At 34.9% G+C, this 115,343-nt stretch carries 89 protein-coding genes and 1 pseudogene (1 of these 90 running past the window's edge); 44 read left to right on the top strand and 46 right to left on the bottom strand.

The window, feature by feature from the left end:
* On the bottom strand, positions 1-1,490 hold the 5' portion of the coding sequence (locus SYN6308_RS08505) for a phosphoketolase family protein (protein WP_017294014.1). Its footprint begins 919 nt before the window's first position; 1,490 of the gene's 2,409 nt are visible here — the first part of the coding sequence; the start codon lies at positions 1,488-1,490; the stop codon falls past the left edge of the window.
* A 303-nt stretch (positions 1,491-1,793) separates the two neighbouring features.
* On the opposite strand from SYN6308_RS08505, the gene SYN6308_RS08500 reads away from it, so the two are divergent.
* Positions 1,794-2,042 (top strand): hypothetical protein, encoded by a 249-nt coding sequence (locus tag SYN6308_RS08500; RefSeq protein ID WP_017294013.1) that lies wholly within the window; start codon positions 1,794-1,796, stop codon positions 2,040-2,042.
* Positions 2,043-2,055: 13 nt separating this feature from the next.
* Here the strand turns inward: SYN6308_RS08500 and SYN6308_RS08495 are convergent, their stop codons facing one another.
* The gene (locus SYN6308_RS08495; RefSeq protein ID WP_017294012.1) at positions 2,056-3,732 is read right to left on the bottom strand and encodes a glycosyltransferase family 4 protein; all 1,677 of its coding nucleotides are present in this window, start codon (positions 3,730-3,732) and stop codon (positions 2,056-2,058) included.
* A 170-nt stretch (positions 3,733-3,902) separates the two neighbouring features.
* On the opposite strand from SYN6308_RS08495, the gene SYN6308_RS08490 reads away from it, so the two are divergent.
* Positions 3,903-5,117, top strand: a complete 1,215-nt coding sequence (locus SYN6308_RS08490) for a molybdopterin molybdotransferase MoeA (protein WP_017294011.1) — start codon at positions 3,903-3,905, stop codon at positions 5,115-5,117.
* Positions 5,118-5,221: 104 nt separating this feature from the next.
* Here SYN6308_RS08490 and SYN6308_RS08485 read toward each other — a convergent pair whose 3' ends face one another.
* Together SYN6308_RS08485 and SYN6308_RS08480 are read right to left on the bottom strand one after the other, a co-directional pair.
* Positions 5,222-5,425, bottom strand: coding sequence for a type II toxin-antitoxin system HicB family antitoxin (locus SYN6308_RS08485; protein WP_017294010.1), 204 nt, complete (start codon positions 5,423-5,425; stop codon positions 5,222-5,224).
* An 86-nt stretch (positions 5,426-5,511) separates the two neighbouring features.
* Positions 5,512-5,928: a hypothetical protein gene (locus tag SYN6308_RS08480; RefSeq protein ID WP_017294009.1), complete on the bottom strand. Its 417-nt coding sequence runs from the start codon at positions 5,926-5,928 to the stop codon at positions 5,512-5,514.
* Between the two features lie 425 nt (positions 5,929-6,353).
* On the opposite strand from SYN6308_RS08480, the gene SYN6308_RS08470 reads away from it, so the two are divergent.
* The 6 genes from SYN6308_RS08470 to SYN6308_RS08435 all read left to right on the top strand — a co-directional run bounded on the left by SYN6308_RS08470 (position 6,354) and on the right by SYN6308_RS08435 (position 11,143).
* The gene (locus SYN6308_RS08470; RefSeq protein WP_017294007.1) at positions 6,354-7,391 is read left to right on the top strand and encodes a permease; all 1,038 of its coding nucleotides are present in this window, start codon (positions 6,354-6,356) and stop codon (positions 7,389-7,391) included.
* Between the two features lie 180 nt (positions 7,392-7,571).
* Positions 7,572-8,366 carry a TIGR03943 family putative permease subunit gene (locus SYN6308_RS08465; protein WP_017294006.1) on the top strand — a complete coding sequence of 265 codons (795 nt, stop codon included), beginning with the start codon at positions 7,572-7,574 and terminating at the stop codon, positions 8,364-8,366.
* A gap of 83 nt (positions 8,367-8,449) precedes the next feature.
* A complete protein-coding gene (locus SYN6308_RS08460; protein ID WP_017294005.1) occupies positions 8,450-9,088 on the top strand; it encodes a ribonuclease HII in 639 nt (212 codons plus the stop codon).
* Between the two features lie 142 nt (positions 9,089-9,230).
* The gene (locus SYN6308_RS08455) at positions 9,231-10,418 is read left to right on the top strand and encodes a YcjF family protein (protein WP_017294004.1); all 1,188 of its coding nucleotides are present in this window, start codon (positions 9,231-9,233) and stop codon (positions 10,416-10,418) included.
* A 265-nt stretch (positions 10,419-10,683) separates the two neighbouring features.
* Positions 10,684-10,914 carry a type II toxin-antitoxin system HicB family antitoxin gene (locus SYN6308_RS08440; RefSeq protein ID WP_017294002.1) on the top strand — a complete coding sequence of 77 codons (231 nt, stop codon included), beginning with the start codon at positions 10,684-10,686 and terminating at the stop codon, positions 10,912-10,914.
* 4 nt (positions 10,915-10,918) lie between these two features.
* Positions 10,919-11,143, top strand: a complete 225-nt coding sequence (locus tag SYN6308_RS08435) for a type II toxin-antitoxin system HicA family toxin (RefSeq protein WP_017294001.1) — start codon at positions 10,919-10,921, stop codon at positions 11,141-11,143.
* 145 nt (positions 11,144-11,288) lie between these two features.
* Here the strand turns inward: SYN6308_RS08435 and glpX are convergent, their stop codons facing one another.
* Positions 11,289-12,329, bottom strand: a complete 1,041-nt coding sequence (glpX, locus tag SYN6308_RS08430; RefSeq protein WP_017294000.1) for a class II fructose-bisphosphatase — start codon at positions 12,327-12,329, stop codon at positions 11,289-11,291.
* Positions 12,330-12,665: 336 nt separating this feature from the next.
* Between glpX and SYN6308_RS08425 the strand changes: the two genes are divergently transcribed.
* Positions 12,666-14,687 (top strand): elongation factor G, encoded by a 2,022-nt coding sequence (locus tag SYN6308_RS08425; protein ID WP_017293999.1) that lies wholly within the window; start codon positions 12,666-12,668, stop codon positions 14,685-14,687.
* Positions 14,688-14,735: 48 nt separating this feature from the next.
* On the opposite strand, the gene SYN6308_RS08420 is transcribed toward SYN6308_RS08425, so the two are convergent.
* The 5 genes from SYN6308_RS08420 to SYN6308_RS08400 form a co-directional block, all read right to left on the bottom strand.
* A complete protein-coding gene (locus SYN6308_RS08420; protein WP_017293998.1) occupies positions 14,736-16,571 on the bottom strand; it encodes a SpoIIE family protein phosphatase in 1,836 nt (611 codons plus the stop codon).
* An 81-nt stretch (positions 16,572-16,652) separates the two neighbouring features.
* Positions 16,653-17,015, bottom strand: coding sequence for a response regulator (locus SYN6308_RS08415; RefSeq protein WP_017293997.1), 363 nt, complete (start codon positions 17,013-17,015; stop codon positions 16,653-16,655).
* A 147-nt stretch (positions 17,016-17,162) separates the two neighbouring features.
* The gene (locus SYN6308_RS08410; RefSeq protein WP_017293996.1) at positions 17,163-18,233 is read right to left on the bottom strand and encodes a Gfo/Idh/MocA family protein; all 1,071 of its coding nucleotides are present in this window, start codon (positions 18,231-18,233) and stop codon (positions 17,163-17,165) included.
* 176 nt (positions 18,234-18,409) lie between these two features.
* Positions 18,410-19,996: a murein biosynthesis integral membrane protein MurJ gene (gene murJ / locus SYN6308_RS08405; protein ID WP_017293995.1), complete on the bottom strand. Its 1,587-nt coding sequence runs from the start codon at positions 19,994-19,996 to the stop codon at positions 18,410-18,412.
* A gap of 100 nt (positions 19,997-20,096) precedes the next feature.
* Positions 20,097-21,011, bottom strand: a complete 915-nt coding sequence (locus SYN6308_RS08400) for a DNA adenine methylase (RefSeq protein ID WP_017293994.1) — start codon at positions 21,009-21,011, stop codon at positions 20,097-20,099.
* A 184-nt stretch (positions 21,012-21,195) separates the two neighbouring features.
* Here SYN6308_RS08400 and ychF point away from each other — a divergent pair, with 184 nt between their 5' ends.
* Complete coding sequence (ychF, locus tag SYN6308_RS08395) at positions 21,196-22,287, top strand: redox-regulated ATPase YchF (RefSeq protein WP_017293993.1); 1,092 nt, start codon at positions 21,196-21,198, stop codon at positions 22,285-22,287.
* A 184-nt stretch (positions 22,288-22,471) separates the two neighbouring features.
* On the top strand, positions 22,472-23,614 hold the full coding sequence (gene hpnI, locus SYN6308_RS08390) for a bacteriohopanetetrol glucosamine biosynthesis glycosyltransferase HpnI (RefSeq protein ID WP_017293992.1): 1,143 nt from the start codon (positions 22,472-22,474) through the stop codon (positions 23,612-23,614).
* A 68-nt stretch (positions 23,615-23,682) separates the two neighbouring features.
* Here hpnI and SYN6308_RS24860 read toward each other — a convergent pair whose 3' ends face one another.
* Together SYN6308_RS24860 and SYN6308_RS08380 are read right to left on the bottom strand one after the other, a co-directional pair.
* Positions 23,683-23,832 carry a hypothetical protein gene (locus SYN6308_RS24860; protein ID WP_017293991.1) on the bottom strand — a complete coding sequence of 50 codons (150 nt, stop codon included), beginning with the start codon at positions 23,830-23,832 and terminating at the stop codon, positions 23,683-23,685.
* Between the two features lie 560 nt (positions 23,833-24,392).
* Positions 24,393-27,107: an efflux RND transporter permease subunit gene (locus tag SYN6308_RS08380; RefSeq protein WP_017293990.1), complete on the bottom strand. Its 2,715-nt coding sequence runs from the start codon at positions 27,105-27,107 to the stop codon at positions 24,393-24,395.
* Between the two features lie 256 nt (positions 27,108-27,363).
* Between SYN6308_RS08380 and SYN6308_RS08375 the strand changes: the two genes are divergently transcribed.
* Positions 27,364-28,533: an LL-diaminopimelate aminotransferase gene (locus SYN6308_RS08375; protein WP_017293989.1), complete on the top strand. Its 1,170-nt coding sequence runs from the start codon at positions 27,364-27,366 to the stop codon at positions 28,531-28,533.
* Between the two features lie 176 nt (positions 28,534-28,709).
* On the opposite strand, the gene SYN6308_RS08370 is transcribed toward SYN6308_RS08375, so the two are convergent.
* From SYN6308_RS08370 to SYN6308_RS08330, 10 genes are all read right to left on the bottom strand, one after another.
* Positions 28,710-29,567: a hypothetical protein gene (locus tag SYN6308_RS08370; RefSeq protein ID WP_017293988.1), complete on the bottom strand. Its 858-nt coding sequence runs from the start codon at positions 29,565-29,567 to the stop codon at positions 28,710-28,712.
* A gap of 70 nt (positions 29,568-29,637) precedes the next feature.
* Positions 29,638-30,102 carry an NUDIX hydrolase gene (locus SYN6308_RS08365; protein WP_017293987.1) on the bottom strand — a complete coding sequence of 155 codons (465 nt, stop codon included), beginning with the start codon at positions 30,100-30,102 and terminating at the stop codon, positions 29,638-29,640.
* 285 nt (positions 30,103-30,387) lie between these two features.
* Positions 30,388-31,422 (bottom strand): pyruvate dehydrogenase (acetyl-transferring) E1 component subunit alpha, encoded by a 1,035-nt coding sequence (pdhA, locus tag SYN6308_RS08360; RefSeq protein ID WP_017293986.1) that lies wholly within the window; start codon positions 31,420-31,422, stop codon positions 30,388-30,390.
* 60 nt (positions 31,423-31,482) lie between these two features.
* Entirely contained in the window at positions 31,483-33,135 is a 1,653-nt protein-coding gene (locus SYN6308_RS08355; protein WP_017293985.1) for an alpha-amylase family glycosyl hydrolase, read from the bottom strand.
* A gap of 87 nt (positions 33,136-33,222) precedes the next feature.
* A complete protein-coding gene (locus SYN6308_RS22130) occupies positions 33,223-34,392 on the bottom strand; it encodes a DUF4214 domain-containing protein (protein ID WP_017293984.1) in 1,170 nt (389 codons plus the stop codon).
* Positions 34,393-34,554: 162 nt separating this feature from the next.
* Positions 34,555-34,980 (bottom strand): YggT family protein, encoded by a 426-nt coding sequence (locus SYN6308_RS08345; protein ID WP_017293983.1) that lies wholly within the window; start codon positions 34,978-34,980, stop codon positions 34,555-34,557.
* Between the two features lie 32 nt (positions 34,981-35,012).
* Positions 35,013-35,165, bottom strand: coding sequence for a lmo0937 family membrane protein (locus tag SYN6308_RS24500; protein ID WP_144051413.1), 153 nt, complete (start codon positions 35,163-35,165; stop codon positions 35,013-35,015).
* 89 nt (positions 35,166-35,254) lie between these two features.
* Positions 35,255-35,728 carry a CsbD family protein gene (locus tag SYN6308_RS08340; protein ID WP_017293982.1) on the bottom strand — a complete coding sequence of 158 codons (474 nt, stop codon included), beginning with the start codon at positions 35,726-35,728 and terminating at the stop codon, positions 35,255-35,257.
* A gap of 39 nt (positions 35,729-35,767) precedes the next feature.
* Complete coding sequence (locus SYN6308_RS08335) at positions 35,768-36,142, bottom strand: hypothetical protein (RefSeq protein WP_017293981.1); 375 nt, start codon at positions 36,140-36,142, stop codon at positions 35,768-35,770.
* Between the two features lie 157 nt (positions 36,143-36,299).
* On the bottom strand, positions 36,300-36,482 hold the full coding sequence (locus tag SYN6308_RS08330) for a CsbD family protein (RefSeq protein ID WP_017293980.1): 183 nt from the start codon (positions 36,480-36,482) through the stop codon (positions 36,300-36,302).
* A gap of 767 nt (positions 36,483-37,249) precedes the next feature.
* On the opposite strand from SYN6308_RS08330, the gene bchI reads away from it, so the two are divergent.
* The 3 genes from bchI to SYN6308_RS08315 all read left to right on the top strand — a co-directional run bounded on the left by bchI (position 37,250) and on the right by SYN6308_RS08315 (position 39,888).
* A complete protein-coding gene (gene bchI / locus SYN6308_RS08325) occupies positions 37,250-38,320 on the top strand; it encodes a magnesium chelatase ATPase subunit I (RefSeq protein ID WP_017293979.1) in 1,071 nt (356 codons plus the stop codon).
* 640 nt (positions 38,321-38,960) lie between these two features.
* Positions 38,961-39,254 (top strand): ferredoxin, encoded by a 294-nt coding sequence (locus SYN6308_RS08320; protein ID WP_017293978.1) that lies wholly within the window; start codon positions 38,961-38,963, stop codon positions 39,252-39,254.
* 136 nt (positions 39,255-39,390) lie between these two features.
* Positions 39,391-39,888 (top strand): HNH endonuclease, encoded by a 498-nt coding sequence (locus SYN6308_RS08315; protein WP_017293977.1) that lies wholly within the window; start codon positions 39,391-39,393, stop codon positions 39,886-39,888.
* A 179-nt stretch (positions 39,889-40,067) separates the two neighbouring features.
* Here SYN6308_RS08315 and SYN6308_RS22125 read toward each other — a convergent pair whose 3' ends face one another.
* The gene (locus tag SYN6308_RS22125; protein WP_017293976.1) at positions 40,068-40,343 is read right to left on the bottom strand and encodes a hypothetical protein; all 276 of its coding nucleotides are present in this window, start codon (positions 40,341-40,343) and stop codon (positions 40,068-40,070) included.
* A 256-nt stretch (positions 40,344-40,599) separates the two neighbouring features.
* On the opposite strand from SYN6308_RS22125, the gene folB reads away from it, so the two are divergent.
* The 3 genes from folB (at position 40,600) to SYN6308_RS08290 (ending at position 42,493) form a co-directional block, all read left to right on the top strand.
* Positions 40,600-40,956: a dihydroneopterin aldolase gene (gene folB, locus SYN6308_RS08300; RefSeq protein ID WP_017293975.1), complete on the top strand. Its 357-nt coding sequence runs from the start codon at positions 40,600-40,602 to the stop codon at positions 40,954-40,956.
* 228 nt (positions 40,957-41,184) lie between these two features.
* Positions 41,185-41,388, top strand: a complete 204-nt coding sequence (locus tag SYN6308_RS08295; protein WP_040466841.1) for a hypothetical protein — start codon at positions 41,185-41,187, stop codon at positions 41,386-41,388.
* A gap of 64 nt (positions 41,389-41,452) precedes the next feature.
* Positions 41,453-42,493 (top strand): potassium channel family protein, encoded by a 1,041-nt coding sequence (locus tag SYN6308_RS08290; RefSeq protein ID WP_017293973.1) that lies wholly within the window; start codon positions 41,453-41,455, stop codon positions 42,491-42,493.
* A gap of 419 nt (positions 42,494-42,912) precedes the next feature.
* Here SYN6308_RS08290 and SYN6308_RS08285 read toward each other — a convergent pair whose 3' ends face one another.
* The 3 genes from SYN6308_RS08285 to SYN6308_RS22120 form a co-directional block, all read right to left on the bottom strand.
* Positions 42,913-45,831: a DEAD/DEAH box helicase gene (locus SYN6308_RS08285; protein ID WP_017293972.1), complete on the bottom strand. Its 2,919-nt coding sequence runs from the start codon at positions 45,829-45,831 to the stop codon at positions 42,913-42,915.
* Positions 45,832-46,233: 402 nt separating this feature from the next.
* Entirely contained in the window at positions 46,234-46,962 is a 729-nt protein-coding gene (locus tag SYN6308_RS08280) for a biliverdin-producing heme oxygenase (RefSeq protein WP_017293971.1), read from the bottom strand.
* 304 nt (positions 46,963-47,266) lie between these two features.
* The gene (locus SYN6308_RS22120; protein WP_052312595.1) at positions 47,267-48,310 is read right to left on the bottom strand and encodes a PstS family phosphate ABC transporter substrate-binding protein; all 1,044 of its coding nucleotides are present in this window, start codon (positions 48,308-48,310) and stop codon (positions 47,267-47,269) included.
* A gap of 299 nt (positions 48,311-48,609) precedes the next feature.
* On the opposite strand from SYN6308_RS22120, the gene pstS (SYN6308_RS08270) reads away from it, so the two are divergent.
* The 6 genes from pstS (SYN6308_RS08270) to SYN6308_RS08245 all read left to right on the top strand — a co-directional run bounded on the left by pstS (SYN6308_RS08270) (position 48,610) and on the right by SYN6308_RS08245 (position 55,113).
* On the top strand, positions 48,610-49,761 hold the full coding sequence (gene pstS, locus SYN6308_RS08270; RefSeq protein WP_017293969.1) for a phosphate ABC transporter substrate-binding protein PstS: 1,152 nt from the start codon (positions 48,610-48,612) through the stop codon (positions 49,759-49,761).
* Positions 49,762-49,818: 57 nt separating this feature from the next.
* Positions 49,819-50,943: a phosphate ABC transporter substrate-binding protein PstS gene (gene pstS, locus SYN6308_RS08265; protein ID WP_017293968.1), complete on the top strand. Its 1,125-nt coding sequence runs from the start codon at positions 49,819-49,821 to the stop codon at positions 50,941-50,943.
* A gap of 229 nt (positions 50,944-51,172) precedes the next feature.
* Positions 51,173-52,132, top strand: a complete 960-nt coding sequence (pstC, locus tag SYN6308_RS08260) for a phosphate ABC transporter permease subunit PstC (RefSeq protein WP_017293967.1) — start codon at positions 51,173-51,175, stop codon at positions 52,130-52,132.
* A 42-nt stretch (positions 52,133-52,174) separates the two neighbouring features.
* Positions 52,175-53,059 carry a phosphate ABC transporter permease PstA gene (gene pstA, locus SYN6308_RS08255; protein WP_017293966.1) on the top strand — a complete coding sequence of 295 codons (885 nt, stop codon included), beginning with the start codon at positions 52,175-52,177 and terminating at the stop codon, positions 53,057-53,059.
* Between the two features lie 137 nt (positions 53,060-53,196).
* Entirely contained in the window at positions 53,197-54,009 is an 813-nt protein-coding gene (gene pstB, locus SYN6308_RS08250) for a phosphate ABC transporter ATP-binding protein PstB (protein WP_017293965.1), read from the top strand.
* 315 nt (positions 54,010-54,324) lie between these two features.
* The gene (locus SYN6308_RS08245; protein ID WP_017293964.1) at positions 54,325-55,113 is read left to right on the top strand and encodes a hypothetical protein; all 789 of its coding nucleotides are present in this window, start codon (positions 54,325-54,327) and stop codon (positions 55,111-55,113) included.
* A 142-nt stretch (positions 55,114-55,255) separates the two neighbouring features.
* On the opposite strand, the gene SYN6308_RS08240 is transcribed toward SYN6308_RS08245, so the two are convergent.
* Together SYN6308_RS08240 and SYN6308_RS08235 are read right to left on the bottom strand one after the other, a co-directional pair.
* Positions 55,256-55,678, bottom strand: coding sequence for a type II toxin-antitoxin system VapC family toxin (locus SYN6308_RS08240; RefSeq protein ID WP_017293963.1), 423 nt, complete (start codon positions 55,676-55,678; stop codon positions 55,256-55,258).
* The gene (locus SYN6308_RS08235) at positions 55,675-55,917 is read right to left on the bottom strand and encodes a hypothetical protein (protein WP_017293962.1); all 243 of its coding nucleotides are present in this window, start codon (positions 55,915-55,917) and stop codon (positions 55,675-55,677) included. The genes SYN6308_RS08240 and SYN6308_RS08235 overlap by 4 nt, the downstream gene beginning before the upstream one ends.
* A 237-nt stretch (positions 55,918-56,154) precedes the next feature.
* Here SYN6308_RS08235 and SYN6308_RS08230 point away from each other — a divergent pair, with 237 nt between their 5' ends.
* Together SYN6308_RS08230 and SYN6308_RS08225 are read left to right on the top strand one after the other, a co-directional pair.
* A complete protein-coding gene (locus SYN6308_RS08230; RefSeq protein WP_017293961.1) occupies positions 56,155-57,765 on the top strand; it encodes a CTP synthase in 1,611 nt (536 codons plus the stop codon).
* Positions 57,766-57,878: 113 nt separating this feature from the next.
* Positions 57,879-59,513 carry an alpha-D-glucose phosphate-specific phosphoglucomutase gene (locus SYN6308_RS08225; RefSeq protein ID WP_017293960.1) on the top strand — a complete coding sequence of 545 codons (1,635 nt, stop codon included), beginning with the start codon at positions 57,879-57,881 and terminating at the stop codon, positions 59,511-59,513.
* 118 nt (positions 59,514-59,631) lie between these two features.
* On the opposite strand, the gene nadC is transcribed toward SYN6308_RS08225, so the two are convergent.
* From nadC to petM, 5 genes are all read right to left on the bottom strand, one after another.
* Entirely contained in the window at positions 59,632-60,489 is an 858-nt protein-coding gene (gene nadC, locus SYN6308_RS08220; RefSeq protein ID WP_017293959.1) for a carboxylating nicotinate-nucleotide diphosphorylase, read from the bottom strand.
* Positions 60,490-61,403: 914 nt separating this feature from the next.
* A complete protein-coding gene (locus SYN6308_RS08215) occupies positions 61,404-62,597 on the bottom strand; it encodes a Coenzyme F420 hydrogenase/dehydrogenase, beta subunit C-terminal domain (protein ID WP_017293958.1) in 1,194 nt (397 codons plus the stop codon).
* 69 nt (positions 62,598-62,666) lie between these two features.
* A complete protein-coding gene (locus tag SYN6308_RS08210) occupies positions 62,667-62,996 on the bottom strand; it encodes a nucleotidyltransferase domain-containing protein (protein ID WP_017293957.1) in 330 nt (109 codons plus the stop codon).
* Positions 62,993-63,388 carry a nucleotidyltransferase substrate binding protein gene (locus tag SYN6308_RS08205; protein WP_017293956.1) on the bottom strand — a complete coding sequence of 132 codons (396 nt, stop codon included), beginning with the start codon at positions 63,386-63,388 and terminating at the stop codon, positions 62,993-62,995. The genes SYN6308_RS08210 and SYN6308_RS08205 overlap by 4 nt, the downstream gene beginning before the upstream one ends.
* A gap of 126 nt (positions 63,389-63,514) precedes the next feature.
* Positions 63,515-63,625: a cytochrome b6-f complex subunit PetM gene (petM, locus tag SYN6308_RS08200; protein WP_017293955.1), complete on the bottom strand. Its 111-nt coding sequence runs from the start codon at positions 63,623-63,625 to the stop codon at positions 63,515-63,517.
* Between the two features lie 359 nt (positions 63,626-63,984).
* On the opposite strand from petM, the gene SYN6308_RS23320 reads away from it, so the two are divergent.
* Positions 63,985-68,826 carry a PAS domain-containing protein gene (locus SYN6308_RS23320; RefSeq protein ID WP_017293954.1) on the top strand — a complete coding sequence of 1,614 codons (4,842 nt, stop codon included), beginning with the start codon at positions 63,985-63,987 and terminating at the stop codon, positions 68,824-68,826.
* 339 nt (positions 68,827-69,165) lie between these two features.
* On the opposite strand, the gene SYN6308_RS08185 is transcribed toward SYN6308_RS23320, so the two are convergent.
* The 3 genes from SYN6308_RS08185 to SYN6308_RS08175 all read right to left on the bottom strand — a co-directional run bounded on the left by SYN6308_RS08185 (position 69,166) and on the right by SYN6308_RS08175 (position 73,397).
* Positions 69,166-69,414 carry a DUF4278 domain-containing protein gene (locus SYN6308_RS08185; protein ID WP_071590982.1) on the bottom strand — a complete coding sequence of 83 codons (249 nt, stop codon included), beginning with the start codon at positions 69,412-69,414 and terminating at the stop codon, positions 69,166-69,168.
* Positions 69,415-69,775: 361 nt separating this feature from the next.
* Positions 69,776-72,322: a DUF3769 domain-containing protein gene (locus tag SYN6308_RS08180; RefSeq protein ID WP_017293952.1), complete on the bottom strand. Its 2,547-nt coding sequence runs from the start codon at positions 72,320-72,322 to the stop codon at positions 69,776-69,778.
* A gap of 100 nt (positions 72,323-72,422) precedes the next feature.
* On the bottom strand, positions 72,423-73,397 hold the full coding sequence (locus SYN6308_RS08175; RefSeq protein ID WP_017293951.1) for a DUF4351 domain-containing protein: 975 nt from the start codon (positions 73,395-73,397) through the stop codon (positions 72,423-72,425).
* A gap of 235 nt (positions 73,398-73,632) precedes the next feature.
* Here SYN6308_RS08175 and lepA point away from each other — a divergent pair, with 235 nt between their 5' ends.
* The 3 genes from lepA (at position 73,633) to SYN6308_RS08160 (ending at position 86,501) form a co-directional block, all read left to right on the top strand.
* Positions 73,633-75,441: a translation elongation factor 4 gene (gene lepA, locus SYN6308_RS08170; protein WP_017293950.1), complete on the top strand. Its 1,809-nt coding sequence runs from the start codon at positions 73,633-73,635 to the stop codon at positions 75,439-75,441.
* A 308-nt stretch (positions 75,442-75,749) separates the two neighbouring features.
* A complete protein-coding gene (locus SYN6308_RS08165) occupies positions 75,750-77,762 on the top strand; it encodes a glycoside hydrolase family 10 protein (protein WP_017293949.1) in 2,013 nt (670 codons plus the stop codon).
* Positions 77,763-78,041: 279 nt separating this feature from the next.
* Complete coding sequence (locus SYN6308_RS08160; protein ID WP_017293948.1) at positions 78,042-86,501, top strand: hybrid fatty acyl-AMP ligase/type I polyketide synthase; 8,460 nt, start codon at positions 78,042-78,044, stop codon at positions 86,499-86,501.
* 92 nt (positions 86,502-86,593) lie between these two features.
* On the opposite strand, the gene SYN6308_RS08155 is transcribed toward SYN6308_RS08160, so the two are convergent.
* Together SYN6308_RS08155 and SYN6308_RS08150 are read right to left on the bottom strand one after the other, a co-directional pair.
* Entirely contained in the window at positions 86,594-87,076 is a 483-nt protein-coding gene (locus SYN6308_RS08155; protein ID WP_040467142.1) for a hypothetical protein, read from the bottom strand.
* Positions 87,077-87,098: 22 nt separating this feature from the next.
* A complete protein-coding gene (locus SYN6308_RS08150; protein ID WP_017293946.1) occupies positions 87,099-87,512 on the bottom strand; it encodes a thiol-disulfide oxidoreductase DCC family protein in 414 nt (137 codons plus the stop codon).
* A gap of 187 nt (positions 87,513-87,699) precedes the next feature.
* Between SYN6308_RS08150 and SYN6308_RS08145 the strand changes: the two genes are divergently transcribed.
* The 4 genes from SYN6308_RS08145 to SYN6308_RS08130 all read left to right on the top strand — a co-directional run bounded on the left by SYN6308_RS08145 (position 87,700) and on the right by SYN6308_RS08130 (position 94,704).
* Positions 87,700-90,216, top strand: a complete 2,517-nt coding sequence (locus tag SYN6308_RS08145) for a sigma 54-interacting transcriptional regulator (RefSeq protein WP_017293945.1) — start codon at positions 87,700-87,702, stop codon at positions 90,214-90,216.
* Positions 90,217-90,372: 156 nt separating this feature from the next.
* Positions 90,373-90,789: a XisH family protein gene (locus SYN6308_RS08140; protein WP_017293944.1), complete on the top strand. Its 417-nt coding sequence runs from the start codon at positions 90,373-90,375 to the stop codon at positions 90,787-90,789.
* The gene (locus SYN6308_RS08135) at positions 90,777-91,106 is read left to right on the top strand and encodes a XisI protein (RefSeq protein WP_017293943.1); all 330 of its coding nucleotides are present in this window, start codon (positions 90,777-90,779) and stop codon (positions 91,104-91,106) included. The genes SYN6308_RS08140 and SYN6308_RS08135 overlap by 13 nt, the downstream gene beginning before the upstream one ends.
* Before the next feature lie 220 nt (positions 91,107-91,326).
* Positions 91,327-94,704, top strand: coding sequence for a PAS domain S-box protein (locus SYN6308_RS08130; protein WP_017293942.1), 3,378 nt, complete (start codon positions 91,327-91,329; stop codon positions 94,702-94,704).
* Positions 94,705-94,758: 54 nt separating this feature from the next.
* Here the strand turns inward: SYN6308_RS08130 and SYN6308_RS08125 are convergent, their stop codons facing one another.
* The 3 genes from SYN6308_RS08125 to SYN6308_RS08115 form a co-directional block, all read right to left on the bottom strand.
* Positions 94,759-96,090: an AAA-like domain-containing protein gene (locus SYN6308_RS08125; protein WP_017293941.1), complete on the bottom strand. Its 1,332-nt coding sequence runs from the start codon at positions 96,088-96,090 to the stop codon at positions 94,759-94,761.
* 234 nt (positions 96,091-96,324) lie between these two features.
* Positions 96,325-97,287, bottom strand: coding sequence for a PRC-barrel domain-containing protein (locus SYN6308_RS08120; RefSeq protein ID WP_017293940.1), 963 nt, complete (start codon positions 97,285-97,287; stop codon positions 96,325-96,327).
* A gap of 126 nt (positions 97,288-97,413) precedes the next feature.
* Positions 97,414-98,331, bottom strand: coding sequence for an NAD(+) kinase (locus SYN6308_RS08115; protein ID WP_017293939.1), 918 nt, complete (start codon positions 98,329-98,331; stop codon positions 97,414-97,416).
* A 258-nt stretch (positions 98,332-98,589) separates the two neighbouring features.
* Between SYN6308_RS08115 and SYN6308_RS08110 the strand changes: the two genes are divergently transcribed.
* Together SYN6308_RS08110 and SYN6308_RS08105 are read left to right on the top strand one after the other, a co-directional pair.
* Entirely contained in the window at positions 98,590-100,212 is a 1,623-nt protein-coding gene (locus SYN6308_RS08110) for a DUF3352 domain-containing protein (RefSeq protein ID WP_017293938.1), read from the top strand.
* A 167-nt stretch (positions 100,213-100,379) separates the two neighbouring features.
* Positions 100,380-101,183, top strand: a complete 804-nt coding sequence (locus SYN6308_RS08105; RefSeq protein WP_017293937.1) for a response regulator transcription factor — start codon at positions 100,380-100,382, stop codon at positions 101,181-101,183.
* Positions 101,184-101,571: 388 nt separating this feature from the next.
* Here SYN6308_RS08105 and ftsH3 read toward each other — a convergent pair whose 3' ends face one another.
* The 3 genes from ftsH3 to SYN6308_RS22110 all read right to left on the bottom strand — a co-directional run bounded on the left by ftsH3 (position 101,572) and on the right by SYN6308_RS22110 (position 105,892).
* Positions 101,572-103,419 carry an ATP-dependent zinc metalloprotease FtsH3 gene (ftsH3, locus tag SYN6308_RS08100; RefSeq protein ID WP_017293936.1) on the bottom strand — a complete coding sequence of 616 codons (1,848 nt, stop codon included), beginning with the start codon at positions 103,417-103,419 and terminating at the stop codon, positions 101,572-101,574.
* 472 nt (positions 103,420-103,891) lie between these two features.
* Positions 103,892-105,229 (bottom strand): Mur ligase family protein, encoded by a 1,338-nt coding sequence (locus SYN6308_RS08095; protein ID WP_017293935.1) that lies wholly within the window; start codon positions 105,227-105,229, stop codon positions 103,892-103,894.
* 225 nt (positions 105,230-105,454) lie between these two features.
* Positions 105,455-105,892, bottom strand: coding sequence for a hypothetical protein (locus SYN6308_RS22110; RefSeq protein ID WP_017293934.1), 438 nt, complete (start codon positions 105,890-105,892; stop codon positions 105,455-105,457).
* Positions 105,893-106,147: 255 nt separating this feature from the next.
* Between SYN6308_RS22110 and SYN6308_RS08085 the strand changes: the two genes are divergently transcribed.
* From SYN6308_RS08085 to SYN6308_RS22105, 3 genes are all read left to right on the top strand, one after another.
* A complete protein-coding gene (locus tag SYN6308_RS08085) occupies positions 106,148-107,143 on the top strand; it encodes a GGDEF domain-containing protein (protein ID WP_017293933.1) in 996 nt (331 codons plus the stop codon).
* Positions 107,144-107,392: 249 nt separating this feature from the next.
* A complete protein-coding gene (locus tag SYN6308_RS08080; protein ID WP_017293932.1) occupies positions 107,393-107,863 on the top strand; it encodes a GNAT family N-acetyltransferase in 471 nt (156 codons plus the stop codon).
* A 138-nt stretch (positions 107,864-108,001) separates the two neighbouring features.
* A complete protein-coding gene (locus SYN6308_RS22105) occupies positions 108,002-109,501 on the top strand; it encodes an IS200/IS605 family accessory protein TnpB-related protein (RefSeq protein ID WP_017293931.1) in 1,500 nt (499 codons plus the stop codon).
* Between the two features lie 63 nt (positions 109,502-109,564).
* On the opposite strand, the gene SYN6308_RS08070 is transcribed toward SYN6308_RS22105, so the two are convergent.
* Entirely contained in the window at positions 109,565-110,362 is a 798-nt protein-coding gene (locus SYN6308_RS08070) for a sensor histidine kinase (RefSeq protein WP_017293930.1), read from the bottom strand.
* 299 nt (positions 110,363-110,661) lie between these two features.
* On the opposite strand from SYN6308_RS08070, the gene SYN6308_RS08065 reads away from it, so the two are divergent.
* The 5 genes and pseudogenes from SYN6308_RS08065 to SYN6308_RS25120 form a co-directional block, all read left to right on the top strand.
* The gene (locus SYN6308_RS08065) at positions 110,662-112,299 is read left to right on the top strand and encodes a hypothetical protein (RefSeq protein ID WP_017293929.1); all 1,638 of its coding nucleotides are present in this window, start codon (positions 110,662-110,664) and stop codon (positions 112,297-112,299) included.
* Between the two features lie 379 nt (positions 112,300-112,678).
* Positions 112,679-113,284, top strand: coding sequence for a Crp/Fnr family transcriptional regulator (locus SYN6308_RS08060; protein WP_017293928.1), 606 nt, complete (start codon positions 112,679-112,681; stop codon positions 113,282-113,284).
* A gap of 317 nt (positions 113,285-113,601) precedes the next feature.
* A complete protein-coding gene (locus SYN6308_RS08055) occupies positions 113,602-114,243 on the top strand; it encodes a hypothetical protein (protein ID WP_144051412.1) in 642 nt (213 codons plus the stop codon).
* Between the two features lie 242 nt (positions 114,244-114,485).
* On the top strand, positions 114,486-114,848 hold the full coding sequence (locus SYN6308_RS08045) for a hypothetical protein (protein WP_017293926.1): 363 nt from the start codon (positions 114,486-114,488) through the stop codon (positions 114,846-114,848).
* Positions 114,849-114,869: 21 nt separating this feature from the next.
* Positions 114,870-114,989: pseudogene (locus SYN6308_RS25120) on the top strand (IS630 family transposase); the annotation flags it as partial.
* Here the strand turns inward: SYN6308_RS25120 and SYN6308_RS08040 are convergent.
* Positions 114,973-115,281: a hypothetical protein gene (locus SYN6308_RS08040; protein ID WP_017293925.1), complete on the bottom strand. Its 309-nt coding sequence runs from the start codon at positions 115,279-115,281 to the stop codon at positions 114,973-114,975. The pseudogene SYN6308_RS25120 and the gene SYN6308_RS08040 sit on opposite strands and share 17 nt — an antisense overlap.
* Positions 115,282-115,343 lie beyond the last annotated feature (62 nt).

Genomic DNA, 115,343 nt, shown 5'->3' with positions numbered 1-115,343 from the left:
AAGGCTTCGTAGGTATGGAATAAGCCGTGTCTGCCTGTTAAAAGATAGGTTTCTAACCAACCTTCGAGGGTGTGTTCGCTCAACATTTCCATTACTCTACCATCAGGAGACAATTCGCCCCCGTCAGCATCTTCGGGTAAATAGTCCGCCATCCAGACTTTTTTCGACACCTCGTAAATGGGATTTAAGCGGTTAGAGGCAGTTTCATCGGGTCCAAATACTCGAAAACTGTGCATATTATTTCTCATCACATCCCGCAAAAAGATACCCATAATTTTGGTGTTTTCCACTTCCACTGTACCGGGGGAGGGAATTTCTACGGCATAGGTAGGATCACGAAAATCAGGTAAGTTTAAATCTTTTCTGAGTAAACCGCCGTTGGCAATGGGATTAGAACTCATGCGTCGATCGCCCTTGGGTGCTAATGCTTGTAATTCGGGCATTAAACAACCATTTTCATCGAATAATTCTTCGGGTTTATAGCTTTTCATCCATTCTTCTAAGAGTCTCAGATGTTCAGGATTACTGTGCATTTCTCCCATAGGTACTTGGTGCGATCGCCAAAAACCTTCCATTTTCTTTCCGTCCACATCTTTAGGTCCTGTCCAACCTTTGGGAGACCTAAAAACAATCATAGGCCAACGAGGACGCTTAGGAACGCCACTATTACGACATTCTTCTTGAATAGCCCTAATTTTGCTGACACATTCCTCAAGAGTTGCTGCCATTTTCTGGTGCATGTCCATCGGGTCTGATCCTTCCACGAAATAAGGTTCATAACCGTAACCGATGAAAAGTGCTTCTAATTCCTCATGGGAAATTCGAGAAAGAATAGTGGGGTTCGCAATCTTATAACCGTTTAAGTGCAAAATTGGTAATACCGCACCATCACGAATGGGGTTGATAAACTTGTTAGAGTGCCAAGAAGTAGCCAAAGGACCTGTTTCCGATTCACCATCTCCCACCATTACCACAGAGATCAAATCGGGATTATCTAAAATTGAGCCGTAGCCATGGGATAAACTATAACCTAACTCCCCTCCTTCATGGATTGAACCGGGGGTTTCAGGGGTAACGTGACTGCCGATGTGGCCGGGGAAAGAAAACTGTTTAAAAAACTTCTGCATTCCTTCTTCATCAAGGCTTTTATCAGGATAAATTTCCGAGTAAGTACCTTCTAAATAAACTGGTCCTAAAATACCGGGCGCACCATGACCGGGTCCTGCTAAATACACCATGTTGAGATCGTATTTATTGATGAGGCGATTGAGGTGAGTATAGACAAAACTTAACCCCGGACTCGATCCCCAGTGTCCTAAAAGGCGATTTTTAACGTGTTCAGGTTTTAAATGTTCTTTGAGTAAGGGATTGTCTTGTAGATAAATCATCCCTACTGCTAAATAATTACAAGCGCGCCAATAGGCGTGAATTTTTTGCAGTTCTTCTGTGGACAGTGTATCCGCTACAGGCTTAGTGATTCCTTGAACCATAATCTTGATTAATCTTCAAATTTTGCTATCAGTCTAGCATCAAGTTTTAAAAAAATTCAACTATTTATGAAATTTTTAAGTTAAGAAATGATTAAATTTGTTTTAAGAATTTTTGGCTATAGTTAATTTAAGTTTTTTTATTAAAAAATTAGTAGTTTTAAATTAGATTAATTTTTCGTCTTAATTATATCAATCGATAAGAGGAGAAGAAAAAGAAAATCAGTTAGTTTTTTTAAATACAATTATGTGTAGATGTATATTAGCGTATAATTAGGGATCATTTTTTATCATATTTTATTCGATATGGAAGCCTTTGCTCGTGTTGCTCCTGAATGGACAAAAACTGCTACTCATGCTTTATCATTTAATTGTCCTCGTTGTCATGGTGATTCTCGTCAAGCGAAAAAAGTATGGCTTAATCGTTATTCTCCCGTGATGATGGAAGATTATACCAGAAAATGGCAAGAGTTTTATATGTGTGAGTGTGATCAAGTATGGTGGGCGTGGAATTGCGATCGCACTCCTTTAGTAGTAAAAGATGAACAAGAATAATTTGTAAGAATTTTTAATGACTTATCATTAGAATATCAAATTTAAGTAAATACATTAAAGTTCTTATTAATAGGGGAGTATTTTCAGCTCCATAAACTTCTATAAAATAAGCAACTTTGAGAGTTTTATTAATGCTTAAATCAGCAATAATTCGATCGATAATATCATTAGATAAACGAGAATTTGCTCCAAAATTTGTCGCCCAAATACTGCGAATTTTTTGTAAAGATATATCATTAGCCATCAGGCTTAATTGTAGGTTAGTTTCTGGATGAAGATGATGGGTACTATAATGGCTAAATAAATTAAAAGGATCATCACATAAAGGATGAAAAGGAGTACCTTTTTTTACGGGTACAGACATTGCTTTTATGTTTCTAATTTCGGCTAATTCTTCCCATAATTGTTGATAAGATTTAATCACATTTTGCCAATCATAAATATCCTTAACTCTTTGTTTCCCATTTTCACCCATTTTTTTTCTCAAATCAGGATTATCTATTAATTTAACTAAAGCAGTGGTACATTCATCAATATTAACCATGGTTGCAAAACAAGCCTGTGCAATATAACGACTATAATTAATCGAATCAGAATGATAATAACTAGCTAAATCGAAAGCATTATTTTTCTCAGGTATAACCGTAGAAATGCGAAAACCATCAATGTCATGACGAATAGATTCTTGATACCCATTCCAATCAGAAACTATTACGGGTAAACCTGCCGCCATGGCTTCAATGGGGGTTAATCCAAAAGTTTCTTGAATATTATCAACTAAAGAAATAAATATATCCGCAGAAGACCAAATTTTTTGACGAATTTCTTGATTTTTTCCGTTTAAAAATATATGGTTAATAGAAGGGGCAAATTGTTTAGCACTTTCCTTAAAGGTTTTTTCTTCTTTTTCATCTTCAAACCAACCGCATTGGATTAGGTAAATTTTTCCTTGATGGTTAATTTTTTTGACAGCTTTTTCTATGGCTAAATACATTGGCACAGGATGAGCTTTAGCGTAAAATACTAGACGACCAAGAAATAAAATAACTATATCTTCTTCTGTTATATTCAGTCTTTGCCTAATGGTGTTTCTAAAATCAGAATTATACTCAAATTTTTCTGATTCAACTCCTAATGGAATAACAGGTAACTTTAATTCTACATCTATTTTACAGTTTAATCTTTGTGCTAAATATTCTCCCCAATCATGAAGTATTTTATCAACGGCAATTTTAACGGCATTAGATGTACAAATTAAAGCATCCCAAGGTTGTATTGGTGCGGTGATTAGGTTGCTTATACTACTAATAGCTTCTTTAGATGTGATCGTATGGGTAACTCCACAAATACTATAACTTCTTTGGTCATAAAATCTTCTTGACCATGCAAACTGTGATATGTTAGGACTGGGAATATAAAGATTACCAACCTTAGCTAATTGATAAGATTCAGTAGTAGAAATGAAGTCAAAATTAACAGAATTTTTTAACCAAGGGGTTGTAGTTTGCTGAAAATGACAAAATTCCTCATAATTATCACTATGACAATAAAGAATATCTTTTGGAGAAGATTGAATATAGGCTTTTAAAAAACTTTCTCCTGCCGACTGTCTGCCTAATAGTCTTTTTCCTTGAGTGGTGTATCCATCAGGTTTATAATAGATTGCCGTATTTTGAGATTTTTGCTTCATAGTCGAATAAGACTTCTCCTAAAGATTCTAATTCAGAAATGGTTGCGATTATTTTTATATGATATTTCACTATTTGATATTTTTATTATTTATTAATTACAGAATAATCAATTTTGTGATTAATAGCTCGATCGACCTATAATAATGGGCATTGTTCAATTAATGGATATATGCTGACTGTTACGGAAGTAGAAAAAATTATTCTCGATTTAGTTAAACCGCTACAAGAAAAAGAAGTAGTAACCCTTCATCAAGTTACCCATCGTATTCTAGGGGAAAATATTACTTCTGGCTTGGATTTTCCTTATTGGGATAATTCGGCGATGGATGGTTATGCTGTCAAATATAAAGATGTGTCGATGGCAAGTAAAAAAAATCCTGTAAGTTTAAAGATAGTGGAAGAAATCCCCGCTGGTTATTGCCCTCAAAAAAAGATTCAGGAAGGGGAAACCGCTAGAATTTTTACGGGAGGAATGTTGCCTGATGGTGCTGATACCATAATAATTCAGGAGAATACACAACGACAAGGGGAAAATGTGTTGATTTTTTCGTCAACAATTTTGCAAGATTTTGTGAGACAAAAAGGCTCTTTTTATCAAGCTGGAGATGTGTTATTATCCGCAGGAATGAAGATAAATCCTCCCGAAATAGCTATTTTGGCAACGGCTCAATGTTTAAATATTCCTGTAGTTCGATCGCCCATTATTGCTATTTTATCCACTGGGGATGAATTAATTACCCCTGATAAACCCTTACAAAAAGGGCAAATTATCGACTCGAATCAATATCTTTTAGCTAGTTTTATCCAACAAAATGGCGGTATTCCCTTACCTTTAGGAATTATTCCAGATGATGAAACTGCTTTAGAAAATGCCATCTCTCAAGCCTTAGAAAAAGCTGATTGGGTGATTTCCACAGGAGGGGTGTCGGTGGGAGAGTATGATTATGTTGATAAAGTTTTAACTAAGTTGGGGGGAGATATTAGGGTGAAAAAAGTGGCGATGAAACCGGGTAAGCCTTTAACAGTAGCAACTTTCGGAGATAAGTTATATTTCGGTATTCCGGGGAATCCTGTTTCTACGATGGTGACTTGTTGGCGTTTACTTAAAAGTGCCATGGAAAAGCTATCAGGTAATATTAATTATAGCCCTTGTTCGATCGTGCGAGGTATCACCCATAACCATTTACGCAGTGACGGCAATCGAGAAACTTATTTATGGGGAAATGTTAACCTTATCGGGGGATATTATCACTTTACCATTGCTCAAGGTTCTCATAGTTCAGGAAACTTAGTCAATTTAAAAGGAGTCAATGCCTTGGGGATAATTCCTATCGGTACAAATTTAATCGAAATCGGCGATGATGTGCAAATTCTCCTTGTTTAATAGACATCTCCAAAATTTAAAATAATATTCCCTCTTTGTTTAAGGCAGTAGGGGAGATCAAATTTTTACAATTAGAAACACTACAGCAGTAATTTACTTTCAATTTAAGCAACCTTTTCTTTTAAAATACTAGGTATTGGTAAAGTTTCTCCTGATAGTTGATAATCCTCAATTAACAATTCTAAAACTTCGATACCATTTTGGAAGGCTTCCTCATAAGTATCACCATGAGTGCGCCATTGTTGCCCTTCAAAATCAGGAAACCCAACTAAGTAACAGTTATCAATATCAGACCATTGAATAATCATTTTATATTTTAAAATTTCATTTTCTTGATAGTCTTTGGCATCATTTCCTTCTTTATATTATACTCGCCATAACTCGTTTTCCCTATTCAATCTACTGATAATTCTAATTTCTTTTTCTTCACGGGTAATCGAGCGTCTAAATCGACTTTGTTAGATGATGCAAAATCACGAATATCCTTTGAGGCGTGAAGGGCAGAAATAACTTTGTCTTTAGCATAATCTTTACCGCAAGAAGAAGCCCCATGAATCAAGCGATGACGCAAACTCCAAGCCTTTAATAATCCTTCCCAATCTGTGACAACTTCGGGGAGTCTTTTATTTTTTTGAGGGAAAACTTCATCCTTCCAAACCGCCTTATATTTCTCCGCCCCATGACAATCCCTTAATTTCTTTCTGATTTCCACATTAGGAGAAGTACCTAAAGCAATGATAGCACGGCGAACCGTCCACTCAAAATGAATGATGGCTAATAATAGGGATAAGGAAGCATCTTCTTCCATCATTTTTAAAATACGTTCTTCTCTTATTAGATAATATATTTAATCGTTTATGTGATGTAGAAAAGAAGATTATTCATGAATTTGTCAAATATGAAAAGCCGATGACAAGACAGGAGTTAAAAACTAATTTAGATTTATCTTCAATGGATTTTATTAACGGGTTAAATTCTCTAAAAAATAGGTATTTAATCACAATAATAGAACAAGATAAAACCTTATTTCAGTTATCGGCAGTTTTTCGAGAATATGTCAAAACAAAAAGAATTATGGAAGCAAATTAATTCGGATTTGCAGAAAAAGGCTTTTGATGAGGGTGGGCAGAATATTATTCTGCCCCTACGATATACTGTAAAGATTGAACAATTCTTATTCCCCTAACATCCTAATACCTACTAATATCTAATTTTTGACTTCTCCATTTTATTCCTATGACTCAAATTCAATCAGCTTTTACTTTATTTACCAGTTTGCTGGTGGAAGCAATGCCTTTTCTTTTGATGGGGGTATTGTTATCTAGTAGTTTAATTTTCTTTTTAGATGAAAGTAGTTTAATTAGCAAGTTACCGAAAAATCCCTTTTTGGGGGCGGTTATTGGTAGTATTTTTGGCTTTTTCTTCCCAGTCTGTGAATGTGGAAATGTGCCTGTAGCTCGAAGATTTCTTCTCAAGGGTTTACCGACATCGGTGGCGGTGTCTTTTTTATTGGCTGCGCCTACGATTAATCCGATCGTACTGTGGTCAACTTATGTTGCATTTAGAGGACAACCTCAGATTGTGTGGTTAAGGGTAATTTTTTCCCTAATTATTGCTATTACTATGGGTTGTATCTTTAGTTTACAACGAGACCCTCGTCCTTTGTTAAAACCTTTATTGGCAAAACGGATAACTGCGTTAATGGCGGAAGCTGAGGAGGTAAAAGCTGAAAAATTGAGGAATGAAACGGTTAAAGAATATAGTTTGTTGCAAAGTGGTAGTTTTATTCTGGGTAGTGGTGGAAAAACCATTAAAATGGATGAAAACTTATTGACAGATAAGGATAAAAAAAAGGCGGAAATGTCTTTATGGCAGAAGTGGGATTTGTTTATTAATAATGTGCAAGTTGAGTTAAGAGAGTTAGGCGGAGTATTAATTTTAGGGAGTGCGATCGCAGCTTCTATACAAGTTTTTGTACCCAGAGAAATTATTTTAAATTTAGGACAAGACCCCATTACTTCGATTATTGCTATGATGATTTTAGCAGGGGTGGTTTCCATTTGTTCTACCGTTGATTCATTTTTTGTGCTGTCTTTTGCTTCTACTTTTACCACGGCTTCTTTAGTTGCTTTTTTAGTTTTTGGTCCTATGATTGATATAAAAGCTATGGGATTAATGTTGTCTATTTTTAAACCGAGAATGATATTTTATTTAATGGCAATTGTCGCTCAATTAACTTTTATTTTTACTTTATCTTATAGCTATTTTTATTAATTATACGAATCATGGAAATAATTTGATATTGATGAAAGTAAGGAATAGAGAATAGGCAATGAGTAATATTTTGAGATATTTTTATTGTAAAAAAAAGCAAATTAATGACAATCTTAATCTCATAAATAAAATCAAATTATTTAACATTTTTATATATAAAATTATCAATTATTCAATGAAATGAATACTCTAAAACTGACAGAATCTTGGTATAATTATTTTGATATAATAGCTATTTTTCTCTGGTCATTATTACTGTTTAAATATTGGGCAACAGGAGAGCTTTATTTACTGATTCATCCTAACTATTTTTTATTAGTATTTGCCACCAGTATTTTATTATTTATACTTTCGATCGTAAAAATTATTCTCATTATTATTAAGTCTAAAAGCAAACAAAATATCAATACGGCTAACGATAATCAACATACTAATTTATTGCCTAAAGGATGGGCAAGTAGTTTATTAATTTTGGTGGCAGTTTTAGGCTTAGTTATCCAACCAACGGTGTTAAGCAGTCAAACGGCACTTCAAAGAGGGGTGTCAGATACTTTACCGCCTACTACCGTTGAAACTCAATCTTTTCTTAATCAGACTCCCCCAGAAAAACGATCGCTGATAGAATGGGTTAGAACTCTTAATGCGTATCCTGAGCCTGATAATTATACTGGACAAAAGGCGAATATTACTGGTTTTGTGGTGCATTTAGATAATTTACCTGATAACTATATATATTTGTCTCGTTTTGTGCTTACCTGTTGCGCGGTAGATGCTTATCCTGTGGGTATTCTTGTGGAGTTGCCAAAATCTCGTGAAGAATATCCTCCTGATACTTGGTTAGAAATTCAAGGGGTAATGAAAACGGAAACTTTGCCTTCTCTTGATGCTTCTCAACAACGAGAAAAACGTCAATTAGTGTTAAAAAGTCAGAATATCCAAGTTATTCCTACTCCCCCTAATCCTTATGCTTATTAAATTTTCTTGAGTGAATCATAAAATAAAGAAGGGTTAAAACCCTTACTACAAACTTACTCTAAATCTATATTCTTGAAACTTAAATGAATAATACTGTTAATGTAGATAGAGATTTTCAGATAATGGAATATCTGGAGGATTATGGCGCTTTGGTGGCAGGAGTCGATGAAGTTGGCAGGGGTTGTTTATGTGGTAGTGTGGTGGCTTGTGCAGTGGTTTTACCCTACAATCAGGCTTATTTGTTGGAAGATATGGGGGTAAAAGATAGCAAAAAGTTGACTGCAAAACAACGATTAGCGATGATTTCTTTAATTCAAGAGGTTGTAACGGATTGGTGTATTGCTGAAGTTGATAATAGCACGATCGATTCTATCAATATCCATCAGGCTTCGTTGTTGGCTATGAGTCAGGCTATCAAAGGTTTATCGGTGTCTCCTTCTCTGTGTTTAATCGATGGTAAGTTTTCTGTACCTAATTTGCCTTATGCTCAAGTTAGTCTGGTGAAAGGGGATGCTCGATCGAGTATCATTGCTAGTGCTAGTATATTAGCTAAGGTCGATCGAGATCAAAAAATGATCTTTTATGATAATCAATATCCTGAATATGACTGGAAAAATAATAAAGGATATGGCACAAAAAAACATTTATTAGCGATACAAAAATATGGGGTAACTCCCTTACATCGTCTTTCTTTTTCTCCCTGTCAAATAGGTAAAAATTAAGAGTAATTAATTAATCACCCACCGTGTAATTTATTACACGGCTATTATAATCTCGTTCAATAAATTGAACTCAAAAACTCTAAAGAAGATTTAATTATTCATTCATCATTTCTAATTCTCAATTCTCAATTCTCAATTAATTATGAAATTTCCATCTATTAAAAATACCGCTCAAAAAACCTTAGATTTATTCAAAGTTGATGAGTCACAAATTGCTGAATTATTAGAGTCAGTTCGATCGAATTTACCCACAACAGAAGCCTTATTAATTGGCAAACCCCAAGCAGGAAAAAGTTCGATCGTGCGAGGATTAACAGGGGTTGGTTCTGATATTATAGGACAAGGTTTTCGCCCTCATACTCAATTCACAAAACGTTATGCTTATCCCTCAGAAGAATTGCCATTACTGATTTTTACTGATACCGTAGGTTTAGGAGATGTTAATAAAAATACAGAGCAAATTATCCAAGAATTAACCACTGAATTAGACATAGAAACTAAACGAGCTAGAATCTTAATTTTGACGATTAAAATAACTGATTTTGCTACCGATAGTTTAAAAATTATTGCTCAAAATTTAAGAAAAAAATATCCTCAAATTCCCTGTTTATTAGTAGTAACTTCTCTCCATGAACTTTATCCAGATTTAACTTTAACTCAACATCCTAATTATCCGCCAGATTTTGCCGAAATTAATCGGGCTTTTGAAGAAATAAAAAATACATTTAAAGGACTGTTCGATCGAGCAATTTTAATTGATTTTACCTTAGAAGAAGATGGTTTTAATCCTGTGTTTTATGGTTTAGAAAACCTCCGAGATTCCCTCGCCGAATTATTACCATCTGCCGAAGCAAAAACCATTCATCAACTATTAGATGAAACCGTCAATTCTGAGTTAGGAAATTTATATAAAGACGTGGCGAGACGCTATATTTTAGCCTTTTGTATCATGGCTGGTACTGTGTCCGCAGTACCTTTACCCTTTGCCACCATGCCCGTTTTAACCGCCTTAGAAGTGACAATGGTAGGGATGTTAGGACAACTTTACGGACAAACTATCACGGCCTCTCAAGCAGGAGGAATTATAAGTGCGATCGCAGGAGGATTTTTAGCCCAAGCCATCGGTAGAGAATTAATTAAATTTGTACCCGGATTTGGTTCAGTGGTAGCGGCAAGTTGGGCGGCTACCTATACATGGGGGCTTGGAGAGGGCGCTTGTGCCTATTTTGGAGACATTATTGGGGGTAAAAAACCCAATCCAGAGAAGATAAAACAGGTAATGAAAAATGCTTTTGAAAATGCCAAAGAACAGCTTAAAATTGAGAATTGAAAATTATGGGTTGTCGAAAAAGTCTGTTAATGAGAAAAGGATTGAATGTAAAATGGATTAATAAAGATAATTTATCGACAAAATTTTGGTTATCTCCTGTTTTTTTAGCGAGAAATATAAAATTTTCGGGTAATGAGTGAAATTAAAGAATATGATTTAGTAATTTTAAATCAAAATACACAAGTTATTCATAAAGAAACATTAAAATATTAAAATATTAATGTAAAATTAAGGTGTATTAAGAAAAAATTTGCAGTAAAATTTCATGGAAAGGTTGATTAATTTAACTATAGAAAAATTACCAGAAGGTTATTATTTAGCAGTCTCTGATGATTTACCCGGATTAGTCGCACAAGGAAAAACCATCTCAGAAACGATCGTTATAGCCAATGATGTTGCTCAGAAAATTTTAGAATCAATGGCAGAAAAAAATCAAATACCTTCCTTATTAATACCCGCTGATAATTTCAGTTATCCCCTAGTTATTAATCAATAAAATTATGGGAAGATTATCAGGTTTTCGCTATCGAAAAATTGTCAAAATATTAAAATCTTTTGGTTTTATTTTAGATCGTCAAGGAGCAGGAAGTCACGAAATTTGGTACAACCCTGAAACCAATCTTTATACAACTATTCCTAATCATAGTGGGGAAATGCCAGAAGGAACATTAAGGGCGATTTTGAAACAAGCACAAATCAATCCAGAAGACTTTTTAAAAAGATAAAGTTATTTCTGCCCTTCACGCCTCAGAGAATATTCGTGAATTTACATTATCTCATTGTATAAATTTAGATGCTCGATTACCCGTGCGAATGTACGTAAATTGAAGGGTAAATGGATTAAGGTGGGCAATGCCCACCCTACCGTTACTATTTTAATTGGATAGTTTTAGGTTTATCGAACATATGCACGGTATCCACAAAACGAGCAGTACTAGACTGACTAGAGATTACCAAACTTTGGGTTCTTGCACCACCATGGAAGAAACGAACACCTTGCATTAAAGTACCGGGGGTAATACCACAAGCGGCAAATAACACGGTTTCTCCAGAAGCTAATTCATCAGCATTGTAAACTTTATCGGGATCAGTAATACCCATACTGCGTAAACGCTCAAGGTTACTTTCTTTGCTTTCACCAATTAAACCAGTTTTCACGACTTCAGGATCATAAATTAATTGTCCTTGGAAGTGACCACCTAAGCAACGCATAGCGGCAGCGGAAATAACTCCTTCAGGGGCAGCACCAATACCCATTAAGGCATGAATATTACTACCAGAGAAAGCACAGGAAATCGCCGCAGAAACGTCACCATCGCTGATTAAACGAACTCTTGCACCTGCTTCACGGATTTCTTTCACTAAGTCGTTATGACGTGAACGATCCATTACGACAACTACTAATTCCTCTATACTGCGATTCATACACTCAGCAATGATTTGGAGGTTTTCTGTAGCAGATTTGTTGATGTCCACATGACCTTTGGCGGCAGGAGGTGCAGCTAATTTTTTCATGTAGAAGTCAGGCGCTGCAAATAATCCACCTTTTTCGGAGATGGCTAATACTGCCATTGAGCCGTTTTGACCGTATGCTACAAGGTTAGTACCTTCGCAGGGATCAACAGCGATGTCAATTTCGATTAATTCTTCTAGGTTACAGAAGTTACCAGCGTCGGGGCGAGTACAAATACCGACTTCTTCCCCAATATAAAGCATGGGTGCATCGTCTCTTTCTCCTTCTCCGATGACGATTCTGCCGCGCATTTTGATTTTATTCATTCTTTCGCGCATGGCTTCTACGGCGACTTCGTCAGCAATGTCTTTTTCGCCTTTTCCCATCCATTTTGAAGATGCGATCGCAGCTTGTTCTACTACTTCAATAATCTCTAATCCTAGAGTGGTTTCTAACATTTATATCCTCCAAAGATATGTAATTAAACTTATTAGTATCTAAATTAATAAAAAGTTATCCACAAAAAGTGTATCAGAGTCAGGGATCACATCTCAAAGTTTTTTAATTTTTCTTAGTCTGAGGAGTTGGGGAGTTGGGGAGTTGGAGAGTTGGGGAGATAATTGTTAATTGTTCATTAATATTTAAGATACATAACAAAATGTACCTAGTAAAGCTCAAAATAAGTTACTTTAAAAATAAAGATAATATTATTAAAACTCTTATTAGTGATGATTTGCTGAGATTAAAAATATCTTAATTAATGAGGGAATTAATGTTCAATTAGGAGTATAATTATGACTGAAAATAGTGGTGCATCGATTAGGAATATTGCGATCGTAGGGACTTATTCTAGTGGAAAAACTACCTTATTAGAAAGTTTATTATTCGTTTCAGGGGCAATTCATCGTAAGGGTAGTGTTAATGATGGTAATAGTGTGGGAGATTTTTCGGTAGAGGCAAAAACCCATAATATGACGATCGAAATCACTTCTGCTTATACCCAATATCAGGATATTAATTTCACTTTTCTTGATTGTCCCGGTTCAGTGGAATTTATGCAAGAAACTTATAATGCTTTAGTGGGTGCTGGAATGGCGATTATTGTTTGTGAGCCTTCTGTAAGTAAAGTATTAACCCTCGCACCTTTGTTTAAATTCCTCGATGATTGGCAAATACCTCACCTAGTTTACATCAATAAAATGGATCGATCTCAAGATTCCTTTTTAGATGTGCTAAAAGCTATCAAAGATGTTTCTAGTCGCCCTCTTGTCGCACAACAATATCCTATTAAACAAGATCAAGACATCATCGGTTATATCGATTTAATCACCGAACAAGCCTACCATTATCATCAAGGTAAGGTTGCAGATTTAGTGGCTTTTCCTGACGATTTAAAGGAAATAGAAACCCAGACACGACAGGAGATGTTAGAAACTTTAGCGGATTTTGATGATCATTTATTAGAGGAATTGCTCGAAGAAATTGAGCCTCCTCAAGAAGAAATTGTTAAAGATTTAAAAATGGAATTGGGGGCAGATTTGATTGTACCTGTCTTTTTTGGTATTGCCTCAGAAGATTACGGAGTGCGCCCTTTACTCGATTGTCTCACGAAAGAAGCCCCTGAACCCAGTGTCACTTCTCAAAGACGGGGTTTAAATATCTCGAATCAAGATACGACGATCGCGCAAGTATTGAAAACTTACTATAATGCCCAAGGGGGAAGACTATCTTTAGTCAGGGTTTGGCAAGGTAAGTTAACTGATGGTATGACTCTTAACGGTGTGAGAGTGGGAGGAATGTATCGTTTGATGGGCAGTCAACAAAAATCCTTAAATTCGGCGGAAGTTGGGGAAATTGTAGCGTTAGGACGACTAGAAGGCATCAAAACAGGGGAAACTCTCACGGATACTTCTAACAAGCTCAAATCTCTCCCTCAAGCTCAAGTTTTTAAACCTGTTTATGCTAAAGCCGTTATCGCTGAAAACCGCCAAGATGAAGTAAAAATTTCAAGTGCGATCGCCAAAATCTTAGAAGAGGATACCTCCTTGACATGGGAACAAGACGAAAACACTCATGAAGTTATTTTGTGGGGACAAGGAGAAATCCATTTACAAGTAACATTAGAACGATTAAAAAATAAATATAACTTATCCTTACTGACTCAAAACCCGAAAATTCCTTATAAAGAAACTATCCGTAAAAGTACAAATGTTCATGGGCGTTATAAACATCAAAGTGGTGGTCATGGAGCATTTGGTGATGTATATTTAGACATTAAACCTTTACAACGGGGAGAAGGTTTCCAATTCCAGCAAAAAATTGTTGGTGGTGTTGTGCCGAAACAGTACATTCCGGGAGTAGAAACGGGAGTAAGAGAGTACCTACAACAAGGAGTTTTAGGTTATCCTGTGGTGGATATAAGCGTCACCCTCACGGATGGATCATATCATTCTGTGGATAGTTCCGAACAAGCCTTTAAACAAGCGGCACGAATTGCCATGACAGAAGGAATGCCTCAATGTGAACCTATTTTACTTGAACCAGTGCTACAAGTCGATATTTCTGTGCCTTCGGAATTTACCTCAAAAGTTTTACAGTTAGTTAGCACCCATCGAGGACAGATTTTAGGTTATGATGCCATGGAAGATTGGCAAAATTGGGATCAAGTTAATGGTTATTTACCTCAAGGTGAAATGCAAGACTTTATTATTGAACTTCGATCGTTGAGTTTAGGGGTAGGATTCTTTAATTGGCGCTATGATCATTTAGATCAAGTTCCAGATAAGGTAACATCTAAAGTTTTATCAAGGGAATGAACTATGGGTAACAAGATTACATAATTAATTTTACGCAATCTTGAGCAATCATTCCTCATTATTTTTAATTTCTCGTCTGACGGCTAACATTGTTATATCATCAAATTGATCTGCTGTACCAATATGCTCTAAGACACTATCTCTAATGGTATTGACTAACAAATGCACGGAGTTAAAGGGTTGTTGCAAAATGGCATTTAATCTTTTGTCATGGTAAAATTCTTTGGTGATAGAACGAGCATCGGTTACGCCATCAGTATTGCCAAATAGTATGTCTCCTTCTTCGAGATAAATTTGTTTGCAGTTAAAAATCATATTAGCCATCATACCCACCGCTGGCGCGATCGAATCTAGCTCCTGTTTTCTGTTACCATAGGAATCGGTGATGATCAAGGATTCATGCCCTGCGTTAATATAAGTTAATAATCCCGTCTCAGGTTCTAAAACACCCACAAACATAGTGGCAAACATTCCTAAGTCGCCATGATTATCGGCAACGTAGTTATTGGTTAAACTCACGGAATTAAGGGCTTTTAAGTGTACAGCATTTGTATTTACATTAGAACTTAACCACCCTGTATCTAGGGGTTTATGGGTAGATAGTATCTCATTTATGTTACCTTCGATCGAATTTTGATGAGAAAAAATACGAATTAAACTACGAAAAAGTCCCATAAATAATGCCGCACCAACACCTTTATCGCACACATCGGCTAAAACTAAAACAACGTGATTATTAGGTAAGATGAAAGTATCATAAAAATCTCCTGCTACTTGACGCGCAGGTTTAAAAAAACTCGCTATTTCCCAATGAGGAATTTGTAAGGGTTGGGGGGGTAAAAAATTTAACTGCATTTCTCGCCCTTTATCCAATTCATTGTTCAATTTTTTGACATATTCTATTTCTCTATCTCGTAAAATTTTTTTCTCTAAAGATGTTTCGACTCTAGCTTTTAATAGAGTTTTATTAAAAGGTTTTGGTAGGTAATCTTCTGCTCCAATTTCAATACAACGGATAATATTTTCTACTTCATCAAGGGCGGAAATCATGATGACGGGGATATGTTTTTTCTTGGAATTTTCTTTAATATTTTTTAATACTTGATAACCGTCAATTTCTGGCATTAATAAGTCTAAAAGAATTAAGTCATATTCTTTTTTTTCAATCATTTCTAATGCTTCTTTACCATTAATTGCAGTCGATACAGTATAGTTTTCTTTGGTTAATAAAGTAAAGAGTAAGTCTCGATTATTTTGGTTATCATCTACCACTAAAATATGTCCAGTAATGATATTTTTCTGATTTTCTAAAGATAATTTTGGGTATCTAACTTGAATAAAATTGTCTATGGGAATATGGGATAAGTTTTCTGTTTCATTTATCGGTAAAAAGTTTAATTCTTGAATATCAATAAATAATGCTTTTAGATGAATACCTGATTTATATACTCTATCAATATCCACCATCAAATCTTGATTACTAAATTTTTTTAATATATTTTTTATAAGGTTACAGTTATCTACTATCTCAGTAATTAATGGATTTGTGGCTATTTTTAGATTTAATAAATTTTCGATTAAAACATTTTTTGACTGACTACCATATTGATCATTTAATAGTTGATTTATCAGCCGTAAAACTTCTTTGCCGTTTGCTTGAATATGGTTTAATTTTTCGCTTACGAGGTGGCACTGCGCCATCGAATCTGGTAAATTATCTCCCTGAGAATCCCCTAAAGTTATATCATCTTCTAATTCCTCTAACAACATCTCACTATAACCTAAAATTGCATTAATTGGGGTGCGTAAATCATGCCTTAAATTTGCTATAAATGAGGAATCGATCGATATATTCTCAGCTTTATTAATATCAATATCAGTCATTTTTTTTGTTTTTTAAAGAGAAAAATAATTAAATATTTAGGTACTAAGATTTCACGTTTCAAAATCTTAGTTTAGACAATTTTAACTTAAAAAAGATTCAATTTTAGCCAATAATCTTGGTAGTTCGATCGGTTTAGTATCATAATCATCACATCCTGCCGCTAAGGCTTTTTCATAGTCTCCTTGCATAGCATGGGCAGTTAAAGCAATAATGGGAGTCGATTTTGTTTCCTGCTGTTGTTTTAAGTGAGTTGTGGCACTCCAACCATCCATCACGGGTAAACTCATATCCATTAAAATTAAATCAGGTTTTTCCGACATCGCTTTTTCCACACCTTCACCACCATCCACCGCAAGAATAATGTCATAACCTTTACGTTTTAAACGACGAGAAAGCATATCTCGATTCATTTCATTATCTTCTACTAAAAGAATTTTATACATATTTTTTACCAAAGAATCACACAATAATAGGAAAAAATTTATCAACTATTTTGTTATATTTTACAACCTATTTAATAGTTACACAAAACTCTTTTAATAGTTAATAATGAATCATTTAGTCGTTTTAAAATACTTTTTTACCACAGTCTAAATATTAACTCCGTTGAGTTGTTGTAAATCGATGGGACAATTTTGCCACACAGTGCCATCTAAGGCTAATTGTTCTATATAACTAGCTAATTTTAACGCTTTTAAGGCTTGTTCTCCCCCAACGGAAGGTTGATTTCCTCCTCTGACACAACTAACAAAATGCTCTAATTCTGCGTGTAAAGGCTCAATATTGCTAGTGTAAACTTTTTCAATTAAGCCGTCTTGACGATACAAAATTTGACCGTAATCGGTAGTATAATTAGCGGTAGTTTGACGATGGATCAAAATTTCGTTGTTGAGAAAATCCGCTTCGGTTAAACTTGTATTGCAATGGGCAACTATACGGCGAATTTTACGATGGGTTACTTTACTGGCGGTAACGGTGGCAACAATCCCATTAGCAAAGTTTAAGGTTGCGGTAACGTAGTCTAAATATTGAGATTCCCCAGCACGGCTTCCTGTAGCGCTTAACTTAGTAACGGGTGATCCTGCCAATTCTAGCAGTAAATCTAAGTCATGGATCATTAAGTCTAACACCACAGATACATCATTAGCTCGATCGGCATAGGGGCTCATACGATGAGCTTCTAATGCTAATAAATTCTCTGTTTTTAAAACTTTACTTAATTCCTGAAAGGCAGGATTAAATCTTTCAATATGTCCTACTTGCAAGATACAGTTAGTAGAAGCGGCGGCATTAACTAAAGATTCTGCTTCGGTGATACTAGCTGCGATCGGTTTTTCAATTAAAACATGAACTCCAGCGTTAAGACACTCTAAACCGACTTGATGATGAAGTCTCGTAGGGGCGGCGATACACACTGCATCAACATTTGGTAACATTTCTAAGTAGTTCTCAAAAAAATGAACTCGATATTTACTAGCAATGTCTAAACCTCTTTCCACATTAACATCGGCAATCCCCACTAATTCCACATCTTTAAGTAAACTTAGTACTCTTGTATGATGTTGTCCCATGTTGCCCACTCCAATCACCCCCATTTTTAAAGGATGACTATAGCTTCGTTGTACTGGCAAATTTCCAGACGATAATCTTTGATTTTTCATTATTTATACTCCTCGACACAGATAATTTTTAATATTTTTTAATGTTTTTATTTAATTGAGATACTATCACAGTTATTTTAATTCTGCGGATTTTTTTATATATTTTGCGGATTTTAAGTATAGGTATGACTTAAAGTTTACCATAAGGTTAAGTATCAGGGGTGAAGTTTGAGATTTTAACGAGAAAATTTGCCACTAATTTTAGTGAATAAAATCTGTAATTCTGGTAATTTTAAAGGCATGATTATTAACAAGAAAATACCTAAGGCGATGAAACTGGATATAGTTAAATTAATTAATTGAATTAATAAACCTTTTTCATCCCATAAAGATACTAATAATTGATTAGTTCCCCAACAGCCAAAACTAGAAATAATAGTAGCTAACACTAAACCTAAGAAAATAAATAACCATTGTTTTAAGGGTAAACTATTTAACCGTTTATGTAATATCCAAATCAGAGCAATTATGGAAAAAATGTTTACTCCGATCGTACTAAAAACTAAACCTTGAGTTTGAAATTGTTTAACTAAAAAATAATCTAAAATAAGATTGACAAAAATATTAATTATACTAATTTTAAAGGGTGTTTGGCCATCTCCTAAAGCATAAAAAACTCTAACTAAAACATCCCTAGCTAAGTAAAAAAACATTCCCGTTCCATAGGCTAATAATACTGGTGCGACAATGCCTGAATCGGAAGATTTGAACACACCACGTTCATAAATTACTGTTACGATCGGATTAGATAAAGCGGTAAAAATAGCAGTTAAAGGAAACATGGTTAAAGCCGTTAAAATCAAGCCTTGACGGATTCTCATTTTCAATTCATCCCAATTTTCGGGACTTGCTAAACGAGAAAATACGGGTAAAAATGGCACTAATATCATATTAGAAATAATACCCAAAGGAGTTAAAACGACAAAGTTAGCGTAGCGCATTGCTGCGGCTGCATTTTCGATATAGGAAGCAAAATATAAATCTGTATAAACATTAATATGTAGCATTCCTGAAGAAAGAGTTGCAGGTGCCATAACTTTCATCACGTCATTTACTCCATCTCTACCCCAATCAAAACGTAATTTTAAGGTACTAATACCAAGTTTTATCTGGGTTATTTGTTGTGCTAACCATTGCCAAAGTCCTCCAGCTAGGGTAGTTCCTGCTAACATGATACTGCCAAATTGAATATACTCAGGGGCGTTAATTTTATCTCCTAAAAACCAGAATAAACCGCCGACACCAATAACAATTGTTAGGCTAGAAAAAAGAGGGCTAATACTTGGTAGCCAATATTGATCTGAGGCGTTTAAACTACCAAAACCGATGCCAATTAATCCGGCAAAAACTGCTAAGGGTGCCATAATTTGCAGTTGTAAAATTGCCATATTCCGAACTTCTGTGGTTAATCCGGGGGCTAATAAATCAATAAATTTATCGGCATAAATAACTAATATGATGGTGACAACTAATAATATTGTACTAACAAGGGTGGTAATAGTTTCAATGAGAGGGGCAGCATCTTTTTGGCTTCTTTTTGCTAAAACACTTACAAGAGAACTATGAAAAGGACCGTTAATTCCTCCTAACAAAATTAACAAAAATCCGGGTATGACATAGGCATAGGCATAGGCATTGACGACAGCACCAACTCCAAAGGCGGCGGCAACGATTTGCTCTCGTACTAAGCCAAATATCTTACTAATAAATGTTGCTAAGGCTACAATTCCAGCTATACTGGCTAAGGATTTTTTACTGTTCACTTCGATCGACTGCTATAATTATTTGACCTATTATCTAGCAAAACGGTTCAAATGTGACTAGGGCATAAAAAAATACAATCACTAAACAGTAAAAATTAAATTAAAAGTTGGTAATTAGAAGTTCAAAAATTTCGCCTCTTTTATCTCCTTTTGAATTAATATTTCTTCTTGCTTTTACTCTTTTGATATTATATTGCTTATAAAGTTCATCAAAAAAGTTATTGGAACTATCATAATTTTTTACATCAGAGTTACTAAGAATAAAATAGTTTCCTTGTCTATGGATTTCATCACAAAATTCTTTTAATCTTATTTGTTCTTGATCATCAAAATTATGCTCTGAATAAGAAGTAAAAGAAGATGTTAATTTAATAGGTTTATAAGGGGGATCTAAATAAAAAATAGTATCTTTATTTATATAATTTAAAGTTTCTTGAAAATCACCGTTTAAAATCTTTACTTTTTGCAAATAATGATGGACAGATATTAAATTATCTTTGTCACAAATATTGGGTTTTTTATATTTTCCAAAAGGAACATTAAATTTACCTTTTTTATTAACTCTATAGAGTCCATTAAAACAGGTTTTATTCAATAATAATAATAAAGCTACTTTTTCAGTAGAATAATTATTAATAGAATTAAAAACTTCTCTCTTTGCTAAATAAAATTTTTGCTTTTCTTCTACGGTATTTAATAGATAATATTGAGTTTCTATATCTAATAATAAATCTATTAATTCTAAATAATTTGTTTGTATTTCCCGATAAGCATTAACCAAATTATAATTAATATCATTAATAACTATATTGTCTATTTTGTCAAATTGATTTAAAATATGAAATAATATCGCACCACCTCCTACAAACGGTTCAATATAACTAAATTTCTTCTTTTTTTCACTAATAATTTTATTAATTAATTGAGCAATTTCACTAATTAACTGGGTTTTTCCTCCTACCCATTTGAGAAAAGGTTTTGGATTTTGTAAAGAAATAACTCCCGATGAAGACATAATAAAAATAGAAAAATATTTTGCTTATTCTCAGCATAACTTAATTCCATGGAAAAGTTGTAAAGCTCGATCGCATCGCACCTTACCTTCATCAAAACTAGGTTAAGATTAGATAACTTTGATAGAAAGGGCAAGTTAAGAGATAATGAAATCTTGACCAATATGGAAAATTAGTATATATATTATGTTAAGAGCTGGAATTGTGGGATTGCCGAATGTGGGTAAATCCACCTTATTTAACGCTGTAGTGGCTAATGCGAAGGCGGATGCCGCAAACTTCCCTTTTTGCACGATCGAGCCTAATGTGGGGGTTGTAGCCGTGCCTGATGAACGTTTGGAGGTGTTAGCTAAAATCTCTAAAAGTGTTAAGATTGTACCCACTCGTATAGAATTTGTGGACATTGCAGGATTAGTCAAAGGTGCATCGAAAGGGGAAGGTTTAGGAAATCAATTTTTGGCAAATATTCGGGAAGTGGATGCCATTATTCATGTGGTAAGATGTTTCGATGATGATGATATTATCCACGTTTCTGGTTCAGTTGATCCTGTTAGGGATATTGAAGTTATCAATTTAGAATTAGCTTTAGCAGACTTAACTCAAGTGGAGAAGCGAGTAGAGAGATTGAGAAAACAGGCAAAAAATAATAAAGAAGCGGCTGAAGAAATGGAAATTTTAGAGCGGATTTTGCCGATTCTTAACGATGGTAAACCTGCCAGATTGTTAGAATTAACTCCAGAGGAGGAAATCATTGTTAAGCCTTTGGGATTGTTGACTTCTAAACCTGTGATTTATGCGGCGAATGTCACTGATGAGGATTTAGCTAGTGGTAACGAATGGGTAGAGCAGGTTAAACAACAAGTTGCGTCAGAAAATGCTAAGGTGGTGGTAGTTTCTGCACAGGTGGAATCAGAATTAGTTGAGTTATCTTCTGAAGAAAAAGCAGAATTTTTAGACTCCTTAGGGGTAAAAGAAGGGGGTTTGCAGTCGTTAATTAAAGCGACATACGAGCTACTTGGATTGCGTACCTATCTTACCACAGGGGAGACGGAAACCAGAGCATGGACTATTATAGCAGGAATGAAAGCACCCCAAGCGGCGGGAGTTATTCATACTGATTTTGAAAGGGGTTTTATTCGGGCAGAAACTGTTGCCTATGAAGATTTAGTGAAAACTGGTAGCATGGCGACGGCAAAAGAACAAGGTTTGGTTCGATCGGAAGGAAAGGAGTATATTGTAAAAGAGGGAGATGTTATGTTATTCCGTTTCAATGTTTAATTAGGAGATAGAAGAAAATTGTAGTTAATATCAGGTTCGGTTCAATAATTGTAGTATATTTTCACGCAAAGACGCAAAGGCGCTAAGATGCGAGGAAGCAAAGTTTTATTATAAGTGATTCTCCGAATTTGATATTAGATGCTCCTCAATAGATAATTAACAATGTTGAAAACTAACAGCAATTATGCTTAATTTATTATCGATAATTTTTCTTATTTTAACTCTAGGCTCGATCGTCTATTATTTATATAGTTTGTATTCGTGCCATAGTTTTTTTTCTTTAGAAAATAAGATTAATCCAGACTTTTCTCCCCCTATTTCCATCCTCAAACCTTTATGGGGTTTAGAAACTAATTTAGAAGAAAATTTAACTTCTTTTATTAATCAAAATTACCCTCTATATCAAATTGTTTTTTGTGTACGAGATAAAGATGATCCTGTGATATTCTTAGTAGAAGAATTAATCGTTAAATATTCACAGCAAGATTTAAAATTAGTAGTGATCGATCGAGTCATCGGCTATAATTATAAAGTCAGTAATTTAGCTAATGGTTTTCCCTATTGTGATTATGATTTAATCTTAATTGCTGATAGTGATATAGAAGTTAAAAAAGACTATTTAAGCACGATCGTACAACCTTTACAAGATGAAAAAGTAGGGGTTGTTACTTGTTTATATCAGTCTTTTGCAGATAATTATATCGGCATTATTGAATCGTTAGGGGTAGCTTATAATTTTATTCCTAATGTTTTAACCGCTAGACAATTAGAAGGGATAAACTTTGCATTTGGTTCAAGTATTTTAATCAGGAAAAAAGTCTTAGAAAAAATCGGTAATTTTCAGAGAATAGCTAATAGTTTAGCTGATGATTTTTTGTTAGGGAATTTGCCCACAAAATTAGGTTATCAGACAGTTTTAGTTAATTATATCGTTAAACATCACATCGAAAAAGAAAGTTTTGATAACTATTTTAAAAGACAAATTCGCTGGTTTCGTTGCATCAAAGTTGCACGATTTAAAGGCTATTTAGGCATGATTTTTACCTTCGGTATCGTTAATAGTTTTATTTTTTCGATCGTCCTTTACTTTAATGTTCTTAGTTTATCACTATTATTAATTACTTTTTTCTTAAAATTAATTTTAAGCTATAATATCGGTTTTAAATATTTAAAAAATATAACCATAAAAAACTATTTAGGCTTAGTTGTTGTGGTTGATTTTATGCAATTTTATATTTGGTTAATTGCTTTATTTGGCAATAAAATTAAATGGAAAAATAGTCAATTTATCCTCAATCAAAAAGGAGAATTAATTTTTCTAAAATAATTAAAAGTGGGCATTGCCCACCAAAATATAAGTAAATTTTCAACTAAAATCAAATTTTTTCTTATATTTTATGAGCGCAAATAGCGAGAAAAATTATAATTAGTATCTTGCACTCTAGCAATTCTATTATTCGTAAAATTTCTGATAAAATCATAAGCGGGATAAGTAATCATGAGAAAAAGAATAACCAGAGTAATTTGTTTGGTAAATTTAGACATAGTTTTTCACCTGATAAAAAATTAACAATCATTGATGAGAAATAAAGATTTAATAACATACCAAAAATTAAGAAAAAAATGCTTAATTTTCCTTACCAATGGTTAGGAATAAAGATTTAATAACATAGGAAAGTTTACCCTTAAAGATTGCTTTGTGCCTCCCTTCGGGGAATCTGACTTAACTAAATTATTTAACTTCCATTCCTTCCCAATGATTAAACAGTTTTGGAAATTATTTTCTTTTTACTCTTTTGTTTGCATTATTCCTTCGCTCATCCATTACTGAAAAGATTAATCAGTTTTGGTTAAAAATGCTGATGCCATCATAACACACAGAATTGAGAATGAATGAGAAAAGAGTGTTTTAGTTAGGGTTTGCAGTTTTCGCAATTTTTACTCAAAAATTCAACACTTTTAATATTAGTTATAAAAATACAAATATACTTATTCTATCTATCAATAGCATCAAAACCTTGATGTTTCATTATTTCTCCTGTCTCCTGTCTCCTGTCTCCTGACTCCTATCTCCTACCTTCATCACTTATACTATGAGGCAACCCCTAGTTATCTAGTTTTTTGTTAAGAATTTTTAACCAGAAATCTTCGATCGAGCTGTAAAAAACAGGTACAATAATCAGACTAAGAAGGGTAGAAGTGATTAAACCACCAATGATAGCCACCGCCATCGGTTGTCTTAATTCCGCGCCAACCCCCCACCCTAAGGCAATGGGTAACATTCCTAGGATAGTAGAAAAAGTTGTCATTAAAATAGGGCGCAGTCTTGTCATGCCTGTTAAAACTATAGCATCTTCCCGAACCATCCCTTTTTTGCGTTGTTGTTTCGCATAGTCGATTAAAAGTAAGGCATTTTTGTCGAGTAATCCCAGTAAGAAAATGACTCCGATGAGAGAAATCATACCGAAATCGCTTTGGGTGATAAGTAAAGCCACCATAGCGCCGACAATGGATAAAGGTAAAGTAAAACCGACTACCAAAGGTTCGAGTAAACTACCGAATAACGCCCATAGTAACGATAACATAAACACGATCGAGAGGATAAAGATAATAGTAAACTGTCGGGCAACTTCCTTCATTCTGCCATAGTCACCCCCTAAAGAGATATTTACATCCGAAGGCAATAAAGGGGAGATGGTATTAACAACTTCTGCGGTTAAATCTCCTAACACATAACCCTCCGCCATATTTGCCGAAAAAGTGATCGATCGAACTCCGTTAAAATGTTCTATGGTAGGGATATTATCAATATTTTCAGGTAAAGCAGGAGATATTGTTAAATCCGTTAACCCCGAAAGACTATCAAGGGAAGCCTTAACCTTACTAGCAGTTTCAAAAAGAGAAGTCAGATTTTCCCCCTGTAAAGCAAAAGAAAAAGGTTTCTCGTCACCAGTGTCAACAAATTTTATATCCTCAACACTAATATTGACACCTTTAACCGCTGGTAAATTTTCCCTTATCTTATTTTGTACCTGCGCAGTCGTCAAAATTCTATCCTTTCTTAACTTCACATAGATTTTACCCTTATTCGGTTGCCCACGAAAACCGACAATATTAAAAGTGGATTCCACATCAAGAATTTCTAAAATAGAGGCTTCGATATTATCACCAACTCGGCGACTTCTTCTCAACAAGAAACCCTCTGGATTTTGACTAACTTCCCCTAACCAACTAAAACTAGAGTTATCCGTAACGGAGGTTTCTTTTTCTTGATTTTGATTAACATTCCACCCCCTAGGAATTTGCGGTAAGTCGCTAGTGTAGATAACGTTAAACTCTCCCCTGTCTAATTGAGGAATAAAACCTTGAGGAATCAAAGGAATTAAGGCAATACCCACGACAAAGCTAATTAAAGCAATCAGTAAGACAATTTTACGATGAGATAATGACCATATCAATAGATTACGATATTTTTCGACCACTCGATCGCCCATAGATTGCAAATTGAAAATAAATCTCCCCTCTCTCCTTGTCTTCCTGTCTTCCTGTCTGCCTGTCTCCCCAGTCTTCTTCCTTAGCCATAGCATCGCTAAAACAGGAGAAAGAGTGCGCGCCACCAGTAAAGAAATGATGACGGCAGCAGACACCGTTAAACCAAAGGGTTTAAAAAATTGCCCTACATTTCCAGTTGTCAAGGCAACGGGAAGAAATACGGCGACAATAGTTAAAGTTGATGCGGAAGTGGTTAAGCCAATCTCGTCACTACCTTTGATAGCTGCTTGTTTAGGGGAGTCTCCTGCTTCAATGTGACGCATAATATTTTCGACATCCACAATGGCATCATCGACTACGATACCGATAACTAAGGCTAAAGCTAATAATGTGATGCTTTCTAAGTTAAAGTTTCCTATCGCCATGACAATAAATGTGCCTAATAAAGAAATGGGAATGGCTAAGGCGGTGATAAGGGTTGCTTTTATGTCACCCAAAAACGGAAATATGATCACTATTGCTAAAATAATAGCTAAAACTAAGGTGTCGATCGTGGCTTGGGTGGCTTCTTTGATATAAGTAGCCTCCGTTTGCGCAATATTTACCTGAATATCACTGTCAGCTAAAGAGGGAGTTAATTTTGTGATGGCAATTTCTACATCTCTAACCACCTCTAAAGTATTGCCATCTCCTCGTTTAATAATTTGAATACCTAAGCCTTCTTTTCCATTGAAACGAATTAGGGAAGGATATATATCTTTTTTGTCGGGGGTTTCCAATCCTAAAACATTTACCTTGAGAATACCTTCGATAGATTCTAAGGAGGGGATAACTTTTTCTGTGGCGATATTTGCTATTTCCTCAACGGTTAAGTTATCGCTAGTTAAGACATAACTGATAGCTGACGACTCATTTAAGTTATAGGGGAGTATCTCCAGCTCGCTGTATGGTGGTAACGTGACAGTTTCAAGTATTTGCTCAACGGTTTGCTTTGTGTTGTCGAGGCTATCTCCGGCAAAAAAAATCGATGTGATGACTGTTTGATTGGGAAAGGTTGAAGATGACACCGTTTCGATCGAATCAAGAGTAAGTATAGACTGCTCGATGGGATTTGTCAAGTTGGCTTCTGTTTCTACTACCGTCTCGAAGTTACCCGAAGCGCGGATAATGATAACGGGAAAAGTCACATCTGGAAACAAAGCATATTTAAGGGAAGAAAAAGCTAATAACCCCGCTACGCTAACGGCTATCCAAAAATTAATAGTTAACCAAGGGTGATGTATCGCAAACCGAGAGATATTTAATCGTTGACGAAAAGAAAGATTCATGAATAATTACAAATGAGAAATGAAAGGTTATACCAAGTTGGAATAATCAGTTATAAAATCAGTAGTAATAGACAAAGCCATTAAACTTCAATTATATTTAATAGAATAACTGCAAAACAATAAGTATATATACTCAAGATTTAATAAAACAATCAAACAGATAATAAAATTATAGGTTGCAAACGCACCTTCAGAAAAAAGTTGCAAACCTTGATAATATAAAGATTATAAATTATGGGAAATGCTTACTTAAATTATGCAGTTATCAGAAAGAATAAAATCTTTAGAAAAAAATGTTTTTGCTGATATGGATAAAGCAAAAACTGAAGCTAAATTACAGGGAAAAACTATTATAGATTTGTCTTTAGGCTCATCAGATTTACCTACTCCTAAACATATCATAAGTTCGATCGAACAATCTTTAAATAATACTGAAAATCATGGTTATTTATTACATGGTGGCACAGCAGAATTTAGAAAAGTTGTTGCTAATTGGTATGAAAAAAGATTCGGTATTTTTGTGGATTGGCAAACAGAAGTTTTACCTTTAATTGGTTGTCAAGAAGGCACTGCTCATTTACCTTTAGCTATTCTTAATACAGGAGATTACGCATTATTACTTGATCCGGGCTATCCTTCCCATGCAGGAGGAATTTATCTTGCAGGAGGGCAAATTTATACTATGGCTTTATTAGCTGAAAATAATTTTTTACCTCAATTTAATGAGATTCCTCAAGAGATTTTAAATCAGGCAAAAATGATGGTTTTAAATTATCCCCATAATCCCACCAGTGCCACCGCTTCTTTAGAATTTTTTGAGTCTGCTGTAGAATTTTGTAAAAATAATCATCTCGTTTTAGTCCATGATTTCCCCTATATGGATATTGTTTTTGACGAAAATAAACCCCCTTCAGTTTTACAAGTTGATACTAAAAAAGAGGTTTCGATCGAATTTTTTACCTTCTCAAAATCCTATAATATGGGCGGTTTTAGAATCGGTTTCGCCATCGGTAATTCTCAATTAATTACTGCATTAAAACAGATTAAATCTGTAGTGGACTTTAATCAATATAAAGGCATTTTAGAAGGTGCAATTACCGCCTTAACATCCTCTCAAAAATGTGTAGAAGAAACCGTCAAAACTTATCAAGAAAGGAGAGATTTTTTAATAGCCGAATTAAATAAAATTGGTTGGAATGTACCGAAACCTTCAGCAACTTTATATGTATGGGCAAAACTACCTAAACAATGGGAAAAAAACTCGATCGATTTTTGTATAGAATTAGTGAAACAAACAGGAGTGGCTTTGTCTCCTGGGGCTGGTTTTGGTGATAATGGAGAAGGTTATGTGAGATTTGCCTTAGTCAAATCTCCTGAAATTTTACAAGAAGCAATAGAAAAAATAGCTATTTTTATGAATAAATAAAATATAAGATATGGGAGAATTAAATATTAAAATGTTTATCTAATGATTGCTAATATTATTTCTTCTATTATATAAGGGGTTTAAGCTCTTAGCTTTTAGATTTGTTATGCTTATTTTGCTACGAATCATTTAGGATTGCCATATTAATTTAATAACCCTTGAAAATCCATTTTAGCTTAAAACATTTCAAAGTTATTAAGGCGATATTTATTTTTGATTTTATGTAACTCATGATGAGGATTCATGTCATTAGATAGCACCCAATGAATAGATGTAACAGGTTTTTTATGCCCTGCAATTAGATCATGAATAATGGCTATTTTTCTTTTAGCTTCAAATAATTTATGAGAAAATACAAAATCTATTCCCCAACCACTAATACTTTCATAAAAAAATTCTTTGCTTTTTAAGTAACCATAATTAGAAAAAAAAGGCATCATTACTTCGACAAAATTTGATTCTTTAATTAAATAACCTGTTTTGTGGAATAAATGGGGAAAATTCACATAACTATCTAGGGATAAACTTGGTTGAAACAAATCTAAATTAAAAGTTTCTGCAATAAATAACATTTTATTTATATCACTAATAGAAAGAAAAATATCATGATCAATAAAACCATAATAAGAAAAATTTTGAGGTAATTTCTCTGATAAAATTTGCATTATTTCTCCTTTTCCTTCGGTTTTTTGAGAAAAATAATAAGTAATAGGATAGGGTAAGTTAGGAAGGTAATTTTCTCCAGTAAAATCAAAAAGACAAATATTAAATTTAGGTATGGTGTCGAAATAAATGGGTATGGGTTGATTTGGTTGAATGTTAATGGCAATTAGTGCAGAAAATTGAGATTTATTTTCTCTATAAGTTAATTGACAAAGTCGATTACGGGTTTCTTCTAATAGTTTTTGAAATTCAATAATATGAGGTTTTTCTGTTAATACTAAGCGACAAATTTTTTCCACTTGATGATAATTTCCTTGGGTAAAATTATCATTTGCTTCTTGAAAAAGAACTTTTACAGTTTTTCCCGTCATATAAAAATTTTTGATGAAATTAATTTAATTATTTTAAAGTAAGAAAAGGTAATTAATGATTAAATTTTAACTAACATATTTTTGGGCTAAGATTATTTTCACTTAAATAATCTTGAATTTGTCGATCGTGATCATGGGCTAAATTTCCCAAAGGGAGATTCTCTTTAGAAAAGGCTTTCACATCCAAAATTTCCCAAGTATCTTTTACCATCATTTCTCCTGTTACTTGGGTTTCTATTAGTATAGAGATAGAATGAAGACGAGGGTCTCGATCGTGTGCTGAATATATCCCAACTAAACGACCCATTGTCACTAAATCTAATCCCGTTTCTTCTTTCAATTCCCGTTCGATCGTAGTTGGTATGTCTTCGCCCCAATCCACCATACCACCGGGTAAACTCCATTGTTTTGTATCACGGCGATAAACTAAAACAATATCACCATTAGGCAAAACGGGTACAAGAGTTACCCCTAGTATGGGGTGACGGAAAATTATTTTTAATACGGCTGAAATAAATTGCCAATGACGCTTCATTAGGGAATGGGGGAAAGGTGGACAGGTGGACAGGTGGACAGGTGGACAGGTGGACAGGTGGACAGAAAGATTAGGAGACTAGGAGACAGGTAGAATTAACATACAGTTATTATTTTCTGATGGGGGAGGGTTTAATATATTAAACCCCTACGTTATTCATTCTCCATTTTCAATTCTCCATTCTCCATTTTCAATTCTCCATTTTCAATTCTCCATTTTCAATTCTCCATTCTCAATTCTCCATTTTCAATTCTCCATTCTCCATTCTCCATTCTCCATTAAAGATTAGTCTTCGGCGAAAATATAACGATATAATTCGCTAGGATCGGGTTCTGGACTAGCTTCGGCAAATTCTACCGCTTCATCGATCGTCTTTTGCACTTTTTTATCAATGGCATCTAATTCGCCTTGAGTGACAATGTTATTTTCCGTTAAATACTTGGCAAATTTGATAATCGGGTCTCTGGCGTTCCAAAATTCTTTTTCTTGGGGGTCTCTTAATTCGTCTGGATCGGCGAGGGAATGACCCCGAAAACGGTAAGTTAAGGCTTCGATGAGGGTGGGACCTTCTCCTGCCCTAGCCCTCTCTATAGCTCTTTGAGCTACCTCTCTGACGGCTAATAAGTCCATACCATCGACTTCATAACCTTCCATATTGAAAACACTGGCTTTTTTGTAGATTTCTGGTTGGGAAGTAGCTCGATCGTGTGCCATCCCGATCGCCCATTTATTGTTTTCTACCACATAAATGACAGGTAATTTCCATAATGCCGCCATATTGAGACATTCAAAAAATTGACCATTATTACTAGCACCATCCCCAAAAAAGCATACGGACACTTGATCAAAATCCTGATCACCTAAAGCTAAACGGCGATACATACTTTGATAAGCTGTACCTGTTGCTACGGGGATACCTTCGGCTACAAAGGCATAACCACCTAATAATTTATGTTCTGCTGAAAACATATGCATTGAACCACCACGCCCTTTACTACAACCAGTAGCTTTCCCGAAAAGTTCCGCCATAACTTCTTTGGCAGGAACTCCACTACTTAAAGCGTGAACATGATCTCGATAGGTACTGCATACATAGTCATAATCTGGTTTTAAGGATTTGATAATACCGCTCGATACGGCTTCTTGTCCATTGTAGAGGTGAACAAAGCCAAACATTCTACCACGATAGTACATTTCGGCGCATTTATCTTCAAATAAGCGCCCTAAAACCATGTCTTCGTAATAAATTAAACTTTCTTCTTTAGTAATTTTAACTTTAGAGTTATCAAATTTAGGGAGAGTTCTTTCTTTTGTTGCCATAGTATTTTATTTTAGTTATCTCTAATTTATTATTAGCGATCGATGAACAATTAACAATGATTAATGCCATACTAAAACTTTAGCTTCATAAGTACCCAAATCGATCGTGATACCATTATCACCTGATTCTATGTCATAATTACCTGTCCACTCGTGCCATTTTCCATTTGCTGGAAAGTTAGAAATTTGATACCCTGCCCGAAAAGTATCAGAAAAGTTTGCTATCACGACAATACGAGAGCCTTCTTCATTCCAGCGAGTATAGGCAAATATTTTGTCATCGTTATTTTCGTGGAAAAAATCAATGTTTTCTGTCCACAACGCACGATTATTTTTGCGTAAGGAAATTAAACCTTTATAGTATTGAAATAAATTTTGATTGAATTCGTTGTCTAAAAGTTGCCAATCGATTTTCGAGGATTCCAGTTTTTTATATTTAAACTCCCCAAATTCTTCCCCCATCCAAATTAATGGTACACCCACCGCCGTCATGAGTATTGCAACCCCTAATTTAATGCGTTTAAAGGCTTCTTCCGAAAAAATCTTTCGATCGCCCAATTCTGCCATACAATGATTATGGTCATGGTTAGTGAGATAATTAACTACATTACTCGCTCCCATAAAACCCTGTCGTTTGCAATCAATAACATCTTTGAGGTTTTCTAAATCAAATCTATCTCCGCAAATATGCGCCATGATTGTCTGATAAAAACTTTCATGCCAACAACTATCCATTGGTCCTTCTGCATTGGTAATACTAGGGGTTTCTGGGATATACTCAGCGATCGAGAAAAAAGGTTTTATCCCTGCGTTTTTTTTACCTTCCTTAACAATCCAGTGCATAAAATCATAGTTAGCAATTTGTCTAGCGGCATCAAAACGAATGCCGTCAATATGATATTCTTTCACCCAAAAAGTCAGATTATCCCCCATAAATTTCCAAGCGGGATGTATTTGTAAAGTTTCATCATATAAATCGTAATTAAATTCAGGTCCCCAGTTATTATCAGGATCACGGGGTGAGTGATGACACCAATAATCATAGTCAATTTTGGTTAAGGGGGCTTCTGCTTCTGAGTGGTTATAAATAGCATCTAAGATGACACGGATTCCTTTTTCATGACATAAATCGATGAGGTTTTTTAAGTCTGAAGTTTTGCCGTAACTTGATTCACAGGCGAAAAAATGACGAGGATTATAACCCCAACTATGATCTCCCGGATACTCATTCACGGGCATTAACTCAATAGCATTGATACCTAATTCCCACAGATAATCGAGTTTTTCGATAATATCTTGATATTTGCCACGGGCTTTGTTATCTTTTTCTCCCCCTGAAAAATCCCCTACATGAAGTTCATATATAATTAATTCACAATCTGATGGTAAATATTGTTCATCGTGTAGCCAAATATATTCATCAACAATTCGATCGCCCTCCTTAATGGTAATTACAGCATTTTGAGAAGAATCATCAATATCTGTAGCATAAGGATCAATTACATCAATCCATTCATCCGCCTCTAAAAACCAACTACGAGATTGAACACGAAATTTATATTGATAACTACCATCATCTAAGGAAACTGACGTGCGAAAATAACCATCATCACCTTTTGTCATGGAAATTTCTTGCCAATCAGAAAATGATCCCATTAATGTGGCATTTTTATTATAGGGTGCAAATAGTTGAAATTCAATTAAATTATTCATTATTCATTATTCATTATTCATTATTCATTATTCATTCCTCATTCCTCATTCCTCATTCCTCATTCCTCATTCCTCATTCCTCATTCTTTATTGTCTTCTTTGTGTGGCTTCGGGACTGTTATAGATGGCGTTACGAACAGATTCGATCGAATTTCCATTAATAATTAAATTTTGGAAATACTGTAATCCTCCATCATCAGCACTACGTCCTAAAAACTCTTGATAAATTTGATTAATCGCTTGGTTAAGTTCTGGAGTACTAGCAACTTCACGGCGTACTTGTATTAATGACCAATTCTGATTATTCATTTTTTGAGTATAGTCCTTTAAATCATTAGAGTTTGCATTACGTCCTAGCACATTAATAAAAGTATTATTAATTTCTTGTTCAGTACGAGTGTTATTGTTATTATTATTATTTTTTCTTTTTATAGCTTCTGGACTATTGGCGATCGAAGTTCTAACATAATCAATATTTCTACCATTAACAATTAAGTTGGTAAAATACTCTAATCCTGCCGAATCAGTATTTCTACCTAATAATTCTTGATATATTTTAGTGATTAATTGATCAAATTCCGAATTATTTTTAACAACATCACGACGTACTTGATTAATCGACCAATTTTGATTATTCATTTTGTCGCTATAATTTTTTAATTCATTGGCAGTAGCATTACGCCCCAGTACATTTACAAAAGTATTATTAATATCTTGCTCAAAACGAGAGTTATTAACATTGTCATAGTTATTCCTGCTTCTAGCTTCTGCACTATTGGCGATCGAATTTCTGACATTATTAATATTTTCACCATTAACAATTAAATTTTGAAAATATCGCAATCCATTGGCATCTGCATTGCGTCCCAAAAATTCTCGATAGATATTGTTTATAACTTGATTAAATTCTTGATTATTATTAGTAAGATCACGACGAACTTGATTTATAGACCAATTTTGATTATTCATTTTTTGGCTATAATTTCTCAATTCATTAGAGTTAGCATTACGTCCTAAAACTTGACCATAAACGTTGTTAATTTCGTTTTCAAAACGGGAATTATTAAAGTTATTGTTATTATTATTGTTGTTATTATTATTGTTATTGCGGTACTTAAAACTACCATATCCGGGGCAGTTTATTATATCCTGATTAATAACGCAGGTAATTTCTTGATTTTGTGCAAAACTGGGAGTCGCACTGACTAAACTTAAAGATAATAGAGTACCAGTTAAAAGAATATTAGAAGTTTTCATGATTAACACTCCAAGAGTATAGAATTGAGAATTGAGAATTGAGAATTGAGAATTGAGAATTGAGAATTGAGAATTGAGAATTAACACCCTCATTACTTATTACTCAAAATCGAAAAGGGTTGCTTTGTTACCTTGCAATGACATAAAATGATTATTTTTTTATCACCGCCCATAGATATATTTAATTAAACTCACACCAAGCCAACCTAAAAGAGCATAAACGACGATCGCAACTAAGATATTGAGATCGAAAATGTTTCCTCCACCGATAGGATTAGCACTATCTTCCGTAACGGGGCTGATAAATAAGGTGGAAAAGGGTACCATGAAAACATCAGATATGCCATAAATGAATTGAGCAAACCTATTTTCGGTATTTGCACCCATTAAACGGAGGAAGAAGCGTAAACTCAGTAAGATTTGTAAAAATCCTATTAGTATATAAATACTGTTGAGAATCCAAACAAAGGAGGAATCTCGTTGCCCCGTTTTCAGTTTCCTTTCTTCTTTTTGCAGTAAGAAGGCTTCTTCTTCTTGTCTAAGTTCTTGTCGTCTATCCAGATTACTTTCCGATGAATCTTTATTCATTGTTTTCTCTTACTAATGAAATATTTGTGAAATTAAATTCGACGACCCATCATCAAATTGTAAACAATACCAATAAGAGCTAAAACTAGGAGTAAGTGAATTAAACTACCTCCAACGTTTATAGAGAATCCTAATAACCACAGAATTATTAAAATACCAACACCAGTCCAGATGAAATTCAACATTTTCTAACCTCTCAAAAAGTGATTATTTTTTGTATTTCTTCTCATTCCTAATTCCTAACTCCTAACTCCTAACTCCTAACTCCTAACTCTTAATTGCCTTTAATATCTTCGATCGTATTACGAGCTTGACTTTCCGCTTGTTTGGCTTTACCCATGATTTGATCTTGAGTATTACCTGTCATATTGCCGATGGTTTCTTGAGTTTTACCTTCAATATTTTTGGATACAGCTTTTGCTCGACCTTTTAAGCTCATACTGTCTTTAATATCCTCAGTTTTATTACGAACTTTGCTTTCCATTTGCTTGGCTTTACCCATGAGTCGATCTTTAGGATCACCTGTCATGTTACCCATCATCTCTTGGGTTTTACCTTCAATATCTTTAGTTACAGCTTTTGAGCGTTCACCCCAAGCTATTTGATTACTTGGAGGGTTCATCGAAGACACTCCCAATTTAGAAGCGTAACCATTATCATCCATCACCCCGAAAACATTAGTCGTTGCGATAAATACTAAGAGGCTAATTGTAAGCAAAAACTGCGGAATTTGTTTTAAAAAAATCATGTTATTTTCCAAAAAATTGATCTGGGTTTATTAAATTGTTTAGTTATTGGGAAGCATCGCATCATTCGCTTCAGCTTTTATATCTTTTGTCGCTTGACGATCGTCCTTCTCTGCCTGTTTAGTTTTTCCCTCAGGTTTATAGTCAGGATTTTGAATGGCGTTACTCACACCATCTTGACTTTGTCGATCGAACTTTTGAGATTCTTCCATTTGAATCTCTGTTTTACCCTCAAGATTTTTATCATCAGCTTCTTTCTTTTCATCTCCCCACGCAATTTGATTGCTTAAAGATGATATTTGTAATGTTGATGCAAAACTATTTTCAGCCATAAAACCTAAAGCTGTAGTTATGGAAATAAATAACACTAAACTAATTGAGATCAAAGCCTTAGAAATTTGTTTTAATGAAATCATTTTATTATCCAAAAATTTGATTTATTTAATGTTTAATGTTGATTGAATATCTCGTCAATTATTAGTTTTAATTAGGTAATTTTAGGGAAATAATTGAAAAATAGCATCCATTATTTCCCTCTTAAAACTCTCCTATAACACCGTTAATTTATTAGAATTAATCAAGTGCTTTTTTTGCCTCATCTTTAACATCTTCAACAGTATGTTTGATTTTGGCATCCATTTGTTTTGCCTTTCCTTCCGCTTGATTTTTAGGGTCTCCAGTGACATCCCCATAAGTTTCTTGGATTTTACCTTCGATATTTTTAGCGGTAGCTTTAGCTCTATCTTTTAAACTCATTTTTTTATTTTTTTTATTTTTGAAAGTTTATTAAATAAATAATTTTCGCTTTTTGTTTCAACATTAAAGTACTTTTTTTGAATATTTAGTTAAAAGTTATAGTTAACTCTTAACCAAATAATTAAAAATGTTTAACGTCCAAAGTGTATGAGAAAAATTCACTTATTCAAGTTCCATACTAATTATTATTTTTGTTAATTTATGTACGATATTGTACATAGCAAAAAATAAAAATATTAAGAGCTATTCTCTATATACACTGTAGAGATTGTTAAGAAAATATGTAGATAATTTTTAATAGAATTAATTATTATTCCCAGACATCACCTCAGTTCGACATAAAGAAAATGATGAAAACTAGACAGGTGGACAAGTGGACAAGTGGACAGGGAGAAAAATTCTCAATATTTGATGTACTTTTGAGAGAATTTTATTCATTCACCAGAAATACAATCTTCCTGTCTGCCTGTCTGCCTGTCTTCCTGTCAACGAGAGTCAGCCCTCACCTATTTTTATATCGAACTCAGGTAGACATCAAGTAATGAGATGACTTCAGAAAAAATAAAAAACTCAATGGAATTTTTAGATAAACAACCCTCAGTCATTACAAAATATGCTATAGTGAAATACACAACAATCTGTTTTGTTACTTGTTACTTTTAAATTCTTAATTGACTGCGATCGAACAAAACAATATGATAGAAAAGTTATGCTTATTTATATTGCACTATTAAATAAAAGTATCAGTAATCTTTTTATATAAAACTATGACCGCAACTTTACAAGCTCCTCCTAAAAATCGTCGTCTTGTGTTTCCTTTTACCGCTATTGTGGGACAGGAACAAATGAAACTTGCTTTATTACTAAATGTCATTGATCCGAAAATCGGGGGAGTGATGATTATGGGCGATCGAGGTACGGGCAAATCCACCACTATTAGGGCATTAGCGGATTTATTGCCTGAAATTGATGTGATTGCAGGTGATCCTTTTAACTCCTCTCCTACGGATGTGGAAATGATGGGAGATGACGTGAGAGAAAAATTCGAGAATCAACAACAGTTTGAAGTAACTCAAAAAAAAGTCCCCATGATCGATTTACCTTTAGGGGCAACAGAGGATCGAGTTTGTGGTACGATCGATATTGAAAAAGCCTTATCGGAAGGGGTGAAAGCCTTTGAACCGGGGTTATTAGCTAAAGCAAATCGTGGTATCCTCTATGTGGACGAAGTCAACTTATTAGATGATCACCTCGTGGATGTATTGTTAGACTCCGCCGCTAGTGGTTGGAATACCGTAGAAAGAGAGGGGATTTCTATTCGTCACCCTGCCCGTTTTGTGTTGGTAGGTTCAGGTAATCCCGAAGAAGGAGAATTGCGCCCTCAACTGCTCGATCGATTTGGGATGCACGCCGAAATCCGTACGGTGAAAGAGCCAGATTTGCGTGTGCAAATTGTAGAACAACGGGGAGAGTTCGATCGAAATCCTCAAGAATTTTTAGCTAAATATCAAGAACAACAGGAAGAACTACAAAGAAAATTAGTCCAAGCCCAAGAATTATTACCTCAAGTTTCCATCGACTATGATATTCGAGTAAAAGTATCAGAAATCTGCTCAGAATTAGACATTGACGGTTTAAGAGGAGATATTGTGACTAATCGTGCCGCCAAAGCCTTAACCGCCTTTGAATTGCGTACAGAAGTAACCGTAGATGACATTCGCCGAGTAATGCCTTTGTGTCTGCGTCATCGTCTCAGAAAAGACCCCCTAGAATCGATCGACTCAGGTTACAAAGTAGAAAAATCTATTAACCGTGTCTTCGGTTTAGATGTAGCTTAATTACTCATGAGACTTCTCCAGAAAATATTTTTCATCTGTTCGTAGGTTTTAACCCTTCTTCTACTAATGGGCATCGACCACATTTTATGTAGAGACGTAAAATTTTACCTGAGTTCGATATAAAATTATTGGTGAGAACTGACTTGGAAGACAGGCAGACAGGGGGATTATATTTCTTGTGAATCAATAAAATTCTCTCAAAAATGTACAAGTATTGAAAATTTTTCTTCCTGTCCACTTGTCCACTTGTCCACCTGTCCACCTGTCTCGTCTTCACCATTTTTCTTCTGTCGAACTGAGGTAAAATTTTACGCCTCTACGAAAAATATGTTCAACCTTCCTATTTTGTAACTTTATAAGTAAAGATAATATCGACAATTGATTATTTTGATTTTAACTTAAAGAATTCAAAACTCAGAAAACCTTAATTTGAGTCAATTATAAAAAATATAAATCTTTTTAACCAGTGATTTAGGTTGAACTTATATTATAAGAAAAAACTATAAGAAAAAAGAGATAGAATTTCATTTCTAATGTGTAAATAATTATTGGCACTTATACTTTACTATTCATATTAGACTTGCTTAAATAGTAAGTAACAGTTAGTTTTTTGTAAATCACAAATCAAAAGGAAAAAAACATGGCAACTTATAACGTAACTTTAGTAACCGAAGACGGCGAACAAACGATCGAAGTACCCGATGATGAGTATATTCTTGACGTTGCTGAAGAACAAGGTATCGACTTACCTTACTCCTGCCGTGCTGGTGCTTGTTCTACCTGTGCTGGTAAAATCGTTTCTGGTACTGTAGATCAATCTGATCAATCTTTCTTAGATGATGATCAAATCGAAGCAGGGTACGTTTTAACCTGCGTAGCTTATCCTACCTCTGACTGTAAAATCGAAACCCACAAAGAAGAAGAATTATACTAATTAATCTTTCTCTTTGCTGTTAGGAGAAAGGGCTGGGGTTATAGTTAATTTCTATTTCCCTAATTCCTCACTCCTAACTCCAACTTCCCATAATTTGTGTTAGCATCAGCAATAAATTATTGACAGTAATGCTTTTATGGGTAAAGTTTTAGTCTTAAATGCTTCCTACGAACCGCTCAATATTACAAGCTGGAAACGGGCGGTTATCCTGTTAATTAAAGGCAAAGCCGAACAATTAGAACATCACAACAACTTCATTTGTCAAACTTTTCCTTTCCCTTCTGTCATTAGGTTACGTCATTATGTGAAAGTACCCTATAAAGATATTCCCTTAACTAGAAGAAATGTTTTTGAAAGAGACAAAAATACTTGTCAATATTGTAGTTATCGAGGAGATCAACTAACTTTAGATCATATTATACCTCGATCGAGGGGTGGAGGTGACTCTTGGGAAAATTTAGTTGCCGCCTGTGTGAGATGCAACATTAAAAAAGGAAATCGCACCCCCAAAGAAGCACAAATGCCTCTGCATCAGCAACCAAGAAAACCCTATAGTAGTCTTCATTTCGAGATTGCTAAATCTATCAAAGATAATGTTGATCATGAATGGCGAAAATATGTCATTGGAATTTAAAGAAATAGACAATACAGCTTAGATTGAGTTCGGAGTAGGGGTGTAAGGTTTACACCCATAGAGCAGTGTAAGGTTTACACCCATAGAGCAGTGTAAGGTTTACACCCATAGAGCAGTGTAAGGTACTTCACATCTTAGTCTTTTTAAAAGTAGCTATATTTCAAGCTACTTTGAATTATTTAGAGATTAGGAAAAAAGACAACCTTGCTGAAGATAGCCAAAATACCTCCTGTTAAAACTCCAAAAATACCTAAAAACCCTAACGTTAAGGTATTAAAACGGTTATTCATAGAAGTTTCTAGCTTGTCAATTCTGGTATCGAATTTATCCTCTAATGCGTCTATTTTTACGTCTAACTTTTCGATTTTAGCATCGATACTTTTATCCAAATGCTCGATTCTTGCCTCAATCTTATTGAGTATGTCAATTAAACTAACTTCGATTGTTTGTGCCATGTTAAAATGTTCTCTAGCTTTATATGAATGATAAGGAGTAGTTTACCGCTACTCTTTTTCGTTTTATTTTAACCCATAACCTATTATTGTCTATTCTGCTATTGTTTTTTTGCCTTTAGGAGAAATTATCGCTTTTACTATCTAATGTTATTTTTTCTCGGAAATTCGATCTAATCTTTCTTTCTTTACCAACCAATTTAGATGCGTCCTCGCTTATCATAGAAAACATTGAGATTAATTGAATTGTCAGATAAATATGGATTGTATCGAGGTAACAGGGATTCGTAGTTACGGTTATACTGGTTTATTACCAGAAGAAAGAACATTAGGACAATGGTTTGAAGTAGATTTAACTCTATGGTTAGATTTACAGGTATCAGGCAAAAGTGATGATATTAACGATACTGTAGATTATCGTCATGCCATTGACATGGTAAAACATATTATTCAAACTGCTAAATTTGCTTTAGTCGAAAAATTGGCAGAGGTAATTGCTGAGGATGTTTTAAAATTTGAATCTATCTCTCAGGTAAGGGTAAAGTTGTCGAAACCTTCTCCCCCTATTCCTGATTTTGGTGGTAGAATTACGATCGACATTACCAGAAGTAAATAAAATTTACAAAACTTTACTGATTTGTCAATTATTACTAATTTTTTGATGTGTCAAATTTGGCTGATTTGGGCAATATATTTTTATATTCTCTTAAAAGCTATCTCGATCGAAGTTTTTCTGGGTGATATAAAAAGAGCCAAAATTTGTCAAATTAATTAATATAACCCCAAGTTGTGAGGAGTGAATCTATTTTGTCAAAAATAATCACTTTATTAGGGAAATAAAACCATGATGTACAATGCCAAAAAAATTAGTCATGCGGTGTGGCAATACTTGAATCAACCAGTTACACCCAATATTGAACAAGAATCCGTGTGGAAACCTAGCCGTTTCTGGTATCTTTATAAAATTAGATTATTAGAGGCTTGTTGGCGACAAGAATCTTTTATCCCTTTCCATGAAAGTCAAGATGAGTATAAAACAGAAAATTAGTCAAATCAGATGCAGAATCTCTAATTAACTCCTACAATCAAGTAACCATTGTCAAGGGAAATTTATGCAAGATTCTTTCAAAAAAGTTATGGTGGGAGCAATTTTTTTTGCTATAACCATCATTGTTGCTATTTTTGGCTATATTTCCTTTGGTTGGTCATTACTTGAATCGGTTTATATGGTAGTGATTACAATTTTTGGGGTGGGTTACGGGGAAGTACAACCATTAAATACTCCCTTTCAAAAAATTTTTACCATGTTCGTTATTATCGCTGGGACATCCTCAGCAGTTTATGGAGTGGGAGGTTTTATTCAAATGGTGACAGAGGGAGAAATAAATAAAGCGTTTGAAGCCGATCGACAGAGGAAAACCTTAGCTAACCTAGAAAATCACGTTATTATCTGCGGTTTTGGGCATATAGGACAAGTTTTAGCGAAACAATTAGACGAAACAAAAGAAACCTTTGTCGTCATTGATAATGATCCCGAAAATCTGACTACGGCAAAAAATCGATCGTACTTAGTACAAGAAGGAGATGCAACTGACGAAAATGTGCTTATCACCGTTGGCATTCAAAAAGCCAAAGTTTTAGCAACAGTATTACCTAATGATGCCACTAACGTTTTTATCACCCTGACAGCCAGAGAATTAAACACAGACTTAATCATTTTAGCCAGAGGTGAACTTCCTAGCACCGAGAAAAAATTACGTTTAGCAGGAGCAAATCATGTGGTTTTACCTGCTAGTGTAAGTGGTTTACGCATGGCAAATTTAATCACTTCCCCTAGCATGGTGGATTTTTTAGCTCAAAAAGAAGAACAAAGTTACTTAAATGATCTCTTAATGCAGATTAATGTTCAAATTGAAGAATTAGTCGTAGGTAACACTTCTCGCTTAGTGGGAAGGACTGTTAGAGAGTTAGAAATTAGGGGAAAAGGAGGCTTTATCGTGGTTGCCTTAAGGAGAGGTGACGAGCCTTTAATTACCCATCCTAATCCCTCTTTATTGCTTAACTCTGGGGATGTTTTGATTGTATTAGGACACCAAGAAGATTTACCACAATTTGCCCGTTTTTATCAACTAAATCGCAGTAATAGTAAGTAGGGAAGGGTGAAAAAGTTTTTTGATGGGGGGAGGAGTTAAGAGGGAAGAGACAGGAAAAATACTGAAGCATCAAAGTTTTTACAGTTCATTCAGATTTGTAGAGGCATAAAATTACCTCAGTTCGATATAACCTCAGTTCGATGTAAGAATGTTTGATAAGGGCAGGTTGCAGGTTGCAGGTTGCAGGTTTCAGGTGTAATTTTCAGAAAATTATATAATTCGATCAAAGAATTGAAGATAAAAAAATCAATTAGGATATATTTTTTGTCAATTCTTTAACCCTTTCCGATACCGGACACCGGACACCTTTACAGCACCAAAAATTTTATGGTTCACTCAGGTAGGTTTCACCAAGTCTGACTCCCCCAAAGTTTGGGGCTGGGGGGCTTAACCGAGCAGTATTGCCTGTCAATTTCGTATTACACTACGGGGAAACGTCTCATTCTTAACACTGCTTCTTTTGCGGTTTTAATTAAGTTGTTATCAATTCTGGGAATTTGGGGTATTTGTACTAAAACATCGACAGTGCGTCTTAAAACCCGAACTATATCCCCTTCATCCATGGTGGTATTTTTCGAGATTTCCTCCCATGTTTCCCCTAAACACCACGCTTCAGATAAACCGATCATATCTCTTTCTAACCATACGGGGATGGTGATGTCATGATGTTTTTGCGCTTGGTAAAGGCGACGACGAATTTCCCCTAATTCCTCTTGTGGATTATAGTTAACATCATCATATTTTAGTATTCCTAGCGCTTCTAATACTTCGGGAGAGGGTTGATAACCTACCCATGTATCAAATCTTGCTGATTCGGTAATTAAGGCTGTAATCACTCCTGCAAGGTGATGGGGTTCAAGATAATCTAATCTTTTTGAAGTTAGAGCTAAGGCTAACCATAGTTCATTTTCGCCTCGAATGACGGCGGCGGCTTCTCCTAAGGGGGTGGGATTATATCCGTCTAGGGCTTCAAATTCTCGCAAAATCTCGATTAAGGCGAGAAATTCTTGCCAATAATATGAACTATTCGATTTTCCTCTCTGGTATTGGGTTTGAATACGGGTTAATTCTTGTTTTAATAGTTGGCGTTTACGATTATTTTTGAGTATTTGGGCTATTTTTTCGACTTTATCAAGGGGATTGGTGACGATCGATCGTTCTATGTCTGCGATCGTTTGTTGTTGTACAATAATATCTTCACTGGGTTGAGCATATTCTTGTTCATATTCCGTGATTAATTGACTAATCGAGAGGGTATGCTCATTACCATGCTCTAATAATCCGATGATGACTTGTTTAATGTCGGGAATGTCGATATTTTCCAGTAAACTGCTAGGCATCCTACCGCCGTTAATGTCGATGACATCGGCAAAAGAGGCAATGTACCAATTATTATCCTTGCCGAGACAGAGCAAAAATTTTTGATTACCGTTGGGGATGTGTGCCATGAAAACCCCTTGAATACTGTAAGCATTTTTTTTATGTTCTCTACTTAAATCGACTATAGCACCCATAGATAATGTCTCTAAATAGGGCATAATTACCCTTTGTCGAGCTTGAATCCAGTTTCTTTGAAATAATTTGAGGACTTTCTTTTCTTGTTTCTTTCTTTCTTTTAATTTCTCGTAATTAGCCAAGTCTCGACTATTATATTCCGCTAACATAATATCTAGCTTGGTTAACTCTGTAGTGTATTCTGTGATAGCGTGTTCTTGGGGAGCAAGTTGTAACTGTGCTAAATACTCAGCAAAGCTCAACTCTAATAATTCTTTAGCTTCCTCGATCGAATGTTTTTGTAATAAATTTAATACCATGCCATAACTAGGAGCGAACTGACTCCGTAGAGGTTCAGGAGAAGACTTTGCTAGTTTAGACCCAACTAAAGCCCCTTCAAATAGGGTTTGAACGGTGACAACGTAGCCCACCTTGTCCATGCCCCTACGCCCTGCTCTCCCCGCAATTTGCATAAATTCCGAAGGAGTTAAAAAACGATGTCCATCATCGCCTCTTTTTTTCAACGCAGAAATTACAGTGGTACGCGCAGGCATATTAATTCCTGCCGATAAGGTAGCAGTGGCAAAAACAATTTTAACTAAACCTAACTCAAATAATCGCTCTACTAACTCTTTCCAAGCGGGTAAAATTCCAGCGTGATGGGCGGCAATTCCTCTAGTTAATGGCTCAATTTGACTACTTCTAACTAACTCACTATGTTCGGCTAAAAATCTTAATAAACGTTCTTTTACTAAGGGTTTATCGATGAGATAATCTACTAATTCTTCTCCCGCTTGATCATTATTAGCAATAAAAGCCATAATCTTATCATAGGCAAATTCATGCTCTTTTTTGGCAAATTCAACTATTTTTACTTGCAATTCTATATTTTCAATGATCAAAAAATGAAGCAAATAAAGCAATATTTTGCGACTTTCTTCTAAAGTGACAAGGTTAAAATAACTTAAAGATTCTACTGCTTGATCACATCCTTTTCTACTAAAGATAATATAGATAGCAGGGAGCATATCATTATTACTTAATTGTTGCACGATCGTCTTGATATTAGGGCAATCTTTATGATGAAATTTACCCCTTCTATTCGTACCTAAAAAGGGTTTTAATTGCGGATTTAACTTATTAGTTTTCTCATTAAATAATCCATATAAACCTTTAGCATGACTAAAATAAAACTTTAATGGTACAGGACGAAAATCGGAGTTAACCAACTGGCATTCACTCTTAACTCCTTGTTGAAAGTGGGCATCTCTGACGTTATTAATCCAACGACACAAATCTTCTGGGTTGCCGATCGTAGCTGATAATGCTACTAATTGAATATTAGAAGGGCAATAAATAATTGATTCTTCCCACACTGTACCCCTACCCGGATCACTGATATAGTGGCACTCATCTAGTACGACTGTTTGCACATTTTGAATAGATGTACCAACTTCCCCGATGGGGGTACTGTATAACATATTGCGGAAAATTTCCGTTGTCATGACAATGATAGGTGCATTAGGATTAATTAAGACATCTCCTGTAATTAAACCAATTTCAGCATAAGTTCCTGTTTCTGGTAATAATGTTTGTCCAAATTTTTCTTGAAAATCTCGAAATTTTTGGTTAGAAAGGGCTTTTAATGGTGTTGTATAAAAGACTCTTTTTCCTTGATTTAAGGCTCGATAAATAGCATATTCTCCGATTAAAGTTTTACCTGAGCCTGTGGGCGCGGTGACGACTACGGATTTATTTTCTTCTAAGTAGTTGATGGCTTCTTGTTGAAAATCGTCTAGTTTATAGGGAAAAATGGTGTTAAAATCTAATGTTAAAGGTTTCATATTAAGTTCGATCGAGTTTAAAAGTGAATATTTATTAAAGAGTTAATTGAATAATTTTATTGTAGAGTATAAAAAAAGAAGAAATGATCAAAATAAAGATTCATCAAAATAAATATACTTTTAACCTATTAAAAAAACTAAGAATTTTGTTAATAATAAGTATCGAGTTAGAGTTAATATTCAAGGTAATTATTTAGAACTAAGATATTGAGATTAAGAGTTTATTAATAATTTTAGCTAATTTACGATCGAGGTGATCAAGATTTTAATAAAATACTCGAAAAAAATAGGTAGGAATTTTTTGAAGCGATTAATTACCCAACCTAAATTTAGGTAGAGACGTAAAATTTTACATCTCTACAAACTTTTATTACTCATTACTCATTACTCATTACTCATTACTTATTCTGCGGTGGCTAATTCAGCATTGTTAGATTCGGTACTGCCACGACGACGGCGAGAGGTTAAGCTATTAAATAACATTTTACCGATGGACATGATCAAATTACCTTCTAATTCTTGAAACATTTTCATATTCATACCAAAAGCGTCATTGGCTTCTTGTACAATACGATCGGCAGTTTCTTGATCTACAGGTAAATCATTTAAGGCTTGACGGTACATATTTTTGAACGCTTTTTCATCGCTGATGGTTTCAAACTCATAAAAAGCAGTACCTTCACCATCTAAATTCATGGCTTTTTCGGCAATATTTTTGAGGATTTGTCCGCCGGAAAGATCACCTAAGTAACGAGTATAGGAGTGTGCTGCGAATAATTCAGGGGAAGTATTGGCGATTTCATGGATTCGATCGACATAGACTTGTCCATTAGGAGTAATGGAAATTTCATTTTTCCAGTTTGCACCATAATAAAATTGAAGGTCTTTTGCTAAACTAGACTCACGATTTAACTCAGGAAAATAAATTTTACTCACGACGGGATGATCTTTTAAACGTTCCATTTCTGCTTCCATCGCGCCATAGACAAAGTAAAGATTGGCGGCTAGTTTACGATAGGAATTTTTCTCAACAACTCCTTTCAGGAAGCACTTAATAAACCCCATGTTTTCAGCCATAGAATGGGATTTTTTTGTACCTTCTTTCAGCATGGTAGCTAGATTAACACTCATTTTCTTTTATCCTTATTTATTGTCTTAAAATCTGGTTATAAAAATTTACAAAAACATTTTTATTGCTAATTTTCTACAATAAACTGAATCCAGACTACTTTATATTAAGATTTTTTACAGCTTTGTCTCGTAGTTGTAAATAGTCATAACAAAAAATAAAAAATCAATTATGAGAAAAAATTTGAGAAAGAAATTCATTCATTCGCCGATTTTTGCTGTTAACTTCGAGACTGCTTTCTGCTTCGTGCCTCGCAACGCTACACGACATATTGCGAGGCAATCTACAATACAAAATAAAGTGTGTTCAATAAACGTAACCTTCTTTCCCCTCCGTTGCATAGGTTCGAGTTAATAATTCATTTATAGTAGCATTTAACACAGGTTGACCATTAAACACTGTACCCACTCGATTTTTTTGAAAATGAATTTTTGCTACACCGTAGGCAGACTCAGGTAAAGGTAAATAACCCACTTCGTGAACAATTTTGGAAGCGTTACTTAAATAAAAGTCCACAAATTGCTCTAAGGCTTTGTTTTCCTGCGCTCTTTTGGCATTTACATAGATAAATAATGGACGAGTTAAGGGGCGATAGGTATTATCCATAATGGTGGCATCAGAAGGCACGATCGCCCCCTTGCCATTGTCGATCGAAACCGCCTGTAATTTATCCTGATGTTGAGAATAATAGGCATAACCGAAATAACCCAGAGCATTGGGGTCTTGTGCTACACCATTAACTAAAGCGTCATCATCTTCACTAAACACATAATCATTACGGCTTTCTTTCTCTCCGATAATGGCTATAGTAAAGTATTCAAAAGTACCCGAATCTCTACCCGGACCAAATAAATTAAGGGTTTTATCTGCCCATTGACTATTAACTTGATTCCAACGCACGATCGAATTTTCCGCCGAAGGTTGCCAAATGGTTTTTAATTCTTCCACTGTCATGGTTTTTGCCCAAGTATTGCTAGGGTGGGTGACAACGGTTAAAGCATCAAAGGCAACGGGTAACTCGATATAGGCAACCCCATTTTTTTTACACTCCTCCATAAAACGTTGGGGAATGGGTACGGAAGCGTTATTAATATCGGTTTTGCCTTCGCAAAAATTACGAAATCCGCCGATCGAACCTGAGAAATTAGAGTCCACACTAATATCATCGGAGTCTAAAGCGTTGAATTTTTCGACAATTAAATTAGTAATAGGAAACACAGTACTTGAACCATCGATGGAAACAGTTTTTGATTCTTCTGGTTTCGTTTCTCCACAAGCAGTTAATAACAAAGATAAGATTAACCCTGTTACCATCGTTTTTTGGGGAAAGAATGACTTTTTATTAAGCATAAAAATTCTGAAATATCTGTAAAGTAAAAGATTGAAGTAAATATTCGTTATATTTGAAAAAAATAAAAAAGACAATAAGGAAACAGAAAACTTCTTAATTTATTCTTAACCTTTCTTATCTTATGAACATTAAAAATATCAACATTTTCTCTTAATTATCTTACAAGATTTAAGAGAAAGAATCTCTTTTTTTTACGAAATTTTAAGTTCTTAACCTTTTCTTTACCAAAAAAAAGTCAACATTATACTAATATAAAAACTTGAATACTCTAAATATAAAAATAATTCTGAAAAGTACGATGATTAGAACTAAAAATAAGTTTATAGGAACTTTATCCGTCTTGACTTTCGCCCTGAGTTTAACTGCTTGTGGTGGTGGTGGGGGTGAAACGACGACTACTGGAGGAGGAGAAACTGGAGGAGAAACACCCACGGAAGCTCCCACAGCTTCGATTACAGTTCCTTTCGAGAATACCGTAGCTTTAACGGGTGCAGGAGCTAGTTTTCCCGCTCCTTTATATCAAAATTGGTTTGTGGATTTGAATAAACAAGTACCAAAATTACAAGTAAATTATCAGTCTGTGGGTAGTGGTGCAGGGGTAGAACAGTTTACCGCTGGTACTGTGGATTTTGGGGCTAGTGACACTGCTATGAAAGATGAGGAAATCGCTAAAGTAAGTAAGGGTGCTTTAATGTTACCTGTTACAGCAGGTTCGATCGTCTTTGCCTATAATTTACCCGGAGTAGAAGGTTTAAAATTAAGTAGGGAAACCTATGTGGATATTGCTTTAGGAAAAATCACTAAGTGGAATGATCCCAAAATTGTTGCTGATAATCCTGATTTAACTTTACCTGACAAGTCTATTACCTTTGTTCACCGTTCTGATGGTAGTGGTACAACTGGGGTGTTTACAAAACACTTAGCGGCTATTAGTGAAGATTGGAATACCAAAGTGGGAGAAGGTAAAACCGTACAATGGGGACCCGATGGCGGTACATTTATCGGTGGTAAAGGAAATGAAGGGGTAACGGCTCAAATCATGCAATCTGAGGGTGCGATCGGTTATGTAGAATATGGTTATGCGAAAAATAATAATCTGACTATGGCTGCCATTCAAAATAACGCAGGACAATTTATTACCCCTACCGATGAAGCGGCTTCTGCAACTTTAGCTAACGTAGAGTTACCCGAAAATTTACGCGCTTTTATTTCTGATCCCGAAGGTGCAGAATCTTATCCCATCGTCACCTATACTTGGATTTTAGCTTTTCCTAAGTATGATGATCCTAACAAGGCGATCGCCATGGAAGCTATGATTCAATATGCCTTAACAGAAGGACAAAAAGCGGCACCAGCATTAGGTTACGTTCCGTTACCTCAAAACGTTGTGGAAAAAGTGGCGGCGGCGGCGGATCAAATTACTCCAGATTTTACCATCAACGTTAACTAGAATTTAATCTTCTTCCGTTATCTTATAGGGAAAAAAATAACTACATAGTTAAAAACAATGGTAATTATCAGAAGTCGATTAATCAAATCTCTCACCTTGCTTACTTTTGCCCTGAGTTTAAATGCCTGTGGTAATAATAATCAAACTAGGGAAGGAGTAGGAAAGGATGGAGTACCCCCCACCATAACTGTACCTTTTACCAGTCCTTTAACCCTCACTGGTGCAGGGGCAACTTTTCCCGCCCCCTTATATCAAAACTGGTTCGTTCTCTTGAATCGCTTAGTGCCAATGCTACAAGTTAATTATCAATCTGTGGGTAGTGGTGCTGGAATCGAGCAATTTACCAGAGGTACAGTGGATTTTGGGGCTAGTGATATTGCCATGAGTGATGAACAGATGGCGGGGGTGAGTAGAGGTGTTTTACTTTTACCCGTTACCGCAGGATCGATCGTTTTTGCCTATAATTTACCGGGAGTAGAAGGATTAAAATTAAGTCGGGAAACTTATGTGGGTATTGCCTTGGGTACGATTACTCGTTGGAATGATCCCAAAATTGTCGCCGATAATCCTGATTTAACTTTACCCGATCGAAATATTACTTTTGTGCATCGTTCTGATGGTAGTGGCACTACGGGAGTGTTTACAAAACATTTAGCGGATATTAGTCCAGAATGGAATACTCAAATAGGACAAGGGACTTCTGTTCAATGGGGTCGTCAAGGTGCTACTTTTTTAGGGGGTAGGGGTAATGAAGGGGTAACAGCAATTATTCAACAAAATCAAGGCTCGATCGGTTATGTTGAATATGGCTTTGCTAAGAAAAATAATATTCCTATGGCGATTCTGGAAAATAAAGAAGGTAATTTTATTACTCCATCGGAAGAGACTGGTACAAATGCACTAGCCAATGTCGAGTTACCCGAAAATTTACGCGCTTTTATTAGTGATCCTCCGGGAGAAAATTCTTATCCTATTGTTACTTATACTTGGATTTTAGCTTATCAAAAATATGATGATCCTAATAAGGCGATCGCCATGGAAGCCATGATTCAATATGCCTTAACCTATGGGCAGGATGTAGCCTCAGATTTAGGTTATATTCCTTTACCCCAAAACGTAATTGAAACGGTAGCAAAAGTTGCGGATCAAATTAGTCCAGATTTTACCATCACTGTTAACTAAAATTTAACCTTCATAGTTTAGGTTATAGGCAATAATTGTTGAATCAGGTAAGGAAAGAATAAAGTCAATTATTTTGATTAACTTTCCTGCCCGTGAAAAGATTAATTAATGATAATCTAATAACAATTTCTACAAAAAATCATATTGAAATTTTAAAATATATCAACTTCTCAAAAAAGAAGATTTGACTTTATTTAAAATGATCTCAAAAGTATAACTATTAAGTAAAATGACACAGTCTGATCCTTCTAATAATAATCTGATCATGAGGGAAAGATCCCCTTTTGAAAAAACCTTCGATCGAGGTTTTGAATGGTTAACTCTTGCCTTTGCTCTGAGTATTGGCTTAATTTTGATTAGTGTAGCTCTCATTGTTGCCGTAGGTGCTTATCCTGCTATCAAAGAATTTAATTTTAGTTTTTTTACCAATAGTAATTGGAATCCAGTCACCGATGAATATGGGGTAATTGCGGTTATTTACGGTACGATCGTATCATCTTTAATTGCCTTAATCATTGCTATTCCTTTAGGAGTTGGGGCGGCGGTTTTTTTAAGTGAAGATTTTATCCCCGAAAATATTCGCACCGTTTTAGTCTTCCTAGTAGAATTATTAGCGGCTATTCCTAGTGTAGTTTATGGTTTGTGGGGTATTTTTGTCTTAATACCTTTGACTACTACCTTTGGTACTTGGCTTAATCAGAATTTCGGTTGGTTTCCCCTGTTTAGCACTACCCCTGCAGGACCGGGTATGTTACCAGCAGGGATTGTTTTATCCATCATGATTTTACCGATTATTATTGCCATTTCCCGTGACTCCCTCGCTTCCTTACCCCCCGATTTACGTCAAGCCTCCCTTGGATTGGGGGCTACCCGTTGGGAAACTATTTTCCGAGTTTTAATTCCAGCAGCCATTTCAGGGATTATGGGAGGAATTATGTTAGCTTTAGGTCGTGCTATGGGAGAAACTATGGCGGCAACGATGATTATTGGTAACTCTAACCGTATCAGTATCTCTATTTTAGACCCAGCCAACACGATCGCATCTTTGATCGCCAACCAGTTTGCAGAAGCTAGTGGGTTACAAATTTCGGCGCTGATGTATGCAGGTTTAGTCTTAATGTTATTAACGTTAATTGTCAATATCCTTGCAGAATATATTGTTAATCAAGTAAAAGCAAAATACGAGTAACAATGAATAATTATTTGATTCATATTTATATTTAAAAATTTTATGAGTACTCTTAGTATAGGCAGTTTAAAAAAGAAATCATCTAGCCCTAGGGTGATTTTAGGCTCGGTAATGACAGGGTTAAGTGCTTTATGTATGGTAGTAACTTTAGTTCCTTTAGTTGCCGTACTTTTTTTCGTTATTGTACAGGGTTTTAGTCGTCTCAATTTTGATTTATTTACCCAATTACCTCCTCCTCCCGGATTAAGTGAAGGGGGTTTAGCCAATGCGATTATTGGAACTTTGGTAGTAGTGGGTATTGCTGTAATTATTGCTGTACCTATTGGGGTATTAGCCGCCGTATATCTGTCTGAGTTCAGTAACAACAATAAGTTTGCCACCAGTATTCGCTTCGCTACTAACGTTTTAAGTGGTGTTCCTTCGATTATTGCGGGGATTTTTGCCTTCGGTTTATTAGTCTCTAGCGGTATTGTAGGTTTTTCTGCCATTGCTGGGGGTGTGGCTTTAGCGGTGTTGATGTTACCTACGATTATTCGGACTACCGATGAGGCTTTAAAAATTGTACCTCAAGAAATTCGTTGGGCGGCTTTGGGAGTTGGTGCATATAAGTATCAGACAGTAATAAAAATTGTCCTTCCTGCGGCTCTACCCGGTATTATTACTGGGGTGACTCTTGCCATCGCACGGGCGGCGGGAGAAACTGCTCCTTTAATTTTTACAGCGTTATTCTCGAACTTTTGGCCTAATGTGTCTGTGCAAGGGTTTAAAGAACCGATCGCCACTTTATCGGTATTAGTCTATAATTTTGCGATTTTACCTTTTAAACCACAACAAGAATTAGCGTGGGCAGGGTCATTAATTTTGGTATTCTTAGTATTAATAACCAGTATTTTAGCTCGTTTAGCTACTCGTAGAAAAATTTATTAATAAGTAATGAATAATTAACAATTAACAATACTCTCTCCTATCGTTTTTTAAAATCTCACAATTCAAAGAGGATTGCTCTAAGTTCTGAAAATTTCATTTATTAGTCAAATTATATTAAATTAAATAAGAAAAAAATCATGGAAGAATCATTAATATATGAAGAAGAATCTGTTAAGATTCCCGTATTTGAATTAAGAAATGTGGACATTTTTTATGGTAGTCATAAAGCTGTTAGGGGTGTAAATTTAGATATTCCTTCTCAAAAAATTACTGCTTTTATTGGTCCTTCTGGATGTGGTAAAAGTACTATTTTAAGATGTTTAAATCGCTTAAATGATTTAATTAGTTCTTTTAAACTTCAAGGTGTTGTTACTTATCATGGACAAAATCTATATGCTAAAGATATTGATCCTGTGGTGGTAAGAAAACGTATTGGAATGGTATTTCAAAGACCTAATCCTTTCCCGAAAACTATCTATGATAATGTTGCTTATGGTGCAAGGGTAAATGGTTATAAGGATAATTTAGATGAGTTAGTAGAAACTTCCCTTCGTCGGGCTGCTTTGTGGGATGAGGTGAAGGATAAGTTAAAAGAAAGTGGTTTTTCTTTGTCTGGTGGACAACAACAAAGATTGTGTATTGCAAGGGCGATCGCCGCTGAACCTGAAGTATTATTAATGGATGAACCTTGTTCTGCTCTTGATCCTATTTCTACCCTGAAAGTGGAGGAATTAATGCAGGAACTTAAAGAAAACTATACGATCGTAATTGTTACTCATAATATGCAACAAGCCACGAGGATAGCTGATATGACAGCTTTTTTCAATGCGGAAGCGGTGGGTAAAGGCAGTAAAATCGGTTATTTAGTGGAATATGATAACACTGAGAAAATTTTTAGTAACCCAGAAGAACAGTCCACCAAAGATTATGTTAGCGGACGATTTGGGTAAATCTTTGAGAATTAATACTGATTTTAAGTAGTGACGCTCCATACACTCACATTCGTAGAGTGTAGGCTTCAAGCGGAAATTATCCTTCTTGAAATTCTATCGTGGTACTCCTTCTTTCCCACTACGGCATTTTATAGTGAGGAACACGCCCAGCCCCACTTTCTAGTTATTATACCACGTCACTGGCGATTCATCCCACACTTGTTTAATTTTTTTTTTTTCAAAAACAAAGTGTGGAGCTTCTCGCTGGTTAAGCTAAAACCCTAATCAATTGACTTTTTCAGCAATTTCTAATTATATAATCAGGGATAAATTATGAAAATTATTCAGCAAAATTCTAATTTATTATCTTTAGGATATAGTTCTAAAATTTATTTAGGAAGATTATTTTTATTATTGTTTGGTAGTCCATTTTTTCTCGTGGGAATTTGGGTTATTTTATCGATCGGCAAAGTTCATATTTTAAAGTGCGATCGTATCGAAATAAATCAGATTTCTTGTGGTTTAATTCAACAGGGATTAATCAGTCAAAAAAAGACTAATATCCCAAGATTATATAATGCAAAATTAGGAATTGATAGTGATGGTGATAGCCCAACTTATCGAGTAGAATTAGATACTAATATGGGAATGATTCCCTTAAGCATAATGTATAGTTCAGGAGAAAAAAATAAAGCCAATAAAGTGAGTAAAATTAATGAATTTATCCAAAATATTAATGAAAACTCCTTGACAATTAAACAAGACGATCGATTATTTGCCTATAGTTTTGGTGGTTTATTTGCCTTAGCAGGTAGTGGTTTAATGATGGGAGGATTAACCCATTTTAGAAAGACAAACATTATATTTAATAAAAGTATGGGAAAAATGTTAATTGAAGACAAAAATTTGTTTCAAAATCAAGTAAAAGAATATCGATTAGGAGAAATAAAAAAAGTTACTTTTGTGAAAGAATATCATGATTCCCATGAGGTTTTTCGCCCTAAAATTATGTTAAATAGGGGAGAAGAAATTTTATTACCCTTAAAGGGTGATTCAACAGAACAAGAAGCTATCATACAAAATATTAATAACTTTTTAGGATTAATTGATTTAAACAAATAAGGCAAGGCTTTCTTACTTCTCGTCGTGATAAATTATGTCTTAAACAAGGTTGATGTTAACCTTGTCAGCTAACAAAGTAGGGTTTTTTTCATTGTCCAATTTTACTGCTTTTAATCAAATAAAGTATTGAAATTTTATTTAATTATTTGAGAAGCCAATTCTCAATTTGTAATCCATTAAATGAGTCAAAATCACTAACATTATTAGTCACTAAAATTAAATTATTGCAATAAGCGATACTGGCAATTTGTCCATCTATGAATGCTGGAGTTTTGCCAATTTTTGATAATCTAGCTCTTTCTTCTCCATGCCATTGTGAAGATTCTAAATCATAACTAAAAATAGGCATTGTTAACGGTATTTGCTTAATATAATTCAGTAAAAAATTTCTTTTAGCTGATTCCGGAGGCAATCTTAAACAACCATATAAAAGCTCATGAATCACGGGAGAAGCGGTGGCTACTTTTTTCTGATGAATGGTCATTTTTTCAGTTACAAATTGATTAGGAATTTTTTTATTAATTTCAGAAATAATATTTGTATCTAATAGATATTTATATTTCAAAGTTCTACCTCTCTGCCAACACTTTTATCTCTTAAATCGGCAAAATCTGCGTCATCAAACTCTATTCCTTCCTGTTCCATTTTTTCTCGAAATCTTAATGTCATCTCCCAGAAAGTTTCATTATTAGATTTTGTCTTTTGTGGAACTTTTATTTTTTCTTCTTTGAGAATCTCAAAAAGGGAATCTTTATCTTCCTGTGACAAGTTACCAACTAATTTAACAATTTCTAGTAAAGTCATAGTTTACTATCTCCTAGAATCAAATAATTATTAAGGATATAATATAATATTACAAGATACTATTGCTTATTGTCTATGCTTGACTTTCATCAAGATTAAATTGTTTCTATAAAGAGTATGGTAAATTTACTCTCGTCGATCGATCTTAAAAATGAGAGATCAGTTATAGGATAAGATTTTGAATTGTGGATATTAGCCACCTTATCTTAATTTTTATATTTATTGACGAATTAGAAAATGACTAAATTTGTATTTGTGACTGGTGGTGTGGTTTCCAGTATTGGCAAGGGAATTGTGGCGGCTAGTTTGGGAAGGTTGCTAAAGTCTCGTAATTACTCAGTTTCGATCGTCAAGTTAGACCCTTATATTAACGTAGATCCGGGAACAATGAGTCCTTATCAACACGGGGAAGTTTTTGTTACCGATGATGGTGCGGAAACAGACTTAGATTTAGGGCATTATGAACGTTTTACCGATACTTCCAGTTCTAGGCTTAATAGTGTCACCACTGGCTCAATTTATCAAGCGGTAATCAATAAAGAAAGGCGGGGTATTTATCAGGGTGCAACGGTACAAGTTATTCCTCATATCACCAATGAAATTAAAGAAAGAATCCATCGAGTGGCGAAAAATAATAGCCCTGATGTGGTAATTACGGAAATTGGTGGTACGGTGGGAGATATTGAATCTTTACCCTTCCTTGAGGCGATTCGTCAATTTCGTAAGGATGTAGGGCGCGATAATGTACTTTATTTACACGTTACCCTTATCCCTTGGATTTCTGTGGCAGGAGAATTGAAAACCAAGCCCACTCAACACTCAGTTAAGGAACTTCGATCGCTCGGTATTCAACCAGATGTGTTAGTATGTCGTTGTCATACCACTATTCCCCAGAATATTAAGGAAAAAATCGCTGAATTTTGTGATGTGCCTAGTGAAGCTGTCATTACTTCTTCCGATGCAAATAGTATTTATGAAGTTCCTTTGATTTTAGAAAAAGAAGGTTTAGCGGATCAAGTATTGCAGTTGTTGCGGTTAGAAAATCGATCGCCCGATTTAGAAAAATGGGAAAATTTAGTGAATAAAATGCAACATCCTGAGCATAAACTAAAAATTTCGATCGTCGGGAAATATATTAAACTCAGTGATGCTTATTTGTCAGTGGTGGAGGCTTTAATCCATGCAGGTATCCATTCCCAAGCCGAAATTGAACTAATTTGGGTGGACGCAGAAGACATTGAACTTCATGGAGCAGACAAATATTTAAAAGATGTTAATGGTATTCTTGTACCGGGGGGCTTTGGTAATCGAGGAGTTGATGGCAAAGTCAAAGCCATTGAATATGCAAGAGAGCATAAAATTCCCTTTTTTGGACTATGCTTAGGAATGCAGTGCAGTGTTATCGAGTGGGCAAGAAATACCGCCCAATTAGAAAAAGCAAATAGTGCCGAATTTGACGAAGAAACTCCTCACCCCGTGATTAACTTATTACCCGAACAAGAAGACGTAGTGGACTTAGGAGGTACAATGCGTTTAGGAGTCTATCCTTGTCGTTTAATACCTGATACCCTTGCTCATTCTCTATACCAAGACGAGGTTATTTATGAGCGTCATCGTCATCGTTACGAATTTAATAATAGTTATCGTAACCAATTTTTAGAGACGGGCTATCAAGTTAGTGGCACATCTCCCGATGGTAGATTAGTAGAAATTATAGAATTACCTAATCATCCTTTTTTCCTAGCAACTCAATTTCATCCTGAGTTTAAATCTCGCCCTAGTCAACCTCATCCTTTATTTATCGGTTTTATTAAGGCTTGTGTAGGGTTTACTGAAAATGTAAGTTAAATGTTTTTTAGTTGATGTTAATTAATTTCTCATTCCTAATTTCTCTGTTTAATTGCTCAATTTTAAAGTACATTAAGGGCATAAAATAAATTTAAGTAACTTTATTGTTAAGAATGAGTATTATTACAGTAACAACTCAAGCCTTTAATGATCAAAAACCGGGTACATCAGGATTACGCAAAGCCGTAACGGTTTTTCAACAACCTCACTATTTAGAGAATTTTGTTCAATCTATTTTTGACAGTCTCGAAGGAATCATGGGTGAAACTCTGGTTTTGGGTGGTGATGGACGTTATTATAATCGTCAGGCTATCCAAATTATCCTCAAAATGGCTTCGGCTAATGGTATCGCTAGGGTGTTAGTGGGTTTAAATGGGATTCTTTCCACTCCAGCGGCTTCTGCTATTATTCGCAAAAACCAAGCCTATGGGGGGATTATTCTTTCAGCTTCCCACAACCCCGGCGGTATTGATGGAGATTTTGGCATTAAATATAATATTAGCAATGGTGGACCTGCTCCGGAAAAAGTTACCGAAGCAATTTTTGAAAAAACTAAAACGATTACTCAGTATCAAATTTTAGAGGCGGCGGACATTAATTTAAATCATGTAGGCTCGTTTAAGTTAGGTACAATGGATGTGGAGGTAATCGATTCGGTACAACCTTATCTTGAGTTAATGGAGTCTCTTTTTGACTTTGATTTACTGCAAAATCTTCTCTCTCAGGGGGATTTTGCTATGTGTATGGACTCTTTACACGCTGTCACAGGTCCCTATGGGAAGGCAATTTTTGAGGGTAGATTAGGGGCAAAAACAGGCACTGTAATTAATGGTGTACCGTTGGAAGATTTTGGCGGTGGACATCCTGATCCAAATTTGGTGTATGCTAAAAGTTTAGTTGATGTTTTATTCGCTGATAATGCACCTGATTTTGGGGCTGCTTCTGATGGTGATGGCGATCGCAATATGATTTTAGGACGTAATTTTTTCGTCAATCCTAGTGATAGTTTAGCTGTGATTACTGCCAATGCTCATTTAGTGAAAGGATACAAACAAGGTTTAACGGGTGTAGCTCGATCGATGCCCACCAGTGGTGCAGTGGATAAAGTAGCTCAAAAACTGGGTATTAATTGTTATGAAACTCCCACAGGATGGAAATTTTTTGGCAATCTCTTAGATGCAGATAAAGCTACTATTTGTGGTGAAGAAAGTTTCGGGACGAGTTCTAATCATATCCGAGAAAAAGATGGACTTTGGGCGGTGCTTTTCTGGTTAAATATTGTGGCAGTAAGAGGAGAATCTGTAGAAAATATAGTTCGATCGCACTGGAAAGAATACGGACGTAATTTTTATTCTCGTCACGACTACGAAGAAGTAGCCACGGAAGGTGCAAACGCATTAGTTAACCATGTTAGAAGCCAATTTGACACCTTAAAAGGCAAACAGTTTGGTAATTATACCGTTGCCTATGTCGATGACTTCAGTTACACTGATCCTGTGGATGGTAGTGTTACAACAAATCAAGGTATTCGTATTGGTTTTACTGACGATTCGAGGATTATTTTCCGTTTGTCAGGTACAGGCACAAAAGGAGCTACATTAAGAGTATATCTCGAAAGCTATGAACCTGATGTGAATAAACAAGATTTAGACACCCAAGAGGCATTAGGGGAATTGATTAATATAGCGGAAGAAATTGCCCAAATCAAGAAATTCACTAACCGTGATGTGCCAACGGTAATTACTTAATAAGTGTTGCGGTGTTAGGGAGTTGGGGAATTAGGGAATAGGAGAGTAGGAGGGTAGGAGAGTAGGAGAGTAGGAGAAAATTCTTAATTCTTAATTCTTAATTCTTAATTCTTAATTCTTAATTAAATCTCATGCTAATATCTAACCAGCTCGATCGAGTGATAGTTGCACTGGTTGAGATATAATCAACTCCAGTCTCCGCAATATGGCGAATATTAGTAAGGGTGACATTACCACTGGCTTCAATTTTGATAAGAGGGTTTTCTTGTCGAATCAAGATGACAGCTTTTGTCATTTCTGCCACTGACATATTATCTAGCATGATAATATCGGCTTGATGGTTGATGGCTTCAGTTACCTCCTCTAAATTGCTGGTTTCTACCTCAATAGAGAGAGGATAAGGCATGGTTTTACGGATGAGTTGAATTGCCTTACCGATGCTTCCAGAGGCTTGGATGTGGTTATCCTTAATCATGATGCCGTCATCTAAACCCATACGATGATTCATCGCACCGCCTACTTGGGAGGCATATTTTTCGAGAATTCTCAAACCCGGAGTCGTTTTACGAGTATCGACTAATTTTGTGGGATAGTCTTGTATTGCTTCCACATATTTTTTTGCCATTGTCGCAATACCACTTAACCTCATGACTAAATTAAGGGCAAGTCTTTCTCCTGTAAGTAAGGTTTTCATTTTCCCTTCTATGTCCATGATTTTACTATTTATGGTCAGTGTTTCTCCATCTGATGCTAAATCATGCCATTTAATATCATTTTCTAATAATTGAAAAACTCTTTTCGCTATGGGTAATCCTGCGATGACACCTTCTTCTTTGGCTATCCAATAGGCTTTACCTTGGGGCGAGTCCACTGGAAAAATACAATCAGTAGTTCGATCGCCCCTACCAATATCTTCTAATAACCAATCATGTAATAATTTATCTAAAATCAAGGGAGAAGGAATAGGCGTTATCATCATCATTAATTTTTTAACTTTAAATGGGAGAAAGAAGTCCCACACTGTATTTTACGACAAAAAAGTCCCACAAAATCAGTGTGGGGGCTGCTACGCAGTGCCTACGGCAGGAATTTCGACCAGCAAAAAAACGTTCTGTTTGATGATATTTTCAGAAAAAATATTGTCAAATAGAACATCCATTTGGTAAGATGAAGTTGGTCATTGACCCAGCTAGCTGACTAAGAGGCCGCCCTTGTGGCATAAAGTATGTACTCGGCAGAGTCTAGGGAAGTAATCAGCCCAATACCAAGTAATGGCAAGGTTGAGATGCAAATAGAATTTTTTGTTCTATGAGACTGCGGAAGGCAGTTTCCTGCTCGGGTTGGCGAAAGCCATAAAGGTAGCAATACTAGAGATGCTGTGTAAGTCTTGATCATACTCAGATTGAGTTCGGAGTAAGATAAAGCAGTGGCATTTGAGACGAGAAGCCTACACTATACCGCAAGGTTAGTGTTAGGTACTTCACAAGATTTCTTAATTTTGATTATCCCTCAACAAATGATCATATATTATTTATGGTAATTAGGGTTTGCCTCATAGTATTTTGCTGAGGGTAGGGAAAAGGGAAGAGGGAAAAGGAAAAAGGGAATAACTAACACAAAAATCAAGGTTTTAAGGTTTTGCACAAACATATTATTATAAAAGTATTTTATTATAAATAATCTAAAAAATGCTCATTTTTTGACTAAAAATACTCAAAGTTGTGCACTTTTTGGTTAATGTAGTGTGTCTAAACCATTGATTTTAATAGTTTTCTGATTTATTCAGCCAACCCTAATTACCCACATCGAAAATAAATTTGAACATTGCCACAATAAAAAAAGAGGCTAAAAGTTGACAGCCTCTCGATCGAGCAATAACAAATTCAGTTATTATTCTGGTAACTTATATTGGGAGACAATTTTTTTTGCGTAATTCGGCACATGATTTTCTAACTTTTCTGGATAGTTACGCTTCACATAAAGATAGTTACGAGTAAAATGAGAATCGATGGAAAACCTAGCATATTCTAACCCTTGAGGGCCTATTTTTTCAATGACAACCCCCATTAATTGTGCTGCCCACATGGGTAGTGTTACCCCTTTATCGTAGGCAGGGATACTGTTTTGTACGGCTTGATGACGATCGCCTTTAGACATTACAGGTTGAGTGTTAAGTTGATCTTCCACTAAGTTTAACATCTCTTTGCCCGTATCGTTGCGGACTACAATCCACTGCCAACCAAAGGGCGCTCCCATATAACCTACCACTAAATCCGCCAAGGAGTTAACATAATCAAAGCAAGTCATGCAGGAGGGGGCAAAAACGTCTTTCAATTTATTCGTTTTTAAGCCAAAGAAAGGCACTTTTTCGATACTACCGTCTTCGTGTTTGAAATGCACTCGAAAATCCTGCATAAATTCGTAAGCGACAACCGTATCAGGAGACTTGCTCGTAGTGTCTAAGAATTTTTGTAATCCAGCGCGGGTGACGTTATCCACGCAGGGAGTGCCTAAAACATAGAGTTTTTCTAATCCTAGTTGTTTTTCTACCGCTCGTAAAGCCTGAATTTGACAACCCACTCCAATCACTAATAGCCGTTTCATGCCCGATCGTTCCACTTGCTCTAAGATAGATAAATTAGGAGATAAAGTAGGTTTGTTGACTCTTGCCCCCAAAATTTCCTCTGTAGTGGTGGCGATAATAGGTTTAGGTTGAAATCGATCGTTTTCGTCACTTTGAACGCATACAACCCCTTCTACTAGCCCCTGAGTTAACATTTCACAGGCGATCGAACTAACAATACCAGTCCATTGAGCTCCCTCGATGGGTTGTTTTTTCTTAGCTGACATCATCTCTTGATGGACACCGAAATAAACGTCATACTCATTGTTTAAATCTCGACTACGCCCATGGGCATCGGCTTCTAACTCGGCAATTTGTTGATTAATAAAAGCACAGGCTTCCTTCACATAGTGGATATAATAAGTGTCACACAATCCGCACTCGCTACATAAATCTTTCGCAGGGCGACGACTACCCGGTTTTAAGGCTTTGGCTTTTTGATGAGAAGTAATTGCAGTCATGTTATGTTTTTTTATAATTCCTTTGGGGTGATTCAATGATAATATTTTGTTATATCTGTTGATTTTACCCTATTCATTGCCAATTTTTTCTCGATTTTGTCCATAAAAAGTAACCCCGATTCTGTTAATATGGTCAATCAAATGGGGGTTATCAATATCATTAAAAATGGATAAATCCACCATATAAGGTAATAATAAATCATCAATTTCTGTGGCTATTTCCCATAGTTGATCATGACTAATATTTTCTCCTATTAAGGTTAAATCTATATCTGATCCTTGTCGATAGTTTCCTTTGGCACGAGAGCCATAAAGTATCACTTTATTTATACTTGGATACCTAGAAAAAATTTGCTTAATTTGCTCGATCGAACTCTCTTTTAATCCAAATTTTATCATAAAGATTCCATTTTATTTTTGAGTTCAAGAAATAAGGGAAAATATAGATTATGAATATCTTTGCTAATTTGTTGAGCAACTTGTAAATTATAGGTATGTACTGAGGCAATTCTACTTTTTATCATCTTCATCCAGTTATCACCATCACTAATTAAACCTCTTTGAAAAGCCAGTCTAATAGCATCTCGACTTCCTTGTATTGTGGTTTCTCCTTGTTGCTCATAATAATCTTTAAGGACTTTCCAAGCTAATTCGTAGGTGTATTCAAAGGCTTTAATAAATCCTTGTTCTTCTAACTCATTAAGCTGATCTTTTTCAATAAATTTTGTTAATTGATTTAAGGCTTTTTGATAGTTATAAAATCTTTGTTTCCAACGAATATCATCTTCCATAAATATATAAATAAATGAGAATTAATAACAAATATTACCAAGGGGTTTTACCCCCTTCTGAATGTAGATTTTAATCAACAAAATATCTAATTAATTTTACTTAATCGATCGATTAATGATCAAAGATTATTTTGCTTCCCCTGTTAATTTTAACAAAAGAAAACCCCAAGCTAAACCAACTAAAACTACACCAAAACAAAGAATTGCACCGTTAAACAACATACTTTCAGCAGTCATTAATTTATCTCCTATGTAATAAATTTATTCATATTTTCCTTAGTTTATCCTAGCTTAGAACAATGATCAATGAATAATCTGTAATGTAGTGGCTTAATATATTAAGCTCATAATCTGGATTTATACAGTTTGACGTGCAGAATGTGGGTTCTAAGTCATTCATCATCTATTTTTATGGTTTACTCAGGTAATAATGGGGATTTTCACCCTTTTACTCCCCGCCCCAAAGTTGGGGGATTGGGGGCTTAACCGAGAAATATTGAGTTAGTTTCGATCGATCCGTCAAGTGATGGAAAGTCTATATTTGATTTATAATAAACGTAAGTAATCACGTAAAATTACTGAACAATAATGCCAAAATGCCAAAAAAAATTCCTCTCTATTTGCTATTAGTTCTACAGTTTACGGTTTTAGTAACTACGATCGTCAGTTTAGTAGGATATGTTTCCTACCGTAGTGGAAAAAAAACCGTTGCCATTATGGTAGAACAATTAATGGAGAAAATTGGCGATCGCACTGCCCAGCAGGTAGGCACTTACTTTAATACGACAAAAATAGTAGCTCAACAAAATGCCGTTTTATTACAGCAGGGGGTTATAGATGGTTTTGACTTGGAAACAATGGAGGGGCATTATGTGCGACAGTTGAAAATTATCCCTCGATTAACTACCCTTGCCATCGCTAATGAAGATGGCGAAATGTTAACAGTAGAGCGTCCTTTTAATGATAGTTTAATGATTCGCAAATTAGATAAAAATAACCCTAATAAAGCATTTTATCGCTATCAAGCCGATATTGACGGACAAAATAAGATATTAAAAGAAACTAGATACAATTATAATCCCCATAATGATCCTCCTGATAATCCTTGGTATTTACAGGCTAAAAACAATCCTCAAGGTAAGTGGATTGCTAATGTAACCTTATCCAAAGGACAAGATAAACCGACTCTTCAGCTACTAAAAATTTTGCCTTTTTATAATCAAACGGGAAAATTTCAAGGCATAGTGGGTGCAAGTATTTATTTAACCCAACTGGGGGATTTTTTAGAGGAAATCAACAAAAATCATCAAGGGCAAATATTGATTATCGATCGAAATGGCTTTTTAGTGGCAACTTCTACGGGAGAAACCCCCTTTGATAACACTCCGAAAGGCACTTTAAAAGAAAATGTTAACGTCAAAAATCGTCGTTTAAAAATTACGGAAAGTGAAAATTCTCTTACCGTAGCCATTGCTAATCTAATCACTTCTCAAGGAGATTTAAGCAAGAATTTCGCTGATTCTCCATTACTAAATTTGACATGGGAAAAGCAAAAATATTTTGTCAAAGTTACTCCCCTTAAACAAGAAGTGGATTTATGGATGGTGACGGTGATTCCTGAAGGGGAATTTATGGGAGAAATTGAAGAAAATGTACGCAATACCATCAATTTAACTGTTTTAGCTTTAATTATCGCTATTATTCTCAGTTTATGGACTTCTAAACGCATAACTCGATCGTTATCTAGTTTAAGTCAAGCAACCTGCAATTTTACAGAAAATCAAAACCGTCAAATTATACCAAATACCCATATTCAAGAAATAGCAATTTTGTCTCAATCTTTCCAAGAAATGATAACGACTTTAACAGAAACAGAAAGAATTAGGGAAAATTATACCCAAGAATTAGAAAAGGAAGTGGTTGAAAAAACCGTTATTTTAAGCCAGAGTAACGCTAGATTTGAAAAATTAACATCCGCTTCTCCTGCCGTTATTTATAGCATGACACAGAATTTAGTTAATGATGTGACTAAATTTGAGTATATCAGTCCCGCCGTTTATGATATTCATGAAATTTCGGTGGAGAATGTCTTAAAGGATAGTCAATTAATTTTAAACCAAATGCACCCCGACGATCGAGAAGGCTATATTGCACAAGTAAAAAGCAGTTTAGAAAATAATCAACCTTTTACCTATGAATGGCGTATTATCACCCCATCTGGAAAAACTAAATGGATTTGGGGAAATTCGTTACCAGAAAAAATATCTCAGGATGAAATTTGTTGGCATGGTATCGCTATTGATATAACCGATCGTAAACAATTAGAATCAGCGTTACAAGAATCAGACACAAAATTAAGAGAAATTCTGGATAATGCTACAGGAATTGTTACCCGTTTGATCATTAGTGAGCAAGGCACTTGGAAAATTGATTATATATCAGGGGGTTGTGAAAGAATTTGCGGTTATACCTCAGAAGAATTAATGACTGATGAAAATTTATGGGTAAGTATAATTGTGGAGGGAGAATGGGAGGCTATTGAGGATCAAGTTTATAATGACATATTTGCACAACGATCGGGTAGTTATGAATATCCGATTAATCATAAAAACGGTTCAATTCGTTGGGTTTGTCAAAATAATTATAGTCGTTGGGATAAACAGAATAATCAATGGTTACTTACCATTATTACGATCGATATTACAGCACAAAAACTAGCGGAATTTCGGATAAAAAATAGTGAAGCAAGATTCCAGTCTTTGGCAAAGGCTTCTCCTTCCGTTATCTACACTGTCATTGAAGATATTAACTGTATTAGTCGATTTGAGTATATCAGTCCGGCGGCGGAGGTAATTCATGAAGTTTCCTTATCAGAAATTTACGCTAATGGTAATCTGATTTTTGAGCAAATTCACCCCGAAGATGTGACGGGATATGTTGATGCGGTTAAACGCAGTTTAGAGAGGGCAGAAATTTTTACCCATGAATGGCGTATTATTACCCCCTCAGGCATAAAATGGATCAGAGGTCATTCTTTCCCTGAAAAAAGAGATAATGGGGAAATCCATTGGCATGGTATCGTTTGGGATATTAGCGATCGCAAATCCTTAGAATCTGCCTTGAGAGATTCAGAAAACAAACTCAAAGATATTCTTCAACATTTAACGGGAATTATTACCCGTATGACTCTCTATGGTTCGAATCATTGGAATATCGATTATGTTTCTGGCAGTTGTGAAGCGATATGCGGTTATACAGCAGAGGAATTAAGACTTGATCAAAATTTATGGATCAATTTAATTGTAGCCGATGATTGGCAAACAGTTGAACAGGAAGTCTATCGAGATATTTTTGAGGAAAACATTGGACATTATGAGTATCGTATTCATCATAAAGACGGTAGTATCCGTTGGATTTCCCAGAATAACTATACCCGTCGAGATACCAATAATCAAGGATGGATTGTGACGATTATTACGTTAGATATTACAGCACAAAAAGAAGCAGAAATCAAGCTCGAACATCAACAACAAATGCTAGAAGCCATGAGTCGTCAAGGGCATATTGGGGCTTATGAGTTAGATTTAAGTACGAATACATTATCTTGGTCATCCATGACAAAAGAAATTCACGAAGTTGAGCCAGATTTTGAGCCGAATTTAGAAACAGGCATTAATTTTTATAAGGAAGGAGAAAGTCGTAATCGCATTCAAGAAGTAATCGATCGAGCTATCAAAGATGGTACTCCTTGGACGGAAGAATTGCAACTAATTACGGCGAAAGACAGAGAAATTTGGGTAGAATCTAATGGACAAGCAGAATTTCAAGATGGTGTATGTGTGAGACTTTATGGCTCTTTTCAAGATATTACCGAAAGGAAGAAAGTTGAGCAAGAATTAAGGGAAGCGAAACAAAAAGCAGAAATGGCGGTAGAAAGTAAGAGTCTGTTTTTTGCCAGTATGAGTCATGAAATTCGGACTCCGATGAATGGGGTAATTGGGATGTTAAATCTTGTTTTAGATACTCCCCTGACTACCGAACAAAAAATGCAGATTTCCATCGCCCAAAGTAGTGCAGAATCATTATTAAGCCTTATTAACGATATTCTCGACTACTCGAAAGTAGAAGCGGGTAAATTAGACTTAGAAGCCATCGATTTTAACTTATATCAAGTGTTGGGGGATGTTGCCAAAGCAATGGCATTGAAAGCCCAAGAAAAAGGCTTAGAATTAATCTTAGACTTAGTTAATATTCACAATCCGATAATAAAAGGTGATTCTAGTCGTTTAAGACAGATTTTGACTAATTTAATCGGTAATGCCATTAAATTTACGGAAAATGGCGAAATTATCGTTAAATGCAGTGTGACGCAACAGAATGACGAGTTAATTTTTACAGGGGAAATTCAAGATACAGGTATTGGTATTCCTGAAGAAAAAATACCCCTCTTATTCGATTCTTTCAGTCAAGTTGATGCTAGTGTCACTCGCAAATATGGCGGTACGGGTTTAGGATTATCTATTGTGAAAAAACTCTGTGAGTTAATGGGGGGTAATGTAGAAGTTGAAAGTCAATGGGGTAAGGGTAGTAAGTTTAAATTTACCGTCACTTTACAACCTCCAAGCCAAAATTTATCTCTTTCTCCTACCATTAATTTACAAGGTTTAACTATTCTCTTGATAGAAACTAACCAGACTAATCGTCAAGTTTTATCTAGTCAACTGGAAACTTGGGGCGCAAAAGTGATTACTTCCGATAATGGTGATAATGTAGATTTATCTTCGATCGATATTGCTTTTATTGCCCAAAATTTAACTAATCTTTCAGGTATTGCCCTAGGTAAACGCCTTCACGCTCAGAATAGTAATATAATTTTAGTGTTGATGAGTTCGATCGTTGATTATAGTCACCAAGATATTTTTAAAGATAGTGGTTTTAGTGGCAACCTCAGTAAACCCGTTACCCCTTTAGAATTAGCTGATACCATCACCAAAATTAGAGATCATCATATCATTGTCAAGGATTTTTCTCCCCCTCAAGAAACAATATCTGATTATTCCCTCAATACCCAAATATTGTTAGTAGAAGATAACAACGTTAATCAAATAGTTTTCAAAGGCATCTGTAAAAAATTAGGCTTAAAAGTTGATATTGAGAATAATGGAATTGAAGCCTTAAAGGCTTTGAAAAATAAACACTATGATTTAATATTTATGGATTGTTTAATGCCCGAAATGGACGGTTATGAGGCAACAGGGGAGATTAGACAGGGTAAGGCAGGAGATGATTATAGAGATATTCCGATTATTGCCATGACGGCAAATGCCATGGAAGGGGATAGAGAAAAATGTTTATCGGCAGGAATGGATGATTATTTGACGAAGCCGATTAATGTGGATAGTTTTAATAAATTATTAACAAAATATATCTCTCATTGAAGCAACCTGAGTTCGAGATAAAATTTTCGGTGCTGTAAAGGTATCGGAAAGTGTGTTAGGTATTAGGTTAAAGAATTGACAAAAAATATATCTTAATTGATTTTTTATGTTAAATTCTTCGATCGAATTATATAATCTTCTGAAAATTACACCTGCAACCTGCAACCTTAAACCAGCCCTTATCAGACATTCTTGCATCGAACTGTATAGATAATAAAAAAATAGGATTAAGTAAGTTTAATTCCTGAATTATATTCAGTGGATAAACCAAATACTCAACCCTATAGAAAAAGTCTTACTAATTTTGGTAATCTAAATCAAATCAATAGGAAACTAACCCTAGCATCCCATCGGCGATAAAATAATTTTTCTGTTTTCGTAGGTATGTCCTAAAAATGTCACTTTTTTACCAGTAGTAACAGAAACACCACGATAAACAATGTGATAATTTGTTTGATTGGGAATATTAACAACCGCACGATTTAATTGATAACGACAACCACGAAAAATCACCTCATTTTTTTTCCCTTCAACTTCTATGGGACTAGGGTTGTATTCATAGGAAATGCCTCGATACATCATTTTCATTGGTTTTGAGTCCTTATTTGAAAATTTTAAAAGTGGGTTTTCTATTCTTACGGCTTATCATAAAGGATAAAAAAAATTTAATCTGTGGGAAAATGTGAGATATTTCCTCAGTACAAATTGAAATCATTTTAAATTCTCTATTACCTGAGTTCGACATAAAATCATCGGTTAAGATAAGGTATCGGAAAGGGTGTTAGGTATCAGGTAAAGATAAGGTAAAAAAGTTGAACAAAAATTGATTTTATCCAAATTAAATTAAGTAATTAATTGATCTAAACAAAGAAATTGTTAACCTGCAACCTGCCACCTGAAACCTATTAACCTCAAGAATTCTTTTATCGAACTGAGGTTCTATTGATGATTAATTTCCTCTGGTGACACCATCTACAACGGGGCGAATGCCCGTACCTTCAAAGGGTGCTGCGTTTCCATCCCAGTTAAAGTCGCTGATGCGTAAGTTAATTGAACCTATTTCGAGGACGGGGTTATAACGAATGATAATATTATGGGTACGGCGACTATATTCTATGAAGTAGTCTGTACTAATTTCTTCATTGGTTTTGACGTTGATAAAACTCTGTAATCCTGCTCGAATAGGTCCGTATAGTTGTTGAGTGAGTCCTAATGATAATACTTGATCATCGGCAAATCGATCGAAAAAGAAGGGAGATTGTTCACCCCTAAATCCTTGACTGAAACTGACATTAAAGCCCGTATAGTCAAAAAAGGGATTAGAAAAATGACCGAATTGTCCTTGTAATCCAACGGTTGCCGTAAGGGTTGCTTGAGTTTCACTATTACTATAAAAACTGCTAACTCCTGTTAAACCTGTATTAAAACTAAGATAGGGGGCGACAGGGGTAGCTGTATATTTTAATCCTTCTTCGGGGGTAGCAGGTAATGCTTGACCACTCCAAAGTAAAATATTACCATTTAAGATTCCAGCACCTTGAAAACGGGTTAAATTGGTAAGATTATCTTTAGGATTATTACCTAATAATTCTTGTCTATCGGTGTCGGCGGTAATATTTTGCATGGAGGCTTGATAGACAAAACCGAAACTTGATTTGCCTAGTTGATAGTAAGGGGATGTGCCGATAATTCCGTAACTTTGTTGTACAGTTTGAAAGCCTAAAGAACCGTTAAAGAGTCTATCTCGATAGTTATACTGTAAACTGGCAGTATAAGGAGCTTGGATATTACCGATTTTTTGGTTTAATTGTATGGAGGCTCGAAGGCGATTTTCGAGGTTATCTAAGTCTAATCCTGTAAAATTTGTTACGGCTGTTAAGTTGGTTCGATCGTTAAAATCCTTAATTAATGTGGCAACTAAACCATAACTAGACGGGTTGAATAAACCGCCGTTATCATCAGGATCGATCGCATTTTCATCCACAAAAGAATCGGGCAGGAACGCTCTTTGTAGTAATATTTGGGGAGTTAAGGTAAAAAGAGTCGTCTCATCGGTGTAAATTTCAAAGTCTCTTTCGATGTATAAACCCCCTAAATCTTCTCCGTCAAAACCGATGGAAAACAAGCCCGGTCTGCGATTGCGTCGATCGAACACCAAGCGATCTTGAAATAGAGGAATGGACACTTTTTGATCAAAGACTAAACGAGAATTTGTAGTGGTTAGCTCATCTTGTAAAGGGGAAATATTCCTTAAATGGGCTGTGTCTGCCCTAATTTCAAACTCTGGAGGGGAAAAAGGATCATTAGTAAAACGAATATTTGTCGCACGCCAACTATTTCCATCAAAATTAACTTTTTCGGCTTCAAAACGAAAACGGTTAACTTGTCCGCCTGTTGATATACTTCCTGCCGTTTGATTTCCCTGTACTAAAGAATATTCTCTAATACTACCAACAGCAAAACCAAACCCTTCGGCAGATACGACTCTCCTTAAGGGTTGATTCGCTTCAAATTGCCAACTCAAAGGCTGTTGGGGTAAGGGATTATTGGCGGTTTCTCCTCGAAAATCTTGGCTTAGACTCGGTTGATATATTTCTCCCTTAGCGTTAAAAATAACTCCTTGATCTTGCACGAAGTAGTATTCAAATCGATCGCCCCTAAGAGTTTGTTCTCCTCTTTCTAAGGTAACATTACCTTGAGCTACCGCAATGCGATCGACCAAATTGACTAAAACTTGATCAGCGATTAAAATACCATTAGAGAAACGAATTACCACATTTCCCCTCGCCTTGATAATTTGTTGTTGATCTAAATATTCCTGTTCATCCGCTAAAATTTCCACTACATCAAGGGTATTAGCCGGAATTTCGATATTGACGGGTTTATCCTCATTTTGCACTAATTCAAAAGCGGACGATCGAACATCAAAATTATATTGACGAGATTTGCCTCCCCTAGAAGCGGTAATTAAAGTTTTTGTGAGATTAAACCTGATAGAAGATTCTTTATCTAATCGAAAATTATTGTTTTCTTCCTTGATACTTAAAGGCTTTCCTAATTCCTTCGCTTCAATTTTTGGAGGACTTTCTACGGGGATAGGAATAGAATGCAAGTCTATATTTTTAGGGGTTAAATTTTTTTGAGCGATTAAACTTTCTGACTCAGAAGGAGAATTGGCGATGGTGTTTTCTTCTATGGCTTCATTAATTCCCTGTGGATTAACTTTTAAGATTGGAGGGTTAGACTGACTAATTTCTCTAAGGTGAGCATCTGGAATATTCGGTAAGGGGATTTCTTCTTTTTCTACAGCAGGGGAAATTTCCTCTAATGGTTCATCTTTAGGGGAAGGGGAAAAAGATTCAAGGGGTTCGATCGAAATAGTTTGTTCGTCAGCTAGGATGATAGATGGAGAGTTGGAATCAAATTCTGTTAATTGAGATTTATCAAAATTATGGGGAGTGGTGGCAATTAATAGACTGCTAACAATAGGAATCATCGGTTCAACACTAGCTAACTTATACAATTGGCAAATAAGTATTAAAACTCATCCACTATAGTATAGTGGACAATTGCTCGATCGTTCATTAATGACGAAATCAGGAATAATTATCTAACCAATGGGTTAAATCTTGCGGTGAATTAAAGTCTAACAATGCTTCGCCAAAATCTTCTAATTTATCCATAGGAATATTTTTAACTCGGTTTTCTAACTCAGGTGAAACGTTGCCAATTTTTCTTTTCAATAACCGAATAAACATATTGATTTCTTGTTGCAACCTTTGCTGAATCCCTTGTTGCAATCCTTGTTGAATCCCTTGTTGCAATCCTTGTTGAATGCCTTGTTGAATGCCTTGTTTTTCCACTTCGGCAATTTTGTCTCGATATAATTGTCTTAAACTCATAATCAGTGTTTCATCCTCCTTGATTGTTTCTTGTTTATTCCTTTGATTTGCCGTTAATTTTGAGAGTAGCCCATACACTAATTCTAATACTATTTCTCGATTGGGATAATCTGATGGTAACGCTTTTAATTGTTCGATCGCTTGAATTTGTTTATTACCCTTCCCTAAGATTCTTAACCAGAGGGTATCCCTTGTGACGGGTAACTGATGTATGGCAATGATTCCAATACGAAATCCAGAGGCAAGAAAATAAATTCCGTCTTCCCAACCCCCCTTTTCTACAGCGTCAAATTCTTTTAAGATAGCTTTGGAAATGGTTGGGGTAATAATCCATAAAAATGGTAATTGGGTTTTAGTTATCTTTCTTTTTTCCCGTTTTGCGTCTTTGATGTGATTTTGTCTGACGCTAACTAATTTACCAAGACAATCCCAGATTTCTTCAATGGTGACGGGATTTCGATATACCTCCAGTAAACAGGTAGTTTGCCCCAGTCGCCCTAATAATCCTAATGTTTCGGGCGTAGTGGGTACTGGTTTTATGGGAATAAATAACACATCGATTTGTCTTCTTTCACTGGTTACATCCGCCGAGGGAATGACTTGCCCATATTGTTGATATAATTCGGGCAAATATTCTTTTACAAATTCATCGTGAGGAAATTGGGACATTATTTCTGACAACTAATCATTCGATCGAAATTCTATCAAAAAAAATACCCATGGTGATCACTTCGTTGTGCTGTTCGATTATCAAGGGCGGTGCTGTGCGATCGAACTTTTGTGATGATGTTATTCCTATCTTTTGAGCAAAATACTTTCCCCCTTCCCCTAAACATCGTAAAGTGAATTAAAATAAGTTAAGAAACGTTAATTTTTCATTGCTAAGTTTTGAGAAGATAAATTTATGACTGACGCTCCCGTTAAACGACTACGGAATTTTTCCATTATTGCCCATATTGATCACGGTAAGTCCACTTTAGCAGACCGTTTGTTACAGGTAACAGGCACTGTGGGCGATCGAGATATGAAGGCTCAATTCCTTGATAATATGGATTTAGAGCGGGAAAGAGGTATCACCATTAAACTTCAAGCTGCTCGAATGAATTATAAGGCAAAAGATGGTGAAGATTATGTGTTAAATTTGATTGATACCCCCGGACACGTTGACTTTTCCTATGAAGTATCTCGATCGTTAGCTGCCTGTGAGGGTGCATTATTAGTGGTGGATGCGTCTCAGGGAGTGGAAGCTCAAACCTTAGCTAATGTTTATTTGGCGTTAGAAAATAATTTAGAGATTATCCCTGTTTTAAATAAAATCGATTTACCTAGTGCTGAACCTGAACGGGTTATCAAAGAAATTGAAGATGTTGTCGGTTTAGACTGTACTAATATTATCCATGCTTCTGCTAAGGCAGGATTGAATATAGATGCTATTTTAGAGTCCATCGTCGATCGAGTGCCTCCTCCAGAAGAAACAGAGCATAAACCTTTACGAGCTTTGATTTTTGATAGTTACTATGATCCCTATCGTGGGGTTATTGTTTATTTCCGTGTTATGGATGGTAGAATCAAAAAAGGCGATCGAATCCTCTTAATGGCTTCTGGTAAACAATATGAGTTGGATGAGGTGGGCGTATTATCCCCGACGCAAGTACAAGTCAATGAATTACACGCAGGGGAAGTAGGGTATTTAGCCGCCGCCATCAAAGCCGTAGGAGATGCAAGGGTAGGAGATACTATTACTCTGGTTAATAATCCTGCTTCGGAAGCCTTGCCCGGCTATACCGAAGCCAAACCCATGGTATTTTGTGGCTTATTCCCCATTGATGCAGATCAATATGGAGACTTAAAAGACGCATTAGAGAAGCTCAAATTAAACGATGCAGCGCTTTCTTTTGAGCCTGAAACCTCCAGCGCTATGGGTTTTGGTTTCCGTTGTGGTTTCTTAGGTTTACTGCACATGGAAATTGTCCAAGAGCGCCTAGAAAGAGAATATAATTTAGACTTAATTATTACTGCTCCTTCCGTTGTTTATCGAGTCACTACCACCGATGGAGAAGTCCTTGAGATTGACAATCCTAGTGCATTACCCGATCCTCAAAAACGGACTAAGATAGAAGAACCTTACATCAAGGTAGAAATGATTACCCCTGAAAACTATGTGGGTACTCTCATGGAATTGTGTCAAAGTCGGCGAGGTATTTTTGTTGACATGAAATATTTTACCATGAACCGCACCAACTTGATTTATGAACTACCCTTGGCGGAAGTGGTAACAGACTTTTTTGATCAACTCAAATCTCGATCGAGGGGTTACGCCAGTATGGAGTATCAACTCATTGGCTTCCGAGAAAATCCCTTAGTACGTTTGGATATTCTAGTAAATAAAGACCCTGTGGACGCTTTAGCCATGATTGTCCATCGAGATAAAGCCTATAATGTCGGAAGGGCATTGACAGAAAAACTCAAAGAATTGATTCCCCGCCATCAATTTAAAGTACCGATTCAAGCCTCCATCGGTGCAAAAGTTATCGCTAGTGAGCATATTCCTGCTTTAAGAAAAGACGTTTTAGCGAAATGTTACGGCGGTGATATTAGTCGTAAGAAAAAACTGTTACAGAAACAGGCTAAAGGTAAAAAACGCATGAAATCGATCGGCACTGTGGATGTACCTCAATCCGCATTTATGGCAGTCTTAAAACTAGACTCATAAAAAAATGTAGGGCGATGCACCGCCCACCATTTATAGATAGAAATGAGGAATGAGTAAGGAGTAATGAGTAATGAGTAATGAGTAATGAGTAAGAAACCCTGTTTTTTAAAGAGGTTTAGGAAAATATTTCTCATATAATTATGGTTAGAAATCTCTTTATTCATTCTCAATTCTCAATTCTCAATTCTCAATTCTCAATTCTCAATTCTCAATTCTCAATTCTCAATTCGATCTTATCCCCTCACTTTGATATGATTTATTGCAGATTATTTAATATTTCTTAAAATTAGTTTCGTATATATATATAAATGATTAAATTACAGCAAGTAGGGTTAAGCAAAAATTGGCAAAAATTGTTACTCTTACTGGGTATCTTTTCCAATTCTCCTGTTTTAGCTCAAAATACTTCATCTTTAAATAATTTTAACTCTAATGTCATTCAAGCTGAAAATATCCAAGCCTCCCGTAAGGTAAATAAAATTTCTCAACGGGAAATTGAGCAAATGGTGACAGAATTACAAGATTTAATTTATCGGGTGGAAAGTACTTTAATTACGGCGGAAGCTAAACAACGGAAATACACACAGCCCATGAGTTCGATCGTCGATCATGTGTTAAAAAATCCTCCTAAGTCCAATTCTCTGACGAAAGAAAATAAAATTACTCCTGGTTATAGTAATAATTTGGCATCTCAAGCCATTGCGAATGCGAAAATTGTTGCTCAAGATTTCCCTAACTTAGCCTTACAAGATTATGGTAAAGCAAGACAAACTTGGTTAGATGCTCGTCGTAGTCTCTGGGATAATTACCCCGTCGATCGACCTTTTGCTCAACCTGAAGTACGCGCGATATGGTTAGATAGAGGTACGATCGTCAAGGCTAAATCCAAAGAAGATTTAAAACCATTGTTCGATCGTATGGCTGAATCTGGCATTAATACAGTATTTTTCGAGACAGTTAACGCCAGTTATCCCATATATCCTAGTAGGGTAGCCCCTGAACAAAATCCCATGACGAAAGGATGGGATCCCCTTCAAGCATCGATCGAATTAGCCCATGAAAGAGGCATAGAATTACACGCTTGGGCATGGATTTTCGCCGCCGCCAATCAAGGCCACAATCGCCTTTTAGGGCAAGATGAGAATTATTTAGGACCTGTGTTATCTCGTAATCCTAGTTGGGTATTAAAAGATAAACAAGGGCAAGTATTTAACCGTACTCCCGGATTTAAAAAAGCCTTCTTTGATCCTGCTAATCCCCAAGCCCGTCGCTATATCATGGCACTGTTAGAGGAAATAGCCACTAACTATGATGTAGATGGAATTCAATTGGATTACATTCGCTATCCCTTTCAAGATAGTATGACTAAACAACAATTTGGTTATACCGATGTGAGTCGTGCATTATTCAAAGAAAACTATGGAATCGATCCGATAAAATTAACTCCTGCTTCTCCTGCCTGGAGTCAATGGACTGGATTTCGCATTAAACAAATTAGCAGTTTTGTAGCAGAAGCGTCTCAACGGCTTAAACAAAAACGCCCTGATTTAATTATTTCTACGGCGGTGTTTCCCATGGAACGCAAAGAACGATTATTTACCCTACAACAACACTGGGAAGACTGGATTCATAGCGAATGGGTGGATATGATGGTATTAATGACGTACGCTTTATATACAGGAAATTTAGAAGAACGTACTCAAGGAGTGTATGAATTTTCTTACAAAAATTCGAGTTTGATTATTCCGGGTATTCGTTTGTTGAATGTACCTAATTCTGAAGCCTTTGATCAATTACAATCGATTCGGAATATGCCTTCTGGGGGGTTTGCCTTGTTTGCCGCCGAAAATTTTAATACAGGTTTACAGGCAATGTTTAAGCATACCCAAGGTACTCCTCAAGAAGTAGCTGAACCTTTACCCCATCGTCAACCCTTCCAAAGTGCCTTAGTTCGTTATCAAGCCTTACAAAAAGAATGGAATTTTATGTTGATGAATCATCAGATTTCGATCGCACCGCGCGCCTTTGGCATCGAACCTCGTTATCTCAAGGAATGGTCAAAACAAGCAGATCAACTACACGATCGATTTAAACAATTAGCACAAAATCCTACAGAGGAAAATTTAGAGCTTACCAAAAAAGAATTAACAGCTTTAACCACAAAATTACCAAACTATTTAGCCCAACATAAAAAACAACAACCGCAACAGGTGCAAACATGGCAAAATCGTCTTATTACCCTCGATAATTTATTACAATACGGTGAACGCACTGTTATTGCTAATCGATCGAACAGTCAGCAATTAACCATTAACAATTAATAATACCTCAGTTCGATGCAAGAATGTTTGATAAGGGCAGGTTGCAGGTTTCAGGTGTAATTTTCAGAAGATTATATAATTCACCTCAGTTCGATATAAGAAAAGTGGTGAAATAGTCTTATGATTCCCCTGCGCAAACCCTAAGTAAAAGAAAGAGGGATCAGCTATCAACAGTCAACGTGTCGAAATCTGTTAAGATGATAAGATTGATTGTTGTTAATTGTTAAGAATTGCTTAATAATTATAAAAATACTTAATACTCTGGTTAATTCTATATACATGGGATACGTTAAACATTCTAACTTCGTTAATCTACTTCAAGAACGTGCGGTTTCGCAACCCGATAAAGTTATATTTACCTTCTTAGGCGACGGTGAAGCGCAGACGGAAAGTTTAACCTACCAACAATTAGATAGCCAAGCAAAAGCCATCGCCCAACATCTTTCTCGCACTGCCAAAAATTTATTAGGGCATCAAGTGCAAGGGGAAAGAGCTTTATTATTATATCAACCCGGTTTAGAATTTATTACCGCTTTCTTAGGTTGCCTTTATGCCGGAATCATCGCAACCCCGGCTTATCCCCCCCGTCAGAATCGATCGTTTGCCCGACTAGACACTATCATAAAAGATGCTGGAGCGGTTTTTGCCCTCACCACAGAATCTTTAAAGCAAAAAATCGAACAAAAATTAACTAAACATAACAATATAACCTGTATTCCTACAGATAATATCCCCCTTGACTTCGGCAAAAATTGGCAACAATCCCCTTATATTCAAGAAGATAATCTTGCCTTTTTACAATATACCAGTGGTTCGACCGGTGCACCTAAAGGAGTTATGGTAAGTCATGGCAACTTAATTCATAATTCTCACTTAATTCGTACTTGTTTCAATATTGATAGTAGTGATACCTGCTTTTCTTGGCTTCCTCCCTATCATGACATGGGATTAATAGGGGGTATTCTACAACCTATTTACGGAGGAATTAGCACCATTGTTATGCCACCTGTGAGCTTTTTGCAACGCCCACTCCGTTGGCTCAAGGGGATTTCTAAGTATAAAGTTACCACCACAGGAGGACCTAACTTTGCCTACGAAATGTGTGTCAATTCAATCACAGAAAAGCAAAAAGCGGATTTAGACTTAAGCAGTTGGAAACTGGCGTTTAGTGGTGCAGAGCCCGTTAGGGCGGAGACTATTGCCCGATTTAGCGAATATTTCGCCGATTGTGGCTTTAAACAGGAAATTTTTTATCCTTGCTATGGCATGGCGGAAACAACTCTCATGGTTTCAGGGGGGAATAAGCATCAACCGCCTGTGGTAAAAACTTTGTCAGCAGAGGCGTTAAGGCAAAATTCTATCGTTATCCTAGAAGATAATTCCTCAGATACTCAGGTATTGGTTAGTAGTGGTAAGGTGGCTTCGGAGTTGGAGAGTTTAATCGTCAATCCTGATACTTTGGAGGTGTGTGAAGACAATCAAGTGGGAGAGATTTGGGTAAAAGGTGCTAGTGTTACTCAAGGTTATTGGCAAAAAGAGGAGGCTACTAATAATATTTTTCATGCCTATACAAAGGATGGAAAAGGGGCTTTTTTGCGCACGGGAGATTTAGGATTTATTAGCGAGGGGGAGTTGTTTGTTACGGGAAGGTTAAAGGATTTAATTATTATTCGGGGAAGAAATCATTATCCTCAAGATATAGAAGAAAGTGTGGCTTTTTGTCATGAGGCGCTTAATTCAGAAAGTGGCGCCGCTTTTGCTGTGGAAATAGAACAAGATGAGCATTTAGTGATAACCTTTGAGCTAAAACGCACTTTTTTAAATAAAATTAGTCAAGATGAGACTTTAAAGCAACAAATTTTTACAGAAATTCGCAACTCGATCTCCCTTAATCATGAATTGCAGGTTTATAGTATAGTATTGTTAAAAACGGGAAGTATCCCTAAAACGTCTAGTGGGAAGATTACTCGTTATGCTTGTCGTCAAGGGTTTTTAGACGGTAGTTTAGATATTGTGGCAATCTGGAAAAAGGGAGAAGAAGAAAAGCAACCTCCCTCAATCCCCCCTATCAATGGGGGAAGCCGACAGGAAGACAGGAAGACAGGAAGACAGGCAGATAATTTACTCATTTCTCATTCTGTATCTAATATACAGGGTTGGTTAAAAGAAAATATCGCCCAACGCATTGGCGTTAAGGCTTCCCAAGTTGACACCTATCAACCTTTTATTAATTATGGATTGGATTCTTTACAAGCGGTTAGGTTAACAGGAGAGTTGGAAGACTGGCTAGATTGTCGTTTGTCTCCCACCCTCATTTACGACTACCCCAATATTGCTGAGTTATCCTACTATCTAGCAGAAGAAAAAACTGTCGGGGGGGAGGGTATAACAGAAAAAAAACCAACACAGTTAACAGAAAAAATTGCTATTGTTGGTGTTGCCTGTCGTTTTCCTCAAGCTAATAATTGTGATGAATTTTGGCAATTATTACAACAAGGTAAGTCTGCAGTTCGATCGAGCCAGAGAGCGAATATAAACTATAGTGGAGGTTATATTGATAATTATGACCAATTTGATCCACAATTTTTTGACATATCCCCAAGGGAAGCTGTTAATATTGATCCACAACAAAGGATTTTATTACAAGTTACCCAGGAAGCGATCGAAAATGCTAATATTTCCCTTGATAGTTTGAATGGTAGCGATACGGGAGTTTTTATCGGCATCAGTAGTAGCGATTATGCTCAACTTCAGGTAAAAAATGATTGGGATGTTAATGTTTATACTGGCACAGGTAATGCAGGATCGATCGCTGCTAATCGTATATCCTATAGTTATAATCTATTAGGAAAATCTTTAAGTGTCGATACTGCTTGTTCATCTTCCCTTGTAGCCATCGACTTAGCCGTTAATAGTATCAAAAATGGTGAGTGTAGTCAAGCCATTGTTGGCGGAGTTAACCTTATCCTCTCTCCTGAGTTAACGGAGACTTTTGAAAAAGCAGGAATGATGGCGCAAGATAGTAAATGTAAAACCTTTAGCGCCGAAGCCGATGGCTATGTCAGAGGAGAAGGTTGCGGAGTTGTTATCCTTAAACCCCTAAATCAAGCTATACTCGATCGAGATAATATATTAGCAGTAATTTACGGCACTGCTGTCAATCAAGATGGAAAAAGTAACGGCTTAACCGCGCCTTCAGGTAAAGCGCAACAAAGAGTCGTCAAAACTGCATGGGAAAAAGCAGGGATTACCGAAGATAAGATTAATTATATCGAAGCGCACGGCACTGGTACAGCATTAGGTGATCCTATTGAGTTAAATTCCCTCAGTGAGTTATTATTATCTAGTCAAGATGAAGAATCATCTCCTGTGTGGGTAGGCTCAACAAAGACAAATATCGGACATTTGGAGGCGGCGGCAGGAATAGCAGGGTTAATCAAGACAGTATTGGCTTTGCGTCATGAAGTTATCCCTCCCTTAGTCAACTTTACTCAACTTAACCCCTATATAAAGATTGAGAATAGTCGCATCCAAATTCCTACAGAATCCATTGCTTGGAAAAAATCTTCACAACCTCGTTACGCTGGAATTAGCTCATTCGGTTTTGGTGGCACGAATGCCCATGTTATAATCGGTGATGAGGAGAATGGAGAATGGAGAATGGAGAATGGAGAATGGAGAATGGAGAATGATTCCCTTATTCCCTCTCAACTATCAACTATTCACTATTCACTATTCACTATAAGTGCGCAAAGTGAGACGGCGTTGTCAGATTTAGTGACTCGTTATCGAGGGTTTTTAGAAACGGCAAAGGATGAGGAGTTTGCTAATATCTGTTATACCTCTAATATCGCTCGATCGAGCTTAAAATATAAACTCGCTTTTGTTGGGAAAAATAAAGAAGAAATCCTCTCTCAATTAAAAGTAAAAGAAAACAAGACAGTAGAAAATAGTCAAATTGCTTTTTTATTTACAGGGCAAGGATCACAATATAGTAAAATGGGAGAGCAGTTGTATCAAACTTCTTCCTACTTTAAAAATATAGTTGATTATTGTGAGCAAATCTTAAATCAATACCTTGATAAACCCCTCACCGAAGTCTTATTTCAAGAAGAAAATGCCGACTTATTAAATCAAACCCTTTATACTCAACCTGCTTTATTTGTTATCGAATATGCCTTAGCAAAATTATGGTTAAGTTATGGTATTCAACCATCTATTATAATGGGGCATAGTGTCGGAGAATATGTCGCCGCCACTTTAGCAGGAGTTTTCAGTTTAGAAGATGGTTTAAAATTAATTGCTTATCGAGGAAAGTTAATGCAAACCTTACCTCTCGATGGCGGTATGGTATGTTTATTTACCTCTTTAGACAAAGTAGAAAAATTAATTAACCCCTATAACAATCAAGTAGAAATTTCTGTTATCAATGGAGATAATAATATTGTTATTTCTGGTTATAACCACACCTTAGAAGAAATAATCATTGAAGCGCAGAAACATAATATCAAATCAAGAAAATTAGCAGTATCCCATGGTTTTCATTCCTTCTTAATGCAACCTATCTTGACTCAATTTAAGGAAATCGCAGAGACTATTGATTATAACTTACCTCAACTTCCTCTTATTTCTAATGTCACAGGAAAGGTAATTAATGAGGAAATCGCAACAGCAGATTATTGGGTTAATCATGTGATGAAACCTGTCAAATTTGCTGACAGTATCGCCTATTTAAAAAATAATGGTTATCAAATTTTATTAGAAATTGGTGCAAAGCCTATCCTCTTGGGTATGGCAAAATATTTATTATTAGATGGAGAGTATATCTATTTACCTAGTCTCGAAAAAGACTCCTCCTTTCAGACTTTATTAAATAGTTTGGCTACTTTATACCAGTTAGGTTTTAAAATTAATTGGACTAATTTTCATCAAGATAACCCCTATTTAGAAAAAGTACAATTACCAAATTATCCTTGGCAAAATAGTCGTTATTGGTTAGGAGATGATAAGCAAAAAGATAACTCCTCGTTAACAGAAGCCTTATATCAAATTGAGTGGATTGAAGGGGATAAGTTTCCTGTTATTTCTTCTTCTGGAAAAAGTTATTTAATTTTTAGTGATAATGCCTTAACGGAAAAGTTAGCAGAAAATTTGACAACTCAAGGAAACAAGGTTTATTTAGTCTATCAAGGTAAAGAATATCGACAAGAAAATAACTGTTTTTGGTTAAGCAATAAAAAGGAAGACTATCAATTATTATGGCAATATTTTGAGGATTCACAACCCCCCTCAATCTTCCCTAAAAATGGGGGAAGTCAAATAGGGGATTCTTTTGTTGATGACAACAATAACATTTCTCATTCCTCATTAATTATCTATGGTTGGGGTTTAAGCAACCAAGAAGAAGAAAACGAAACTATCAGCTTGAAAGATAGTAACTATTTAGGGTGTCTTCCCGTTATCAACTTACTCCAAAGTTTGGTAATGACTTCTTCTCAACCCCAATTATGGTTACTAACAAATCAAAGTCAATGGGTGACTCACCAAGAAAAAATTAATCCTCAAGGGGGAAGTCTCTGGGGGTTAGGAAAAATTATCGCCCTTGAACATCCCGAATATTGGGGAGGTATCATTGATGTTGAAATGGAAAATCTTGCCTCCTCTTCTTCTATCCTGCAAAAAATTCTATTCACTAAAAATGAAATAGATGAGGAATCCCCCCTTAATCCCCCCTTACTAAAGGAGGAAGATGAAAAGATGTTAGCTATTCGAGGTAAAAATATTTACTACCCTCGTTTACGACAAAAACAAAAAGAGAGTCTAACTAATAATATCCCCTCTGAGAAAATTTCGATCGAGATCAAACCTTCGGCTAGTTATCTGATTAGTGGAGGATTGGGGGCGTTGGGAATCCAATGCGCAAAATGGTTAATTAGTCAAGGGGCAAAAAATTTAATTCTCCTCTCCCGCCGTCAACCTTCGGTAACGATACAAAAACAATTAGATACATGGCAAAAGCAAGGAGTTAATCTTTATCTCCCCCCCGTTGATGTGACTAATTATGAGGAATTAAAGACAGTTTTCCAACATATCAAAACAAGTCTGCCTCCTCTCAAGGGTATCATTCACAGTGCTGGTATCTTAGCTGATAGTCTTTTAACTACCCTTTCTATCGATAAATTAGAAATGGTGATGTCTCCTAAAATCTTGGGCGCTTGGAATTTACATCAACTCTCCCTGACTTTACCTGTTGAATTTTTCGTCAACTTTTCTTCTGTCGCTTCTATGTTGGGTTCAGCAGGACAAGGAAATTATGGAGTAGCCAATGGTTACTTAGATAGTTTTGCGAGTTATCGTCACAGTTTAAATCTTCCCTGTCTAACTATCAACTGGGGTGCGTTTGATGTAGGTATGGCGGAATCGAAACAACATTCTTTGACGGCTTCGGGGATGGAGTTAATAAATGTCCATGAGGGGATAGGATTATTAACAGATTTAATTAACTCTCCTGCTTCGCAACTAGGAGTAATGAAGATTAATTGGGCAAAAATTGCACAAAAATTTCCTACTTTATCCACATCTTCTTATATTCAAGATGTTATTCCTCAATCGGTAGAAAATACTCCTAATAATTTATTTGTGGAGTTGACTCAAGCTGACACGGAAGAAAGAGAGATACTATTAGTTGACTATCTTACCAAGTCGATCGAACTTATCTTAAACTTTAACGGAAATATAAACCCCGATGATAATTTAATTGACTTAGGGATGGATTCTTTAATGGTGATGGAGGCAATTAATAATTTAAAGACTGACTTACAGTTAATGTTATACCCCCGTGAATTTTATGAGCGCCCGACTATCTCCGCCTTGGCTTCTTATTTAAGTCAAGAATTTGCTGTTACTCATCAGTCTTCCCCCTCTCACCCTCTCCCCCTCTCCCCCTCTCTCCCTCTCCCCCTCTCATCCTCTCCCCTTTCGGTGGAAAATATCACCTATGCAAAAGAGACAGTAAACCCCCAGCCTATAGCATTTATATTATCAAGTCCTCGATCGGGTTCTACATTATTAAGGGTAATGTTAGCAGGAAATCCATATCTGGTTTCGCCTCCAGAGTTACATTTACTCCCCTTTACTACCCTCAAAGAAAGACAAAAACAACTGGAAGCCTCTCATCTTGACGAGGGTTTGCAGCGCACTTTGATGGATTTAAAAGGTATCACCGCCGAGGAAAGCGAGGCGTTAATTAATCAATGGGTAGAGGAAAATTTATCTATTCCAGACTTATACAAAATTTTGCAGGAGTTAAGTGGTAATCGTCTCTTGGTGGATAAGTCTCCTACCTATGGTATGGAAATGGCGACTCTCCTCCATGCACAAAAAATGTTTAGTAATGCAAAATATATCCACTTAATTCGTCATCCCTACTCGGTTATCGAATCTTTTGCTCGTTTACGCATGGATAAACTGCTAGGATTGAGTCATCATGGCAACCCCTACGAGATTGGGGAGGCAATCTGGCGTAAGAGTAATGAAAATATTGTTGACTTTACGTCACAACTAGATTCTTCTAGGGTTTATCGAGTATTTTATGAAGAATTAGTGACAAATCCTGAAGCGATTATGAGGGAAATGTGCGACTTTTTGGAAGTGCCTTTTTCGGAGTCTGTGTTGAATCCCTATGAAGGAGAAAGAATGACTGACGGAGTGCGCAATGCTTCTATGGGAGTGGGTGATCCTAATTTTCACTCTCGTTCTACAATAGATGCTAACCTAGCAAATCATTGGCGTAAAGTAAACTTACCCCTCCTGCTTAATCCTGTCTCGACAAATTTAGCCCATGATTTTAACTATACCCTACCCCGTGAGGAAAGTTCGATCGAACTCAATAACAATATTGAGATGAAAGAAGAATTTATGAAGGTGGGAGATTTAAACTTATGTGTTTGCACTTGGGGTAATCCAGAGCATCCTTTAATAGTTCTTGTTCATGGTATCCTTGATCAAGGTTATGGTTGGGATATGGTAGCTCGATCGATGGCACAACAAGGTTATTATATAGTAGCGCCAGATTTAAGAGGACATGGAAAGTCTGATCATGTAAGTAAAGGTTGCTCTTATAATCTACTAGATTTTGTCGCTGATTTAGATAGCCTAACAAATCAAATCACTGATAAACCTTTTTCGATCGTGGGGCATTCCCTCGGTACAATGATAACCAGTATATTTGCTAGTATGCGCCCTGAAAAGGTAAGTAAATTAGTATTAGTTGAGCCAATTTTACCTGTAGAAACGACATCTTTTGAGTTAACTAACCTTACCAGTCAATTAGACTATCTGGTGTCGCCTCCTGCTTCTCCTATTTATGCAGATGTGGAAACAGTGGCGCAAAGATTATTAACTACTACCCCCTCTCTTGATAAAGATTTTGCTTTAAAATTAGCCCAACGTATCACTAAACCTGTAGAAAATGGGGTAACTTTTACCTATTCTCCCCTTTTAACTACCCGTGCCGGTATTGTTAATAGTATCCAACGTCAGCAATATTTACAAATACTATCTAATCTCACCCTACCGTTAACTATTATATACGGCGATCGAAGTAATTTTAACCGTAGAGAGGATTTGGAGGCGCAACAATTAGCGATGTCTCAAGCTAAGAAAATCGTTTTAGAAGGAGGGCATAATTTACATTGGGAGAAACCTTTTGAGATAGCTTCTGCTATTATCTCTAATTAGGAATTGATGAAAAAGTCTTTATCGATTAGGGAGTTAGGAGAAAGGAGACAGGAGATAGGAGAAATACTGAAAAAATCAAGATTTTTAAAATATCAAAAAACGAGGGAGATAATGGGTTGAATTTCTGTGATTGAAGCTGAAGAAATTATTATGCAAGGATAAACAGCTTGACTCCAAACTGGATGAATTAAACCGCATTCTCCTGATTTAACTTGAAATGAAGGTAAATATCTTTTAACTAATTGTTGAGTAATAAATATCTGATTTCCCTTAGTGGAATATTGGGGAAAACCAGTTTTAGGGCAGATAATTTCTGTTAAAATTCCTTGTTTTTTACTAAGATAATAAAACTCTTTCCCTAATCGATTAAATTCTAATAATAATTTATCTTTTTCTAATTCTTCTTCAGTTAAATTACTACCATCTAACATACATTGACATTTAAAAAATAAGAAAATAATAGTTTTTGGTATGTCTTCCCAGTCTGGTAATAATTCTTGAGAATATTCGATAATATATTCATTCTTATTATTTAAAGATTTGACGATAATTTCATAGTCTATTATTGTATTCATTCTTGGCGAATTTAAGCAAAAGTTAATGATGATTATTTTTACAGCTAAAATCATAGGTTGAATAGTAAGTATTTTCACGACTACCAAACCATTGATAACGATTATCTCTAATTTGTAAATAACTTTTATCCCCTAACCATTTTAAACTAGGAATAGCACGATAAGCATTGATAAAAAATTGCCCATTGGGTAATAATTCAATGATTTTTTCGGCGGCAAAACTTCCCTGCCAACGTTGATTAAGATTCTCACTATCAATCAATATCATTCCCAATTCACAATCAAGAGAGGTAACATTTAACTGTTGTAAAATTTCTATATTTTGCATGGGAATATAATTAAATAAATTACCCTTATCAAAGTTTTCTAATAATTGGGTAAAAGTAACGCATAAATTGCAGTTACCATCATAAATTACATGATATTTTTTAGTCATAAAGTTAAGATTAAAGTTTTTTTAAAATTCTATTATTTAATTATCAGATAAAAATAATTAAAGGTGTTAGATAATAGGGGATTAATCAATTAATTATTTATTATCCATTCTCCATTCTCAATTATCCATTCTCCATTCCTTGTGAAAGCGTTTAAAATAAAGGAGAAAATAGTAAGATGCTAAAGAAATGAATGATTCTTCTTCCTTGTTAACATGGTTAAAAAAACAGACTATTTTATCTAGCTTACCCCATGAGATTCTAAGTTCGATCGAGCCTTTATTAAAAAAAGTGTCTTTCGAGGCAAAGGAAACGATTATTTTAGCAAATCAACCCGTAGAAAGATTATACATTTTAGAAGCAGGGCAAGTAGAAACTCAAGCAAATAAAGAAAATTTTGGTTTACTTTCAGGTGCGCTTATCAATTTCAAAGAATGCCTATTACAACAACCGACAAAATACACCCTTCAAACTTTAACCAAGGCAACATTATGGAGTCTTTCGTCGGTGGAATTTCAAGAATTAGCCTCCCAATACCCTCAAATTAATCAAGTATTCACCCAACAATTAGCGCAGGAAGTCGCTGATTTATCCTCGCAACTGAATTTTGAACAAGAACGACAAGCTGTATTACGTCCATATCTGGTAACGAAAGCGAAACGGGGTATTGTGGGAAAAAGTCGTTATGCCATGAGGCTACGGCAACAGGTGAAAAATGCGACGATCGATCGAGCTTCTGTTATAATTTTCGGAGAACAAGGATTAGAAAAGGATAACCTTGCGAGTTTAATTCATTATAGCTCATCCTATAGACGAGAGCCAATGATTAAGGTGGATTGTGCCAAATTACAAGCCAGTGGTGCAGAATTATTTGGCAGGGTAGGAGGCAAACTGGGGTTAATTGAAGCCTTGGGGAAAGGCACTTTAGTATTCAATAATATCCAAGATTTACCCTCAGAATTAAATGATGCTGTCATTCAACTACTCAAAACTAACACTTATACCCCGATCGAGCGTTCAGGAAATATCAATAACTCTACAAAAACCTGTCAAGCACGTTTAATTATCATCTCTGAAAAAGCGATTTCCTCCGTCAATAACTGTGTTAAACATCTGATAAAAGTGCCTCCCCTCCGAGTTAGAAAAGCGGATTTAGAAGATCAAGTGAACTATTATATTAGTTTAATTTGTCGTAGTCAAAGGGTGGATAAACCTAAAATTACCCCCGAAGCCTTGCGCCGTCTTCAAGGTTATGATTTCCCTAACAATTTGCGAGAATTGGAGAACCTCATTGAAAGGGCGATCGTACAACTTTCAGGCAGTAATGAGTTAACGGAAGAAATCATCTGGCAATCTCGCAGTAAAAAGCAACAATTTCGCTTTAATTTACTCAACGCCTATCCAAAATTTCGTAGTCTTCTTCGCAGTCCTTGGTATCCCGATCGAGTCAATTATGGCTTTACTTTAGGGATTTTTGCCTTAGTTATCGGAATTTTGTTTTTAGCCCCTCAAAATCGACAGGAAAACTTCGTGCTGAACATTTTTTGGGCGTGGTGGTGGCCTCTAATTTTGCTAACTTTCCCATTTGTAGGAAGACTGTGGTGCAGTTTTTGTCCATTTATGATTTATGGAGAGGTGACACAAAAACTGTCATTATGGCTATTTCCCCGACAACTGAAGTCATGGCCACGGCAAGAAGCCGACAAATGGGGAGGATGGTTTTTATTTGGGCTTTTCACCCTAATTTTATTATGGGAGGAGCTTTGGGATTTGCCGAATACCGCCTATCTTTCTGCATGGTTACTGTTAATTATCACTGGGGGAGCGATGATTTGTTCCGCTATATTTGAAAGACGCTTTTGGTGTCGCTATCTCTGCCCCATTGGGGGCATGAATGGTATGTTTGCCAAACTTTCCATCATAGAATTACGAGCGCAACAAGGCACTTGCTCCGCAGAATGTACTACTTATCAATGTTATAAAGGGGGAGTGCAAAAAGGAGAAGGTTTAGAAACCCTTGGTTGCCCTTTATATTCCCATCCTGCACAGTTACAGGATAATCGGGATTGTGTGTTATGTATGACGTGCTTAAAAGCCTGTCCCCATCGTTCTGTAACTCTTAATTTACGCCCTCCAGCTATTGAATTATGGACAACTCATCAACCTCGTAGCTATGAAGTTGCTTTATTATTTCTCCTGCTAAATGTGGTTTTTGTCCATAAGTTACCTGAAATTAACCTACTTTTGGGGTTAAACTTAGATATGAGTCAATTTTGGCTACATTCTTTAAGCTCGATCGTGCTGTTAATTTTACCTGTGATTATCCCTTTAATGGGCTATAGTATCATTCGTTTAATCGGTAAGGTGAAAAAAACATCATCTCGTTCTTTTATCGAATTAGCCTATGGTTATTTACCTCTGGTATTATGTGCTAATTTAGCCTACTATCTTCATTTAGGTTTAGGAGAAGCGGGAAGAATTTTACCCGTAGCGTGGGCAACTTTTGGCTTAGATGGTAGTAATTTACCAATTTTTGTGGCACATCCTGCGGTTATCACTTTTTTACAAGGAGTTACCCTTATTTTTGGCTTAATTAGTGCTATTATTCTCACTCAAAAAATTTCTCGTCAATCCATTAAAACTCTATTACCGCAACATTTTTCTTTGATGACATTAAGTGTTCTTTTTTGGCAAATCATTCTTTAAAAATGACAATAATTTGATATTGATTAAGGCTGGGCATCTCGACTACTCTCGATAATCATGGGGAATAGGCAATAGTGATTTGTTACGTTATATTATAAAGTTGATAAGTATATCTATTATTTTTGTTACATTATAAAATAAAGTTACATATAACAAATGTCAGCTAAAGATTTATATCATCAATCAGTCCGTATTGCTATGGAAAAAGATGGTTGGCAAATTACAAATGATCCTCTTTATTTAAAAATCAATGATGTAGAATTTTATATAGATTTAGGGGCAGAAAGGTTAATTGCGGCTGAAAAATCAGGACAAAAAATAGCGGTAGAAATTAAATCATTTTTAGGTGCTTCAGCAGTAAAAGAATTTCATTTAGCTTTGGGACAAATTCTTAATTATCGATTAGCATTAAAACTAGAAGAGCCTCAACGTATATTATATTTAGCTATATCTAAAGATATTTATGAAGATTTTTTTGCTCGACAATTTATTCAAAATTCCGTAGCGGAATATCAAATTAAACTATTAATTTTTGATTCAGTTAAACAGGAGATCGTTTTATGGAAAGAATAGATTATGCTCAATTAATTCAAGATATTCTCAGTAAACACTCAGTTAATGATATAGAAAATGATACTGAAATACAATTACTTTTTGATGAAAATCGTCACCATTATCAAGTATTAAATATTGGTTGGAAAGATCAAAAAAGAATTTATGGAGTTATTATTCATGTGGACTTAAAAGAAGACAAAATCTGGATTCAACGGGATGGCACAGAAATAGGTATTGCTAATGAGTTAGTTGAAGCTGGTGTGCCTAAACATGATATTGTTTTAGGATTTTATGCACCATATAAACGCCCATTTACGGAATTTGCTATTAATTAGAAAGAGTCAGTAATAACTCTGCTAAAACCTATCAAAATTATATTTTTTAGATAGGAGTTTAATCTATTAAATACTGATAATAAATATTTATGTTATATAAGTTCGTAGTAAGCCTTTTAAGGCTTATTAATAAACGGCTAAAGCCATTACTACAAACTTTTTATAAGTCTTAGTGGTTCATTTTTCTGATAAAATATTATCAATCAAATAGGATAACTATATGGTTAGTACGATCGAAAATATGTCTCAATTTTTACCTATTTTATTAGAATTAATTAATGAAGGGGTATTAATTACAAATATTGAAGGTAAATTAATCTATGTATCTTCTTCTTTGGCTAAAATGCTAAAATATTCTCAGGCAGAAATTGAAAGTAAAGAAAATATTAACCAAATTTTACCATTATTAAAAACTAATTTACTGGAGATAAAAAGAAAAAAAGTTCTTAAAAATATCATTTTTTTGAGGGAGAATCAACAAGGAGAAAATATCTATTTATCTATTAATATTCAATATGTTAATAATTTCAATGAGGAATATCTTGTTTATACCTTTCAAGATATTACTAAAGAGCAAAATTTAAGGAAGGAAGTTAAATTAATTAAAAAAATATACGCTGATTTAGCGGAAAATTTACCTTTAGGTGTATTCCGTTTAGATAATTTAGGTAATTTAATCTATGCTAATACAGAAACTCAAAGATTATTAGGTGAAAATGAACATATTAATAAGCCGATAATGAGTCTTTGGTTAGATAATATTTATGAAAATGATAAACAATTATTTTTAGATACATTATCTCAAACTTTAATAGATGGAGGAAATAGTCAATTTTGTTATCGTTATTGTCATCCTAATCGAAAAGAAGTTCTTTGGTTTGAAACTATTTGTATCAAAAAACAAATTTTTGAACAAGAAAGCTATATCATTGGCACAATTACAGATATTACTTATCAAAAAAATACGACCATTAAACTAAGAGAAAGTGAAGCTAAATATCGATCGATCTTTGAATCAGCTTTTATTGGTATTGCCCGAGTCAGCTTAACAGGAAAACTGTTAAAAGTCAATAATAAATTCTGTCAAATATTAGGTTATAGTCAAGAAGAATTAACTCAATTAACCTTCCAAGAAATTACTTATCCAGAAGATTTAGAAAAAGATTTAAAGTTACTCGAAGATTTTTTAAAAGGAAAAATTAATACCTATTCTTTAGAGAAAAGGTATATCAAAAAAAATGGAGAAAATACTTGGACTCGTCTTGATGTTTCCTTAGTTAAAGATAATGAAAATAAACCGAAATATTTTATTTCAACCATTCAAGATATAGACAAAGAAAAGAAAATAGAAAAAGAATTAAAAGTCAGTGAAATGCGTTTTCGTAATGCGTTTATTTATGCACCATTTCCGCAAATGATTCATGCAGAAGATGGGGAAGTTATACAAATTAATCAGGCATGGAGTGATATTAGTGGTTATTCTCACCAAGAGATTCCTACTATTACTCAATGGGCGCAAAAAGCCTATAAAGAAAAGATGCTCGAAATTAGTAATTATATAGAGGATTTATACCAGATTAAAGAATCTTTAGATGAGGGAGAATATACCATTCATACGGTAGAGGGAAAAGAAAGGGTATGGCATTTTCACACTATGCCTTTAGGTTTACTGCCTGATGGGAGAAAAATAGTGCTATCTATGGCGATGGATATTACGGAAAGGAAAGAGGCGGAAAACTCCTACATTCTCTTAAACCAAGAGTTAGAAATGAGAGTTTCTCAGCGCACAAAAGAGTTAAAATCTGTGAAAGATTTTCTCAGTCTGATTATCGATAATATACCTCAGAAAATTTTTTGGAAAGATCGTAATTCTGTTTATTTAGGGTGTAATCGTAGTTTTGCGAATGTAATAGGCTGTACTGATACTCGTGGTATTATTGGAAAAACTGATTTTGATTTACCCATTACTCCCCATCAAAGTGAATTATATCGGGAATGGGATCGTTGGGTGATGGAGTACGATCGAACTCGTTATCATGTCATTGAAAAAATTATCTGTGATGGAAAAGAAATTTATACAGATACTTGTAGAATGCCTTTACATAATTCTCAAGGGGAAGTTATGGGAGTTTTAGTGACTTATGATGATATTACTGAGAGGAAACAATTAGAGGAGAATTTAAAATTAACACAATTTACTTTAGATAAATTAGGGGATTCTGTTTTTTTGGTAGATAAATTCACTAATTTTTTTTATACCAATGAAGCAGCCACTTTGACTTTGGGTTATTCTTCCGCAGAATTTAAAACCATGCAAGTAAAAAATATTAATCCTTTATTTGAAAAAGATGACAATAAAAAATGGCTTGAGATTATGAATACATTAGCAGAAAAAAAACAGATGACAATCGAATCTTTTCATCGTCATAAAAATGGCACATTAATTCCTGTAGAAGTTAATATTTATCCCTTCAATTATGGGGAAAAATTTTATTATTGCGCCATTGCTAAAGATATTTCTGAAAGGAAAAAAAATCAACAAGCCTTAAAGGAAAGCGAAGCTCGTTATCGTTTGATGGCTAATAATGTTACGGATATGATTAGTCGTCATTCTCCTGATGGTATTTATTTATATGTCTCTCCATCGGTAAAAATATTATTAGGTTATCAACCTTCGGAATTAATTAATACATTACCTCAACATTGGATTTATCGGGATGATATTTTTTTGTTTAATCAATGTTATCAAACTATGGTCGATCGAAATCAAAGTATCACCTATAGTTATCGTATTCTCAATAAAAAAGGTAATTATATTTGGTTTGAAACTACCAGTAAACCAGTTATTGATAATTCCACAAAAAAAATTACCGAAATTATTTCCGCATCTAGGGATATTTCTAAAAGAAAAGAAGCCGAATTTAAGCTCAAAAAATCTTTAGAAGAAAAGGAAATTTTATTAAAAGAAATTCATCATCGAGTCAAAAATAATTTATATATAATTTCTAGTTTATTAAATCTACAGGCTACTTATTTTGAAGATGAAACCATTATCAAAGCATTTCAAAATAGTCAAAATCGCATTCAAAGTATGGCAATGATTCATGAAAAGTTATATCAATCAAATAATTTTGCTCAGTTAAATTTCGGGGATTATCTCACTCAATTAATTGAGACATTATTTAATAGTTGTAATCCCTATCCGCAAACAGTAAAATACTCTTTACATTTCGATCGAACTCCGATTAATATTAATGTTGAAAATGCCATACCCTGTGGCTTAATTGTCAATGAAATTTTAACAAATAGTTTTAAACACGCTTTTAATCAAAGTCATCAAGGAAAAATAATTGTGAGATTATATCAAGAGCAAAATAAAATAATTCATCTAGTTATTAGTGATAATGGTCAAGGTAGTAATCAGGGGCAAAAATGGCAGTATAATCGATCGTTAGGGGTACGTTTAATTAATATTTTAACCGAACAATTAGGCGCACAATTAACTATAGAAACAGAGATAAATAAAGGCTTTTCTTATCACTTAATCCTCCCTCCTATTGTACTTGAGCAAAATACTTTTTCAGCAATCCCGATATAATAGATTAATGATATTCTGTCATTGCGAGGCACAGAGCAATTTCTGAGACGAACTTTAATTCTGGTTAAAAATGGCTAATTGATTACGGAAAAAAACTCGATAAAGTTCACAACTAAAGGTAACTTGATCTTGATTTAATTTGACTAAACCAATACTCTCCAATTTATGGGTAATAATAGGTTCAAGATGAACACTTTTTTCACTCTTGGTTATTTTTTCTACTGCGTTTAATAACTCTGGAAAATTTTGCACTTTTATCCATTGGCTTCGCAAATGATTACCATAAATACCTGATAAAGTTGGAGCATTTTCTAATAGTTGATTTCCTTCTATATTTCCCGTTTTTAAGTTATACATTGCTAAACGAATTAGATAAGGATTTCCTCCGATTAATTTGATTAATTTTGTAATTAATTCCTGCTGATGTTTATTTAATTGATGGAGTTGAGATAATCTTTCTATTTGAGGTTGATTAAATTTGGGTAAAGGAAATGATAAACCGACATTAAAGGGAGATTGATTAATGTTTAAAGGGACATAAATGTCTGTGGCATAAATAACTATTAATCTTAATTTTTGCCAGATTTCCACGTCTTTTGCTTCTTCATACCAAAAACGTAATAAGGGTAAAAAATTGCTAGTGATTTGAGGATATTGAAATAAAAGATCAACTTGATCAAAGGTAATTAATAAGGGATTTTTTATTTGTGCTAAGATATGATTTTCTAAATAAATATTACAACTAACTTTACTGCCACAATCTTTATCCCAGTATTCATCTAAGTCTGGTTTTAAATTTAATTGATGGGCTACATTAGCACAAAACCAACGCAAAAATTGATTTATATTTTCTAGCAATGATTTATCAATTTGATCAAATTTAATGATAATGTTGTGATAATTTAATTGTTTTGTATAGGCAATAATTCTTTTTGCAAGGGAAGTTTTACCAAATAAAGAGGGAGCTTTTATGAGGATTAAAGAACCGGGTTTAACTATTTCTTGATAACATTGTTTTTCGATGGGATCACGTTCAATATAAAAGGGAGAATCTAAAGGTACTGCTCCTTCTGGAATTTCTAATTTTTGCTCTTGATTTTGTTGATTAATCTCTTGAAAATTCTGAATTTTAGCACCTTCTTTATATTGCCTAATAATCGATCGAAAATTATGTTTATTAACTTTTTTTTGGGTTCGATCGCTCAATATTTGCCATAATTGAGAGCCGATACATCTAATATAGTCATGATCATAACCAAATTCACTAGCGATTTGTTGATAAGTTTTGCCTAACCAAGATTGTTGAAAGACTAATTCTTGTAAATCGTTGAGTTGAATCGGGTGAATCAATCGAACAAAAATAGATAAGGCATCTTCTAAATTCATGGTAGTTGTTATACAAACATAACTAGATATTGAGAAATGGTTAATAGGTAATCAGTCAATACTGCTCGGTTAAGCCCCCCTGCCCCCAACTTTGGGGGAGTTAAACTTGGTAAAAGTCCCCAGTATTGGGGATTTAGGGGCGAACAAAATAACTTGAGCGACTAATCGAACAGTATTGGGTAATGAGTAAGAATGCCAAAATTGTTAATTGTTAATTGTTAACTGTTAATTGTTTTAATATTCCTCGTATTCGGGCATTTTTTGTTTTTGAGGAATATTCACTTTTTGAGGGCGATAATCGGAGTCGTCATCGTCATCCCACATATCATCGTCGATCGAATCATTTTTATAGCGACGTTTAGGAGTATTATCAGATTGATAACGGGGTGCTGATTCTCTTTCTACTCGACTTTCACCCCAATTGTCTTCCTCTATATCATCTTCATAAAGAGGCATGGATTGTGCTTTACGGCGAGGGGGTGTAGTAATAGGCTGTGCTTCTTGCCATTCATCATCATTCCAATTATCCTCAGCCACTACAGGACGATTTTGTAAAGGTTGAGCCACCGCACGAACGGGCGTACCTGTCGGTAACTGATTTTCGGGGGCGGTAGTTGGTGCATAATACATTTCTTCGTCTTCTTTTTCCCAAGGGGGGCGCCCAATACCCAGTCTTTCTAAGACTCCTACCGTAAGCTGAGTTATTCTTTCTTCTGCACCTTCAAAGACAATAATTCGATTTGGTCCACTACTGACGATTTCATCAACGGATAATTCGTAGGTACTAATTAACTGCTCTGGAATTTGAGGATAACCGATAACGGCAATGGTTAAAGAGTATATTTGTCCGTCCACGAGGTTAAATTGAAAATCCCTTACTTTTCCTAGGGGTTCGCCTGTTTCTGTTACAACTTCGGAGTTAATAAGAGGGCTATAAATATCGATGTCAACATCTTCGATAACGTCTTCATTTTCCACTAAGATAACGTCTCCTCCTTGGGAAACGCTATTGAGATACATATATTTAGGAATGCCTGACATGGCTAGGCGATTATCTCTTAATCCTAAAGCGATTACTTCTCTTCGATCGACATCGACTAATACTTCTCGCACAACCCCCAGACGTTTGCCACTACTTCGAGTGATAACTTGAGTATTTAAAAATTCGTTTCTTAAACGATTATCTGCATTTGTCATAATAATTTATATATAAAAATTAATTTAATCATCAAAGCATAATTACTAATTACTCATTCCTAATTACTAATTATTTTGAGGTAGTTTTATTCTAATCGATCGATCTCCAAAATCACAGATCGGATTTTAAGGTAATTCTACAGAGGAAGGTTTCGCAATATGAGGTAATCCCCAACCTAATTTTTCCCGCAGGATACGGAAAAATTCTGGGGGTTGTAAACGAATAAATTGGGCATCATAACTCGATCGAACAATGCGCACTTCATCATCGGGTAAAATATAACAACCAGCGTTACCATCCACTACCATCACCATTTGATTCTGAGTAGCAGGATAAATAGTAACAGGTTCTCGATCGGAAAATACCAAAGCACGAGAAGCAAGGGAATGGGGGCAAATAGGAGCTAATTGAAATACTGGCACATCAGGCGTTACCACAGGACCTCCAGCACTCAAGGAATAAGCCGTTGAGCCTGTGGGAGTGGAAATAATCACCCCATCGGCGGCAATATCCACGGGAGAATGTCGCCCGATGGCAATTTCAAAATGACACATACTGGTTAAGGGTTCACGATGAACTACAACTTCATTCAAACAGAGAGCTTCCCATAAAGAAGTATCTTCTCGAATGACACTAACCTTCATCATCGATCGAGCCTCTAGTTGATAATCTCCTTCTAACACCTGTTCTAAAGCCTGAGAAAGCTGATTAAGATAAATTTCGGTCAAAAAACCCAAATGACCAGTATTCACCGTTAAAAGAGGAATCTTATAGGGTGCAACCTGCCGAAAAGCCGATAGCACAGTGCCATCTCCCCCCAAAACGATGGCAAAACTCATATCTTGATCAAATCCTGCGGGGGCAATTTGTTCAATGGGACTATGACACACGGGACGACCCGGATGAGAGTATCCTAAAATTCCTGCGTATCCCGTTGCCAAACATACTTGATAACCTTGATCTGTTAATAGGTTTTGTAATTCTTGAGCGACTTGACAAGCCGTAGGTTTTATATCATTATAAATCACGCCAATTTTGGGCATCAATAATTCTTCCTCGTTCAATGGGGGGTGACTTTACCGCACAGTATCGATCGTATTTTACCAGAACTTGCCCGATCTTACTGAAGTTAACCATAAAAAACTGGTGAAGATAAAAGGAGGATTAGGGGAGGAGGGGATTGACAAAATTTTTATTAGTTTTAAAATTTACAATCTATTTTGCATCAGTACTTATAATGAAAGTAGGTTAATTTGATAACTTTTTCAATTAATCCAAACTTTTATTAATAATTAAAGATAATGACACCTTCACAACCGAACAAAAAAAGCGGATGTTTTCCCTTTTTATTGATAACCTTATTAGCCTTTGGCGGTGGTTATTATTTTGGGAAAAAACTATTATTAGGGGAAAAATTAACTTTACAAGCTAGTAATAAAATAGTTCCACAATCAGCGTTAGTTAATACTTTTATTTCTACGGATGAGAAAAAATGGTCACAATTAAGAGAATTTGGCACAACGGAATTTCAAGAATTAACTAATAATAATTGGCAAGAATTTATTAGCGAAAATGTCACTATAAACAGTCAAAATATTGATTATCAACAAGATATATCTCCTTGGTTAGCAGGTATCTCGATCGCACTTTTACCTTCGCCAGAAGCTGGAATAGACTATGATACTGTCGCAATTTTAGGGATTAAAAATAAATTGAAAGCTAAAAATTTTTTCGATGGAATAAAAACAACAAATAGTGGAAATATTAACGAAACTAAACATCAAAATATTACTATTTATCAACTAGATGATCAATCAGAAAAAATATTTTTTACCACCTTTCAAAATTATATAATCATTGCCGATAAACAAGAGGTTATTACTAAAATTATTGATACTCATAAAGGAGGACTTTCTTTAGCAGATAATTCATCGCAAAAATTTGACAAAAATAGTGAACTTATACAAGTTTATTTTCCTGATTATAGTAATTGGTTCTTAAATATTATTAAAAATAGTGTACCCGATATAGAAGTAGAAAAATCAGCTAAAAATCAACTAGAAAAAATAGACTCTATTTTGGCAAATGTAAGTGTTGAAAATCACGGTTTAAAAATGCGTAGTGTGATTAATTTAGTTGATCCTTTAACCACCACACAACAATCAAAACCAGTCAGTAATAATCTTTTGAGTCAAATTCCAGATAATACTATTTGCGTGATGACAGGAGGAGGAATTAATCAATTTTGGCAACAAGTAAATGAAGAAACACAAAATATTCCCGACTTAGATTTACTGATTAATCAAGCAAAAATGATGACTTCTCAATGGTTAAATTTAGATTTAGAGACAGATATTATTAGTTGGCTTGATGGAGAATTTGCACTGGCTTTATTACCGCCTAATAATAATAATTCTTTAAACACTTTAGCGGGATTATTTATCCTAGAAAGTAGTAATAAAACTCAAGGAGAAGCCACTTTAAAAAGTTTAGAAAATACCGCAAAGTTAGTACCATTTTTGAATATTCAAACCAGTGATATTAATGGCATTAATGTCACAAAATGGAATAGTCCTGAAGCGAATCTTGTCTCCTATGGATGGTTGAATGACAAAAAATTCTTGATGAGTTTAACAGGAAATTTTGAAGATATAAACAATATTAAACCTGCTAATTCTTTATTAGAAAATTCTACTTTCAAATTGGCTACGGCATCTTTACCTAATAATAATAATGGCTATTTTTATTGTAATTTACAGGAAGCCTTATCTGTTGCCGTAAATTATGATCCAAATTTCTGGGATAGTTCTTCTATGGAAGCTAAAGCCTTAGCTGATTCTATTAGTGCGATCGCGCTTACAAGTTCCATGATTAATCCTACCACTAGCCAAGTAGATTTTAATATTTCTTTGTTCAAAAAATAACTAAGAAGAAGAAGTTAATAATTCTTAATTCTTCATTCTTCATTCTTAATTCTTCATTCTTCATTCTTCATTCTTCATTCTTGATATAAGTATTCTATGTAACAGTATCTTGACAATTGATTAGTTATGCTAAGGTATCAAAGATTCATAACATTGGTATTCTTAAAGTGATTTATATTTCTATCATTGAAGGTAATCCCCATTTACGATCGCTCTTAGGGTGGCATTTACAGCAAGTCGGTTATATTACGCATCAATACGGTACAATTCAACAAGCTAAAAATAGTTTAGCGAATCAAGTGCCAACTCTAATCGTTTTAGATTCTGATTTGCCTGATGGAGATGGTATCGAGTTTTGTGAATGGTTATATCAGTCTCATCAAACGTTAGTTTTAATGTTATCGGCAAAAATTAATGAGAAAGATGTGGTAAGAGGATTAAAAGCTGGGGCGGATGATTACTTAAAAAAACCTTTTGGAATGCAGGAATTTTTAGCCAGAGTCGAATCTTTGTTAAGACGTTTTCGGGTAAATAATACCCCTTTAATGTTGGATTTTGGAGATTTAAAAATAGATTTAGTACAAAGACGAGTAGAATTTAGAGGGGAATTAATTGATCTCACTCCTCAAGAGTTTAGCTTATTATATGTACTAAGTCAGGCTCAAGGTTCTCCTTTAAGTCGTTCTGAATTACTGCGTAGAGCTTGGCCCGAAGCCATCGAAAATCAGAGAACGATCGATACCCATGTGTTATCCTTACGAAAGAAAATTGAACTTGATCCCCGTCAACCTAATTTAATTCAAACCGTGCGCAATGTAGGTTATCGCTTTAATACTGAATTGTTACAACATTCCCAAAATAATTGTAGTAATAATTTTACTGACAGAAATCGTTTTTCTCAAAATCTTTCTCGCAATGAACAATATCTATCTAATAATCGAGTAATCAAGGAAAAATTACTAGCTAAATAGGAGATAGGAGTTAGGAGACAGGAGATAGGAGATATACTGAATTGAAAGATTTTTAATTTGTTCGTAGGGGTTGAATAATATTCAACCCAATACTGTTCGGTTAGTCGCTCAAGCTATTTTGTCCGCCCCTAAATCCCCAATACTGGGGACTTTCAAGAAGTTTAACTCCCCCAAAGTTGGCAGGGCTGTTTCAAAGTAAGTTGGTAAAAATGTTGGGGTATTAGGGGATTAGGGGGATTTTTTGTTTTAAGATTTTAGGTAATAATAATAAATTTTGAAATAATCAATTTATAATAGTAAATTATCAAAACTCATTACTTATTACTCATTACTCATTACTCATTACTCTTCCTCTCCTAATCCAGTCAATTTTTTGCTAGATGCAATATTAGACGATCGCAGCCATTCTGACTTCGTTGGTGTTGAGAATATCTTGTAATTCGTCAGCGTCAACGGTTTCTTTTTCGACTAACATATTTGCTAATTTGTCTAAAACAGCACGATTTTCTACGAGGACTTGTTTCGCTCTTTGGTAAGCCTGATCTACTAATTTTTTCACTTCATCGTCAATGGCGGAAGCGGTAGAATCAGAAAAATCTCGATCGGACGCAATGTCACGCCCCATAAAGACGTTACCGTTTTGACGACCTAATGCTACAGGACCAAGTCGATCGCTCATACCGAAACGAGTAATCATTTGACGAGCAACTCGTGCTACTTGTTGTAAATCATTAGAAGCACCTGTGGTAACTTCTTCTTCACCGAAGATGATTTCTTCTGCAATACGTCCGCCTAAAGCAACCGCCATTTGATTTTGGAGGTAAGAGCGGGAGTATAAACCAGATTCCATACGATCTTCGCTAGGAGTGAACCATGTTAACCCTCCAGCGCGTCCACGAGGAATAATACTGATTTTTTGCACGGGATCATAGTCGGGCATTAATGCACCCACTAAAGCGTGGCCTGCTTCGTGATAAGCGACTAATTCCTTCCGTTTTTGGCTCATGACTCGATTTTTCTTCTCAGGACCTGCTAAAACTCGATCGATGGCATCGTTAATTTCATCCATAGAAATCTCCGTTAGGTTACGACGAGCGGCTAAAATAGCGGCTTCATTGAGAAGGTTAGATAAATCTGCACCAGTGAATCCGGGAGTACGACGGGCGATTTTGTCTAAATCCACATCGGACCCTAAAGTTTTACCTCTGGCGTGAACGTTGAGAATTTCTGCTCTTCCTGCAAAATCAGGTCGATCGACTACTACTTGACGATCGAAACGTCCGGGGCGTAATAACGCAGAATCAAGGACATCAGGGCGGTTAGTAGCGGCTACGATAATAATACCAGTGTTACCTTCAAAACCATCCATTTCTGTTAATAATTGGTTGAGGGTTTGTTCTCTTTCATCGTTGCCACCGCCTAAACCGGCTCCTCTCGATCGACCTACTGCATCAATCTCATCGATGAATACGATACAAGGAGCGTTTTGTTTTGCTTGTTCAAATAAATCACGCACACGAGAAGCACCGACTCCCACAAACATTTCTACAAATTCAGAACCAGAGATGCTGAAGAAAGGCACTCCTGCTTCCCCTGCAACGGCTTTGGCTAAGAGGGTTTTACCAGTTCCGGGAGGGCCTACTAATAAGACACCTTTAGGAATTTTTGCACCGATGGCGGTAAAGCGTTCACCATTTTTGAGGAAGTCCACTACTTCGGTTAATTCGAGTTTGGCTTGTTCGATTCCTGCTACATCGCTAAAAGTAACTTGGGTTTGGGGTTCCATTTGTACTCTGGCTTTAGACTTCCCGAAGTTCATGGCTTGAGAGCCAGGGCCGTTGGATGCACGGCGAAGTAAGAAAAACAACCCTACTAACAGTAAAATGGGGAAAAATAGACTACTTAAAGCTCTAAACCAAAAACTTTCGTCACTTTGGGGTAAAACGGCAATATCGACTTTATTATCTGATAAAATATCGATTAATTGAGGATCGTTTGGTAGATTTACTAAAAATCTTTGTCCGTCTCTGGCGGTGGCGATAGCTTGGGTTCGATCGGCACTCAGTTGTACTCTTTCAACTTTATCTGTTTGAACCTCATCAATAAATTGACTATATTTCCAACTTAATTGATTGGTTTGGGGTCGATCGAGAAATACAGTACCTAGTGCGACGACTACTACTGCTAAAATCGCATATAGTCCTACATTGCGCCATTTTTTGTTATTTTTGCTCACTGGTGGATAGCCTCCTATACATTTATGTTTATTTTATCAATTACTCTTATTATTGGGAGTTTTGAGCTTATTTTTAATATTCCTAAACTCTATGTTAACTTATGTTAAGAATTTTTAGGGTTTTTTCTCATAAAAACCTAAAGCAATGAGGAATGGAGAATGAAGAATGAAGAATGAAGAATTAGCAATAAAAATTTTTGTATCAGTATTTATTATAATTTGTTGTTATTACTAAAAAAACAGTATGAAAGAGAATATTATTAAAAATAAATCATTTAGTTTTGCCTTAAGAATCGTTAAACTTTATCAATATTTAGTCGATGAAAAAAAGAATATATTTTAAGTAAATAGCTATTACGCAGTGGTACTTCTATATATTCTGATTTTCAAGAAATTAAAAAAATATTGGTTTTTATCACTAAAACATCAAAAAATAACAATTCCTCATTCCTAATTCCTCATTCCTAATTAATTAAAGAATATCTCTGCCGATTAGTATTTTTCTCACTTCTAACATGGCTGAATAGGTGGGAATAATGTATAAAGTTTCGTTTGTGGGAGTTAATTCTAGGGCTTTATTAATGGCATTTTGTAGGGTTTCTTCGACTATTAAATTCATGGAAGATTCAAGGGTATCAAGACTATATTTTAGACGTAATGCCATGTCATAAACTCGATCGCCACTTACCACAATATTTCCTCCCATTTCTACTAATTTTTCTGTGTCCACATCCCATATCCAAGATACGTCTGTACCATCGGGAGTTCTATCGTTCAAAACCATTAAAATAGGGCTAGATAAATTAACTTGTCTAATATCATTTACGGCTCTAATTGTTTCATTCATACCCACGGGATTTTTAGATAGTAAAATGCGTATTTTTTTGTCCTTAATTGTTAATTCTTCGGCTCTACCAAAGGCGGCTTTAAAGTTGGTAATAGTGTCGTTAATAATTTCTCTTTCTATGTCGATCGATTCTGCGACTAATCCTGCGGCTAAGGTGTTATATTTATTGTAAACTCCGATCAAAATTTGTGACCATTCACTACTATTTATATCTAATTTACTCTTAGTAAAATCGCAACTTGGGCAGTCATAATCTCCTAAATGAGAAAGATAAACTCCTTTATAATCAAGGGATGTACCACATTTAGGGCAATAAATAGAGTCCACCGCATGGGGGATTTCTTCTAAGTATAATTCTGGTTCATTTAAGCCAAAATATAAGACTTTTTGAGATAAATTTTGGCCTAAATAACAGAGGGTTGGATCATCTCCATTTAAGATAATAATAGTATCTTTATTTAAGGGTTCGATCGAACTTTGCCAACGGTAACTAATGGTGTCAACTTCTCCATATCGATCGAGTTGATCTCTAAATAAGTTTAGGGCTAAAATATGGGTAGGATTACATTGTTTTAAGGCTAAAGGTAAAACGTTTTCATCCACTTCTAAAATAGCATAGTCGGCGGTTAATTTTCCCCATAAATTACTGTGCATAATTAAACAAGTAACTAAACCATTAATTAAGTTTGCACCCGTAGAATTATGGATAACTTTATAACCCTTATTAACTAATATATCTTTTAATAATAAAGAAGTGGTAGTTTTCCCATTTGTACCCACCACTAAGATTAAACCTTGACTTAATTGTGTTGATAAAAGATTTAATAATTGAGGGTGAAAACGACTAGCTATTTCTCCGGGTAACACACTCGCTGAACCTAGTTTAAATAGTTTAACAATTCCAGTAATTATTTTAGCAGTGGCAACGGCTAATCCTAAACGAAAATTATCAATAATATTCATTATTATTATGTCTTAATCTTAATTTTTATTATCTTAGAAGGTATTTTGATGATAATATCATTCTTTGAGATTGCTTTCTATTCCTCGCAATGACAAAACAATGAATAATTAACAGTAGGTTATTATTATCTTAATTACTCATTCCTAATTCCTAATTCCTAATTCCTAATTCCTAATTCTTAATTCTTCATTCCTAATTCTTCATTCTTCATTCCTCATTCCTCATTATTTTATGGGTTGAGATGTGACGAATAGTCTATCGGAGTCTCCAAATTTTTGTAAGTCAAAGTCGATAATTAGTCGTTTATCCTCTGGAAAATAAGTTAGTTTTCGATCGATCAATTGTTGTACAATGTCGGTTAACTCTTGTTTTATATTCACATCATCCCCGATAACTTCCTGAGAAAACAATAAGTCTGTGATGTCTTCCCTCTCCTCTTCTGGGTATAAGGAAGCATTCCAAGCCACCACGCCAATGGTGAATAATTTGGTTTTACTACTCAAGTCGTTGGTTAAGTATAGATAGGGTGACATAAATTTTTCTAGTACTTTTGACATTTTACTAGATTCGATCGATGATAAACTGACATTATGAGAAGATAATTGATTGTGTTTTTGTTCTAATCTTTTTAACTCTCGTAAAAATTTAGATTTTTTAGTCATTTATTCCTAGCTTTTTCCTGATGTTTAGAGTAATCTCATTTTATGAGACTTCTTTCTAAGTTAGCTAAAATTATGTTCGATTTCTATGAGACTTTTTCCAAAAAGATTTTTTTTCTTTGTAGTAAGGGTTTCACCCCTTCTTTTACCAATTTTTGTAAATGTTTATTAAATATTGATTACAGAAAATTTTAAACCTAATTACTATATCAATCAATATGGTAAGGATAAGTAATTTTTGAGCAACATTAATTTTTTATGAATATTATAGATTCCTTTTTTTTATCCATCAATTATGAAGTATTTTTTCCTCAAATTTTAACCTATATTAAAGAATATTTAGACTGCGAACAAGTTTTTATTTCTCAACTAAATTATCAAGGAGAGCAAGAAAATATTATTGATTTTCAAGGTAATATTTATAACTCTTTATCTAAAAATGATCAAGATAATTATGAAATTTATAAACCAGTGGTATCGTATCTAAATCAATTAAAAAATGGTTATTATACTCACCAAGATAAATTAACTTTTAATGATGATACAGCACCTTTAAAAAGAGCAGAGTTAGCATTTCCTTTAATTTTGAAAACTCCCGAATTTAAAAACTTAACTCCTATAAAAATTTGGGGTATTTTATTTATCTATGATTATAATTATTTAAGAGCTTGGACACCTGAAGAAATTAAAGATATACAAGATATTGTTAATCACTTAATTATTGGTATTGAAAGAAATATTCTTTATAAAAAATTAATAGCTTTACAAGAAGAATTAAATAATTGTCAAATTTTAGATGAAATCACAGGATTAGCTAAATATAACACTTTCATTGATTGCTTAGATTATGAATGGCGAAGATTAGCACGAGAAAAACAACCCTTATCTTTAGTTTTAATAGAGTTAAATCATCCAGAAAATTTAATTGATAATCTAAAAAAAGAGGTTTCTATTATCATCCAAAAACAATTAAAACGTCCTACGGATTTACCAGCTTTTTATCAACATAATCAGTTAATTATTTTATTACCAAATACTGATAATACTGGAGCATTATGGATTCATAAACAAATTATGAAACAGATTGATCAAGAATTTAAAAAAATGGATAATTGTGAGTATTATTTTAGTATAATTACTCAAATTCCGAAACTCGATGATAAATATTATGATTTACTCATGTTGTTAGAATTACCATTAATACAAAAGAAAAATAATGAGAGAATTTATAATAAAAATCTAGTTAATAATTAATAGTTTTTTCAATTATAACGAGTTAGAAAAATTACTATATTTAAGTTTAATAAATTTAACTCAAAGTTTCAACAACCCCATTCCCCATTTTTCATTGAACCTTCTTTTTGAGTAATTTGCTAAAATTGATACGGTTCGATCGAGCTATCAAGTCTTATTAATGAAGTGATAAAACAAAATAATAGTTTATCATTCTCTATTAAGTTATGTGTTCTCAATACTTTCAATTTTTTCTGTGGAGTGACATTCATGAATTTTAGCCATATCCAATTTTGTACCGATAAAAGTTCGATCGATCTAGTACAATTACAAGAATTATATTCTATAACTACTTTCTGGGCAAAAAATCGCAGTAGAGAAGACATTGCCATCGCCATAGAAAATAGTAACCCAGTAGTGACAGTATGGGATAATAAAAGACTTATCGGGTGCGCAAGGGCAACTTCAGACGGTGTTTTTCGTGCTACTATTTGGGATGTGGTAATTCATCCTGACTATCAAGGATTCGGATTAGGCAGTAAATTAGTAGAAACCTTAATTAGTCATCCTCAGTTAAATCGAGTCGAGAGAATTTATTTGACAACGACACATCAACAAAACTTTTATAAAAAAATCGGTTTTGAAGAAAATACTACCACCACCATGGTTTTATATAATCGTTATCCCACTAGCAATGATGTGGTTAAAAAATGTCAAGGGGTTAACAGACTGTACCAATAAAATTAGACAATATAGGATAAACTTAGACATTTTTTGTGATTTTTTAAACATTTGTTTAAGTTTATCGATCTAGGAACGTCATCTTTATTCCTTATGATATAATTATTTTATCTTTATTTCTTTCCATCATTAACGATCGTGAGTAAAATAACTTATCAAACTTTACTAAATACAGAAGTCACAGAATTTTGTGATTTAATAGGAGGTTTTTTTGGCAAAATTGAAAGAGATTTATACAAAGATTTAGAAAAAGGAAAAAAACTGAATTATTTAAAAAAAAGTTATCAAATAAAATACGGTATAAATGCCCGTCAATTTAACTCCATTCACATTATCTTAAAAGGTAAAATCGCTTCAAGAAAAGAGTGCTATAAAAGCCAAATAAAACAAACAGAATTAAAAATTAAAGGTTTAGAAAAAACTATTGAGACGGAGAAGAAAAAGTTAGCTAAATTACCTTTGTCTTGTGGTAGGAATCAAAAGTCAGTCAGAAGTAAATTAAGATTTACTATTCATCAAAAACAAAGAAAATTAGCGACTTTAAAAGATAGATTAGTTACTTTAAAAAAGAATAAACCATCTCTGGTGTTTGGTGGGAAAAAACTATGGTACGCTCAATTTAATTTAAAAGAAAATGGTTATTCTAGTCATGAAGAATGGTTAAAAGATTGGCAAAAAACTCGTAGTTCACAATTTACTTTAGTAGGAAGTAAAGATGAAACTAATGGCAATCAAAATTGTCAGTTATTACCCCAGGGGCTAAAAATTAGAGTACCTCCTTGCTATGAGTCAATTTTTGGGAAGTATTATTTAATTGAAAATGTCAAATTTAGCTATGGACAAAGTGATGTAAATTATGCTCTAAATAATCAACAAGCATTAACTTTTAGATTTGTCAAAAAAGGTGAAAAATGGTATTTATATTGTAGTTTTGATTTGCCAGAAACTCCGATTATTTCTTATCGTAAAAATGGAATGTTAGGAATAGATTTAAACCCGAATATAATTGGTTGGAGTTATGTTGATAATGAGGGAAATTTAAAAGCAAAGGGACAAATTAAAATAAATGTGAGAGATAAAAGCACTAATCAAACAACAGCAATTATCGGTGATGCAGTCAAGAAATTAGTAAAATTAGCTTATCAATATGAGTGTCCAATTAGTGTAGAAAATTTAGATTTTGAACGAAAAAAAGCAACCATGAAAGAAGAGGGAGTTAAATATTCTCGAATGTTATCAAACTTTGCTTATAGTTGTTTTTTAGATATGTTAAATAGTTGTGCTTTTAAACATGGAATTGAAGTAATAAAAGTTAATCCTGCCTTTTCAAGTTTAATCGGATTAACAAAATTTATGAGGCTTTATGGTTTGTCAAGCGATACGGCGGCAGCGTTGGTATTAGCAAGACGGGCATTAAGGAAAAAAGAGAGTATTCCAACCAATTACGCCCGATTAATTCAAGTTGATTCTAGTCGGCACGTTTGGAGTTTTTGGAATGCCCTGAATAAGAAGCTCAAAGGCGTAAAACGTCATAGTTTCTTTAGTGTCTCTAACAGAGAAGTAGAGGTCAAGCTATTAGATGAGTTACATAGTAATAGGTTTAATAGCAAGTCGAAAGACACTTTTACTGCAAGGTGAGATTCCTTGTCACGAATCGTTAACAAATTCTGCTCGGTTAACGCAAAAATGATGGATTTAGGGTCATTTTTTCATGATGTCCAAGTTTGTCCAAGTTTTTAGGAGCGGAAGAAATAACTGCCATCGTGTGAGGTTATCTTCTTCACTGGCGTTTAAGATTAACTTTCCTGCCATAGTTTCTAAAAGAGACTCCGCCAACATTATTTTCATGCCACTGGAAAGTTGTGGCAAACTATTTAACTGTTTTAATTCTTGAATAGGGGATTTGACTAAATCTATATCTTCACTGATAGCCAGATGCTGACAAGGAAAATTAATGGTGATAATGGCGGTTTGGTTTTCTTTATCTTGATGACAACTTAACTTTATTTCCCCCATTTCTCCATAATCAATTATTACCTCCAACAAAAATAGTAACGCATCCGTTAATCTTGCCCTGTCAACAGGAGTTATAATATCTTTTTCTATGTCGCCTAATATCAATTTTAGATTCCGATTAGTCGCTTGTAAAGTCATTACTTCTTGTATATCTGTTAGTAACTCTCCAATATTGACTTTTTGGATTTCTAAACTCAGTTTTCCCACTTCTAACTTAGAAACGCTAATTAATCGATCGAGAATACCCATTAATTTTTTAGCATAATTATAGGCTTCTTCAATAAATTCTCTTTCTTCCTCTTGACTTTCACATAAATCATTAATAATTAGTTGATGTAATCCCATTAAACTACTTAGGGGCGATCGAATTTCATGGGCAATCCTACCAAGAAAACCAGCCTTAAAACGACTATTTTGCAAAGATTCTTGATAAGCAATTTTAGTATTTTTTAATTCATTTACAAGATTGTTTATATCTGTCATAAAATATTATAGCAATTACTGTTTTTATAAAGTAGAAAGATTCTTAGTGAAAGGTAACACTTCCATTACCCTTAGTGCGAGTAATTAAAAGTTAAGAGTTTAAATCCTTTTTGATAATTAATGAAAAATTTTAGTTAAATACGTCTTAGCATTACTGTAAAAAAGGCTATATATTAAAAGATGATGAATAATCCTCCATTGACAATTATGCTGATCAATTTTACACTCTATATTCTTAATTCTTCTATTTCTCCATAAAATTTCTTAATAAAATCTGATAAATTATCTAGGATTACGATATGTCTTCACCCCCTCCCTCAACAAAACCTTATAAAAGTAGATTATTTAACTTTGTTAACCGAAATTATATCAAATTTAATAGTAAAGTTAACGTTAAAATTCGTGAATTGGGTTATGTGGTGCAAGGTGGTTTACAAAGTTTAATTTTACCTTTCTTTTGGTTGTGGGAAACCACCAAAAAAGTTAGTAAAAGTTTTGTTGCTTCTCCTCAATCAAAGATATCTTTACCGAAAGGAAAAACGACTAAAAATATTGACAATTCTATCGATAATGATGATTTAATTTTAGTAATTAATAATGCTATTAATGATAATCCTGAGTTACCTTCTTTACCTTCTAAAAATTTTCAAGGTTTAGCCAGTAGATTAAAAAATAAACGCTTAATTTTTGTCTTAGAAAAAAATAAAATTAAAGATATTATCCCTATTAAACAACAGTTAGAAATTAATTTACTTATTAATGATATGACTGAGAAATTCACCTCTCAAAAATTATTATCTGCTTCAACTAAAGGTAATTTTTTAACTAAGTTTTTTGCGGGATTAAATATTTTTGGTAAATCAAAAGTTGAGAGTAAAATATCTCAAGATGTTAACAATCTTCAATCTTCTGATTTAGTCATTAATTCTCCAGTTAATCATAACTCAATTATTGCGTTTATTGATAATTTATTAGTTAGTTTAGAAAGATTAACTTTTCCCAATTCTAGTTCTATTGAACCACAAAATCAAGATATAATCGAGCAAACCCAAGAAAAAATCTCTATTTTAAGATTAATTAGAGAAGCCTTAGACTATTTCTTTAAAACTAAAAATATTCCTTTATCACAAGATAATCAAACAGCAGAGAATAGTTTAATCACTAATAATATTAATGATAATCTACCTCCTGCACAAAAAACGATTCAAAATATTATTACTAAGTCTCAAGAAACAGCAGAAAACATTATCCCTCAGATTCAAGAAACCACAGAACAATTAATTAATCAAGGTTTAAATCAATTAAATATTGCTAAAAATCATCTAAATGATAAACTTAATAATCCTGATGATCCTTTTCAAATACAAGTGTTAATTTGGGCGGCTATTAACTATTTTTTTAGTCAACAAAAATCTTCGTTATCTGCTAATGCTAAAAAAAGTTTTTTACCCAGTTTTTCCGAAACTGAAATTATCTTAATTAATGATGAAATAGCTGATCCTTGGTTATCATGGGAAGATTTATATAGTAGTATTCCTAAACTTCCTGACACGATCGAACCTGATAATAACGAATCTAATTTTATTTTACCTCAAGATGACATTTCGATGGCGTCGATCGAACCCTCAGAAATCATCGAATCTTTAAGTGTCGAAAATCAGGAAATATCTATTAATATTTCTTCCGCAAAAAACACGGTTTTAGATATTCCAAAAATAGAAAATAAAGCTAATATTAACAATAAAAATAGTCATGATTTATCTAATCAAAAAGTTACTTTTGAAGAAGAAATCGAAGTAAAAGTTATCGAAATTAAATATGAAAAACACTTTTTAGAAATAATTTTAGAAAAGCTCGATCGATTAATATTATGGTTAGAAGAAATTTTGATTAAAATAGTTAATAAAGTTAAATTGATGACGAAAAAAATTGAATGAATAAACAATTCATTAAGTAGGGGCAAGGGGCAGGGCTGTTTCATTTTCAAATTTTTGGTTAAGAGGGAGTAATGAGTAATAAGTAAAGAGTAATGAGTTTTGATAATTTACTATCATAAATTGATTCTTTTAAGATTTTTTATTATTATTTAAAATCTATAAGTAAAAAAAAACCCCTAATCCCCTAATACCCTAACACCCCAACATTTTTACCAACTTACTTTGAAACAGCCCTGGGGGCAAGGGGGCTTAACCGAGCAGTATTGAAGTTAAAATAACGTTAAACAAATCTTAATGCTATTGTAAGTTATCCATTACCTTCTCTTAACTTTAAGAAGATACCCTTATGTTTAGGTCATGTCAATCATACTAAACTACCATGCTTTTAACTTATCCTTCTCATCGTAATTTTACCAGTCCAGAGGCAACCACCGAAAGAAGATTACATTTTTTTGAGAGAGGAGAAGATATTCCTCTGATTAGTCAGGGTGTTTGGCAGGTAAAAAAAGGAGTGGTACAATTACTCAAAATAAATCCCCAAGGTGAGGAAACTCTATTAGGGTGGATACATTCTGATAATTTTTTTGGTTTATGGTTTACCGCTTTAGATAATTTTCAGGCTAACTCTTTGTCCGATGTTCAGTTGCAATGGTACTCGATCGCAGAAATCGAAAAAAACAGTGTTTTAGCCCAAAAAATGCTTTCTCAGGTAGTCAAAAGAATTCAACAAAGTGAACAATTATTAGCTATCGCAGGAATCAGAAAAGTTGAAGATAGATTGATAAAATTGTTACAACTTTTAGGGCAAGAAATCGGAGAAAATAAAGACTTAGGTATTAGATTAAAAGTAAGATTAACCCATCAAAATCTCGCTAATTCGATCGGGACTACAAGAGTCACTATCACAAGATTACTAGGAGATTTACAAAAACAAGGATTTATCACCTTAGACAGTAGCCGACACATCGTCATCAGTAGCTTTTAACACATTACTCGTTACTCGTTACTTCAAAATCAAGTATATAATTACTACCCAAAATTTCGTTCACCCCTACGGGGGAATTAGAAGCAAAAGTGTTGAATTTTTGACGAAAAATGTCTCAAATTATGCACTTTTTTCTATTATTTTCCCTCATATTATAGTTGAATACCTAGTTTTAATCGCTATCCCGTTCTTTCGTTGGCAAACTCTCAGTATTTTTACGGTGTTAAACCGTGGAAAACTAAAAAAAGATATTAGTCATATTTACTGATTAATGATTATAATGAGTGTAGAATATTTTAAATTAAAAGAGGTCATCTATGATGAAATTATCTTCTATTTGTTCGATCGGTGCCGTGGGTGCCGTTTCCTTGATTACTCTGGGAATCTCAGCCCCTGCCCATGCGGCTGGTTTTGTCGGTGAGTTTAATCCTACGAATACTTTAGGGGCTCCTACTCCTGGTGCTGGTTTTTCTATCAATAATCAGGGTACCCCTGCAAACTATTTAACGGCTCCTAACGCCTACACAATTACCGATCCATTCGACAGTATCGGCTTTAATACTATCGGTGGCGCTAATCCTTTATCTCCCGGCATTCCAGCCTCTGCTGAGTGGTTGACAATTCCAATAGCGAGTGCATATTATATCATTAATTTTGACTGGGCAGCAACTGGCGTCACGGCTGATCGGTTTTTCTATTCAGTCAATGGGACTCCCACTCAATTGAATCTGGGTACTACTCAGACTGGTAATGTGTCTTTATTCATACCCGGTAACACAAGTTTTGGTTTTCGATTTGAGAATGTCACCGCTCAAACTTCATCTTTTGATGTTACTTCTTTTAGTGCGGTGGGAGTTCCTTGGGAAACCGATGCTTTACCCGTATTAGGTACTACTATTTTATTCGGTGCTGGGGTTTGGGCAAAACAAAAATTCAAAAAAGTTAAATTCCAAAAATGATTTGGTTGGGGTTTAACAGTTTAATTTTTATCTTTTTTTTATCGGGGTTGAATATTATTCAACCCTTAAACTTTGATTAAATTTCTGCTTCTCTCAATAGATTTCTCCAGAAATTAAATTTTTAATGGCTAAAACTATTGTAGAGATGTAAGATTTTACGTCTCTACAGAAAATCTAGTCGATGTCTGTAAATCATTTTGTCTTTTTCCAGTGTTTTTCTCAATTGTCTTTATCTATTAACAATGAATATTAAAAAAAATATAGAAAAAATACAAAACAAATTATATACTTTTTGTTACGATTATTTGGGCTTAAAATATTTCCGAAAAATCGCTTTAACGGATGTAATCAGTTTTACGGGCAGTCAACAGTTAACGGGATTATTGCCTCTCATTGGCTATGCCCTCGTCATTGCCACCATCGGCGATTTTTTATACATTCTCTATCCCCCACAATTACAAAATCCCTCATGGGAATTAGGGGCGATTGGTTTATTGATTGAAAATAGTTGGGGGCTTTTAATCGGTTTTGGTTTTATTTTTAGTCGTTATTTTACGGGTAATTCTGAATATAGCAATAAGGAATCATTTGTGAGAAAATACTAAAAACAATTAGTAAGAAAAATTGTGAAAGAATTAGACCAGTTTATCGAATCAAATCCAGATTCTAGAGAATTAAAAAGGGCATTAGCAGTCAGAATGACCCTTCAAGGTTATTCACATCGGGCAATCAAGAAAATTCTACAAAACCAAAACCGATTAAAAGCCCCCAACTATTTTCAATCAATAAACCAATCGCCCCTAATTCCCATGAGGGATTTTGTAATTGTGGGGGATAGAGAATGTATAAAAAATCGCCGATGGTGGCAATGACGAGGGCATAGCCAATGAGAGGCAATAATCCCGTTAACTGTTGACTGCCCGTAAAACTGATTACATCCGTTAAAGCGATTTTTCGGAAATATTTTAAGCCCAAATAATCGTAACAAAAAGTATATAATTTGTTTTGTATTTTTTCTATATTTTTTTTAATATTCATTGTTAATAGATAAAGACAATTGAGAAAAACACTGGAAAAAGACAAAATGATTTACAGACATC

Origin of the sequence: Geminocystis herdmanii PCC 6308, from assembly GCF_000332235.1 — a bacterium.
GTDB classification, from domain to species: domain Bacteria; phylum Cyanobacteriota; class Cyanobacteriia; order Cyanobacteriales; family Cyanobacteriaceae; genus Geminocystis; species Geminocystis herdmanii.
The sequence above is the reverse complement of the archived record's forward strand: the minus strand, read 5'-3'. Positions and strand labels throughout refer to the sequence as shown.

Excerpts from the sequence above, each read along its gene's own strand:
- SYN6308_RS08500 (WP_017294013.1), top strand. The coding sequence starts at position 1,794 with ATGGAAGCCTTTGCTCGTGTTGCTCCTGAATGGACAAAAACTGCTACT.
- SYN6308_RS08495 (WP_017294012.1), bottom strand. The coding sequence starts at position 3,732 with ATGAAGCAAAAATCTCAAAATACGGCAATCTATTATAAACCTGATGGA.
- SYN6308_RS08490 (WP_017294011.1), top strand. The coding sequence starts at position 3,903 with ATGCTGACTGTTACGGAAGTAGAAAAAATTATTCTCGATTTAGTTAAA.
- SYN6308_RS08485 (WP_017294010.1), bottom strand. The coding sequence starts at position 5,425 with ATGATTATTCAATGGTCTGATATTGATAACTGTTACTTAGTTGGGTTT.
- SYN6308_RS08480 (WP_017294009.1), bottom strand. The coding sequence starts at position 5,928 with ATGATGGAAGAAGATGCTTCCTTATCCCTATTATTAGCCATCATTCAT.
- SYN6308_RS08470 (WP_017294007.1), top strand. The coding sequence starts at position 6,354 with ATGACTCAAATTCAATCAGCTTTTACTTTATTTACCAGTTTGCTGGTG.
- SYN6308_RS08465 (WP_017294006.1), top strand. The coding sequence starts at position 7,572 with ATGAATACTCTAAAACTGACAGAATCTTGGTATAATTATTTTGATATA.
- SYN6308_RS08460 (WP_017294005.1), top strand. The coding sequence starts at position 8,450 with ATGAATAATACTGTTAATGTAGATAGAGATTTTCAGATAATGGAATAT.
- SYN6308_RS08455 (WP_017294004.1), top strand. The coding sequence starts at position 9,231 with ATGAAATTTCCATCTATTAAAAATACCGCTCAAAAAACCTTAGATTTA.
- SYN6308_RS08440 (WP_017294002.1), top strand. The coding sequence starts at position 10,684 with ATGGAAAGGTTGATTAATTTAACTATAGAAAAATTACCAGAAGGTTAT.
- SYN6308_RS08435 (WP_017294001.1), top strand. The coding sequence starts at position 10,919 with ATGGGAAGATTATCAGGTTTTCGCTATCGAAAAATTGTCAAAATATTA.
- glpX (WP_017294000.1), bottom strand. The coding sequence starts at position 12,329 with ATGTTAGAAACCACTCTAGGATTAGAGATTATTGAAGTAGTAGAACAA.
- SYN6308_RS08425 (WP_017293999.1), top strand. The coding sequence starts at position 12,666 with ATGACTGAAAATAGTGGTGCATCGATTAGGAATATTGCGATCGTAGGG.
- SYN6308_RS08420 (WP_017293998.1), bottom strand. The coding sequence starts at position 16,571 with ATGACTGATATTGATATTAATAAAGCTGAGAATATATCGATCGATTCC.
- SYN6308_RS08415 (WP_017293997.1), bottom strand. The coding sequence starts at position 17,015 with ATGTATAAAATTCTTTTAGTAGAAGATAATGAAATGAATCGAGATATG.
- SYN6308_RS08410 (WP_017293996.1), bottom strand. The coding sequence starts at position 18,233 with ATGAAAAATCAAAGATTATCGTCTGGAAATTTGCCAGTACAACGAAGC.
- SYN6308_RS08400 (WP_017293994.1), bottom strand. The coding sequence starts at position 21,011 with ATGTCTTCATCGGGAGTTATTTCTTTACAAAATCCAAAACCTTTTCTC.
- ychF (WP_017293993.1), top strand. The coding sequence starts at position 21,196 with ATGTTAAGAGCTGGAATTGTGGGATTGCCGAATGTGGGTAAATCCACC.
- hpnI (WP_017293992.1), top strand. The coding sequence starts at position 22,472 with ATGCTTAATTTATTATCGATAATTTTTCTTATTTTAACTCTAGGCTCG.
- SYN6308_RS24860 (WP_017293991.1), bottom strand. The coding sequence starts at position 23,832 with ATGTCTAAATTTACCAAACAAATTACTCTGGTTATTCTTTTTCTCATG.
- SYN6308_RS08380 (WP_017293990.1), bottom strand. The coding sequence starts at position 27,107 with ATGAATCTTTCTTTTCGTCAACGATTAAATATCTCTCGGTTTGCGATA.
- SYN6308_RS08375 (WP_017293989.1), top strand. The coding sequence starts at position 27,364 with ATGCAGTTATCAGAAAGAATAAAATCTTTAGAAAAAAATGTTTTTGCT.
- SYN6308_RS08370 (WP_017293988.1), bottom strand. The coding sequence starts at position 29,567 with ATGACGGGAAAAACTGTAAAAGTTCTTTTTCAAGAAGCAAATGATAAT.
- SYN6308_RS08365 (WP_017293987.1), bottom strand. The coding sequence starts at position 30,102 with ATGAAGCGTCATTGGCAATTTATTTCAGCCGTATTAAAAATAATTTTC.
- pdhA (WP_017293986.1), bottom strand. The coding sequence starts at position 31,422 with ATGGCAACAAAAGAAAGAACTCTCCCTAAATTTGATAACTCTAAAGTT.
- SYN6308_RS08355 (WP_017293985.1), bottom strand. The coding sequence starts at position 33,135 with ATGAATAATTTAATTGAATTTCAACTATTTGCACCCTATAATAAAAAT.
- SYN6308_RS22130 (WP_017293984.1), bottom strand. The coding sequence starts at position 34,392 with ATGAAAACTTCTAATATTCTTTTAACTGGTACTCTATTATCTTTAAGT.
- SYN6308_RS08345 (WP_017293983.1), bottom strand. The coding sequence starts at position 34,980 with ATGAATAAAGATTCATCGGAAAGTAATCTGGATAGACGACAAGAACTT.
- SYN6308_RS24500 (WP_144051413.1), bottom strand. The coding sequence starts at position 35,165 with ATGTTGAATTTCATCTGGACTGGTGTTGGTATTTTAATAATTCTGTGG.
- SYN6308_RS08340 (WP_017293982.1), bottom strand. The coding sequence starts at position 35,728 with ATGATTTTTTTAAAACAAATTCCGCAGTTTTTGCTTACAATTAGCCTC.
- SYN6308_RS08335 (WP_017293981.1), bottom strand. The coding sequence starts at position 36,142 with ATGATTTCATTAAAACAAATTTCTAAGGCTTTGATCTCAATTAGTTTA.
- SYN6308_RS08330 (WP_017293980.1), bottom strand. The coding sequence starts at position 36,482 with ATGAGTTTAAAAGATAGAGCTAAAGCTACCGCTAAAAATATCGAAGGT.
- bchI (WP_017293979.1), top strand. The coding sequence starts at position 37,250 with ATGACCGCAACTTTACAAGCTCCTCCTAAAAATCGTCGTCTTGTGTTT.
- SYN6308_RS08320 (WP_017293978.1), top strand. The coding sequence starts at position 38,961 with ATGGCAACTTATAACGTAACTTTAGTAACCGAAGACGGCGAACAAACG.
- SYN6308_RS08315 (WP_017293977.1), top strand. The coding sequence starts at position 39,391 with ATGGGTAAAGTTTTAGTCTTAAATGCTTCCTACGAACCGCTCAATATT.
- SYN6308_RS22125 (WP_017293976.1), bottom strand. The coding sequence starts at position 40,343 with ATGGCACAAACAATCGAAGTTAGTTTAATTGACATACTCAATAAGATT.
- folB (WP_017293975.1), top strand. The coding sequence starts at position 40,600 with ATGGATTGTATCGAGGTAACAGGGATTCGTAGTTACGGTTATACTGGT.
- SYN6308_RS08295 (WP_040466841.1), top strand. The coding sequence starts at position 41,185 with ATGATGTACAATGCCAAAAAAATTAGTCATGCGGTGTGGCAATACTTG.
- SYN6308_RS08290 (WP_017293973.1), top strand. The coding sequence starts at position 41,453 with ATGCAAGATTCTTTCAAAAAAGTTATGGTGGGAGCAATTTTTTTTGCT.
- SYN6308_RS08285 (WP_017293972.1), bottom strand. The coding sequence starts at position 45,831 with ATGAAACCTTTAACATTAGATTTTAACACCATTTTTCCCTATAAACTA.
- SYN6308_RS08280 (WP_017293971.1), bottom strand. The coding sequence starts at position 46,962 with ATGAGTGTTAATCTAGCTACCATGCTGAAAGAAGGTACAAAAAAATCC.
- SYN6308_RS22120 (WP_052312595.1), bottom strand. The coding sequence starts at position 48,310 with ATGCTTAATAAAAAGTCATTCTTTCCCCAAAAAACGATGGTAACAGGG.
- pstS (WP_017293969.1), top strand. The coding sequence starts at position 48,610 with ATGATTAGAACTAAAAATAAGTTTATAGGAACTTTATCCGTCTTGACT.
- pstS (WP_017293968.1), top strand. The coding sequence starts at position 49,819 with ATGGTAATTATCAGAAGTCGATTAATCAAATCTCTCACCTTGCTTACT.
- pstC (WP_017293967.1), top strand. The coding sequence starts at position 51,173 with ATGACACAGTCTGATCCTTCTAATAATAATCTGATCATGAGGGAAAGA.
- pstA (WP_017293966.1), top strand. The coding sequence starts at position 52,175 with ATGAGTACTCTTAGTATAGGCAGTTTAAAAAAGAAATCATCTAGCCCT.
- pstB (WP_017293965.1), top strand. The coding sequence starts at position 53,197 with ATGGAAGAATCATTAATATATGAAGAAGAATCTGTTAAGATTCCCGTA.
- SYN6308_RS08245 (WP_017293964.1), top strand. The coding sequence starts at position 54,325 with ATGAAAATTATTCAGCAAAATTCTAATTTATTATCTTTAGGATATAGT.
- SYN6308_RS08235 (WP_017293962.1), bottom strand. The coding sequence starts at position 55,917 with ATGACTTTACTAGAAATTGTTAAATTAGTTGGTAACTTGTCACAGGAA.
- SYN6308_RS08230 (WP_017293961.1), top strand. The coding sequence starts at position 56,155 with ATGACTAAATTTGTATTTGTGACTGGTGGTGTGGTTTCCAGTATTGGC.
- SYN6308_RS08225 (WP_017293960.1), top strand. The coding sequence starts at position 57,879 with ATGAGTATTATTACAGTAACAACTCAAGCCTTTAATGATCAAAAACCG.
- nadC (WP_017293959.1), bottom strand. The coding sequence starts at position 60,489 with ATGATAACGCCTATTCCTTCTCCCTTGATTTTAGATAAATTATTACAT.
- SYN6308_RS08215 (WP_017293958.1), bottom strand. The coding sequence starts at position 62,597 with ATGACTGCAATTACTTCTCATCAAAAAGCCAAAGCCTTAAAACCGGGT.
- SYN6308_RS08210 (WP_017293957.1), bottom strand. The coding sequence starts at position 62,996 with ATGATAAAATTTGGATTAAAAGAGAGTTCGATCGAGCAAATTAAGCAA.
- SYN6308_RS08205 (WP_017293956.1), bottom strand. The coding sequence starts at position 63,388 with ATGGAAGATGATATTCGTTGGAAACAAAGATTTTATAACTATCAAAAA.
- petM (WP_017293955.1), bottom strand. The coding sequence starts at position 63,625 with ATGACTGCTGAAAGTATGTTGTTTAACGGTGCAATTCTTTGTTTTGGT.
- SYN6308_RS23320 (WP_017293954.1), top strand. The coding sequence starts at position 63,985 with ATGCCAAAAAAAATTCCTCTCTATTTGCTATTAGTTCTACAGTTTACG.
- SYN6308_RS08185 (WP_071590982.1), bottom strand. The coding sequence starts at position 69,414 with ATGAAAATGATGTATCGAGGCATTTCCTATGAATACAACCCTAGTCCC.
- SYN6308_RS08180 (WP_017293952.1), bottom strand. The coding sequence starts at position 72,322 with ATGATTCCTATTGTTAGCAGTCTATTAATTGCCACCACTCCCCATAAT.
- SYN6308_RS08175 (WP_017293951.1), bottom strand. The coding sequence starts at position 73,397 with ATGTCCCAATTTCCTCACGATGAATTTGTAAAAGAATATTTGCCCGAA.
- lepA (WP_017293950.1), top strand. The coding sequence starts at position 73,633 with ATGACTGACGCTCCCGTTAAACGACTACGGAATTTTTCCATTATTGCC.
- SYN6308_RS08165 (WP_017293949.1), top strand. The coding sequence starts at position 75,750 with ATGATTAAATTACAGCAAGTAGGGTTAAGCAAAAATTGGCAAAAATTG.
- SYN6308_RS08160 (WP_017293948.1), top strand. The coding sequence starts at position 78,042 with ATGGGATACGTTAAACATTCTAACTTCGTTAATCTACTTCAAGAACGT.
- SYN6308_RS08155 (WP_040467142.1), bottom strand. The coding sequence starts at position 87,076 with ATGAATACAATAATAGACTATGAAATTATCGTCAAATCTTTAAATAAT.
- SYN6308_RS08150 (WP_017293946.1), bottom strand. The coding sequence starts at position 87,512 with ATGACTAAAAAATATCATGTAATTTATGATGGTAACTGCAATTTATGC.
- SYN6308_RS08145 (WP_017293945.1), top strand. The coding sequence starts at position 87,700 with ATGAATGATTCTTCTTCCTTGTTAACATGGTTAAAAAAACAGACTATT.
- SYN6308_RS08140 (WP_017293944.1), top strand. The coding sequence starts at position 90,373 with ATGTCAGCTAAAGATTTATATCATCAATCAGTCCGTATTGCTATGGAA.
- SYN6308_RS08135 (WP_017293943.1), top strand. The coding sequence starts at position 90,777 with ATGGAAAGAATAGATTATGCTCAATTAATTCAAGATATTCTCAGTAAA.
- SYN6308_RS08130 (WP_017293942.1), top strand. The coding sequence starts at position 91,327 with ATGGTTAGTACGATCGAAAATATGTCTCAATTTTTACCTATTTTATTA.
- SYN6308_RS08125 (WP_017293941.1), bottom strand. The coding sequence starts at position 96,090 with ATGAATTTAGAAGATGCCTTATCTATTTTTGTTCGATTGATTCACCCG.
- SYN6308_RS08120 (WP_017293940.1), bottom strand. The coding sequence starts at position 97,287 with ATGACAAATGCAGATAATCGTTTAAGAAACGAATTTTTAAATACTCAA.
- SYN6308_RS08115 (WP_017293939.1), bottom strand. The coding sequence starts at position 98,331 with ATGCCCAAAATTGGCGTGATTTATAATGATATAAAACCTACGGCTTGT.
- SYN6308_RS08110 (WP_017293938.1), top strand. The coding sequence starts at position 98,590 with ATGACACCTTCACAACCGAACAAAAAAAGCGGATGTTTTCCCTTTTTA.
- SYN6308_RS08095 (WP_017293935.1), bottom strand. The coding sequence starts at position 105,229 with ATGAATATTATTGATAATTTTCGTTTAGGATTAGCCGTTGCCACTGCT.
- SYN6308_RS22110 (WP_017293934.1), bottom strand. The coding sequence starts at position 105,892 with ATGACTAAAAAATCTAAATTTTTACGAGAGTTAAAAAGATTAGAACAA.
- SYN6308_RS08085 (WP_017293933.1), top strand. The coding sequence starts at position 106,148 with ATGAATATTATAGATTCCTTTTTTTTATCCATCAATTATGAAGTATTT.
- SYN6308_RS08080 (WP_017293932.1), top strand. The coding sequence starts at position 107,393 with ATGAATTTTAGCCATATCCAATTTTGTACCGATAAAAGTTCGATCGAT.
- SYN6308_RS08070 (WP_017293930.1), bottom strand. The coding sequence starts at position 110,362 with ATGACAGATATAAACAATCTTGTAAATGAATTAAAAAATACTAAAATT.
- SYN6308_RS08065 (WP_017293929.1), top strand. The coding sequence starts at position 110,662 with ATGTCTTCACCCCCTCCCTCAACAAAACCTTATAAAAGTAGATTATTT.
- SYN6308_RS08060 (WP_017293928.1), top strand. The coding sequence starts at position 112,679 with ATGCTTTTAACTTATCCTTCTCATCGTAATTTTACCAGTCCAGAGGCA.
- SYN6308_RS08055 (WP_144051412.1), top strand. The coding sequence starts at position 113,602 with ATGATGAAATTATCTTCTATTTGTTCGATCGGTGCCGTGGGTGCCGTT.
- SYN6308_RS08045 (WP_017293926.1), top strand. The coding sequence starts at position 114,486 with ATGAATATTAAAAAAAATATAGAAAAAATACAAAACAAATTATATACT.
- SYN6308_RS08040 (WP_017293925.1), bottom strand. The coding sequence starts at position 115,281 with ATGAATATTAAAAAAAATATAGAAAAAATACAAAACAAATTATATACT.